Consider the following 109,552-nt stretch of genomic DNA (forward strand, 5'->3'; position numbering starts at 1 on the left):
AGACGGACTTGGGTTGTCGACGAGGGCGGAACCGGGCTGCCCGCAGGGTCAGGGAGCTGGTGGGGGCGGCGTACGAGCAGGTGGGCGCTCACATCACGCAGACAAACCTACGACTGACCGCCGAAGCCGGCCACCACAAAGGCGGACCTGGGCTGTCGACAAGGGGTGGAACCGGGCTCAGGGTGGTGGGAGCGGCGTACGAACAAGGTGGCGCTCAGGTCGCGCAGACAAACCTACGACCGCCCGCCGGAACCGACCACCACTCTCAACCTCCTGCCAACCTCGTGCGTGAAAGGCCTACACGAACCTTTGAGGAGGCCTCTTCTCCCCCATCCGGAGGGGCGTCGGCTTCGAAGGTCTGTACATGCACAGGTTTCTCGGAGCGGTTGGTGGTGTGGTTGCGGCCGGTGTGGCGCTTGCGGTTGGGTATCTTGTTGCCGATCTGAGCGGTGGGCCGTGGCCGGTGGATGCGGTCGGTGTGCAGGTCATCGACTGGGCGCCGGGGCCGGTGAAGGACTGGGCGGTGCGGTCGCTCGGGACCGCCGATCGGCCGCTGCTCCGGGTCGGTATCTGCGCGGCCCTCGTGATCGTCGCCGCCGTCGCCGGTCTGATCGGCGCTCGGGGACGGCGGCGGACGGCGGTCGGGATCGCCGGCGGGTTGGGCCTGGTCGGTCTCGTGTTTGCGGTCTTCAGCCGGTCGTCGGCCGGGAACCTGGTCGACCGGTTGCTGCCGGCAACTGTCACGCTGGTCGTCGCCGTCGCCGCCATGTGGCTGGTGGTCCGTGGCCCTCATACAGCCCGTCGGACAGCAACGGCGCAACCGGCCGGGTTCGACCGGCGGCGTTTTCTCCTGACCGTGTCGGCGCTCGCCGCGACGGGGGTGGTGAGCGCCGGCGCCACGAGGGTTGTCGGAGGGTCTGGAAACGAGCTCCGGGCACGCGTCCGGGTTCCTCGGCCGACGGAGGCCGCGGGTCCGCTGCGCGCGAGTGTCGACGTACCGGGGATCAGCCCGTTCACGACACCGAACAGCAAGTTCTATCGCGTGGACACGTTGCTGCAGGTGCCCCGGATCGATCCGCGGGATTGGGAACTGCGCGTCCACGGACTTGTCGACAAAGAGCTCCGGATCTCGTTCGACCAACTGCTCGGACGTCGCCTGGTCGAGCGCGACATCACCCTGACCTGCGTGTCCAACGAGGTCGGCGGGCCGTACGTCGGGAACGCCCGGTGGATCGGCGTGCCGATCGCGGACGTCCTGCGCGAGGCCGGCGTCCGGGACGGCGCCGACGCGGTGAAGTCGACCAGCGTGGACGGTCTCACCATCGGTACGCCGTTGTCCGCGCTCACCGACGGCCGGGACGCGATCTTCGCGGTCGCGATGAACGGTGAACCGCTGCCGTTCGAGCACGGCTTCCCGGTCCGGATGGTGGTGCCCGGGCTGTACGGGTACGTGTCCGCGACCAAGTGGATCGTCGACTTCGAGGTCACCAGGTTCCAGGATTTCAGCGCGTACTGGACCGACCGCGGCTGGTCGGTCGAGGCGCCGATCAAGACGTCCGCGCGGATCGACGTACCGAAGGCTTTCGCGACCGTCAAGGCCGGGCCTGCGATCGCGGCCGGGGTCGCGTGGGCGCAGCACCGCGGCATCCGCAAGGTCGAGGTCCGGGTCGACAACGGCCCGTGGCAACCGGCCCGGCTCGCACCGGTCGACGGCCCGGACACCTGGCGGCAGTGGACGTTCCGCTGGGACGCCACGCCTGGCACGCACAAACTCACCGTCCGCGCGACCGACGCGGCGGGCGAGATCCAGACCGATCGGCAGGCGCCGCCGCGCCCGAACGGCTCGAGCGGACTGCACAACACGGTCGTGATGGTCGAGTGACCCATCCGGCCCGCGACCCGCTCCGAAGTACTCCCGAACTGTTCAGCCAGCACCCTCCTCAGGAAAGAGATCACCTCATGTCCAAGCACCTCACCCGCGCCGGTCTCGCCCTCAGCGCACTGGCTCTCGCAATGACCGCATCCGCCTGTGGTGGTGACGACGACAACGGCGCCGCAAGCGGTACGAGCACCACCAGCACGAGCAGCAGCGCACCGGCGACGAGCACCACGCCGTCGATGAGCGAGGCCGCCGCCGGCCTGGTCGGACCGGGCTGCGCCGACTACGCGAAGGCGAACCCGTCGGGCGCCGGCTCCATCGACGGTATGGCGGCCGCGCCGGTGGCCACCGCCGCGTCGGGCAACCCGCTGCTCACGACGCTGGTCGCGGCGGTCTCCGGCAAGCTGAACCCGAAGGTCGACCTGGTCTCCACGCTGAACGGCGGCGAGTTCACCGTCTTCGCCCCGGTCGACACCGCGTTCGCGAAGATCCCGGCCGCGACCGTGAACACGCTGAAGACCAACGACGCGCTGCTGACCAAGATCCTCACGTACCACGTGGTCGCGGGCCAGCTCGACCCGATGGCGGTCGTCGGCAAGCACCCGACCGTCGAGAAGCAGGACGTCACGGTGAGCGGCTCGGGCGACGCCCTCAAGGTGAACGGTGCGAACGTGATCTGCGGCGGCGTGAAGACAGCGAACGCTACCGTGTACCTCATCGACTCCGTGCTGATGCCCCCGGCAAGCTGACCGTGACCGGACCTACTTCGCTGCCCTGGCCCGCCGGATCGCACCCGCGATCCGGCGCGGTCGGCGACGGCGACCTCCTGGCGCTGACCGCGACCGGCGACACGGCCGCGTTCAGCGAGCTGTACGACCGCGTCGCCCCCTCGGTGTTCGGGCTGGTACGGCGGATCCTCCGCAACCCTGCCCAGTCCGAGGAGGTGACCCAGGAAGTCATGATCGACGTCTGGCGCAGCGCGAGCCGGTACGACGCCGGCCGGGGCTCCGCCCACTCCTGGATCCTGACCATCGCGCACCGCCGGGCGGTCGACCGGGTCCGCTCCGAGCAGGCCGCCGCCGATCGCACCGAGCAGGTCGGTGCGCGGACCGCCGAGGTCGAGTTCGACCAGGTCGCGGACACCGTCAGCACCCGGCTCGAGGCCGAGCAGGTACGGCGCTGCCTCGATTCGCTGACCGGGCTGCAACGGGAGTCCATCGAGCTCGCGTACTACAACGGCTACACCTACCCGGAGGTCGCCCAGCAACTCGGTGCCAAGCTTCCGACCATCAAGGCGAGAATGCGCGACGGCCTGATCCGGCTCCGCGACTGCCTCGGAGCCACAAGGGGGCAAGGATCATGACGGAACCCGATGTGCACACCCTCACCGGTCCGTACGTTCTCGACGCGCTGCCCGACGACGAACGGGTCCGCTTCGAAGCCCACCTGGCCGAATGCGCGTTCTGCACCACCGAGGTCGCGGAGCTCCGCGCGGCCGCGGTGAAACTGGCCACCCAGGTGTCGGCCTCGCCACCGCCCGCCCTGAAGGCGAACGTGATGGCGGCGATCGAGCACGTCCGGCAACTCCCCCCGGTCGTCGAGGGCGGGCCGGCCAGTCCCGCCGTACCGCGCCGGTTCGGTCGCCGGTCGGTGCTCACGCTCGCTGCTGCGGCCGTCGCGGTCGCGCTCAGCGGCGGGGTCGCGGTCGACCAGTACCGGGACCGGCAGGCGGCGGAGCGTGCCAACCGGCAGGTGGCGGCCGTTCTGGCCCAACCCGACGCGCGGACCGTTCACGGGGCGGTCCAGGGCGGCGGTCAGGCCACGGTCGTCGCATCGGCGCAGGCCGACAAGTCGGTCGTCGTACTGCGGGGCCTTCCGAAGCTGCCCGACGACCGGACGTGGCAACTGTGGATGATCGACCAGGGCAAGACTGCGCACTCGGTCGGCCTGGCCGCGGGCGACCTCACCCAGGTCGTCAACGGCTCGACCGCCGGGATGACGGCGTTCGGACTCACCGTCGAGCCCGCCGGCGGCTCCCCGACGCCGACGCTGCCCGCGGCCGCGCTGATCGCGTTGACCTAGTAGCGTCCCGGGTATGGAGCAGGCGGCGGCCGAGGTACGGGAGCGGGTTCAGGCGAGCTTCGACCGCCAGGGGCTGATGAGCCATCTCGGGGCGCGGATCGCACACATCGGGCCGGGCGAGGTGCACATCGTGCTGCCGAGCCGGCCCGAGGTCACGCAGCAGCACGGCTACTTCCACGCCGGCGCGACGAGCTCGATCGCGGACAGCGCCGGCGGGTACGCCGCGTTCACGCTGTTCCCGGAGGGTACGTCGGTGCTCACGGTCGAGTTCAAGATCAACCTGCTGGCCCCGGCCGAGGGCGACCAACTGGAGGCCGTCGGCACGGTGATCAAACCCGGCCGCACCCTCACCATCTGCCGCCTGGAGGTCTTCGGCATCACCTCCACCCAACGCACCCTGGTGGCCGCCGGCCAGCAAACCCTCATCCAGATCGAGTCCCGACCCGAACGCTGAGCGGACTTTCTCTCATCGCAGCGATGAGTTCGGGGCTCGGCGGCGGTCTGTAGGGGTGTGAAAGAGACTGCTGAGCAGAGATGGGTTCTGGGACTGGCCTCGATCGGGTCGGTCATGGTGGCGTTGGACGTTCTGGTGGTTGCTGCGGCGTTGACCACGATTCGGGCGGATCTTGGCGCGTCGGCCGAGCAGCTGGAGTGGACGGTCAACGCCTATGGGCTGAGTTTTGCGATGTTGCTGATGACGGCCGCCGCGATCGGTGACCGTCTGGGCCGACGACGCACGTACGCCGCCGGGCTGGCCGTGTTCACGGCCGCGTCCGTCGCCTGCGCCCTGGCCACGACGTTGCCGCTGCTGATCGCGGCCCGGGCTGTGCAGGGCGTCGGTGCGGCGATGGTGATGCCGCTGGCGATGGGGCTGCTCGGGGCCGCCTTCCCGCCGGAGCGGCGCGGCCGGGCGATCGGCGTGTTCAGCGGCGTCACGGGGATCGCCGTACTGGGTGGTCCGCTGATCGGCGGCGCGGTCACCGAAGGGCTGTCGTGGCAGTGGATCTTCTGGATCAACGTACCGATCGGCGTGGCGGCGATCGCGTTGGTGCTGACGAAGATCGGTGAGAGCACCGGCCCGGCGCGACGGCTCGACCTCGTCGGCGCGGTCCTGATCAGCCTCGCCGTACTCGGGCTGGTCTGGGGCACGGTGCGCGGTGAGTCGTCCGGCTGGACGAGCGCGGAGGTCCTCGTCGGGTTCGCGGCCGGGGTGGTCATGCTGGCTGCGTTCGGCTGGTGGGAGCGGCGGACGGATCACGCGATGGTCCCGCTCGCGTTCTTCCGGAACCGCACGTTCAGCGCGGCGAACTCGGCCGGCTTCTTCCTCAGCGCGGCGTTGTTCAGCGCGGTCTTCTTCCTGTCGCAGTACATGCAGGCCGTGCTCGGATCGGCGCCGTTGAAGGCCGGCCTGCACCTGCTGCCCTGGACCGCGACCCTGTTCGTGGTCGGCCCGATCGCCGGCCGGCTGGTCGAGCGTGTCGGCGAGCGCCCGCTGGTGGTGATCGGTATGGCGCTGCAGACCGCCGGCATGTTCTGGGTCAGCCGCGGCGCGGACCACTACTGGGGGCTGGTCGTGCCGCTGGTGGTCACCGGCTGCGGGATCTCGCTCGCGATGCCCGCGGCGCAGAGCGCGGCGATGGCGGCGCTGCCCCGGGAGGCGGTCGGGATCGCGTCCGGGATCTACAGCATGAACCGGCAGCTCGGCGGCGCGGCCGGGGTGGCCGTGCTCGGTTCGGTGTTCACCGCGGCGGGCGGCTACACCGGTGACGGCTTCGCCCGGGCACTCGCCGGATGCGGCGTACTGTCGTTGCTCGGGGCCGTCTCGGGGCTGGCCATCGCTGCCCGCCGCAGTGCCGAGGTCGTGCCGGAGAAGGTGGTGGAAGGAGTCCGATGAACCTCGAGGAGGAGTTCGCGCAGTACCGGGGTGAGCTGGTGGCGCACTGCTACCGGATGCTCGGGTCGCTGCACGACGCCGAGGACGCCGTCCAGGAGACGTACCTGCGCGCCTGGCGTGGTCACGCGGACTTCGAGCACCGTTCGTCGGTCCGGACCTGGCTGTACCGGATCGCCACCAACGTGTGCCTGAACCTCCTGCAGCACAGCAGCCGGCGGGTCGTCCCGTCGGCGCTGGGTGCCCCGGGCAACGATCCGGACGAGCTGCACGGCCAGGCGCTGGAGGTGCCGTGGCTGGAGCCGTTCCCGGACCGGTTGCTCGGCGCCGACCCGGCCGCGGTGGTCGGCGACCGCGCGAGCCTGCGGCTGGCGATGGTCGCCGCGATGCAGCACCTGCCGCCGCGGCAACGCGCCGTACTGATCCTGCGCGAGGTTCTCACCTGGCCTGCCGCGGAGGTCGCGTCGTTGCTCGACACAACGACTGCCGCGGTGAACAGTTCGCTGCAGCGGGCGCGGGCCGAGCTCGCCCGGCTGCGGCCGCGGGAGGACGACCTGAGCGAGCCGCACGAGCCGGTACGACGGGCGCTGCTCGACCAGTTCCAGGCGGCGATGGAGAGCAAGGACCTCGTCGCTCTGGAAGGGCTGTTCAGCGCGGACGCACGGTGGGAGATGCCGCCGATCCTGACCTGGTTCAGCGGGCGTACCGACGTGCTGCGGCTGCTCGACGCGAAGCTGCGGCCGGGGCCGGACCGACGGGTCCTGGTCGAGACCTCGGCGAACGGACAGCCCGCGTTCGCGCTCTACATCCACGGCTCCGACGACCACTTCCACGCGCACTCGATCAAGGTCCTGACCTGCACCAAGGACGAGATCTCGGCCGTGCTCGCGTTTCATCAGCCTGCCCTGTTCCCAGCCTTCGGGCTGCCCCTGATCCACAGGAGATCCTGATGTCTTCAGCAACTACTTTGCGGGAGCTGCACGTTCCCGGCACGCCGCTCGTCGTACCGAACGCCTGGGACGCGGCCTCGGCCCGCCTGGTCGAGGAGGCCGGCTTCGCCGCGGTCGCGACCAGCAGCAACGCGACAGCGGCGGTCCTCGGGTACGACGACGGTGAGTACGCGCCGGTCGACGACGTCCTGGCGGCCGCGGCACGGATCGCGCGGTCGGTGTCCGTGCCGGTCACGGTCGACTTCGAGCGTGGTTACCACCTGGCTCCGGCTGAGCTGGTGGAGCGCTTCGTCGCGACCGGCGCCGTCGGACTCAACCTGGAGGACTCCGATCCGGCGACCGGCCGGATGATCGACGCCGGTGCGCAGGAGGACTTCCTGGCCGCGGTGCGGGCCGCGGCCGGCGACGCACTCGTGATCAACGCCCGGATCGACACGTTCGTCCGCCGAGCCGGTACGGCGGACGAACAGCTGGCGAGCGCGCTCGACCGCGGCAACCGCTACCTGGCCGCCGGCGCCGACTGCGTGTACCCGATCGGCGCCGGTGACCTCGACCTGATCTGCACGCTCGCCACGCAGATCGACGGCCCGGTGAACGTCGGCTACGGGCAGGGCGTCAATTCCGTCGCGGACTACGCCGCGCGAGGTGTCGCCCGGGTCAGCTTCGGCCCGATGTTCCAGCGGCACCTCTACGCGACGTTCGCCGGGACCGTGCTCCCCGCACTCACGGCGGATCGGAATCCGTTCACTGCCTGACCGCCCGGTGTGTGGGAGCCGGGCGATCGGGTAATGGCGGTTCGGTAGTAGAAGGCAACCATCGAGAGAACGGGGACACCGCGATGGGCATGTTCGACAACATGAAGGACAAGGCCGGCGACCTGGTCGACGAGCACGGCGACAAGGTCGACGAGGGCCTGGACCAGGCCGGCGAGTTCGCCGACGAGAAGACCGGCGGCAAGTACGGCGACAAGATCGACCAGGGCACCGACATGGCCCGGGACCGGCTGGACAACCTCGACGGCCAGAACGACGACCTCCGGGACAACGATTCCTGAGCTCGTTCCGGCGCGTCGGTACGCCCGAGCGGCCGCGGAACTCGCCGCGGCCGTCCGGCGCACCCCCGGCAGGGGGCCGGCGAGGCCCTGGTCGATGCTCTTGGCAACAGGTTCGCTGAGAGCCCGCTGAGCGTTGGCTGGCAGACGCTGCGGGCGACCGAACCGTCGCGCGGGGTGAGAAACGCCGAGGGGGGTACGTCTCGCGGGCCGCAGGACGTACTCTGCCTCTAGCAAGGGGTGGATGGGGCTGCAGGGGGGAACTGCATGATGCTGGATTTTTGCCTGCGCTCGGGGACGGGAAGCCGGTGACGCCGCTACGGCGGATCCTGGTCTGGATCTCTGGCGCGTCGGCCGGACTGGGGGCCGCGCTGGCGGCGACGATTCCGTTCGAGAGCGCCGAGCTGATCGACATCTCACGCCGTGGCGGTACGCCGGGGGCGCACCATGTCGCGGTGGATCTCGCCGACCCGGACTCGTGGCCGGTGGTCGACAAGGACTTCCGGCAGCGGATCGAGGCCGGCGATCCGGAACTGGTGGTGTTCATCCACAACGCCGGGACGCTGACGCCGCTCGGCTCGGCGGATCATGTCGACACCGAGCAGTACACCCGTAACGTGCTGTTGAACTCCGCGGCCGCGCAGGTGCTCGGGCAGTCGTTCCTGAGCGCGCTGTCCGGGCGGGACTGCGAACAGCACCTGATCATGGTGTCGTCCGGTGCGGCGAGCAGACCGCACGAGGGCGAGTCCAGCTATTGCGCGGGCAAGGCCGCGATCGACCAGTGGGTGCGCACGGTCGGGCTCGAGCAGCGGCGCCGACATCCCGGCTGCCGGGTCGTCTCCGTGTCACCCGGCTCGGTCGACACGGCAATGCAGGCCGAACTGCGCGCGGCCAGTCCGTTCGAGGTTCCGGTGTCGAGCCGCTTCCGCGAGATGGAGGCCCTCGGCAAGCTCTCCAAACCCGAGACGGTGGCGCGGTCCATCTGGTCGCTGCTCGACCGTGACGTCGCCAGCGGCACCGTCCTGCACGTCCGCGATCTGACCTAGAGCGCGCTCCGCGCCAGCCGGTGGACCTGCGCCCGCGTCGCCGGGTACAGCTCGGTGAAGGTTTGCAGCAGGCTCGCGTACGTCGGCGCCGTCGCCGGGTCGGGCGCCACGACGTGATCCGGTCTGGTCCAGTCGGTGTCCGGTGCGCGCAGCAGGTGACCGCGGCCGTGCCGCAGCGTCAGGCCCGCGATCACGCCGCGTGCCAGCGGGTCGTAGATCGGGGTCCGCTCGCCGCTGAAGTACGGCAGCAGGACGAGCCCTTCACTGCCCGCGGGGACGGCGGCCGCTTCCGCGAGCAGCGTCTCGAAGGGTGCACCGCCGGTCAGGTCCTGAAGCCAGGTCGTAACCGTCCCGGACGTGGCCATACCGGCGGCCAGGGTGTGCGATCCGCGCTCGACCCCGGACGTCGTCCAGAGGCCGCGCACGCTCGTCGGGGCGGGAAGGACCTGGACGAAGAACATCGTCGAGCCGTACATCAGCATCAGGTCGCCGGGCCGCCGTACGCCGACGCTGAACGCCTCTGCCCACGCGTCGACGGTCCCCGCGACGACCGGCGTCCCTTCGGACAGGCCGGTCTGCTCCGCGGCGGCCCGCCGTACGACACCCACCTGTTCGGACGGCCACACCAAGCGTGGCAATGCGAGACCCGGCAGGACTGCTTCCACCCAATCCGCTGCCCAGTCCTGCCGGCGGATGTCGTAGAACGGGTCGCACTGGCTGGCCGTGTGGTGGTCGAGCATCCATTCGCCGGTCAGCCGCGCCACGACGTACGTGTGCGCACTGAACCAGCGGTCCTGCGGCCGCCACGCGTCACCCGCGGCGCGCCGCAGCCAGGCCAGCTTCGGCCCGATCGCCTGGCTGGACAGGTCCTTCCCGCAGCGCTCCAGGATCGCGTCCGCGCCGAGCTGCTCGGTGATCTCGGCGATCTCGCGGGTCGAGCGGGTGTCGACGCCGTACAGGATCGCCGGCCGCCGCGGGCGCAGGTCGTCGTCGGTCTGGACGACACACGGCCCGAGACCGGAGACGCAGATCGCCGCGACATCGGTCGTGTCCAGCTCGGCGAGGACCTCGACGACGTCGCCCCACCAGTCGCGCTCGGGATCCATCTCGGCCCAGCCCGGCTGCGGCAGGCTCGGGGCGTGGTCGCGGCGTGCGACCGCCACGACCTCGCCGTCGAGCGTGCTCAGAACAGCCTTCGTACTGCCGGTACCGATGTCGACGCCGATGACGAAGCTCATCCGGCAATTGTCCAGGTGTACGGGACCCCGGCGGTGAGAGACACCTCCTCGCGACGCTCGCCGTGGCGGAGGACGACGGTGCCGTCCCGGTCGGCCGTCAGGACGGCGTGCGCCGCGTCCGCGGACCAGGTGAGGTCGACGCCGACGCCGCCGCGGGCGCGCAGACCGGTGATCGAGCCCTCCGGCCAGGCGTCCGGCAGCGCTGGGAAGATCTCGAGCTCGCCGGTGTGGCTCTGCAGCAGCATCTCCGCGATCCCGGCGGTCGCACCGAAATTGCCGTCGATCTGGAACGGCGGGTGCGCGCAGAAGAGGTTCGGGTACAGGCCCGAGCCGTCCCCCACGTAGTCGGTGCCCGAATCGGAGGCCGGAGTCAGCAGCTCGCGGACCAAACGGTGGGCGGCCGCGGCGTCGCGGAGCCTTGCCCACAACGAGATCCGCCACGCCAGCGACCAGCCCGTGCTCTTGTCCCCACGCAACTCCAAGGTGCGGGCCGCGGCCCGAGCGAGCTCCGGCGTACCGTCCGGGGTGATCTGGTCGCCGGGGTGCAGGCCGATCAGATGGGACGTGTGGCGGTGCTGCGGCTCGGCCTCGGCGAAGTCCGCCAGCCACTCCTGCAGCTGGCCCCGGCTGCCGACCTGCGGGTCGGGGATGCGCTTGCGGGCGGCGGTCAGGTCGTCGACGAGCGGGTCGGCGAGCTCGAGCTCGGCCGCGGCCTGCACGCAGCGGTCGAACAGGTCCGCGATCAGCGACAGGTCCATCGTCGCGGAGGTCGTGACCGAAGCGGGTTCGCCGTCGGCGGCGACGTACTCGTTCTCCGGCGAGGTCGACGGCGCCGTACCGAGCGTGCCGTCCGGGAGCTCGAACAGCCAGTCGAGACAGAACTCGGCGGCACCGCGGAGCACCGGCCAGGCGCCGCGGAGATATTCGCGATCGCCGGTGAACGCGTAGTGGTCCCAGAGGTGACGGCACAGCCAGACGCCGGCCATCGGCCAGTTCGACCACTTCGGGTTGCCGTCGACGGGCGCGGTCCAGCACCAGGCGTCGGCGTTGTGATGCGCGGTCCAGCCCTTCGTGCCGTAGAGCTCCTCGGCCGTACGGCGTCCTGCCTCGGCGAGGTTCGCTACGTAGGTGAGCAGGGGCTCGTGGCACTCGGACAGGGACGTCGTCTCCGCCGGCCAGTAATTCATCTCGGTGTTGATGTTGACCGTGTAGTTGCTGCTCCACGGCGGCTGCAGATGCTCGTTCCAGATGCCCTGCAGGTTGGTCGGCAGGCCGCCCGGGCGGGAGCTGGAGATCATCAGATAGCGCCCGAAGTTGTAGATGAGCGCCGCCAGTCCCGGATCGTCGCCCGCGGTGGTGAGCCGCCGGTCGGTGGTCAGCTCGACATCGGAGGGCAGTGTGAGCACCGAACGCCGGAAGAGCTCCTGGTAGTCAGCTACATGCTCGTCACGCAGGTCCTCCGCCTTGGCAAGCGCAGTTCGGACTGTCGTGTCGGCGGCATCGCGGCACTCTTCGCGGGTGCGTGTCGGTGTGATCGCCGGTCCTTCGTAGCCCGTGGCCGTGGCGAGTACGACGTACAGCTCGGTCGCTTCGCTGACGGTCAGCGCCTCGTCGGTCGCCGTGACGGATCCGTCGGTGTGCGCCCGCAGTACGACGGCCGCGCTCATGCCACGGTCGTCGCCGTCGGAGTACTGGATCGGGTCGGCGGCGTTGCCGTGCGGCGGGGCGACGGACGACGGGCAGGTCGCCAGCAGCGCCAGCCCGTTGTCACCGACCACCTCCGTGGTCGAGCGGAGCTGCGAGGTGAGGCTGAGCGTCACGGTGAGCGGCTGCGATGCGCCCAGACGTAGGATCAATGCCTGCGCTGGCGCGCTGACGAACACTTCCTGCCAGACCTCGACGCCGCCGACCTCGTACTCGGCCCGCGCCACTGCGGTGTCCAGGTCGAGCCGCCGCCGATAGTTTGCGACGGCACCCGACGGCCGGTAGTCCAGCAGCAGGTCGCCGAGCGGCATGTATGCCTGCGAGTGCCCGCTGTGGAAACCGTGCGAGAGCTCCTCGGCCATGCGGACGTCGCCCTGCGCCAGCGCCGCCCGGACCCGGTCGACCGCCGCCGCGCCGACCTCGCCGATCGGCGTCGACAGCCGGCGGGTGGTCTCCGGGCTGCCCGACCACAGCGTCTCGTCGTTCAGCGCGATCCGGTCACGCTCGGCGCCGCCGAACCACATCGCCCCGATCCGGCCGTTGCCGAGCGGCAGCGCCGCGAGCCAGTCCGCCGCGGGAGCGTCGTACGTGAGCTCCGTGGCGGCCGCAGTCATCCGATCTCTCATACGGCAGATCCTCCCCCGCGCACGACGCGCCGCGCGACCGGGGGTCCGGCAGGTGGTCAGGCGGCCTCGGCGAACTGGGTCGCGTAGAGGTCGGCGTACAGCCCGCCGCGGGCGAGCAGCTCGTCGTGCGTGCCGCGCTCCTGGATGCGGCCGTCGTCGAGGACGAGGATGACGTCGGCGTTGCGGATCGTCGACAGCCGGTGCGCGATGACGAGCGACGTCCGGCCGGCCAGCGCGTTCGCGAGCGCGGTCTGGACGGCGGCCTCGGACTCGGAGTCGAGGTGCGCGGTGGCCTCGTCGAGGATCACGATCGACGGCGACTTGAGCAGCAGCCGGGCGATCGCGAGCCGCTGACGTTCGCCGCCGGACAACCGGTACCCGCGGTCGCCGACCACGGTGTCCAGACCGTCCGGAAGGCTGTCGACGAGGGCAGCGATCTGCGCCGCTTCGAGCGCCGCGTGCAGCTCGTCGTCGGTCGCGTCCGGGCGGGCCAGCTGCAGGTTGGCGCGGATCGTGTCGTGGTACAGGTGCGAGTCCTGGGTGACCACCCCGATCGCCGCGCGCAGCGAGGTCTGCGTGACCTCCCGTACGTCGTGACCGCCGACCAGGACGGCGCCGCCGGTGGCGTCGTACATCCGGGAGACGAGCGAGGACAGGGTGGATTTGCCGGCGCCGGACGGGCCGACCACGGCGACCATCTGCCCCGGCTCGACGGTGAACGTGACGTCCTTCAGGACCTCGTCCCCGGTCTCGGCCGACAGCGTCGCGACCGATTCCAGCGAGGCGAGCGACACCTCTTCCGCGGACGGGTAGTGGAACGACACGTGGTCGAACTCGATCGACGGCTCCGCGGTCGCCGGCAGCGTCTTCGCGTCCTTGCGATCGGCAACCATCGGCGGCAGGTCGAGGACCTCGAGCACCCGCTCGAAGCTGACCAGCGTGGTCATCACGTCGACCTGGATGTTGGACAGCGCGGTCAGCGGGCCGTAGAGCCGGTTCAGGTACGCCGTCAGCGCGACGACCGTCCCGATCCCGACCATCCCTTCGACGGCGAAGACCCCGCCGACGCCGTACACGAGCGCCACCGCGAGCGCGGCGACCAGCGTCAGGGAGACGCGGAAGACACCGGCGTACATCGACGTGGTGACGCCGATGTCGCGGACCCGGGCGGCCTTCCCGGCGAAGTCCCGGGAGGCGTCCTCGGTCCGGCCGAACACCTTGGCGAGCACCGCGCCGGCGACGTTGAAGCGCTCGGTCATGGTCTGCGCCATGGTGGCGTTCAGCTTGTACGTCTCCGCCGTCGCCGCGCGCAGCTTCCCGGCGAGCAGCCGGGCGGGAATGACGAACAGCGGCAGCACAACGAGCGCGAGCAGCGTGATCTGCCACGACATCACGAACATCGCCGCGAGCACCAGCGCGACGCTGAGCAGGTTGCTGACGACGTTGGACAGTGTGGAGGTGAACGCCTGCTGGGCACCGAGGACGTCGCCGTTCAGGCGCTGGATGAGCGCGCCGGTCTGCGTCCGGCTGAAGAACGCGACGGGCAATTGCTGGACGTGGTCGAACACGGCGGTGCGGAGGTCGTAAACGAGACCCTCGCCGATCCGCGCGGAGAACCAGCGCTCGGCGAGGGTGATCGCGCTGTTCGCGATTGCGAGCAATGCGACGACGAGAGCGAGCCACACGACGACCTCGGCATGGCCCGGCACGATGCCGCGGTCGATGATCGCGCGGAACAGCAGCGGGGTGACCGCGCCGGTGCCGGCGTCGAACGCGACGAGGACGACGAACACGGCCAGGTAGCCGCGGTACGGACGGGCGAAGGAGAGGATCCGGCGGAGGGTGCCCGCCGACAACTTGTGATGCCGGACGGAGGAGTCCTTCAACAGCGAACGCATCGCACGCCCGCCGCCGGATCCCCCGCCCGGAAAGCCGGAGATCTGCGACATGCAGTTCCTTCCAGTCAGGGATCAAGATATACTGAGGTTAACTCACTATGAGTCAACCTCACAACCACCTCGGTTTGTTCCCCTCCGGTGAAGAAGGGCCACTAGGCTCTGGACATGCATGCGCCTGATGACGCGGCCGAACAGATCGCCGGCCTACTGGACGGCATCGTCCGCCGCCAGCGCCGAGCCGGCCGCGAGGGCTTCGGCGAAAGCGTCACCCACGGCCAGTTCCGAGTCCTGCGCACGCTCGACCACGCCGGCGAGGCGCTGCGACTGAACGAGCTGGCGGCGCGGCTGGGCATCGTCCCGCGCTCGGCGACCTCGGTCGTGGACGACCTCGAGGCGGCCGGGCTGGTGGCGCGGCAGCCGGATCCGCACGACCGCCGCGCCACGCTGGTGGATCTCACGCCCGACGGCCGCAAGATCCTCGCCACACTGCGCGAGAAACGCCGCGACGTCATGGTCAGCCAGCTGGCGAGGCTGACCCCCGAGGAGCAGCAAACCCTAGCCCGGCTCCTCCAGCGCCTCGCCGAGGACTAACCCGCTCCCGGCCGTTTGAGTGGTTAACCACGCACGATGCCCCTTCGCCCCTCGCATACGGGAGGGTGAAGGGGCACGTTCAGGGGTTAACTACTCAAACGGGTTCGGGGCCGCGGCGTGGGTCAGTTGCCGGTGGCAAGGGCTCGGGCGGTGGCCAGGTCGTAGAGGAAGGTGTTGACCGGGGTCGGGACGCCGGCGGCGTTGCCGAGGCGGACGACGGCTCCGGTCCAGGCGTCCAGTTCGGACGGGCGGCCGGCGATCAGGTCGCGCTGGAGTGAGGTGGTGCCGTCGGCGGGGAGCTGGTCGATCCAGGCCAGCGTGCGCGGTACGACGTCGGCTGCGAGCTGGATGCCGCGGGCGAGCGCGACGTCGCGGATCTCGGTGATGGCCTCGGTGAGCAGCCGGCGGGTGGCGGGGTGGGTGCGGAGCACGCCGTACGCGGCGCCGGTCGCCGTACCGAGGCCGCCGCCCGGAACGACCGACAGGAACTTCGTCCACAGCGCCGCCCAGATGTCGTCCGGGACGTTCGCCTGCAGGCCCGCGCCGACGACCGCGTCCCGCAGCCGGTCGGTCCGCGGCGTGACCTGGTTGTCCCACTCCCCGACGTTGAGCTTCCCGTTGCCGAGGTGCCGGACGACACCAGGACTCTCGACGTACGCGATCACCTCCGCGGCACCGGGCAGTACGGCGTCCCGCCCGTAGACGTCCGCGACCTGGCCGGGCGCCTCGACCCCGTTCTGCACGGTGACGATCGCGGTGTCCGCGCCCACCAGCGGCCGGATCGCGGCGATCGCTTCGGGCAACTGCCACGTCTTCACGCAGACCAGCACGTAGTCGACCGGACCGATCTCCGCCGGATCGCTCGTCGCCCGCACCGGCAGCCGCAGGTCACCGGCCGGGCTCAGTACCGCGAGTCCGTCGGCGTTCATCGCTTCCAGGTGCTTGCCCCGCGCGACGAACGCCACGTCCTGCCCGGCGGCGGCCAGCCGCGCGCCGAAGTAACCGCCCACCCCACCCGCGCCGACGATCCCGATCCTCACAGCCCACTCCCTCTGTCCGATTCAACTGGTAACCGTAGCGCGGTGGATTGAGAGGTTCGCGCAATCGGCCGATGCCGCCCCGTCCGGGCTGGTTGATTGTCGGCATGCGTACACCGACGACAACACCCGCGCAGGCGGCCGAGCTGATCCGGCGCGACCAGAACCTGCTGCTGAGCCGGACCGAAGGCTTGACCGAGACCGAGCTGCGCGCGCCGTACGACGTGGCCGCCGGGCCGCTCGGGGACTTCTGCGACTCGCTGCACGATCTGGTCGCGCACGTGCTGATGTGGGACGAGATCACCCTCGCCGTGCTGCGGGACGCCCGAGCGGGCCGGCTGCACTGGAGTCTCGATCCGCGCTGGGAGACCGCCGACAGCGGGCGCGCACTGAACCTCGGCGGCGTGGAGGCGGGCCGGCGGATCCCGTCCGAGCTCGTGCTGCACCGGTTCCGCAGCGTCGGCGCCGCGCTCGTCGACGAGATCGCGCAGTACGACGACGGCACCTGGACGGACCCGTCGACGGGCGCCGGGTTCGACGGCGGCATCGGCGCGCTGGCGGAGTACGTCTCGACCACGCCGGACGGGATCCTGTTCGCGCACGCGGCCCGCCACCTGGCTATGGTGCGCGCATGATCCACGAGATCGTCGACAGCCCGCAGTACGGGCCTGAGACGGACGCCTTGCGGAAGCTGCTCGCCGACCAGCCGGATCATCCAGGGCTGGATCCGTACCAGGCGCTGCTGCTCGATCGGGAGGAGCTGCCCGACCCGGCCGTGGCCGGCGAACGTGACCCGCGGGTGGCCGTCGAGGACCTCGCGGTCGAGTTGCCCGGCCGGACGCTGCAGGCCCGGCTCTACCGGCCGTCACCACGGCCCCGGCCCGTTCTGCTCTGGCTGCACGGCGGCGGATTCGTCGGCGGGGACCTGCGGGACATCGAGTTCGCGACCTCCGGGATCGCCGCCGCCGGCAACGTCACGGTGATCTCACTCAACTATCGCCTCGCGCCCGAGAACCCTTGCCCGGCGGGGCTGCACGACGTCAGCGACACACTCGCCTGGATCCGCGCGAACGTCGACGGCGACGGACGGATCGCTGTGGGTGGCCAGAGCGCGGGCGGCGCACTGGCCGCCGGCGCCTGCCAGCTCGCCCGCGACGCGGGTGCGCCACTCCCCGACCGGCAGATCCTGTGCTATCCGGTCCTGGACCTGCATCCGGCCGCCGACTGGCACGAGTGGTACTTCGGAGCACGCGACATCCCTGCGGGCGCCGTACCGCTGCAGGCCGCGACGCTCGCCGGGCTGCCGCCGACGCTGATGCTGGCGGCCGGGCGGGACTGGTTGCGCGACGACGCGCTCGCGTACGCCGGTCGTCTGGAGCAGGACGGCGTGCCGACGCGGCTGGTCGAGTACGCGGACACGATGCACGCGTTCCTGAACTTCCCGGCGGCGCTCTCCGCCGGGCGGCACGCGGTCGAGCTGATCGCGGCGGATCTGCGGGCCGCGTTCGGCTAGGACCTGGGTCCTAGTGGTCGGCGCGGTGGGTGAAGAACCGGGCCGGGTTGCCGGCGGCGCGCGGATTCGACGCCAGCCAGGTGGTGAACGAGTCGGGATGGCGGCGTTCGAGCTCGTCCAGGTAGGCCCGCCGTACGTCGACCATCGCCTGCCGGTGGTCGGCGCTCATCGCGCGCTGGAGCTGGTTGAAACTGCGGCGCCAGGCCAGGCACAGCTCCTCGTCGCTCAACTCGCCGACGCTGCGCACCACGGCGGTCAGGTACTTCGGCATCGGCCACTGGGCGGTCGGGTCGGGGTCCGCGCGGACCGCCTTCAGCTGCCGACTCGATGCCTTGGGCAACCGGATGCGCCGGCGCGGCAGCGTCCCCGCCGGGCGCTCAGGGCGACCGGAGCGCAGCCATCCCACGACCGGGGGCGAGATCCCGACGATCAGCAGGAGCAGGACCGCGGTAGGCGCGCCGATCGCGGCGGCGTACCCGCAGACCGCGAGCAGGCAGAGTCCGCCGAGAACCGCGCCCCGCGGCACCACGTGCAGCAGGTCCGACGACGGCAGGTCGCGGCTGAGGCCGATACTGAGAAAGATCGCTCCGGTGGTGAACGCGGCGACCACGAAGGCCGCGAGATTGGTCGCCGGTGACACGAACACCAGCGCGGCCAGCACTCCGATCACGGCCAGCATCACCACGGCTGCCCGCCAGATCCGCAGATATCGCAGCTCGGCATCCACCATGCTCACCCAGTGCCCCATCGCCCGGCCCTGCAACCGGAGTCCTCAGGCCAGTGTGACGCGTTTCAGGGCTGCAATGAAGGCTGCTGTGGCCGGCGGGTCGGGAGGTTCGCCGTACGTCGCGAGGAGGATCCGCCGGACGACCGGCAACTCCGTCGAGCACACCCCGTCGGCGAGGTGCGATCGCAGCGCCAGGCCGGGCGAGGTGGTGACGCCGAGCCCGGCCCGGACGAGGGCCTGCTTGACGATCACGTCGTCGCTGGTGAACGCGATCCGCGGCGTGAACCCGGCGTCGGCGCAGTGCTGCAGCAGCTCGCGGCGGCAGTTCTCACAGCCGGCGATCCAGTCCGAGTCGCGATGGTCGGTGAGAGTCTCACCGGGGCGGCTGCTCAGCAGGTGGATCGGGTCGTCGCGCAGGTAGCTGTAGCGGATGCCGTCGTCCGGCTGCTCGTCGTCGTACCGGAACACGATCGCGAGGTCGATCTCCCCCGCCCGCAGCTGCCGTACGGCGACCCGCGGGTGGGCGTCGGTGAGTTCCAGCCGGAGGTCCGGGTAGTCGCGGCGCAGCTCGGCCGCGGCCGGTGGCACGAGTTCGCTGAGTGCCGAGCTGAAGGCGCCGACCCGGACCCGGCCGGAGCGCAGGCCCACGAGCGCGGCGAGCTCGGCGTCGGCGGCGTCGACGCGGCCGACGATCTCGGCGGCACGGCGGGCGAGCACCTCCCCTTCCGGGGTGAGCCGGATCCCGCGGCCGGCCTTCTGCACCAGCTTCGCTCCCGTCGCGGCCTCCAGCCGGGCGAGGTGATGACTGACGGTGGGCTGCGTGTAGTGCAGCGCCGCGGCCGCCGCCGTGACCGAACCGTGCGCGGCGACCGCGGCCAGCACCCGCAGCCGGACCAGATCGAGCATGTATCGATGCTATCTATGCCTCTGCCGTCGAATTGGCATTGGACGCATGAATGGCCGCCGGGCGACGCTGGTGACCATGACCGGCACAGTGATCTGGCACATGACGATGTCCCTCGACGGCTTCATCGGGGACCGCGACGACAACCTCGGCTGGACCTCGCTCGCGGACGGCGGGCCGTCCGGTCTCGGCGCGGAGGTGATCGCCGGCTGTGGCGCGTTCCTGTGCGGCGGCAAGCGGGTCGAGGCGGTCGGCGAGAACCGTCCGTACGGCGGGGCGTGGCAGGGCCCGATCCTCGTCTACACGCGCAAGGACCCGGCCACGAACCCGATCCCGGAGTTCACCTACGTGAGCGGCGACATCCGCGACGTGGTGGCGGACGGGCTGCGCGCGGCCGCCGGCCGGAACCTCGTCGTCACCGGCGGCGCCGTTCCCCGCCTGGCGCTGGAGGCCGGCCTGGTCGACGAGATCGTCCTGCACGTCGTCCCCGTGCTGCTGGGCGAAGGCGTCCGCTTCTACGACAGCCCCGGCGTGCACCCGACCCGGCTGAAGCTCCGCACGGCCGAGAACCTGAACTTCCGGTTCGGGATCGTGAAGTGATGCAACCGGTTGCACTATCGTGGCCGCATGGCAACACGTACCGGGGTCACGATTCGCGAGGTCGCGATCGCCGCCGAGGTGTCGCGGTCGACGGTGTCGCGGGCCTTCACCAGGCCGCAACTGCTCAGCCCGGAGACCGTCGAGCACGTCCGCGCGGTCGCGGCCCGGCTCGGGTACGTCGGGAACCAGGCCGCGCGGGCGCTGTCGACCGGCCGGTTCGGGAACATCGCGGTCGTCGTACCGGACATTGCGAACCCGTTCTTCCCGCCGCTGGTGCGGAGCCTGCAACTCGCCGCCGAGACCGCCGACCTCGCGGTGTTCCTCGGCGACTCCGACGAGTCGGCGGAGCGGGAGGCCAAGCTGATCGCCCGGCTGGCACCGCAGGTCGAGGGCTTCGTGCTCGCCTCGCCGCGGCTGTCCGAGGAGCTGATCCGTGGACTGGCCGCGACCCGTCCGGTCGTCCTGGTGAACCGCGACCTCGACGGCATCCCACGAGTGCTGATCGACTCGTCGGGCGGGATGACCGAGGCCGTGCTGCTGCTGAAGAAACTCGGCCACGAGCGGCTGGCGTACCTGGCCGGACCGCGTGACTCCTGGTCGGACCAGCAGCGCCGGGACACCCTCACGCAGACGTCCGCGAAGGCGGGACTGACGGTCGAGATCATCGAGGTCGGGCGGCCCACCTACACGGCCGGGCGGGACTCGGTGTCGGCGCTCGTCCGGTCCGGGGCGACCGCGGCGATCGCGTTCGACGACGTGGTCTCGCAGGGAGTGCTGGCCGGGCTCGAGGTGCGCGGCCTCTCGGTGCCGGCGGACTTCAGCCTGGTCGGCTGTGACGACACCCTCGCCCCGCTCACCACGCCCGCGCTGACCAGCGTCTCGGCCGGGGCGGCGACCGCCGGCACGGCGGCCGCGAAGCTGCTCGTCGACCTGCTGGAAGCTACCGAGCCGAGCGCCGGGTGCGTGACGATCGCGACGCACCTGGTCACCCGCGCGACGACCGCGCCGGCACCGAAACCCGCGCCGTGATGCGTTGACGTGCAACCGGTTGCATGCTGGAATCACGGATATGACGCGAATCGCGATCGCCGGCGCCGCCCACCCGCACGTGGCCTATGCGACCGCCGAGGTCGACCAGGTCGCCGCGTTCGAGCTGGTCGCGGTGGCGGACCCGTCCCGCGAGAACGCCGAGCGCTGGGCAGCGCCGTACGACGCCAAGGTCTTCACCGACCACCGGCAGATGCTGCGCGACACCGAGCCTGACGTCATCATGGTCGCCGGCATCTACGGCGACCGCGGCCAGGCAGTGGTCGACGCGCTCAACGCCGGCTGCCATGTGATCGCCGACAAACCGCTGTGTACGACGCTCGAGGATCTGGACGCGATCGCCGAGGCCGCGCGCCGCACCGGTCGGCACGTGACCCTGCTGCTCGAGAAGCGGTACTACCCCGTCACGCTCGCCGCCGTGCAGATCGCCGACCGGCTCGGCGCCATCCACGGCGTGACGTCGTCCGGCCCGCACAAGCTGAACCGCCCGACCCGTCCGGCGTGGTTCTTCGAGCGCGAGCGGTACGGCGGGCTCCTGAACGACCTCGCCGTGCACGACATCGACGCCGCCCTGCTCTTCACCGGCCTGACCGCCGGAACCGTCAGCGGCACCGTCGTGGACAGCTCGTACGGCGTGGCGACGCTGAGCGGTCCGGGCGCGGTCATCACCGCCGGCGTCGACTGGATGAACCCGGCCGGCTCGCCGGTGCACGGCGACTACCGGATGAAGCTGGTCGGCACCGAAGGCACCGCGGAGCTGCTCTGGGCCCGCAACCGCCTGGTCCTCACCACGACCGACCTGGCGCCGCACGACGTACCGCTGCCGGCCGGCTTCCGGCCCGCCGAGAAGCCGCTGCAGGCGCTTGCTGCAGGCAACGAACCGGACATCACGACGGACCGGAGCCTGCTCGTCACGCGGATTGCCCTGCTGGCCCAGCGCTCGGCAGAGACAGATGGAAGCCCACTGGCCTGGACAGCTGACTAGCCATCGATCGGAGATTTACATGCGTTTCGCCCTCATCGGCGCCGGCGTGATCGGCGCCGTGCACGCCCGCCTCCTCGAAGCCCTCGGGGACGAGGCCGTCCTGGTCGCGGTCGTGGACAAGGACCTCGACCGCGCCGGCAAAATCGTCTCGCAGTACGGCGGGCGCGCGTACCCGGCGCCGGCCGACGCGTACGCCGCCGAGGAGATCGACGCCGTCGGAATCTGCCTGCCCAGCGCGCTGCACGCCGACGTCGCCGTCGAGGCGCTGCACGCGGGCAAGCACGTCGTCGTCGAGAAGCCGGTCGACATCAGCCTGGCCGCCGCGGACCGGCTGATCGACGCGCAGCGGGAGACCGGACTGACCGTCGCCGTGATCAGCCAGCGCCGGTTCCAGCCCCCGGTCGCGCAGATCCGGGCCGCAATCGACAGCGGCGCGCTCGGCCGGGTCACGTCCGGGATCGCCGAGTCGGCGTTCTTCCGGCCGCAGTCGTACTACGACGGCGACGACTGGCGCGGCACCCTCGCGGTCGACGGCGGCGGCGCCCTGATGAACCAGGGCATCCACGCGCTCGACCTGCTGGTCTGGATGCTCGGCCGCCCGATCCGGGTGAGCGCACAGACCGGACGGCTCGCGCACGAAGGCATCGAGGTCGAGGATCTGGCGGGCGCGACGATCGTGTTCGAGAGCGGGGCGATCGGTCTGATGCTCGCCAGTACGGCGGCGTACCCGGGCCGCCCGGTCCGGCTGACGATCCACGGCGACCAAGGCACGGCGGTCCTCGACGACGACCAGCTCGCCTACTTCGCCGCCGCGGACGCCACGGCACCCGAGGCGACGGCGTTGGAAGGACCGGACGGCTGGGGGCCGACCGAGCTCGCACACCTCGCGCAGTACCGCGACTTCATCGCCGCCGTCCGCGAAGGCCGTCCGCCGGCCGTGACGCTGGAAGCGGGTCGGCGGTCGCTCGCGACGGTGCTCGCGGTTTACGAGTCCGCCCGCTCCGGGCAGCCGGTCGAGCTGAAGGAGAACTGATCCATGCCGCTGCGCATCGCTCTCGTCGGCACCGAGAACAGCCACGCCGACCACATCGTCGAGCACCTCAACGTCGACCCCGTCGCCGACACCGCGCGCATCGTCGCACTGGTCGGCGCGGACGACGAACGCAACCGCAAGCTCGCCGCGACCGGCGGCATCACCCAGATCGTGCCGACATCGGCGGAGCTGCTCGGCGGTGTCGACGCGCTGATCGTCACCAACCGCGACGGGGCGCTGCACCGCGAACACGCCGTACCGTTCCTCGAGGCCGGTCTGCCCGTGTGGGTGGACAAGCCGTTGGCCGCGAGTACGGCGGATGCGCGGGCGATCCTGGACGCGGCGCGACGCGGTGGTGCTGCGGTGACGTCGTACTCCGCGGTGCGCTGGGTCGCGGACGCGGATGAGCTCGCGGCCGCCGAGGTCGGTGAACTCCAGGCGGTCACTGTCACCGGGCCGGCTGATCCGGACAGCGAGTACAGCGGGATCTTCTTCTACGGAATTCATGCGGCCGATCTGGCGCAGCGGCTGGCTCCCGGCGAGCCGGGTCCGGTCACCGTCGAGCGGGTCGGTTCCACTGTGGTCGTCCGCTACCTGTGCGGCGGGGTGCTCGTGACCTTGCAGCTGGTGAAGCCGACGGACGACGGGCGGGTGCCGTTCCACGCCGAGATCGTCGGGCGCACCGGGCTGGTGAGTCACGACGTACGGCTGGACTCGGAGTACGTCGTCCCTGGTCTGAAGGTGTTCCTCGACATGCTCGAGACCGGCGAGCGCCCGCTCGACGACGCGAGGATGCTGGCGCCGATCACCGTGCTGGAGCAGACTCACACGATCCTGCGCCAGCCCGTTCAGGAGGTATGAACAGGTACGAGCGACGAGTGTCCGGAGCCGACTGGGATGCGGTGGCGGCGGAGGTTGACGACCTCGGTTGTGCGTTGCTGCCGCAGCTGCTGACCCCGGCCGAGTGTGCACAGATCGCCGGCATGTACGACGACGTCCAGCGGTTCCGCGCGACGATCGACATGGCGCGGCACCGGTTCGGCGAGGGTCAGTACCGGTACTTCGACCGGCCGTTCCCCGAGGCGGTCGAGTCGTTGCGGCAGGCGCTGTATCCGCGGCTGCTGCCGATCGCGCGCGACTGGTACGCGAAGCTCGGCCGGGAAGCGGAGTGGCCGGACACCCTCGACGAATGGCTGGACAGGTGTCATCAGGCCGGGCAGGTCCGGCCGACGCCGATCCTGTTGCGGTACGGCGCGGGCGACTGGAACGCCCTGCACCGGGATCTGTACGGCGACAAGGTGTTCCCGCTCCAGGTCGTGATCAACCTGAACGACCCGGGCGCCGACCACACCGGCGGCGAGTTCCTGCTGGTCGAGCAGCGGCCGCGGGCGCAGTCGCGGGGTACGTCGACGCTGATCCCGCAGGGCCACGGGCTGGTCTTCACGACGCGCGATCGGCCGGTGAAGTCGGCGCGCGGCTGGTCGGCCGCACCGGTCCGGCACGGCGTGTCCGCGATCCGCTCAGGTCAGCGCCATACGCTCGGGCTCGTGTTCCACGACGCTAAATAGCGCTGCAGATGTCCCACGCCGACTGCTGCAACAAGGCCGCGGTCTCGTTGTCGAGGCCCTTGACCGGGGTGTCGATGCCGACCGGGTCCTCGTCGAGCAGCGCGATCAGGAAGACGCACGCCGCGAGATAGCTGCCGGCGAGGGCCGGGTGGCTGTTGTCCGCGTCGTGGAGCGCGGGTTCGTCGTGTTCGGCGAGGAAGTGTTCCCAGATCATGCCGACCGGGACGAGCGTCGCGCCGAGCTCGACCGCGGCGGCGCCGTACGCGTCGGTCAACGCCCGTTGGGTCTCCGGCGCGTTGCGGCGTGCCCAGGTCAGGTACAACGCCGTCCGCGCGCCGGCCGCGGTGATCGCCGCACCGAAGTCGCGGGCACTCTCGCGGAAGCGGTCCGGACTCTTGATCGGCAAGGTGCTCTGCTCCTGCAGGACGACGGTGTCGTAGCCGCCGTTCGCGATCTCGTCGAGCGCCTTGCCGGCGTTGAGATGCTGCCGCAGCGAAGCGCCACCGGCCGAGATCAGCTTGTGCCCGACCTCGATCCCCCGCGCCGCAGCCAGCCCCTTGATCAACCCGGGCAGGTTGTTCCGCGACGTGAAGCTGTTACCCACAAACAGAATCCGCACGACACGGACGCTACTACTCGTTTGACCGCTGCCCCCGGCTGCCTGTTGGGTGGCGGGGTGAGTGAGTTGCGGATTGTGCCGGTGATCGATGAGCAGACCGTGCTGGACTGGCAGCGGGTGCACAACGAGATCATCCCGACGGCGCCGTTGTCGGTCGACGACATCCGGGAGCGGGCGACGCGGAACGTGCTCGAGGTGGCGTACGACGGCGACGTCCTCGTCGGCTGTTCCACGGTCCGCCCGCCGTCGGAGGAGACCCGGGCGGCGGTGGTGATCGCCCGGGTGCTCCCGGCGTACCGGCGCCGTGGTTTCGGTACGGCGCTCTACGAGCACTGCCTGCGGCGCGGGCGGGAGTTGGGGGACGGCATCGAGACGCACATCCTGAGCAGCAACGCCGACGGCCTCCGGTTCGCGAAGGCGCACGGCTTCGTCGAGGTGGAGACCTATCTGCTGCCGGGCGACACGATTCCGTTCGTCGAACTACGACTGGGTGAGTGACGATGCGCTTCTCGATCAACATCCCGAACTTCGGGGACTTCGCGGACGCCCGCACCGTGGCCCGCGTGGCGACGGCGGCCGAGGAGGCAGGCTGGGACGGCCTGTTCCTCTGGGACCATGTGGTGCACAGCAAGGAACGGCGGCGCGGGCAGCCGTTCGGCGACCCGTGGATGCTGATGACCGCGGCCGCGCTGGCGACCTCGCGGATCACGCTCGGTCCGCTGGTCACGCCGGTCGCGCGCCGGCGGCCCGAGCAACTCGCCCGGCAGGTTGCCACCCTCGACGGGCTGAGCGGCGGCCGGGTGATCTTCGGCGCCGGGCTCGGCGGGCCGATCGACGACGAGTTCGGCAGCTTCGGCGACGAGACCGACCCGAAGGTGCTGGCCTCGAAGCTGGACGAGGGCCTCGACCTGCTGACGGCGTACTGGTCGGGTGACCGCGTGAACCACCGCGGCGAGCACTACCTGGCCGACGACGTGGAGCTGCTGCCCGCTTCGGTCCAGCGACCGCGGCCGCCGGTCTGGATCGCGGGGTTCTGGCCGCGCAAGGCGCCGATGCGCCGGGCCGCGCGCTGGGACGGCGCCGTGCCGCTGTTCAAGACCGCCAACCACGGCGAAGCGCCGCCGGTCGGCGAGTTGCGCGACCTGGTCGCCTTCGTGAACGAGCAGCGCACGGACACGAGCACGCCGTACGACGTGATCGTCGGCGGCATCAGCCCGACCGACCCTGCCGGCTCCCGCGCCCTGATCGAGCCGCTCGCCGAGGCGGGCGCGACCTGGTGGGACGAGCGCCAGCTCATCACCGGCACCGACTTCTACCGTCTCGACCCGGTCCTGCGCCGCATCGAGGCCGGACCACCAAGCCTCGGATAGGCCGCCTTCAGCCCCGGAGCCGACAACTAAGCTGGCCGGCATGAGCGACGAGCACCCGTCCTGCTGTGCGCCGGCCAGGACCGGGGTCCCGCTGGACATCCCGGCTGGTTCCCCGGTGCCGGCCGCGGCCGGTGCGCACGGGATCGAGCAGATCGCGCTCGGTGGCGGCTCGTTCGCGATGGGGAACAGCAACGGCGACGAGAACGCCGGTGACGGCGAGACGCCGGTGCACCAGGTCGAGGTGGCGCCGTTCAGCATCGACGCGACCAGCGTGACGAACGCCGACTTCGCCCGGTTCGCCGACGCGACCGGCTACCGGACCGAGGCCGAGACCTTCGGCTACTCCGCGGTGTTCCACCTCGCACTGGCCGCCGAGCCGGACGAGGTGATGGGCCCGGCGTCCGGTACGCCGTGGTGGGCCGGCGTCCGCGGCGCCGACTGGCGGCACCCGGGCGGCTCACGGTCCGGCCTCGACGGGCTCGACGACCATCCCGTCGTCCACGTGAGCTGGAACGACGCGGTCGCGTACTGCAAGTGGGCCGGCCGCCGGCTGCCGACCGAGGCCCAGTGGGAGTACGCCGCCCGCGGCGGCCTCGAGGGCGCCCGCTACCCGTGGGGCGACGAGCTGATCGGCGACGACGGCGAGTGGCGCTGCAACATCTGGCAGGGCGAGTTCCCGCGGACGAACACCGAGGAGGACGGGTACCTGACGACCGCACCCGTCCGCACCTTCCAGCCGAACGGCTACGGCCTGTGGCAGACGGTCGGGAACGTCTGGGAGTGGTGCGAGGACTGGTTCGGCCCGCGGTACTACAAGTTCTCCCCGGCCGGGAACCCGTCCGGCCCGTCGCTCGGCGCGGCGCGGGTGATGCGCGGCGGCTCATACCTGTGCCACGACTCGTACTGCAACCGCTACCGCAACGCCGCCCGCTCGTCGAACACGCCGGAGTCGTCGATGGGCAACGCCGGCTTCCGCACCGTCAGTCTGTAACCGGGACTTCTTCGGCCGCTCGCAAGCCTGGCGTCGTGCCGGCGACCGCGGCGACGGCCGCGACGCACAGCAGGGCTCCGGACGCGAGCGAGACGACCGGTGAGGTGAGCTGTGCGACGACGCCGCCGCGGAGGTTGCCGAGGTCGGGGCCGGCCTGGCCGACGATCTGCTCGGCGGCGCTGACCCGGCCGAGCAGCTCGGTCGGTGTGTGCAGCTGGACGATCGTGCTCCGCGACACGACCGCGACGGTGTCCGCGGCACCTGCCACCGCGAGGAACACCAACGCAGGCCACGCCGCCGGCGAGAATGCGAACAGCAGCAGCGCGATCCCCCACCCGGCCGAACCGCACAACATCACCACGCCGTGCCGGGGCAGCCGGGTGAACGTCCCGGAGAACAACGACGCGGCGACCCCGCCGACAGCGATCGCGGTCAGGAACAGCCCGAGCGTCCGCGGGTTGTTGCCGAACCGCTCCGCATTGATCACCGGGAACAGACTGATCGGCATCGACAGCACGGTCGCGGCCAGGTCGGTGATCAGCGCGCCCCGGATGACCGGCGTCGCGGCGATGAAGCTCAGCCCGTCCCGCACGCCGCGCAGTCCCGGCTTCGCGACGGCCTCGATCCGCAGGTGTGGCAGCCCGAGGACGCCGTACAGCGCGGCGAGGAAGCTCAGAGCGTCGACCAGGTAGCAGACGCCGACGCCCCAGGTGCCGACGATCACGCCGCCGAGCGCCGGGCCGAGCAGCATCGCCCCCTGGAACCCGATCCGGTTGAGCGCGAGCCCGGCCGCCAACTGGTCACGTGACAGCAGGTGCGGCAGGACTGTCCGCGCCACCGGTCCGGCGGTCGCACCGAACGACGCCTGGACGGCGACCAGCGCCAGCAGCACCCCCACCGGGACCCGGCCGATCACCAACTGGCTCGCCATGACGGTTGCGGTGAGCAACTGCGCGATCGTGGTGACCAGGTAGATCCGGCGCCGGTCGAGCCGGTCGGCGAGGGTGCCCGCGAACAGGCCGAGCACGATCAGCGGCACCGCCTGCGCCAGCCCGACCGCGCCGGTCCAGGCCGGGCTGGCGGTCTGGTCCCACACCTGGAACATCACCGCGACGAAGGTCAGCTGACCGCCGAACGCCGACAGCACCTGCCCGATCCACAACCGCCGGTACGTCAGCACCCGCAACGGGCCCAGGTCGATGAGCGCCCGCCTCACCGCAGCTTCTCCGCGATGCGGTCGTGGAAGCTCTTCCGGGCCAGGGCCGCCTCGACATCGCGGACCACCTGACTTATCGGGTACGGCAGCTCCGCCTCGAGCTCGGCGATCGCAGCCTCGGTGGCCCGCCACTCGGCGGCCAGCAGCTCGACGAGCTTCTTCGACTTCGCGGTCAGCGTGACGTGCTTGCTGCGGGCGTCCGCGCCCGGCACGGTCCGGACCAGGCCGGCGGCGCGCATCCCGGCCACCTTCTGGCTGAGCGCCGAGTGCGTCCGCCCGGTCGCGTCGGCGAGCTCGGTGATCGTCATCGGGCCCCTGAGATGCAGCTGGAGCAGCTCCCGCACGTACGTCGGCTTCAGCCCCAAGATGTCGCGATCGGTGTAGATCCGCCCGATCTCGGCATCCATCCGCCCCAACAGCTCGTGCAACGGCCGCCACAAACTCTGCTCCGTGGGATCCTCCATGGAGCCGATAGTAACAGCACTTATATAAGCACTGTTACATCTGGCTCCCGGACTGCCGCCGCCCGGCGGCGCGAGATCCAGGCGGCGGCCAGGCCGGCGGTGAGGAGGCTGATCGCGGCGACGGTCGCGAAGCCGTAGCGGGTGTCGGAGCGGCCGGTGACGACCGAGGTGATCAGCATGACGACGACAGTCGCGGCCAGCCCGTACCCGTTGGCCAGCCCGAACGCATACCCAACCCGCAACTCGTCCACCGACGTCATCAGGAGCGACCGCGTCGCGATCCGCGCCTGCCCGAACAAGAAGGCGCCCAACGGCACAAGCGCCATCAGCAGCGGTACGCCGAAGAGCGGCTGGAGAGCGAACAGCGACGTACAGATCAGGAAAGCGCCGATCGCCAGCCTCAGATCACCGAGGCGCGCGGCGGATCGGCGGTAGACGGCCGCGGCGAGCAGGAAGCCGGCTCCACCCAAGGCGTCGACCACGCCGAGCAACGCCGGACCACGATGCCACTCTCCGATCAGCAAGACCGGCAGCAGGGCGTTGAAGACTGTCACGACAACGAGGCCCTGCCCGAACAGGACGGCCAGCGGCGCGAGCGGGATCCCCGAGCGGTGCGCGGCGGAAGTGGTTGCCAGGAGCAACTCTTGCGGCCGGCGGACCGTCCCGACCCGGAACACCAGTACGGCGGAGAGGGCGAAGGTGAGCGCGTTGAACGCGAAGAGCGGCGTCGGGCCGAAGTACTGGAGCGCGACCCCGCCGACGCAGGCGGACAGCAGCATGCCGCATTGCAGGGCGATCTCGTAGTGCGCGTTGAAGCGGCGCAGGTGCACGGCGGGGACTCGCTCGCGGATGAGCGCCGCGCTCGCCGGCGTGAACTGGGCGGCGATCACGGCCAGCGCGAAGTTGGTCGCATAGACGAGCGGTTGCTGGGACACGCCGAGCGCCAGGCCGATGGGGAGGGTGAGCGCGGCCGCGGCGCCGAGGAGATCGCAGCCGATCCACAGGCGACGCCGGTCGAAGCGATCCGCGAGGCGGCCGAAGTACGGCGACAGCACGGCCTGCGGTACGGCGACCGCGATGAAGAGCCAGCCGACGTCGAGCATCGAGCCCTGCGCGCGGACCAGCAGCAACGCGGCGCCGAGGAGCTGGATGTTGTTGCCGAGGGACGTGATGAAAGCTGCGGGCAGCAGCAGCCGAGGTCGTGAGGTCACCCGCTCGACGGTGCCAGCAAACCCTGACAATCCATGGCAGCGATCTCCAGCTGAGTGGGCGAGCTAGCTCAAGGAGGGCGTGGTGGCCTGCGGGATGAGCAAGCGGGCGGGTGTGGTGAGGCCTACGGACCAGACGTCCAGCGTGTCGGCGGCGTTGCGGACCGGATAGAGCAGCGTGGTGTTGTTCTGCCAGACGGGCTGGTCGTCGACGGGACGGGACTCGGCGGGGTGGGTGATCTGGCGCGTGGCGAGGTCGAGGACGGCCAGGCGCCAGGTGCCGTCGGGGTTCTTCTGCTTGTAGGCGATGCGGCGGCCGTCCGGTGACAGCGAAGGGCACTCGACGTTCTCGGCGATCGCCGTCCCGCGGTACGCGCGGTAGTCGGCCTCGATCAGGTACGTCTTGCCCTTGCTCGCCATCGTCACGTAGAAACGATTGCCGTCGGCACCGAACGTGACACCCCAAAAGTTCACGTCCGACGCGAAGTACCGCTTCCCGCCGACGAAGACGGCGAGTTCCTCGATCGTCTTCACGAGCCGTCCGGTGTCCACCTCGTAGAGGCCGGTGCGGGTCGAGAAGCCGCTGGCCGCGTACGAGTCGCCGGTCACGAACATCGTCCAGTTCACGATCCGTCCGTCGGGCGACACCCGCGCCCGGCTCGGCGTACCGGGCAGGGTCTCGCGGTGCCGCTCCCGCAGACCGGCGTCGAGCACGATCATCTCGGTCAGCGCGGGCAGCGAATTCGCCTTCAGCCGCAAGCAGATCGCGGTGCCGTGGGCTGCGGCGAACCGGTCGCAGTGCAGCTCCCCCACGCGCCGGGCGGCTCCCGGATCACCGGCAGGTACGGCGGCCAGCTTGCCGGAGTCCGGTCCGGCGGCGAGGTTGCGGAAGTAGAGCGTCCTGCCGTCGAGCCGCATCGGTTGCCCCGTGACGACCGGTACGGCGTTCTCGGCGGCGGCGCCGTCGCGCGCGCGGGCGACGTACGTGATCGCGCCGCCGACGAGCGCGAGGACACCGATCGCGGTGACGAGCAGCCGGCGGGTCATCGGCGTACCTCCAACGGTTTGAAGACGGCCGCCGCGAGCGTGACCGCCAGCAGGCCGGCCGTGAACGTGAGCATCGCCGGTCGGAGGTCCCAGAGGGTCCACAGCAGGCCGACGGTGACGGCGGCCGCCATCCGGGCCAGCGCCTGGCCGGTTTGCAGTACGGCGAGACCGCTCGCGCGAAGGTGCTCCGGAAGCAGCGGACCGACCGCGGCGGGGAGTACGCCGTCGGTCGCCGCGTAGAAGGCGCCGTGCAACGCGAGGACCAGCCACCAACTGCCGAGCGGACCGGACACGACGAGCAGCGCGAGGACGAGCGCGAGATGGCCGCCGAGGAAGACCTTCCAGCGGCCGATCCGGTCCCCGAGCCGGCCGAGCGGGATCGCGAGCAGCAGGAAGGTGCCGGCGGTTCCCAACGGGAGCAGGGGGAACAGGCCGGCGTCGATGTCCCAGCGGCGCTGTACGGCGAGGTAGACGAAGGAGTCGGTGATCGTGAACAGCCCGAGGGCAGCAGCCCAGATGCAGCTCCGGCGGAAAGCCGCATCCCGCAACAACGCGAGCGCTTGCATCCTGCCCACCGGCCGCGCGGGCGGGGTGTGCGGTGAGTGGTCGCGGACGAAGGCGGTCAGGAGGATGACGGCTGCCGCGGCCAGGGCGAAGCTGGTGACGAAGACCGAGTTGTAGTCGTTGAGGCTTGCCCACAGGACCAGAGTCGCGACGAGTGGGCCGAGGAACGCGCCGACGGTGTCGAGGGCACGGTGGACGCCGAACGAGCGCCCCATGGTTGCCGGGTCGCTGCTCAACGAGATCAGCGCGTCGCGCGGCGCCGTGCGGATCCCCTTGCCGGCGCGGTCGATCGCGAGGACCGCGCCGATCGCGGGAACGCTGGACGCGGCGGCCAGGAAGCCGAGCTTCGCGACCGCCGAGAGCGCGTAGCCGACGCCGGCGACGGCCTTCAACCGTCGCCAGCGGTCGGCCACATGTCCGCCGGCCAGCCGCAGTACGGCGGTGGCCCCGGCGTACAGGCCGTCGAGCAGGCCGAACTGCAGCGGGTTCAGCCCGAGCCCGAAGACCAGGTACAGCGGCAGGATCGCGGTCACCATCTCGGCCGACACGTCGGTCACCAGGCTGACGACGCCCAAGGCCAGAACATTTCCAGGGACGTTGCCGGGGACGCGGCGCAGCGGTGTCCGCAGCGGGCCGACGGATGCGAGATACATCAGTGGCAGCTGTACGTCGGGCTGCTGTCGAGGACGTCACCGTCCAGACCGATCAGCTGGGTGGCGAACGTGCTGTCGGTCATCGACAGCTTCAGCACCCCGAAGTCGGAGATGATCTTGGCGGTCGCCGGATGCGCGGCGTGCACCGGGTACAGCGGCGCGCCGCCCATGCCGCCGATGATCTGCACCGGCCCATTGGCGTCCTTGTCGCCGTCCGCGTTCTGCGGTACGAACCGCTCGTAGTGGTGGTCGTGGCCGTTCAGCACCAGGTCGGTCTTCGCCGCCACCAGCGTCTGCCAGAGCGGATCGGCATCCACGTTGTCGCCGTGGTCGCCGGAGCTGAAGCGCGGGTGGTGGTAGTACGCGGCGATGCAGCCCTTGGTGTTGTTCGCCAGGTCCTGCTTCAGCCAGGTGAGCTGGGCCGGCTCGCTCAGCCCGTCCTCCTTGACGAAGTCGTTCGAGTCGAGAGCGACGAAGTGCCAGTTGCCGAGGTTCCAGCTGTAGTAGTTCTTGCCCTGCGGTGTCGCGATCGACCCGAAGTAGTCGTGGTACCCCTGGAACGGCGTGTCGTCGTACGTCTCGTGGTTGCCGGGGATCGGGTGCGTGATGCTCTTGAACCTCCCCCACGTCTTCGCGTAGTAGTTCTGGAAGTCCGACAGATGCGCGTCGTCGTACTGGTTGTCGCCCATCGTGATCACGGCGGCCGGGTTCATCGCCTGGACCAGGTTCGCCGTCTTCGGGTGGATGCAGTCGGAGTCGGACGCCGTACAGCGATCCGCGATGTCCCCCGCGGCCGCCAGGACGAAACTCCCGCTGCCGCCGGCCGAGGTGGTGACCGTGATCGGCGCGCTCGCCGCGGACACGTTCCCGGCCAGGTCGCGGGCGCGCACCGAGTACGTGTACGCCGTGCTCGCGGTCAGCCCGGTGTCGTTGTACTGCGTGCCCGGCGTCGTCGCGACCACCGTGCCGCCGCGCAGGACGTCGTACCCGCTGACGCCGATGTTGTCGGTGGAGGCGGTCCAGCTGAGCGCGACGGAGGTGGCCGTCGCGCCGGTGCTCTTCAGACCGGCCGGAACCGTCGGCGCCTGGGTGTCGCCGCTCGAGTCGGCCGTGCCGTAGACCTGGAGTTCCCACAGCGAGTAGCCGTACGACGTCCCGCGCTTGGTGCCGACGAGCCGCACGTACCGGCCGTGTGCCTGCAGGCCGGTCAGGTCGTCGGTCGCGCCGTTGCCGTCCGCAACCTCTTTGACCGTGGTGAAGTCGGTCCCGTTGTCGGAGACCTCGATCCGGTACGCCTTCGCGTACGCGGCCTCCCAGTTCAGCTTGACCCGGCCGACCGCGGCCGGCTGACCGAGATCGACGCGGATCCACTGCGGATCAACGCCTTCGGCGCTGGCCCAGCGGGTCGACGTACTGCCGTCGACCGCCTTCGCCGCGGTCAGGGTGTCGTCCTCGACGCTCGAGGCGATCACCGGCTTGCCCTGCGACAGCAGGGTGTCGGCGTTCATCCGGGCACTGGCGGCAGAGCCGCCCAGTGCGGCGAGTAGTCCGACTGGTAGTACCAGCGCGAGCATGCGCAGTCTCATGAGATTCCTCCGGGGGCGCGGAGCCAGAATTGTTAGGAAGGTTACCTAACAGCTAATGGTAGGTAAAGAGGGTAATTTCGTTATATGCACGGCGTGCATGAAGTCCGCACAGAAGATTCATTGGACGGATGAGCGCGACGCTGGTTGGCTCGACGCCATGGAGATGCGCAGGTTGGGACGAGCAGGAATCGAGGTCAGCCCGGTCGGGTTCGGATGCTGGGCGATCGGAGGGCCGTTCAGCAATCCGGCCGGTGAACCGCTGGGCTGGGGTGTCGTGGACGACGACGAGTCGGTGCGGGCGATCCGCCGGGCGGTCGAGCTCGGCGTCACGTTCTTCGACACCGCGGACGTGTACGGCGCCGGCCACAGCGAACGCGTTCTGGGCAAGGCCCTCGAAGGCATCCGCGACCAGGTGGTGATCGCCACCAAGTGGGGCAACACGTTCGACGAGTCGACCCGGGTCATGCACCACCAGGACAGCAGCCCGGAGTACGTCCACAAGGCCGTCCGGGCGTCGCTCGAGCGGCTCGGGACCGACTACCTGGATCTCTACCAGCTGCACTTCGACACCACCGACGAGATCGCGTTGCCGCTGCGCGAGGCTTGTGAGGAACTGGTCCGCGAAGGGCTGATCCGCAGCTACGCCTGGAGCACCGACACGGTGCACAGCGCGGAGTTCTTCGCCCAGGGCGACCACTGCGCCGCGGTCCAGCACGAAGCGAGCGTGCTGCACGATGCGCCGGACTTCTTCGCGCTGTGCGAGCGCGAGAACCTGGCGAGCATCAACCGGACCCCGCTGGGGATGGGGATCCTCGGCCGCCGGGACGCGAACAGGCCGGCCACCGGCGCTGACATCCGTACGCTGCCGCCGTCCTGGCTGCGGTACTTCGACGACGGCGGCGTGCCGGCGCCGGAGTGGTGGGAGAAGGTGTCCGCGATCCGCGACGTGCTGCAGAGCGACGGGCGGACCTTGGCCCAGGGCGCACTCGCCTGGCTGTGGGCCCGCAGTCCGCGGACCGTCCCGATCCCCGGCTTCCGGACCGTCGCGCAGGCCGAGGAGAACGCCCGCGCGATGGACTTCGGCCCGCTGACCGAGGACCAGCTGACGGAAGTCGCGAAGCTGTTGCGCTGATCCCCGCAAGGCCCCGCCACACTGCGGGGCCTTGCCAGCGCGCTTGTTTATCGATATACCTACTGCCGTGCGGCGACAGTGGACTTCAGGCCGACGGCTTCGTCGTGCCCCGCAGAACCAGCTGCGCGGGTACGACGAGTTCTTTCGGCTCGCCGCCCGGGCTGCGGAGCTGCGCCGTCATCAACGTGGTGATCGCGTCGGCCATCTCGTCGTGACCGGGGTTGACCGTGGACAGCGACGGCACCAGGAACGCCGCCTCGTCGATATCGTCGAAGCCGACCACCTGGATGTCGTCCGGCACCCGCAGCCCCGCGTCGGCGAGCGCCCGCAGCGCCCCCATCGCCACCACGTCGGTCAGCGCGAACACCGCGTCGAACGCGACCCCGCGCTCGCGCAGCGCCCGGATCGCGTCGTACCCGTCGCGCAGGCCGAACAAGCAGCGCACGTTCAGCTCCGGATCGACCTCGACGCCGGCCTCGGCGTGCGCCAGCGCGTATCCCTCGGCCCGGAGTGCCTGCATGGTCGCGGAGCCGCCGGGATCGCCGCCGATCATCGCGACCCGGCGCGCGCCGGTCGCGAGCAGCTGCGCGGTCGCCTGCCGGGCGCCGTCCACGTTGTCCATCATCACGTGGTCGAAACGGGACGGCAGCGCCCGCTCCCCGATCATCACCACCGGCGCGTCGGTGCGCAGCTGGCCCAGCTCGGCCGGGTCGATGTCGACCACGCTGAGGATCAGCCCGTCGTACATCCGCAGCCGGGAGAAGGCGACCGCGTCCAGCTCGCCCTCACGGCTGGCGCCGGTGCGTTCGGTGACGATCCGCAGGCCGTGCGCCTCGAAGCGGTCGGCGAGGCGGCCGGCCAGCTGGGCGAAGTACGGGCGCTCCAGCTCGGGCACGGCCAGGCCGACGACGCCGGTGCGGCCGGCGCGCAGATGCCGGGCCGCCAGGTTCACCTGGTACCCGAGCTCGCCGATCGCCGCCAGCACCCGCTCCCGGGTCTCCGGCCCGACCCGCGGCCGCCCGTTGATCACGTTCGACACTGTCATCGTCGACACCCCGGCGTACCGGGCGACGTCGGCCATCGTCACCACGCCAGACGGCTTGCCCATGTGGCCAACTGTAGATAACGAGGAGGGCTCCATGCCTGAAGCACGGGTCGTGATCGACCTCGACGTCCCCGGACCCACGATCAACCGGCATCTCTACGGCCACTTCGCCGAACACCTCGGCCGCTGCATCTACGGCGGCTTCTACGTCGGCGAGGACTCGGACATCCCGAACGAGGGCGGCATCCGGCTGGACGTCGTCGAGGCGCTCCGGGCGCTCGACATCCCGAACCTGCGCTGGCCGGGCGGCTGCTTCGCGGACGAGTACCACTGGAAGGACGGCATCGGCCCGAAGGCGGACCGGCCGTCGATGGTGAACACGCACTGGGGCAACGTCGAGGAGAACAACCACTTCGGCACCCACGAGTTCATGGCACTGTGCGAGCTGCTCGGCGCGGCGCCGTACGTCAACGGGAACGTGGGCAGCGGGACCGTGCGCGAGATGAGCGAATGGGTCGAGTACCTGACCCGCGACGGCGACAGCCCGATGGTGCGGCTGCGGAAGGCCAACGGGCGTGACGAGCCGTGGCAGGTCCCGTTCTGGGGTATCGGCAACGAGGCGTGGGGCTGCGGCGGCAACCTGCGCGCCGAGGCGTACGCCGACCTGGCGCGGCAGTACGCGACGTTCCTGAAGGACCACGGCGACAACAAGCTGTACCGGATCGCCGCGGGCGCGTCGGACGACGACCTGGCCTGGACCGAGGCGCTGCTGAAGGCGGTCAGCTGCCTCGGCTGCGGGCGCGACCCGAAGAACATCTTCCAGGCGATCTCGATCCACTACTACACGGTCGCCGGGACGTGGGACCACAAGGGCAGCGCGACCGAGTTCGGCCTGGAGGACTACTACCGGACGCTGGCCAAGGCCCAGGACATCGAGCGGGTCATCCGCGCGCACTCGGCGCTGATGGACGCCTACGACCCGGAGCGCAAGATCGGCGTGGTGCTGGACGAGTGGGGCACCTGGTGGGACGTGGAGCCGGGCACGAACCCCGGATTCTTGTTCCAGCAGAACGCGATGCGGGACGCGCTCGTGGCGAGCCTGCACTTCGACGTGTTCCACCGGCACGCGGAGCGCCTGGTGATGGCGAACATCGCCCAGACCGTGAACGTGCTGCAGGCGATGCTGCTGACCGACGATGACGGCGGTCTGGTGCGGACGCCGACGTACCACGTGTTCGAGATGAACAAGGGACACCAGGACGCGCAGGCGCTGCCGGTGCACGTGGTCGAGGGTCGCACCTACGATCTCGACGGTACGGCGATGCAGCTGGTGTCGGCGTCCGCGTCGGTGAAGGACGGGCGGGCGCTGGTGTCGGTCAGCAACCTCGATCCGGAGCAGGCGCTGGACATCGTGCTCGATCTCCGCGGCGCGTCGTCGTGGGAGTCGTCGGGACGGTTGCTGACGGCATCGAAACCGCAGGCCTTCAACACCGTGGACACCCCGGACGCCGTGGCCCCGGTTCCGCTCGAGGTGGAACCGGAGCCGCGCGGCCTGCGGGTGACCTTGCCGCCGCACTCGTTCGCGACGGTCAGCTTGACCTTGTGACCGGGATCTGGAACTCGTGCACCCAGTTCGCCGGGTTGTCCATGTCGAACTGGAGCGTGACCTCCCGGGCGTAACCCTGGCTGCGGTAGCCGTTGTCCTCGATCCAGCGGGCCAGCGTCTGCATGCTGCGATCGGCCTCCATCATGTCGCCCTGGTGGACGATCGTGGCGGCCTGGGCGAGCTCCGGGAGTTCGAGGATGTCGACGTCCGGCGCCGCCCCCGTGCCGACGGGGACGGCGGCGTGGACGCGGATCGTCTCGTCCCCGGCGTCCTCGTAGTACGCGACCGGCGAACCGCACGGGTCGATGCCGGCCGCGCCGAGGCGTTCGAAGAGCTGGCCGAACAGGGGCTGGAGCACCGGGCCGATGTCCGCACCGTCGTAGCTCGGTGAGATCGCGGACAGTTCGGCGACCCGGGTCGCGGCGATGGTTTTCAGGACGACGTCGTCGGTGGGCATGTGACCTTCCCTCTCGATGAGCCGGAGCCTCGCCTCGACGCTCGTCAGCCGGGCCGCACTACGGGCCAGCTCGTCCTCGAGTTGCGCCTGCCGCAGCCGCAGCATGCCGCGCAGTTCCTCGGCGGACAGCTTGGCGTCGACGATCTCGCCGACCTGCTGCAGGCTGAACCCGAGGTCCTTGAGCGCGACGATCCGGTTCAGCCGGCTGAACTGGTCGGCCGAGTAGTACCGGTACCCGGTGGCCTGGTCGACCACGGCCGGCCGCAGCAACCCGAGCGCGTCGTAGTGCCGCAACATCCGCGCGGACACCTGCCCGAACGCCGCGAAGTCTCCGATGGTGAACATGCAGCCACCTTCCGGCTTGACACAGTGTGAAGGTCAAGTGTGAAGGTCGAGCGTCAGGGGTCAGGAGGCGACGCGGGTGCGGCGGTCGCGGATCGCGGCGAGCGAGATGCCGGTGACGGCCAGGGCGACGCCGCCGGCGCCGAAGCCGGCGACCAGGGTGCCGCGGCTGCTCAGCCGGGCGTCGCACTGCATCGGCGTGATGCCCTTGTCGGGCTGGAAGACCGATCCGCAGGCGTCCCCGCCGGCGTGCACCGGCCGGACGGCGAGCACCACCCCGACGATCAGCAGGAACGCACCTACCGCGCCGAGGACCTTGCTCAGCACCGGCCGCCCTCTCCGGACGAGAGGCGTACGGCAGCCGGGACCGACCGCGGACGGCGGGTCAGCTCCAACATACGCACGCGCACGCTCCTGGCAGGTCGGTGAGATTTGATCAAATCTAACGCAGCTAGCAGGCACCCTTGAAGCCGGGCGGCGCCCGCTGGTGGAATCTTCACCCAGTTCTAACGCTCTCCGGCCCGCGACGGTTCAGTTAATCCAGGACGGTGACCAGGGACCCGCTCGCGCGGCCGTGGGCGACGTCGGCGAGCGCCCCGTCGACGGTGCCGAACGGGACAACGGTCGTGTGCGCCCTCACCGGCAGCCGGGCGATCAGGCGGAACAGTTCCTCGCCGTCACGACGCGTGTTGGAGGTGACGCTGCGCAGGTCGCGCTCGTGGAACAGGTACCGCTCGTAGTTCAGCGCCGGTACGTCGGACAGGTAGATGCCGGCGACCGCCGCGGTCCCGCCCGGCTTCAGCGCCTCGAGCGCGTACGGGACGACATCGCCGGCCGGGGCGAACACGATCGCCGAGTCCAGCGGCACCGGCGGCCGATCGGCAGTCTCGCCGACGAAGGCGGCGCCGAGCTCCTTGGCCAGGGCACGGTTCCGCTCGCCGCGGCTCATCACGAACAGCTCGGCGCCCTGGGCCAGCGCGACCTGCGCGGTGAGGTGGGCACTCGATCCGAAGCCGTAGATGCCGAGCCGGCCGCCGGGCGGGAGGTTCGCGCGCAGCAACGAGCGGTAGCCGATGATCCCGGCGCACAGCCACGGCGCGAGTTCCGCCGCGGGCCGGTCGGCCGGCAGCGCGTACGCGTAGTCCTCGGGCACCACGGCGTACTCCGCGAAGCCCCCGTCCGCGTCCCAGCCCGTGTACGTCGACCGCGGGCAGAGGTTCTCGGCGCCCTGCCGGCAGAACTCGCACACGCCGCAGGTCCCGCGCAACCAGGCGATCCCGACACGGTCCCCGGCCGCGAAGCGACCGCCCTGCCCGACGACGGTGCCGACCACCTGATGACCGGGAACGACGCCGGGGCGCTTCGGTTCGAGGTCGCCCTCGGTCAGATGCAGGTCCGTCCGGCAGATCCCGCACGCCTCCACCTTCATCAGGACCTCACCGGCGCCGGGCGCCGGGACGGTACGGCGGACCTGCTTCAGCGGACCGCCGTCGATCGGTCCGGGACGATCCACTGCCCACGCCTGCATCTGGTCCATACGTCCATCATGCGACGCGCTGGAGCGCGCGCTCGCGACGTTCGGCGACCTTGGAGCCGGATTCCCGGCGCGCCATCCGTCGCAGGACGACGGGAGCGAGCAGCAATCCGGCGACAGCCCAGAGGCCGAGCACGGCTGCCGTTTCCAGGTGCCGCCACGACTCACCGACCTCGACCACAACTGCTTCCTCGGGCAGGAGCGCGGAACGCATCCCCAGGCCCATCCAGTACACCGGGGTGAGCTGGCCGATCCCTGCGAGCCAGCCGGGCAGCGCGGTGAGCGGGTAGAAGATGCCCGACACGGCGATCAGCGCGAGCATCGGCAGCTGGATCAGACCCTGGGACCGGGCGGTGGTGAAAACCGAGCCGAGGATCGCGCCGATCGGCAGCGTCGCGACCAGGCCGAGCACCAGCACCCAGCCGAGCGTGAACCAGTGCGCCGATCCGAGCGCCAGCCCGTCGATGAGAAGCAGCCCCGGAATCAGCAGGATCGCCAGGTCCACGAGCAGCCCGCCCGCGACCGAGACGACCTTCCCGACGAGGTAGCAGACCATGCCGTTCGGTATGGCCTTTGCCCGCAGCAACGTGCCGTCCTCGCGGTCGGCGGTGAGCTGCTGACTCATGCTGACCATGCCCATCGCGGCGTTCATCCCGAGGATGCTCGGCAGGGCGAGGGCGCCGAGCAGGAACCCGGTGGAGCCGAAGTCGCGATGCCGGAGGAAGAACAGTGCGGCCAGCATCAGCACCGGCCAGAGGAAATGGCTGAACAGCTCGGGCCCGTTGGTGAAGGACTGCCGCAACTCGATCAGCCCCCGCTGCCAGCCGGTCTTCATGCTTGCTCCCGGACGAGGGTGAGATAGGTGTCTTCGAGGGAGGCGCGGCGTACTTCGAGGTCGCCGACCGCGTCGCCGTACCTGGTGAACAGGGCGCGGACGAAGGCGGTCGCATCGGGCGTCGACTCGCGGAACGGCCGGCCGTCGACCGACCAGCGGACCTCGTCCTCCCCCGCGATCAGCTCGGTGAGCTGCGCGGTCGTGCCGGACGCGATGATCCGTCCGCCGGCCAGGACGACGATGCGCTGCGCGAGTTTGCTCGCCTCGTCGAGGTCGTGCGTGGTGAGCAGGACCGTCGTCCCCTGCTCGGCAGCGAGCCGGCGGACCAGGTCGTGGAACTCCGCGCGGGCCTGCGGATCGAAGCCGGTCGTGGGCTCGTCGAGGAACAGGACGTCGGGGCGGCCAACGATCCCGATCGCGACGTCGAGCCGCCGCCGCTGCCCGCCGGACAGCGTCCTGACCTTCTGCCCCGCGGAAGCGGTCAGGCCGACGGCGGCGAGCAGTTCATCGGCCGGCCATGGGCGCGGCGCGGCCGGTGTCGCGTACGGCGCGTAGTACGTGCCGAGGTGGTGCAGCAGCTCGCGCACCCGCCAGTTGCCGTGGTCGCGCCAGGACTGCAGCACGATGCCGATCCGGGATCGCCAGCGCTCGTCGGCCGCGGCCGGATCGACGCCGAGCACCTCGACCCGGCCCGCCGACCGGAGCCGGAAGCCTTCGAGGATCTCGATCGTCGTACTCTTCCCGGCGCCGTTCGGCCCCAGCAGCGCCAGCACCTCGCCGGGCCGGGCGTCGAACGTCACGTCCTGCAGGACCTCGCGATCGCCGTAGCGCATCCGCAGGCCGTCCACTGTCAGCACCATGCCGTGGAAGCTACGTTGCGTTCACCCGATCGGTAATCATCCGTCATGGTCCTACGGTCGAGAAACCCTGTGAATCATGGCATTCTGTGCAATGGGATTGCGAGAAAACGCAATCCGTTGCAATGAGCTGACGATGAATGCGCGGAGGATGCCGATGCCCGGAGGCAGGCTGAGTCACCAGGACCGGCTGGAGATCGCGGCGGGCCTGGCCGACGGTCTCGGGTACGCCGAGATCGCGCGGCAGCTGCGCCGGCCGACGTCGACCGTCAGCCGCGAGGTCGCCCGCAACGGCGGCCCGCGGGGATACCGGGCCGACCACGCGCACCACGCCACCGCGTCCCGGGCCCGGCGGCGCAGGTCGGCCGCGACGGTGGACGTTGTCCGGCCCGTCGAGCCGCGGCAGGCGTACGTCGAGCGGTTCGCGGCGATGATGGTCGACGGCGGACTGCCACGGATGGCGTCGCGCGTGCTCGCGCTGCTCTACACCTCCGACTCCCGTACGCTGACGGCGGCCGACCTGGTCCGCGCGCTGAAGGTCAGCCCGGCGTCGATCTCGAAGGCGATCGGCTATCTGGAGCGGGTCGGGATGGTGCATCGCGAGCCCGACCCGGTGCGCCGGCTGCAGCATTACGTGATCGCCGACGACGTGTGGCTGAAGGCGTGGGAGGTGAGCGCCCGCACCAACCACAACTGGGCGGAGACCGCGGCCGAGGGCGTCGAGTTGGTCGGTCGCGACAGTCCCGCGGGTGATCGGCTGCTGCAGATGGCGGAGTTCTTCGAGCGGCTCGGTGAGGACATGTCGGGCGGCGCCGGCTTCCAGGACTGTCTGGCGGTGCTCGCCGTCCTGTGGCAGGACGATCGCGCGCCGGACGTGGCGAGGCAGCTCGGCTGGCCGGTCGAGCGGGTCGTCGATGCTGCTAGTTATGCGCTCAAGGCGTCAGGGCAGGATGGTTCGGAGCAGGCGGCGGGTCAGGCCGCCGTCCGCGAGGCCTAGCTCGACGAGATCGTCGAAGACGTGCTGGTCGGCCGCGGCGGCCCGGATCCCGGCGTCGAGGATCCGGTCCGAACGGCTGAGCTGGGCGACCACTGCGGTATCGCGAAGGTGCCGGGACAGCAGGCGGGACGTGCGGCGGCGGTACGGCGTCCCCGCGTCCGGGCTGCCTGCTCGGAGGGCGTCGGCGATCGCGCGGCCGGCGAGCAGACCGGTCGCGACCGCGTAGTAGATGCCCTCCCCCGTCATCGGGTTGATCAGCCCGGCCGCGTCGCCGGCGAGCAGCACCGGTCCGCGGTGCGGCCGCCACGTCCAGCCGGCGAGCGGCAGGTGGTGTCCCCACCACGACTCGCCGCCGTCGGCCGCTCCCGGCAGCAGCTTCTCCAGCTGGTTCAGCAGGTCGGTCCGGGTCGGGCGGGTGCCGGCCAGGAGTTCGCCGTACCCGACGTTCGACCACCCGTCGCCGCGGTCGAAGGACCACGCGTACGACGGTTGCCGCCCGGGGCCGTACGCGATCACCTGGCTCGCGGCCCGTGCCGGCGGGGTCGGCGCGTAGCCGCGGATCGCGAGCGCCACCGGGCCCGACTTCAGGCCGAGCTCCCGCCGTACGACGGAATGCGCGCCGTCGGCCCCGACCACGAAGCGGGCCTCCAGGTCGTCGACGCTGACCGACCCCGGCCGGATCGCGAGGCCGCGGACCCGGCGGCGGACGAACTGCGCGCCGGCCTTTCGCGCGGCGTCGACGAGCCGCTGGTCGAAGACGGTGCGCGGGACCACCCAGGTCGGCCGGGACAGCTCGCGGTCCACCCCCGCAGCACCCCGGTTCAGCACGAAGCGCCGTACCGGGGTCCAGTCGTCGAGGATGCCGGTGACGCCGACGCCCGCCAGCAGGTCGAGGACGTGCGGCGCGATGCCGTCACCGCAGGCCTTGTCCCGTGGGAACTCGTGCCGGTCGAGCAGCAACACCGACAAGCTCGGGTCCGCCGCCAACGCCCCGAGCGCGGCCGCGGCCCCCGCCGGCCCGGCTCCGACAACCACCAGATCCCACACAGACACCCTCCCCTGGTCGGGCCCCAGTCTCGCAGTTCCGGGCACCGTCCGCGCGCCGGCCGGAAACGCCGGACAGGGACCTAGGTACCCGGGCGGCGGCCTGGTTTGCTGACGCGTCGCACGGTCGTACGGCGGGCGCGCGGAGTATGCGATCCGACGGGGCCGGAGCCGGAGACCGGGCGGGCCTCGTCGAGGTCGACGATCTTCGGCGGCGGCGGGACGAAGACCGGGATGGTCTCCTCCTCGTCGACGGCCGCGGGCGGCCCGACCAGCGAGGCCGGCTTGGCGCGGGCGGCCGACTCCTTGCTCACCCGCGGCCGGACGGCGGCGACCGCGGGCGCGGCGAGCGGGCTGCGGGGCGGGCGGCGATGCGGGAGCCGGGTTCTCATCTCGATGCCGAGCACATCGATCAGCTTGCGGCAGGCAACGATCGAGAGCGCGACCGCGAACACCGTGCACCCGGCGAACAGCACCGCCTGGCCGCCGGCCGCCCAGTTCGACGGGTCGGTCCGGGCCATCGCCGCGATCATCGCGACGACGATCGCGTTGGTGATGCCGAAGGCAACGGCCACGCCGACGGTACGGAGCACTATGCGTCGCTCCAGCCCGACGTCGTCGGCCGCCGCGACCAGTCCGGCGATCAATCCGGCCAGCACCGGCACTGTATAGACAAGTGCGAGCGTCAGTCCCGGGCTCGCGACCAGGTAGAAGACGTCGAACACCAGCGCGGTGCCGGTCAGTGCGGCCGCGAAGCACACCACCATCGGCGGATACGCGCGCAGCACCGCGACCGCGTCCGCGGGCACGGTCCTGAACATCCGCAAAGCCAACCGCAACGACTCATCCCCTCGTCTTCCACCCATTGTGCAGGTACCCGGCACCGTCGGTGAGACTCAGCGCCCAGCGAGTCGCCGGCGAGGTGTGGACGAAGGAGAGGTGACGCCGATCCGTCGCAGTTTTCGTCGACGACGGACCGGCGGAACCTCGAGTTGTTGTACTGCGGACCCGCGACCGACGGCTAGGCGGCGGCCTGGAGCGGAGTCAGCTTCTTGCGGAGGTCGTCGAGGATCCGGCGAAGGACCCGCGAGACCTGCATCTGGCTGACGCCGATGTCCTCGCCGATCTCGGACTGCGTCCAGCCCTCGACGAACCGCAGCTGCAGGATGCGGCGGTCCCGTTCGCCGAGATCGGCGAGTACCGGCTGCAGCATCTCGACCGTTTCCAGCTGGTCGATGCTCGCGTCCTCGTCGTCGGCGACCACGTCGGCGAGCGTGAGCTCGGCGTCGGCCTCGGCCGGCCGGTCCAGCGAGAGGACGTTGAAGCACCCGCGCGCCGCGAGCGCCTGCTCGACCTCGGTGACCTCGACCTCGAGGTGATCGGCCAGTTCGGCCGGGGTGGGTTCGCGGTTCAGCTGCTGCTCCAGCTCCGGCAGCTTGGTCGCGATCGTGCCTTGCATCTCTTGCAGCCGGCGTGGGATCCGCACCGTCCAGGCGCAGTCGCGGAAGTACCGCTTGACCTCGCCGCGGATGGTGGGGATCGCGAACCCGATGAACGGGGTCTCGGCCTCCAGCCGGTAGTGGTGGGCGGCTTTCACCAGCCCGAGATACGCGACCTGCTCCAGGTCGTCGGCCTCGGCGCCCCGGCCGCGAAAGCGGCGCGCGATGCCCTTGGCCATTTCGAGGTTGAGCTCGACGACCTGTTCGAGAATCTCCTGACGCTCGACCTCGTCGGTGCTGGCAGCTCGCCGTTCCATCAGTTCCCGGGTAGCTGCTTCGCGGGCGGCCCGATCCGTGGGCGCTCCGCTGCGGGTGGATTCCCGCTCGATGGTGTTGATGACCATTGGTATGACCTCGCGACTGTCGTCACGGCGTGGCACTTCGCTGAACCACGGTCATGCCTGCAAACAGAGTCGTACCCAGGTGCGGCGGGTCCAAACAGTCACCATTGGCGACCGAATCGGTGATCGAACGCTCGTTTCACGCCTGCGCGATCACAGGACGTAAGGGAGCGGACACGTGGACCCAAACCGTGTACGATGCAAATGCAAGGCCAAATGCACGTGCATATGCCAAGGACGTACGGAAGGTGCAGCTGATGACTGCGATCTATAACGGCATGCCGGGTGACTCGAACAGCGAGCTGATCTGGCGCAAGAGCCAGCGCAGCGGCCCGTCGGGCAACTGCGTCGAGGTAGCGAAGCTCCCGGACGGCGGTGTGGCGGTGCGCAACTCGCGCTTCACCGACGGCCCGGCGCTGGTGTTCACAAAGGCAGAGATCGAGGCGTTCCTCGGCGGCGTTCAGGATGGCGAGTTCGGCTACCTGATCTGAGCAGGACCCGGCACCACTGAGCAGCACAAGAGCAGTACAGAGAAGTACAGGGCAGCACAGAAGCAAGGGCCCCTTCGCCAGGCGAGTGACGAAGGGGCCCTTTCCTGTGCCCGGAGTTCCGCGGGCCCGGTCAGGGCCCCGCGCGGTGGCGTGACGACGCACACAAAACGCCAGGACCGACTCTCCGGCGAGAGTCGGTCCTGGTGTGCCCGAGGGGCGGGTACGGACTTACTGAACGGTGAGCGGCCAGAGCTGCTCGCTCGGCAACTCGGAGGCCTTCCCGGTCGCCGCATTGTCAACGGTGATTCGCAATCCGGTGAACTTCGGCGTCATCACCCGCTGGTACCGCGACGCGCGGTCCGGCTCGGCGACGTACTCGGCGATCAGGTGATCACCCAGCCAGATCCGCACCATCTTCCGTCCTCCTGCTGCTCTGTCGGTGGTCATGGGGCCAGGCTCACGATCGGGTCGCCGTCGAGGTGGCGGACACCGCGCAACCAGCCCTCGAAGGCCCAGCGCTGTTGCTCGGGGCAACGCGCGACCAGGTCCTGGATCTCCCGCTCCGTCAGCTCCTCGGGCGCACGGCTGCCGGCCATCGCGGCGGTCTGCGCCACAACTTCACTGTCGTTGTCGTTCATCGACTCGGGTTCCCCAACCAGTCATGCCAACGGGGGGCCGTCGGCGCTCTGTAGGACCGGCCTGCCGGTTCACGTGATGTCACTTTTCGCGAGATCCAGCTCACCTTCTGTGCATGAAGCAATCATGGCGTCGGCACGCGACGAATGCAAGCGCCCGATGCACGTGCATCCGCACGTTTTCCATTTCGAGACCAGATTGGGCCTGTTCGCGCCTCAACGAGGCAGGATCGGGCGTCGCCGAACGGTGTTCGACGGCGCGTCGGGCCGCTAGTATGTACTGACAAAACAGCCGAACCGCTCATCGGCTAGGCTGACGCTCCGTGATCGCCGATCCGGAATCGCCGCTCTTTTGTAAGAACTTCGGCAGATCAGCGCTCCGGCGTGCGATGATGTGCGTCTGCGGGTGAGGTTGCCGATGGAGACCGCTGGGGCCGCTGGGAGGTGGGTGTGACCGAGTCGGGCGCGCAGAGCGGACCGACCGCGCTGCGCATCATTCTCGGCGGGCATCTACGCCGGATGCGAATGGCAGCAGGGATCAGCAGGTCCGACGCGGGGTGGGAGATCCGGTCGTCGGAGTCCAAGGTCAGCCGGATGGAGCTGGGCCGTGTCGGCCTGAAGGAGCGCGACGTTCGCGACCTTCTTACTCTCTACGGCGTCGACGACGAGGAAGAGCGTGAGCGCCTCCTCGCGCTCACCCGGGAGGCGAACAACCCCGGCTGGTGGCACCGGTACGGCGACGTGCTGCCGAGCTGGTTCCACTCCTACCTGGACCTCGAGGCCGCGGCGCAGCTGATCCGTGTCTACGAGCTGCAGTTCGTCCCGGGTCTGCTGCAGACCCCCGACTACATCCGCGCGGTCATCCAGCTCGGCCGCGGGCTGATCCCGGCCGAGGAGGTCGAGCGCCGGGTCGCGCTGCGCACCGGCCGGCAGAGCGTCCTGACCCGCCCGGACCCGGTGCGGATCTGGGCAGTCGTCGACGAGGCGGTCCTCCGCCGCCCGATCGGCGGCGTGAAGACGATGATCCAGCAGCTCGACCACTTGATCGACGCGTCGCAGTACCCGAACGTCACGCTTCAGGTGATGCCCTTCGCCGTCGGCGGCCACGCGGCCACCGGCGGCGCGTACAGCATCCTGCGGTTCCCGGAGCAGGACCTCCCGGACATGGTCTACATCGAGCACCTCAGCAGCGCCCTGTACTTGGACAAGCTGGAAGACCTGGACCAGTACACCGCCACCATGGAAGCCCTCTGCGTAGCAGCCCCACCCCCGAACAAAACCCGAGACATCCTCGGCAGGATCAAGAAGGAGTTCGAAAGCTGACCGTGCCCCGGTCGTCTTCGCCAGGAAGCATCACGGAAGTACGGCCGTGGACGTCCACCACAATGGTCCAGCTCTCCTTTCCCGGCCGACCAGCACTGTCCCACGCGCGAAGGCCCGTTCGGCATCAGCGCGAAGGTCAACCTCACGGACGCCTGGTAGAGGCTTGCGAGATGGTGAGCCTGTCGTACGAAATGTGGAGAGCGGGACGGGCACGGGCGACAGGGACCGGCATGCCCGCCCCGCTGTCTATGGGATGTAGCGGATGAAGACGAGCGAGTGGCCAGTCATCTGCTCGAGGAACTGATGCCACTCGTCAGGCCGGCCAAGTGGTACGAAGTGACCCCGATGCGGGACTGCTACCACCGCTCCACCGGCGTTCGACGCCGCCGCATGCAGAAGCGCCTCCATCGCGACGCCTGAGTCGTCCTCTTCGACAAAGAGTGGCCCGAGGCAGTAACCACGATCGATCGCAATCCGGGACGCGGCCTCCTGGATCTCAACCAGGTCGCGGAGCCTCCGGACGAGGCGCTCGCACACATAGCAGTAGAGGACGCGTCGTACGTCGGTCCGCGGATCCGGCCACTTACCGGGCCAGAACGCCAGACTCGTCTTTGCGATCGCCATAGAACGACCGTACGAACCCGGACCGCTCGCGCACCATGTGAATCTGCGCCGCTGAGAAGGGCTCCCGGGAGTCGGATCGATCCCCCCGCGGACCGTTTCCGCGTTCCGGGGTACCTGGCGTCTACCGAAATGCGAGGTTGTGGACCAGCGGCCGGTCAGTCAGCCATCGAGGCCGCGAGCAGTGCTCTCGAGTCACGCGGGCTCAGCGCCGTCGCGCGTAGATGGTCGAACACCAAACTGAAGCGGTCGACCTCGGCCTCCAGCTCGAGGAAGAGGTCGCCGGCAAGGCCCTCTACGTGCACGATGTCAGGAGCCGTGGCTCCAAATCTGAGGCGACTGAACGAATTGTCCATCCCCCGATAGGCCCCACGGTCGAACGGAATTACCTGCACCGTGACATTGGGCAAGTCGCTCATCTCCTGTATGCGATCGAGCTGCGCACGCATAACCCCACGACCTCCGACCTCCCGCCGGAGCACCGCCTCGTCAACCACGGCCCAGAACTCCAGCGGATCGCGCCCGGCGCGTTCAGGGGACAAGATGCGCTGTCGCTCCATGCGAACCTGTACGCGACGCTCCACGGTCTCGGTATCGGCACCGAAGCCGTCGAGCATGACTGTCCGGGCATAGTCTTCGGTCTGCAGAAGACCGGGGATGAACGATGTCTCGTAGTTGTTCACGGACTTCGCCTCGGACTCGAAGCTGATGTAGGCCGCGTAGCCGTCCGAGATCGCGTCGGAGTAGTGCGGGTACTGACGAAGCCAGCCGGGTGATTTCGCATCACGGGCCAATTCGATGAGGCTGGCGCGGCGCGCGTCGTCAACGCCGTACAAATCGAACAGAGTCTCCAGCGTGCCGTTGTGCGGCTTCGCCTGGCCCTTCTCGATGCGCCAGAGCGTTCCCTGGTTGACGCCGGTCTGTTCCTCGACCTGCTCGCGGGTCAAACGGGCGTCGGCGCGGAGCGCGGTGAGCTCGGCCGCGAGCCGACGCAGTCGCACGGTCGGCGGTCCGGCTGGTCTCGGCATTATCCACAACCTCTCGTTTCAAAGCCCGACAAGGTACGCAGTACGAGCGAATCGATCAGTCTGCCAGCCATTCGTCAGAGATCTGCGGCCTGATCAGTACCCAGATTCGTATGGTACAAGGCTCATCACGCTCCGTACGGTCGTGTCATGTCAACGCTTCGGCACGAACGAAACGAGGAGGATTGCGATGAACCCCGCAATGTGGGCGCTTGTCCTCGGCACGACTGTCGTCGCGATCCTGATGATTTGCGACATCGCGCGGAACCTGAGCGACCGATGACCGCGACCCAGCTGCCACTCCCGACCGACCGACGCGTGCGCGTGTGGTTCGGCGAGCACCTGATCGCCGACTACGTCTCCGATCCCGAATCGGCGACCGCCTACGAAGTGGCGATGAGCCGCCGCTTCGTCTCGTTGCGGGAGACGAACGATCCGGCTCTTTTCGATGCCGCGGACTCGTGAAAGGCCAGCGGCGCCGTCAATGGTGGGCGCGACTTTGGCAACGCCTCAACGACACCTTTCGCCGCTGGCGGGACGACCTATGAGCTGACGACCGGCAGCGGGCCTCCTCAGCCGCAGTCTCGTGCGGTGATCGCCGCGCCGAAGCCAACCACCACTCCAAATCTCTTCTTTCTTTGTCCTTTCTTCGTCTCTGTCCAATCATCCTCATTTGCAGTACCAGCTCGCCCTACTACTGGTACCTGTCAGGTGTTGTCGGTCAGCCAGGTGATCAGGGGTTTGGTGGCTCGCCAGTCGGACCGGACCTGGGCAACCAGGTCGGCGGTGTGGATGACAGGTTCGAAGCCGTAGCTCTTGCCGACCGTCAGGGACTTGTGCCGGAGCAGATCGATCCGGGGGTGCTCAGGGTCGTAGCCGCGAGGGCTGGTCTTGAGCTTGTCGCCGCCGACCGTCCAGCCGGCCTTCGTCAGTTGGGCGAGCAGCTTCTCCAGCTGCTTCCCGCGGCGGTCGTCGTCGATGGCGGTGCGGACCCGGGCCAGGCGCTCCGACGACGCCTCGTAGAAGCCGGCCGCGACCCGGACGCCGGGTGCGGAGACCTGCACGTACCACCCGGTGGACGGCGCGACGTCGATGAAGGCGCCCTGGTGGGTCTTGTACGGCGTCTTGTCCTTGGCGAAGCGGACGTCACGGTACGGGCGGAAGAGTTTCGCCGTACCGAACTCCTCCTCGAGCTCGGCCAGCAGCGCGGCCATCGGCGCCCGGACCGACTCCTCGTAGACGTGCTTGTGCTCCGTCCAGAAGGTCTTGGTGTTGTCCATCTCGAGATCGTCGTAGAAGTCCAGCGCCGCAGCCGGAAACCCGGTAAAACTCATGCGGTCACGATAGTTCTCCCACCCGATCGGACCGACGGCAGGCTCAAGCCCTGAAGAAGGCGCGGACGTCGGCGGCCAGCAGCTCGGGCACCTCGAGCGCGGCGAAGTGGCCGCCCCGCGGATGGCTGGTCCAGCGGACGACGTTGTCGGTGCCGGCGACCTTGTGCCGGAGCGGGATGAAGTTCTCGTGGGCGAGGTCGAGCAGCGCGGTCGGGGTCCGGGACGGCTCGGGCGGTTGACCCCAGTACGCCGCATGCGCGCGCTCGTAGTAGATCGCTCCGGCCGAGCCCGCCGTCCTGGTCAGCCAGTAGAGCATCACGTTGGTGAGCAGCAGATCCCGGTCGATCGGGACGTCCGACCAGGTCGCGAACTTCTCCGCGACCCAGGCCAGCTGCCCGATCGGCGAATCGGTCAGCGCGTACGCCAGCGTCTGCGGCCGGGTGGATTGCAGGTCGGCGTACCCCTGCTGCTCGGACGCGAACGCCTGCTGCCGCCGCCACGACGCCCACGTGCGCTCGCGCTCGGCGGCGTCCAGCGGCGCGAGCTCCGCCGGCGTCGGCTCGGACGTCGCGCCCGCGCCGGGGATCAGGTTGAGGTGTACGCCGAGCACCCGTTCCGGATCGATCCGCCCGACCTCGCGGGAGATCGCCGCGCCCCAGTCGCCGCCCTGGACGCCGTACCGCTGGTATCCGAGCCGCGTCATCAGCTCGGTCCACGCGCGCGCGACCCGTGTGAACTCCCACCCGGGCTCGCGGGTCGGGCCGGACAGCGTGAAGCCCGGGATGGTCGGGAGGATCAGGTGGAAGTCGCTCAGCAACGGTGCGACGGAGGTGAACTCGACGATGGAGCCCGGCCAGCCGTGGGTCACCACGAGCGGGATCGCGTCGGGGGACGACGAGCGGAGATGCGCGAAGTGTACGAGCGCCCCGTCGATGACGGTGGCGTACTGCGGCCACTCGTTCAGCCGCGCCTCAGCGGCCCGCCAGTCGTACCCGTCCCGCCAGTAGCCGGCCAGGTCCCGCAGATACTCCAGTGGTACGCCGCGCGACCAGCCGGCGCCCGGAAGCTCCGACGGCCAGCGCACCAGGTCGAGTCGTTGCCGCAGGTCGTCCAACTCGCTGTCCGGCACGTCCAGCCGGAACGGTTCGATCGTCACCCCGGCACCTTGACGCACCGGGGGCGGGTTCGCACCTGGTTTCAGGCGCTGACCTTCTCCTGCGCGCGGTCGTGGACGACCTTGATCGCGACGGCGCCGATCAGGCAGAGCACGCCGGCGCTGATCACGACCGTGGTCAGCGTGCTGGCGCCGCTGAGCGCGTTGTCGCAGGCCATCGGCGTGATCCCGCCGGCCGGCCGGAAGGCCGAACCGCAGTCGGCCCCGCTCGCCGACACCGACCGGAATCCGAGCAGCGCGCCGCCGACCAGCAGCACCAGGCCGGCCACGCCGAGAATCTTGTTCAGCGAAATCACGGTGAGACCGGCTCCGCTGATCGCGGGCATGCCGACGGCATGCCCCATGAGCCCCGTTGCACCTCGTTCACTCCTGCCTTCGTCGGACCACCCAGGTTCGACGGTACGGTCCGGCCCACGATCGACCCACCCGCGCAGCCGGTCAGCACTGATTCTTCACAGAGTCCTTACTCAGGACATGACCGGTTGTGACAGTGATCTCAGATCAAACGACGGTGACTCTCAACCGAGACGCTCCTCCAAATGAACGGTGATCTCGTCTCCGGGCTGCTTGCCGAGCAGAGTTCGCAGCTCGCCCCTGACGGGCAGTTTGTGCGTACCGTCACCGAGCGCCATGAACGAACTCTCGAACGGGTGGCCGTCCATCGTGCCGCGCACCTTGACCAGTCCGCGCGTCCCGAAGTACGCGGCCGAGTCCGGCATCTGCACGTAGGTCCAGCCGCCCTTGGCGTCGCTCTTCAGCAGCGGCGCGGTGAAGGTCTTGTCCAGCTTTCCGGTCTTCTTGCTCATCGTGAGCTCCTCTCTACACCCCTGGGTAGAGACTGCGGACGCGGTTTCGACATCCGCGGCCAACTTATTCTGGGCAGCGTGCAGATGACGATCCGCCGGGCCGGGCGGGACGACGTACCGGCCGTGCTGGTGCTCCTCGACGAAGCGACCGAATGGCTGGTCGCGCGCGGCCGGACCGACCAGTGGGGTACGGCGCCGCACTCGACGAGCCCGCGGCGGGTCGAGCAGATCACCGGCTTCGCCGACGACGGCGGCCTCTGGGTCGGTACGGCGGACCACCGGGTGGTCGGCGCGCTGGCCGTCGGCGCCGCGCTCGACTACGTGCCGCCGGCCACCGAGCCGGAGCTGTACGTGCGGCTGCTCGTGACCGATCGCGCGTCCGCCGGGCAGAACCTCGGCGGGACCCTGCTCGACCACGCGCGCGGCCTCGCCCGCGAAGCAGGCGTGCGGCTGCTGCGGGTGGACTGCTTCGCCGGCGGGGACGGCGCGCTGGTCCGGTACTACGAGCAGCAGGGCTTCACGCGCGACACCGCGTTCGCCGTACCGCGGGTCAATGATGTGGATTGGCCGGGTCAGGTGCTGGTCCAGCGCCTGTGACCGCGCGGTGCACCGCGCCGTGCGCGTCGCTGCAGTGCTCCGGCGCCTCCGCGCCGGCGTGGTCGACCTGGAGCGTGGAGTGCGTCAGCTGGTGGCGCTCGGCAAGCAACTGCTCGATCCGGACCCGGATCTGGTGGCAGTCGAGGCCCTCGGCAACCAAGATGTGCGCGGACGCGGCCGGCTCGCCGGAGGTGATCTCCCAGACGTGCAGGTCGTGCACCTCGACCACACCCGGCACCGCGCACAGCTCGGCGCCGAGCGCCTGCGGGTCGATCGCGGCCGGCGCGGCCTCGAGGAAGATCCGGCCCGAGTCCCGGACCAGGGAGACGCCGGCCTTCAGCATCAGCACGGCGACCACGAACGCCGCGATCGCGTCCGCCCGGGCGAACCCGGTGAGCAGGACGACGAGACCGGCGATCGCGGTCGCGACGAACGCGAAGAGGTCGTTGAGGATGTGCTGGAACGCGCCCTCGACGTTCAGGCTGGAGCGGTTCGCCTTGCTGATCAGCCAGGTGGCGAACAGGTTCACCACGATGCCGGCGACGCCGGTGATCAGGACCAGCGCACCCTTCACCTCGGGCGGGTGGATCAGCCGGCTGACGGCCTCGTACACGAAGTAGACCGCGAGCAGCAGCAGCGTGATGCCGTTCGCCTGGGCGGACAGGATCTCGACCCGCTTGAAGCCGTACGTGAAGCCGCCGGCCGGCGGTTTGGCGGCCAGCCGGATCGCCAGCAGTGCCAGGGCGATGGCGATCGCGTCGGTGAGCATGTGCGCGGCGTCGGTGACGAGGGCCAGCGAGCCGGCCGCGACGCCGACGATCACCTCGGCGATCATGAAGCCGACGATCAGCGCGAGCGCACCGCCGAGCAGCTTCTTGTCGGCCTGCGCGCCGGCCCCGCGCCCATGTCCGTGTCCGTGTCCGGCGCTCATGCTTCCGACCTCTCGGGGTGGATGGCGTCGGTGTGCTCGGTGTGCGCGACCGCGAGGTCCAGCAGCATCCGCACGTGGGCGTCGTCGAGCCGGTAGAAGGCGTTCCGCCCGTCGCGCCGGACGGCGACCACGCGGTGCGCCCGGAGCAGCCGGAGCGCGTGCGACGTCGCCGACTCGCTCAGGCCGGTGATCGCGGCGAGATCGCAGACACACAGCTCCCCGTCGAGCAACGCGACGAGCAGCTTCAGCCGCCGCGGATCGCCGAGCAGCCCGAACACGTCGGCCGTGTCGACGATGTCCTGTTCGCCCGGCATCCTGGCATTGACACTCGCCACCCGCTCCGGGTCGACGAGCCGCACACTGCAGGCATCCGGCTGCACATCTGCAGAACTCTTCATATATTCACGGTAGAGCACCGACCCCCGGCCCGGCAACACCGGCCCAGGGTCGGGACCCGCCATCGCTCACTCGTAGCGAAGCGCGGCCGCCGGATAGGTGCGGGAGGCCTTCACACTGGGCAGCCAGGTGGTCAGGATCGTCGAGATCACCACGACGACGAGGATGATCCCGAGCGCCGTCCACGGCGGTTTCAGTGTCAGGTTCTCCATCCCCGGCTGGTCGGCGGCGTCGGAGATGACGTTGGCCGCGACCACCAGCCCGAGCACGGCCCCGACGACCACTCCGGTCAGCGTGATGAACAGCGACTCGACCAGGAACGTCATCTGAACCATTCGGGCCTGGAAACCGATCGCCCGCAGTACGCCGATCTGCTGGCGCCGTTCGACCACCGAGCGGGCGCTGATCACGCCCAGCGCGGCGACGCCGATCACCAGCCCGAGCCCCAGGAATCCCAGGATCAGGTACTGGAAGGTCAGGCTCGCGCCGACCGCGTCCCGCTGCGCCTCACGCTGCGCCGTGGCCTGCATCCCGTTGTCCAGGAACGCCGACTCCAGCTGCTGCGCCACGACCTCGGGATCGGCGCCCGGAGCGGTCCGGAAGTACCAGACGCTCGGTGCCGCCGCCGCGCCCAGCGGCGCCACGGTCCGCTGCGCCGTCGAGATGCCGACCATGGCGAGCGGCACGGTGTCGGCCAGGACACCGATGACCGTGAGCCGCAGGGTCTTGCCGGACTGGATGTCCCGGACCTCGATCGGCACGGGCCGGAAGCTGGCGTCCTCGAGGTGGAATCCCGTCAGCCCGAAGTCCGACACCTTCGGCGTACCGAAGTTGTCCAGGCGCGGCACGGAGTACGCGTCCACAACGGCGAGGCCGGGGTTGGCAGCCACCGCGTCCCAGACCGCACGATCGGAGCCGTATCCCGCGGCCCGGATCGCGAAACCGTACGTGGTGGACCGGGTGAACTCGTCGTCGAGTCCCCTGAGAACGTAGCCGGGGAACCCGCTCTGCCCGGTCTGACGGGCCTGCACGGGCAGGTACGACTGGCCGGCGACCGCGGTGATGGCGGACCGGTCGATCCCCGGCGCGGTGGCCAGCGCCTGGTTCATGTCCGTGATCGGGGTGAGCGGTGAGGTCTGCGCGGTGACGTCGTACCCGCCGCCGAACGTCTCCTCGTCGTTGTACGCCGCCACGAACGAGCCGGACGTGGCCGATCCGACGACCAGCGTGAACACGACCAGCATGAACAGCCCGATCGTCGCGCCGGTGCGGAACCGGGTTCGCAGCGGCTGGGCGATCGCCGTCCGGACCACCGGTGCGGCGTGCCGGGACCGGCCGAACGCCCACATCAGCGCGGACTGCACGGCGGTCGCGTTGTAGACGACGACCATGGTCGCGCCGGCCACCAGCAGCAGCCCGGCCAGGACGAACACCGAGAACCCCATCCGCAGTCCCGGCACGAGTTTCTCGTAGACCCAGAACGGCAGCAGGTTCCACACCAGGACGCCAAGACCCGCGACGGTGTACGTCAGCCGTTCGCTGCCGCCGAGCAGGCGGATCAGCGGGACCAGGGCGAAGATCACCAGGGTGCCGCCGGCGAGCAGCAGCTCCGCGCTCTTGCCGCGGTAGGCCAGCGCGATGAACGCGGCGCCGAGCAGGAGCGTCCAGGCGATGTGGACACCCCAGGACCTCCGCCGGCGACGCCGCGGCGGCTGCGGGAGGTTGCGGACCGCGGTGACGATGTTGAGCCGGCTGACCCGCCAGGAAGCGATCAGCACCACCGCGAGCGTGAGCAGCACCCCGAGCGCGAACGAGACGATCAGACTGGTTGGCGTCAGGCGGTACCGGATCGTCACCATGCCAGGGCCTGACAGCGCGCCGGCGATCGCCCGGACCATGCCCACCGACAGGGCGAGACCCAGCACGGCCCCGACGACGGCGGCCAGGACGTCGTACGCGACGCCCTCGAACACGAACATCTGCACCAGCTGGCGGCGCTGGGTGCCGATCGCCCGCGCCGTGCCCATCTCACCGCGGCGCTCCGCGGCGAGCATGACGAAGACCAGGAAGATCAGCAGTACGCCGGCCGAGACGGTGAACGTGCCCATCGTCGAGAACATCGACAGGAAACTCGCGCCCTGCTCGTCGGCCTGGTCGAGTCCGTCGCGCTTCACCGGGTCGACGAACAGACCGAGTGCGGACGTCGTGGGCCGCAGCGCGGTGACGACCTCGTCGGTGCGATCCGCGCCGCCGACCTCGTCGCCGGCGTTCGACACCACGACCTGCTGGACCGCGGAACCGACGCCGAGCAGCTGCTGCGCCGATCGCAACGGCATCAGCAAGGCGCCGCCGTCGGTGCCGGCGCCGTCGTGGTCGACCACCCGGGCGACGGTCAGCCGCTGCTGACGGCCGCCCGCGAACACCACGAGCTCGTCGCCGGCCGCCGCCGAGAGGTCGTCCGCCGCTGCGGCGTTCAGGTAGACCTGTCCGGCCGCGAGCTCGTCCAGCCGCACGCTCGCACCCGAGGTCGTGCGGATCCGCGCGAACGGCGACGCCGGGTCGGTCGCGAACAGCGTCACGCTCGGCTCGCTCGTGCGGCTGCGGGAGTTCTGGACGGCGATCGACTCGCTGATCGCCGGCGCGACCGCGTCGACGGCAGGCACCTGCCGGGCGGCGGCGACCACGCGAGCCGCCTCGGTCGCGGACAGGAAGCGCGCGCCCGCGCCCCGGCCGAGCGTCGCGATGTCCGGTTCGTCGGTGGAGCGTGCCGAGATGATCTCGTCGGTCTGGCCGTACGTCGTGATCACCGACGTCCGGACCGTGTGCGAGATGATGTCGCCGAAGCCGAGGGCCGAGGCGATGATCATCGTCCCGAGCATCAGGCCGCCGACGATGATGGCGGTCCGGCCGCGGCGCCGGGCCATGTTGCGGACACCCAGTTTGAACAGCACCCGGTTCCGCACCGCCAGTGCGGCCACCACGGCCAGCGTGACGACCACCAGCAGGCCCAGTACGACGGCCAGTGCCCTGACCGGAATTCCGAACAGCTCGGTCATGGCCGGCACCCCCTCAGTTCGCGGCGGGGGCGGCGGCTTCCATGGACGGCAGCTCGGCCAGCGCGATCTGGTAGCGCTCACGTCCCGGCGGAGACCGGAAGATCGTCGTGTAGCGCTCCAGGATCTCGGCATAGAAACCTTGCGTGCCGGCCGCGTCAGCCGCCTCGGACGTCTCCCAGAAACTGACGATCGCGCCCAGGCCCTCCGGCGTGGCCATCACCAGCACGCCCGCGTACCCGGGCTGCTCGTGCAGCTCCGGCAGCACCTCGGTCCGGTACCGCTCGACCGCCGACGCGGTGTCGATCCGGAGGGTGTCGATCTCAACCAACGTGAGTCGCGTGAACATGACTGGGCTCCTTCCGCGGTGCGTTCACGACCTGCTCGTCGACCACCCGGCCGTCGAGCATCCTGATGATCCGGTCGGTCCGCCGGCCGACGGCGATGTCGTGGGTCACGATCAGGAAGGTCAGGCCCCGCTCCCGGTTCAGCCGCCGCATCAGCGCCGTGATGTCCTCCGCCGACTCGCTGTCCAGGTCGCCGGTCGGTTCGTCGGCCCAGACGATCGCGGGCTCGTTGACGAGGGCCCGGGCGATGGTGACCCGCTGCCGCTCGCCACCCGACAGTTCGTCCGGGACGTGCGTGGCGCGGTCGGCCAGGCCGACCAGCTCGAGCGCTTCGATCGCGCGCTCGCGGGCGGCCTTCGGCGCCCGCCCGGCGAGCAGCAGCGACAGTTCGACGTTCTCCACCGCCGACAACACCGGCATCAGGTTGTAGAACTGGAAGACGAACCCCATCCGCTCGGCCCGGTACCGGGTACGCGCCCGGTCCGGCAGTTCGGTGAGATCGACGCCTTCGATCAGGATCCGGCCGCCGTCGATCTCGTCCAGCCCGGACAGGCAATTCAGCAGGGTGGTCTTGCCGCAACCGCTCGGGCCCATCACGGCGGCCATCTCGCCGCGCCGCAACTCCAGGTCGATGCCCTGGAGCGCGGCGACCCGGACCTGCCCGGTGTCGTACGTCTTCCGTACGGCGGTGGCAGACACGATGACGTCGCTCGTGGTTTGCTCGGTACCCGACGGCCGACCGGCCCGGCGTTTCAGCATGGTGGTCCTCCTCACGGGCGGGGGGCGGGAACGAGGGTTCGTTCCTTCCAGCCTTGGAGCCTCACCACGCACCGGTCAGGGACGAACGTCCCGCGTCCGACCCGACGAAGGTCCGTTCAGGACCGTCCGGGCCCGCTCGCGGCGGGCCCGGACGGTGATCAGGCCAGCGACACCAGGTCGAGGTAGTCGTCGGACCAGAGGTCCTCGGTGGCGTCGGGGAGGATCAGGACGCGGTCGGGGCGGAGGGCCTCGATCGCGCCCTCGTCGTGGGTGACCATCACGATCGCGCCCGGGTAGCTGCCGACCGCGCCGAGGACCTCGTCCCGGGAGGCCGGGTCGAGGTTGTTCGTCGGCTCGTCCAGCAGCAGCACGTTCGCGCTGGAATGGACCAGGCCGGCCAGGGCCAGCCGGGTCTTCTCGCCACCGGACAGGACGCCGGCCGGCTTGTCCACGTCGTCACCGCTGAACAGGAACGAGCCGAGCACGTTCCGCACCTCGCCGTCGGTCAGCCCGGGCGCGACCGTCGCCAGGTTCTGCCGGACGGTGCCGGCCAGGTCCAGCGTGTCGTGCTCTTGCGCGAAGTACCCGAGCCGCAGCCCGTGACCTGGTACGACGCGGCCGGCGTCCGGCTGCTCGCGGCCCGCGAGGAGCCGGAGCAGCGTGGTCTTGCCCGCACCGTTCAGCCCGAGGATGACGACCCGGCTCCCCCGGTCCACGGCCAGATCCACACCGTCCAGGACCTGCAGGGCGCCGTACGACTTCTTCAGGCCGACCGCGGACAACGGCGTCCGGCCCGACGGCGCCGGGGCCGGGAGACGGATCTTGGCGACCCGTGCGGCCCGGCGTACCGGTTCGAGGCCGCCGAGCAGCTTGTCCGCGCGGCGGGCCATGTTCCGCGCCGCGACCGCCGTGTTCGCACCGGCCTGCATCTTCGCCGCCTGGGCGTGCAGGACCGCGGCCTTGCGCTCGGCGACCGCACGCTCGCGCTGCCGTCGCCGCTCGTCCACGTCCAGCTGCTCGAGGTACTTCGTCCAGCCGGTGTTGTGGATGTCGACCGTCAGCCGCTGCGGGTCCAGGTGGAAGACCCGGTTGACCGTTGCCTTGAGCAACTCACGGTCGTGGCTGATGACGATCAGGCCGCCCGGGTAGGCCAGCAGGAACTGCCGCAGCCACAGCACCGAGTCGGCGTCGAGGTGGTTGGTCGGCTCGTCGAGCAGCAGTACGTCGTGCTGCGCGAACAGGATCCGCGCCAGCTCGACACGACGGCGCTGACCGCCCGACAGCTCACCGATCGGCTGCTCGAGGGCACGGTTGGGCAGACCGACGCCGGCCGCCAGCCGGGCCGCTTCGGCCTCGGCCGCGTATCCGCCGCCGGCCTGGAACGCCGCTTCGGCACGCGCGTACGCCGCCATCGCCCGCTCCTGGGCCGCGCCGGTCGCCGTACTCATCGCAGCCTCGCCCGCGCGGAGCTCCCGGACCGCTACGTCCAGGCCGCGCGCGGACAGGATGCGTGCCGTGACGGTGATGGCGGGATCGGCCGCGCGCGGGTCCTGCGGCAGGTAGCCGATCGACCCGGTCACGGCGATCTGTCCCGTTGCCGGACGGGCCTCGCCGGCCAGCGTCCTCATCAGCGTGGTCTTGCCGGCGCCGTTGCGGCCGACGAGTCCGACGCGGTCGCCCGCGCCGACAGTGAACGACAGCTCGGCCAGCAGCACCTGTGCACCGACCCGAATATCTACACCGCGAACGGTGATCATGATGGTTACTCTCCGTGTTAGCTAGTGGACGCACCTCACCTGCAGAAGCGGGTGCGCCAGCTAGACACAGAGGCAAGTAGCCATGCGCCCACGGTAACCGGGGCGGGCAAGAACCGTCAGCTGATTTTCGCGGGCAGCTCGACGACGAAGCGGGCACCGCCGCCCGGACGGTCGGTGACCTGGATGGTGCCGTGGTGCCACTCGACGTGCCGGGCGACGATCGCCAGGCCGAGTCCCACGCCGCGGCCGCGGCTCGACATCTCGCCGCGACCGAACCGCTCGAAGATCCGGGTCCGGTCCTCCACGGCGATCCCCGGCCCGGCGTCGTCGACGGTGATGACGACCCCCAGCCCGCCCGCCGCGACCCCGACGCCCTTGCAGCCGCCCGCGTGGTCCTCGGCGTTCTCGACCAGGTTCGCGATCACGCGCTCCAGCCGGCGTTTGTCGGCCTGCAGGGTCAGTCCCTCGGCCTCCGGCTCGACGTCCGTCACCTCGCGTCCGGCGGCCGCGTCGGCCGCGGCCCGGACCAGGTCCGCGATCCGCACGATCTCACGGCTCCCCCGGTCGCCCCCGTCGTCGCGGGAGATCTCCAGCAGGTCGATCACCAGCCGCCGGAACCGGTCCAGGTCGTCGCCGAGCAGTTCCACCGGCTCCCGGACGGCGGCCGGCAGCTCGGCCCGGTGGTTCTGGATCAGCTGCATCGAGTTGAGCATCGTCATCAACGGTGTCCGCAGCTCGTGGCTCACGTCGCCGGCGAACCGGGCGTCGGCCGCCACCCGGCGTTCCAGGGCCGCCGCGGTCTGGTTGAACGACCGCGCCAGGCCGCCCAGGTCCTTGTCGTTCTCGGCCTGCAACCGCGCATCCAGCTTGCCGCGCGCGACATGGTCCGCGACCCGGGTCAGCTCCGCCAGCGGCCGCAGGGCGAGCGTGCTGGCCAGCCGCCCGACCGCGAGCCCGAGCAGGGCGGTCGCGATCGCCGCCGCGATCAGCGTGATCTTCATCCGCTGCAGCGTCGCGTCCAGGCTGTTCAGCGGATGCCACTCGAAGAACGCGTCGCCCTGCCGCCCGATCGGTACGCCGACCGCGAGCACCGGCTGGCCGCCCACGTCGATCCGGCGCTGCACGACGTTGCCGCCGATCGCGTCCTGGATCATGTCCGGCGGCAGGTCGGACGGCTTCCCGGTCAGCGAGTACCAATGGTCCTCGAGGTACAGCATCGACGCCGCCGCGTCGGTGGCCGGCAAGCTGTTCATCAGCTCCGTCACCGAAACGCCCTTCTGCAGCGTCGGGCTGTCGCACTCGACCCGCTCGTGGCTGGGCCGGCACGGCTCGGGCGGGCCGAACAGCCCGTACCGCAACGCCGCCGCGTTGTCGACGGTGATCGTCTCGGCCGCCGCCTCCCGCTGCTGGACGAGGTAGTCCGAGACCACGCTCCAGGTCACTACCGACAGCACAGTCGACAGACCGAGCGCCAGCAGCCCGTACGCCAGCATCACGCGCCCCCGCAGGCTGAACCGTCCCAGCAAGGTCAGCTCACCAGTCGGTAGCCCAGACCGCGGGCGGTGACGAGGTGCTTCGGGCTGGCCGGGTCGCGCTCGATCTTCAGGCGCAGCCGCCGGATGTGGACGTCGACGATCCGGCTGTCCCCGAAGTACCCGTAGCCCCAGACCTTCGAGAGGAGCTGCTCGCGGCTGAGCACCTTGCCCTCGGCGCCGGCGAGCTCGGCGAGCAGCTTGAACTCGGTCCGGGTCAGCGGCAGCACCGCGCCGTCCCGCGTCACCTCGGCGCCCGGTACGTCGATCCGTAGGTCACCGATCTCGAGCAGGTCGGCCTGCCGCGCGTTGGCCGGCTCGACCCGGCGCAGCAGCGCCCGGATCCGGGCCGACAGCTCCTTCGCGACGAGCGGTTTCGTCACGTAGTCGTCGGCGCCCGCCTCCAGCCCGGCGACCACGTCGTGACTGTCGGTCCGCGCGGTCACCATGATCACCGGTACGTCGCTGGCGCGCCGGATCTCCCGGCACACCGTGAACCCGTCGCGGTCCGGCAGCATCAGATCCAGCAACACCACGTCCGGAGGTTCCCGGCGCAGGGCGGCCAGAGCGTCGTACCCGTTGGCCGCCTCAGCGACCTGGTACCCCTCGTCCTCCAGGGCGAGCCGCAGGACCCGCCGGATCCGCGGTTCGTCGTCGACCAGCAGCAAGCTGTGTGCCACGCGACCAGTGTCGCTCACCACCGGGCCGGACGCCGATTACGGCTGTCATGAATCCGTCATGTTCGCGCCGGGCCCGGTTGACGTCCTCATGACGGTTGCGTGACCCCGGATCCGGGCGGGTCCGGGCGGCCTAGCTTCGGCGCTATCGAGTCCCGGAGGAGGACCAATGGCCAGAAGACGGCTGGCGGCAGCATCCCTTGCCGCCGCGGCGAGCCTGATCGCGCTCGCCGCCTGCAGCAACGGCGGCGGAACGGCGTCCGGATCCGGAGGCGGATCCGCCGGCACACCGGTCAACGGCGGCACCCTGAACATGCTCGGGGCGGGCGACGTCGACTACATGGACCCCAACGTCAGCTACTACTCCGTCGGGTACCTGAACCTGCGGATGTGGAGCCGTCAGCTGTTCACCTACCCGGCCGATCCGAACGGCAAGAACACCGCGCCGGTCGCCGATCTGGCCACCGACATCCCGACCCAGGCGAACGGCGGAATCAGCGCGGACGGCAAGACGTACACGATCAAGATCCGCCCCGGGGCGAAGTGGAACACCTCGCCGGCCCGCCCGGTGACCGCGGCGGACATGGTCCTGGGCGTGAAGCGCACCGCCAACCCGCAGCAGCCGTTCGGCGGGATCCCGGACTTCGCCACGCTGATCGTCGGGTACAAGGCGTTCGCCGACGGGTTCGCGAAGGCGCCGAAGACGGTCGCGGGGATCAAGGAGTACATCGACAAGACCCCGCTGCCGGGCGTCGAGGCCAAGGACGCGTCCACGGTCGTCTTCCACCTGACCCAGCGCGCGACGTACTTCGTCGACATGCTCACCCTGCCGGCCTTCTCGCCGGCGCCGGTCGAGTCGCTCAACTACCTTCCGGCCAGCACCGAGCTCGGCAACCACTTCCCGTCCGACGGCCCGTACAAGGTCGACGCGTGGGTGCCGACCAAGTCGATCACGTACTCCCGCAACCCCGCCTGGGACGCGGCGTCCGACCCGGTCCGCAAGGCGTACGTCGACAAGATCGTGGTGAACGAAACCGTCACGCAGGACTCGGTCCAGCAGCAGCTGCAGACCGGTACGCCGTCGGCCGACATGGAGTTCGACGTCGCGCCGCCGCCGTCCCAGCTGCCCGCGCTGCAGGCCAAGAAGGACCCGAACCTGACCATCGGCGACACCGCGGGCTCGAACCCGTACGTCATCTACAACACGGTCTCGCCGAACAACAACAAGGCGCTGCAGAACCCGAAGGTGCGGCAGGCGATCAGCTACGCGATCAACCGCGACCACATCCTGCAGGTGCTCGGCGGCAAGACGCTGAACCCGCCGCTGACCCACGTGCTGCCCGACGTCATCGTCGGCTCGAAGCAGATCGACCCGTACCAGTACAACCCGGACAAAGCCAAGCAACTGCTCGCCGAGGCCGGCTACCCGCACCTCACGCTGAAGTTCCTGTACCGCAACGCGACCGAGGGCAGCAGCAAGACCTTCCAGACGGTCCAGCAGGACCTGACCAAGGCCGGTATCACGGTGGTCGGCGTACCGTCGCCGAACGCTGACTTCTACGTGAAGTACCTGCAGGTGCCGGATGTCGCGCGGCGCGGTGTCTGGGACGTCTCACTGGCCGGCTGGGGCGCCGACTGGTACGGGAACGCGGCGCTGTCGTTCTTCAACCCGCTGTTCTCCGGTCCGCCGTCGTACCCGCCGGTGGGCTCCAACTTCGGGCTCTACAACGACCCGGAGACCAACAGCCTGATCCAGCAGGCGGCGACCGCGGAGACCCAGGACCAGGCCGCCGACCTGTGGGCCAAGGCCGACGCCCGGGTGATGGACCAGGCGGCCTTCTACCCGCTCACCAACGGCAAGCAGGCGAACTACCACGCCGCGCAGGTCCACAACGCCGTCTACGTCCCGTCGATGCAGAACTACGACCCGACCAACGTCTGGCTCTCCAAGGACAAGCAGGGCGGCTGAACCTCATGGCCCTGCTTGAAGTAAGGGACCTACGGGTCTCCTTCGACACCCCGGACGGCACCGTCCGTGCCGTCCGGGGGTTGTCGTTCGACGTGGAAGCCGGGCAGACGCTCGCCGTGGTCGGCGAGTCCGGGTCCGGCAAGAGCGTCGCCACCCAGACCATCACCGGCCTCACCCGCGGCGCGACCGTCTCCGGTACGGCGTACTTCGACGGCACCGACCTGATCACCGCGGACCAGGCCACGCTCCGGCGGCTCCGGGGCGCCCGGATCGGGATGATCTTCCAGGACCCGCTGTCCAGCTTGCACCCGCAGTACCGGATCGGCTGGCAGATCGTGGAGATGATCCGCGCGCACGACCTGGAGATCAGCAAGCAGGCGGCCCGGAAACGGGCCGCCGAACTACTCACCCTGGTCGGCATCCCGCGGGCGGCGGAGCGGATCGACGACTACCCGCACCAGTTCTCCGGCGGGATGCGGCAGCGGGTGATGATCGCGATGGCGATGGCGCTCGACCCGGCGCTGCTGATCGCCGACGAGCCGACCACGGCGCTGGACGTGACCGTGCAGGCGCAGGTGCTGAACGTGATGCGCCGGCTGCAGGAGCAGTTCGGTACGGCGATCATCCTGATCACCCACGACCTCGGCGTGGTCGCGGAGATGGCCGACAACGTGGTGGTGATGTACGCCGGCGCGGTGATGGAACGCGCGCCGCGCCGGGACATCTTCTACCGCAACCACCACCCGTACACGCAGGGCCTGCTGGCGTCGCTGCCCGCCCGCAGCGGGGACCGGCTGACGCCGATCGCGGGCGCACCGCCCAGCCTGATCAGCCTGCCGAAGGGCTGCCCGTTCGCGGCCCGCTGCCCGCACGTGTTCGACAAATGCGCGGAGCCGCCGCCGCTGACCGACGTGGGCGGCGACCCGCGTCACCAGTCCGCCTGCTGGCTCCCCCACAACGTGAACGAGGCGGTCGCGTCATGAACGAAGTGCTGCTGAAGGTCGACGACGTCCGGAAGGAGTTCCCGACGTCCTCCAAGGAGGTGGTGCAGGCAGTCGCCGGTGTCTCGCTGGAGGTGCGCAAGGGCGAGACCCTCGGTCTGGTCGGTGAAACGGGCTGCGGGAAGTCCTCGCTGGCCCGCTGCATGGCCCACCTGTACGACGTGACGTCGGGCTCGGTGTGGTTCGAGGGCAGGGACATCACCAAGCTCTCGCGCAAGGCGATGCGGCCGCTGCGCCGCGACGTCCAGGTGATCTTCCAGGACCCGTACGGCTCGCTGAACCCGCGCCGCCGGGTCGGCTCGATCATCGGCGACCCGTTCAGCATCCACAACATTGCTTCCGGCAACGAACGGAAGAAGAAGGTGCAGGAGCTGATGGAGCTGGTCGGGCTGAACCCCGAGCACTACAACAGGTTCCCGGCCGAGTTCTCCGGCGGTCAGCGGCAGCGGATCGGCGTCGCGCGGGCGCTGGCGCTGCGACCGAAGCTGGTGATCTGCGACGAGCCGGTGTCGGCGCTCGACGTGTCGATCCAGGCGCAGATCATCAACCTGCTGTCGGACCTGCAGCAGGAGTTCGACCTCACCTACGTGTTCATCTCGCACGACCTGTCGGTGGTCCGGCACGTGAGCGACCGGATCGCGGTCATGTACCTGGGCAAGATCGTCGAGCTGGCGCCGACCGGCGAGCTGTTCGGGCAGACCCGCCATCCGTACACCAGGGCGTTGCTGTCGGCCCTGCCGGTCGCAGACCCGGACACCGCCGACAGCCGCGAGCAGATCATCCTCGGCGGCGACATCCCGTCGGCGACGAACCCGCCGTCCGGGTGCCGGTTCCACACCCGCTGCCCGAAGGCGCGGCTGGACTGCGCGGCCGAGGAGCCGGTGCTGGAACCCGTCCTGGACGACCGGCCCGAGCACCGCACCGCGTGCTTCTACCCGTTGACGGTGGGCGAGGACCTGTCCACCGCCGTACCGGACCTGAGGGCATCGTGACCGCCGCCATCGAGATGGTCGACGTCATCGACGAACCCCAGGTGATCGAGGGGCGGAGCCCGTTCGCGCTCGCGTTGCGCCGGTTGCGCAAGGACAAGGTGGCGATGATCTCGCTCGCCGTGATCGTGCTGATCGTGCTGATGGCGATCTTCGCACCGGTGTTCGCGGCCGTGACCGGGCATCCGCCGAACGAGCAGTACCGCGACATCGGGCTGACCCCGGACGGCCTGCCGCGCGGGCCGAACGGCACGTTCTGGCTGGGCACCGACGACCTCGGCCGGGACATCTTGGTGCGGATCGCGTACGGCGCCCGGATCTCGCTGCTCGTCGGCGTGATCGCGACCGTCATCACGGTCGTCATCGGCGTCGTGCTCGGACTGGCGGCGGGCTTCCTCGGCGGGATCACCGACACGCTCCTGGCCCGGCTGATCGACGTGGTGCTGTCCGTACCGTTCCTGCTGGTGGCGATCGCGCTGGTGTCGGTGACCGGGCCGAGTCTGACCGTCACGGTGCTGGTGATCGGCTGCTTCAGCTGGGCGTCGGTCGCCCGGATCGTCCGCGGCCAGGTGCTGTCGCTGCGCGAACGGGAGTTCGTCGAAGCGGCCCGCTCGCTCGGCGCCGGCGACAGCCGGATCATGTTCGTCGACATCCTGCCGAACGTGATCGCGCCGGTGATCGTGTACACGACGCTGCTGATCCCGGTGGTGATCGTGACCCAGGCGACGTTGTCGTTCCTCGGGCTCGGCCTGCCGCCGCCGACGGCCGACTGGGGCGGGATGATCAGCGAGTCGCAGAACTACTACACGACCGCCTGGTGGTTCATCCTGTTCCCCGGTCTGGCGCTGCTGATCACCACGCTCGCCTTCAACCTGTTCGGCGACGGGGTCCGGGACGCCTTCGACCCGCGCGCAGATCGGACCTGACATGGCCATGTTCCTGATTCGCCGCCTCGGCCACGGCATCCTGGTCCTCTGGCTGATCAGCATCGCGGTGTTCGCCCTGTTCTTCGTTGCTCCGAGCAACGTGGCGCAGACGCTCGCGGGCCGGCAGGCCACGCCGGAGACGATCGCGCTGATCAAGCACCGGCTCGGTCTCGACCTGCCGGTCTGGAAGCAGTACCTGGACTTCCTCGGCAACGCGGTGCGGGGCAATCTCGGGTACGACTACTACCACCAGGTGCCGGTGACGCACATCATCGGGCAGGCACTGCCGATCACGGTGTCACTGGCGCTCGGCGCCGCCGTACTGTGGCTGGCTCTGGGCATCTTCAACGGCGTGATCTCGGCAACCCATCCGCGCTCGCTGGCGGATCGCGGGCTGACGTTGTTCTCGTTGTTCTTCTACTCGTTCCCGTCGTTCCTGCTCGGTCTGCTGCTGCTGTACTTCCTGTACTTCCGGCTCACGCTCAGCGGCTTCAGCTGGTTCCCGGCGGGCGGTTACTCGCCGATCACCGGCGGGATCGGGCCCTGGTTCCAGCACCTGCTGCTGCCCTGGGTCGCGCTCGCCCTGTTGCTGGCGGCAACGTATACCCGGCTGACCCGCGGCTCGATGCTGGACGTGCTCGGTGAGGACTACATCCGGACCGCGCGGTCGAAGGGGATCCGGGAGAGCCGGGTGGTCGTCCGGCACGGTCTGCGCAGCGCACTGACGCCGGTGGTCACGCAGTTCGGCATCGATCTCGGGCAACTGATCGGCGGCGTGGTCGTCATCGAGACCGTGTTCAGCCTGCCGGGACTGGGGCAGACCGCGGTCGTCGCCATCAACCAGCAGGACCTGCCGGTGATCATCGGCATCGTCCTGTTCGCCTCGGCCGCGGTGGTGGTCGCCAACCTCCTGGTGGACATCGCGTACGCCGTACTGGACCCGCGCGTCCGCCTGCATTGACGCCGGACGACGGCCCCGGAGGGCAGGGGGTGCGATCCGTCGTGACCCGCCGGAACGGGTCAGGACGGGCCTCCTGCCCTCCGGCCTGCCGTGACCTTCGGCCGGGCCGGAGGGTCTTCGGACTCTGACCGGCGACGAGCCGTGGACGGACGGTGGTGGTGACAGGACCCCCGCCCGTGTGCGGGCGCCGGTCGTCGGGTACCGGGCCTGTGGCCGGATTGGAGGCTCACCATGGGTGCAGCCATTGCATTGCCGCTGCTCACGATCGCTCTGATCTCGCTCGTTCTCGCGCTCTGGACGCTGTACGCCGTCGGGGTGGAAGCGGTCAGCTTCGCCAAGTTCACGCGGCGCCACGGGTCGGGCGAGACCGCGGCGCACTACGAACCCGGAGACCACGAGCACGTCTCGACGAAACCGCCGGAGGGATACGGGAAGAGCTGACTCCTTCGGTACCTTGTCGGCGTGATCGCTGTTTACGGTGCGGGTGGCATCGGGTGCTACGTCGGCGGGCGGCTGGCCGCGACCGGTACGCCCGTGACGTTCGTCGGCCGGCCGCGGATGGCCGCTGAGCTGGCCGCGAACGGGCTGCGGCTGACCGACTACCTGGGGGCGGACCTCCGGGTTCAGGACGTGCGGTTCGAGACGACGCCGTCCGGTGCGGCCGGCGCGGATCTGGTGCTGGTGACGGTGAAGTCCGCCGCGACCGAAGGCGCCGCTGCCGAGCTCGCCGGCGTCCTGAAGCCGGGTGCGGTCGTGGTGAGCTTCCAGAACGGCATCCGGAACGGCGAGCTGCTGCGGTCCCGGCTGACCGAGCAGGTGGTGATCACCGGCATGGTCCCGTTCAACGTGCTGAACCGGGGCGCCGGCGTGTTCCACCAGGGCACCGAGGGCGCGCTCGACGTCCAGCGGGACGCCGCGCTGACGCCGTACCTGAGCGCGTTCGAGCGCGCCGGGCTGCCGCTCACGCAGCACGAGGACATCCTCCCGGTGCAGTGGGCGAAGCTCCTGCTGAACCTGAACAACCCGATCAACGCGCTGTCGAACCTGCCGTTGCGCGACGAGCTCTCGCAGCGCTCGTACCGCCGTTGCCTGGCCGCGGCACAGGCCGAGACCCTCGGGATCCTCGACGCCGCCGGGATCCGGCCGGCCCAGCTGCTGGCGATCCCGATGCACCGCTTCCCCACAGTCCTCCGGCTGCCCGATTTCCTGTTCCGGCGGCTGGCGAGCAAGGTGCTCGCGGTCGATCCGCTCGCCCGGACGTCGATGTGGGAGGACCTCGAAGCCGGACGGCCGACCGAGATCGACTACCTGAACGGCGAGGTCGTCCGCCTCGCGCGGTCGCTCGGCCGGACCGCGCCGGTCAACGAGCGGCTCGTGGACCTGATCCACGCCGCCGAGACGGGCCGGCGCTCGTGGTCAGGACCCGAGCTCGTCCGGGAACTTCAGCGGTAGCTCCGCACGCACGTTGACGCTCACCGTCCGGTAGGCGAAGCCGAGGTGCTCGTTCAGCCGCCGCATGTTCGCGTTGCCCTGCTGGGTCCACGTGTAGATCTCGGTGATGCCGTGCTCGGCCGCCCACGCCATACTCGACCGCTTCAGCGTCGACGCCACGGCCTTGCCGCGCCACTGCGGTACGACGGCGGTGTAGGCGACCTCGGCGCGCTCGGGCTTGTCGGTGTCGAGCATCAGACCGGCAACACCGATCACCTGGTCACCGGCCACCGCCAGGAACATCGCGGCCGGGTCGTTGATCCACTCCGTTGCCCACTCCTCGGCCGTCACGTCCATCGGGGCCGTGGTGTCGAGATCCGGGAGAGTCGGGACGGCGACCTGCTCGTACGCCGCGGCCCACAGCTCGGGGCGCTCCGAGACCTGCACGACGTCGTACTCCGTGGGCGTGGGCGGCCAGGGTTCGTCGGCGATCTGGCGGACCTGCTCGACCTGGCGGAGGTACTCGGTGTAGCCGAAGCGTTTCGCGAACTCGAGCGAGCCGTCGTCGTCGATGCTGCAGCCGGCGATCGTGAAGCCCTGCGCCGCCGCGTGCTCGGTCAGCGCACGGAGCAACGCGGTTCCGATCCCCCGCCGGCGCGCCTCCGGACGGACGCGGGCGATCACGGAGGCGCGGTCCGCCTCGTTCGAGCGGTCGGAGGTGCCGTGCGCGGCGATCTCGCCGTCCAGCTCCGCGACCAGGAACAGCCGCTGCGGCGTCTCGGCCTTCCGGAGCTCGGCGATGCTCGGCGCACGCTCGTCGGGCAGCACGGCGAGGCGCACCTGACGCCAGGCTTCGTAGTCGGCGTCGGTCTCGACGGGCCTGATCCGGATCACCCGGTCATTAGGCTCCACCGCGATCTCACCCTGCCATGCAATTTCATATTATGAGATCAAGTCTCTCGTATGATGAACACATGGATGTTGCGGTGATCGGCGGGAGCGTGGCGGGACTGCAGGCCGCGCTGACCTTGGGACGGGCCCGGCGGCGGGTCGTGGTCTTCGACGACGGGCGGGCGCGGAACCGCGCGGCGTCCCACGTGCACAACTTCCTCGGCGCGGAGCAGCCGGCGCCGGATGAGCTGCTGGCGGTGGGGAGACGGCAGCTCGCGACGTACGACGTCGCCGTACGCGACGTGCGGGTCGACGACGTCGAGGTGGTGGACGACGGGTTCGTCGCCGGTGGTGACCACGTGCGGGCCGTGGTGCTGGCGACCGGGTTGCGGGACGAGCTGCCCGACGTACCGGGCGTCGCCGACGGGTGGGGGCAGTCGGTCGTTGCGTGTCCGCACTGTCACGGGTGGGAGGTCCGTGATCAGCCGCTGGTGCAGCTCGGGATGCGCGGAGCGCCTGAGCGCTCGGTGGCGCGGGCTGTCCTGTTGAGCCGATGGAGCGACGACGTGACGTTATGCACCGACGGGGACGAACTGACCGCCGCTCAACGGGATCAGCTCGACCGGGCCGGAGTCGCGGTTCGCACCGAGCGCGTCGAGGAGGTGCGGGCCGGATCGGTCGCACTGAGAGGCGCCGAACTGCCGGCGCGGCGGGTCTTCGTCGTCGTCCGGCAGCATCAGCAGAGCGACCTGGCCGAGCGACTCGGGTGCCAGGTCACCGACGGTGCGGTCGTGACCGACGAGGGCGGGCGGACGACCATGCCGGGCATCTACGCGGTCGGTACGACGGCGAGTCCGGCGCTGCTCGCGATCGGCGCCGCAGGTCACGCGAGTACGGCGGCCGTCGCCGTCCACGCGGATCTGCTAGAGCTGGATCTGAGCAGCCGGCGGTAGCCGCGCCGGGTCGGCGATCGGCCACTCCAGCGGCGATCCCGGGAGCTCGTCGAGTTGCAGCAGGCACCAGGGCGAGAGATCCGGGAGGTCCCGGAGCTCGGACCATTCGGCCCATCGGCAGTCCGCGACCTCGGCCGGGTTCGGCGTGGGGTCACCGGTCCACCACACCCGGTACACCGGGCAGATCTCGTTCTCGACCACACCCGTCGGCATCTCGGCGCGGTACCGGAACTCCGGCAGCACCAGCTCCGCGGCGTCCACGACGATGCCCAGCTCGTCGGCGAGCCGGCGCCGGACCGCCTGCGCGGGCGGTTCGCCGGGGAGTGGGTGCCCGCAGCAACTATTGGTCCAGACGCCCGGCCAGGTCGGCTTGCCGAACGCCCGCTGGGTCAGCAGCACCCGCCCTGCCGGGTCGACCACGTAGCTGGAGAACGCCAGGTGCAGCGGCGTCGCCGCGTGGTGGACCGTCGCCTTCGCCTCGGTCCCGACCGCACGCCCGCCCTCGTCCACCAGCACAACCCGCTCGTCGATCACAGGCCGAGCCTAATCCGATTCCGGACGCCCGGCGGCGGCTGTTAGCCTGGGAGTGTGACCAAGCACTGCGTGACCTATCGACCGGCTCTGGGAGGAGCCGGCCCTCGGTAGTCCCCGCAGTCGCTCCGCCCAGAGCCTCCGAGGCAGGAACCGTCCGGTTCCTGCCTCTTTCCGTTTGCCGGAGGCACTGGTGCACGGGTGCCTCGTCCTGAGAGGAACCCTCGTGAACGCTGTCATCGACCGGTTACGCCGTACCACCGACACCGTCGTCGGACTCGAAGATCTGGAGGCCCGGCTGGAATCCGGCCGTCCGTTGCGGATCAAGTACGGCGTCGACTGCACCGCGCCCGACCTGCATCTCGGGCACGCGGTGAACCTGTGGATGATGCGTCAGCTGCAGGATTTCGGGCATCGGGTCGTGTTCCTGCTCGGCGACCTCACCACCCGCGTCGGCGACCCGACCGGGCGCTCGGAGACCCGGCCGGTGCTCACGCCCGCGCAGATCGAGGTGAACGCCGCGTCGTTCCTCGAGCAGGTGTCGCTGGTGCTGCGGACCGACCCGGAGGTGTTCGAGGTACGGCGCAACTCCGAGTGGTACGACGCGATGCCGATCGCCGAGCTGCTCGGTCTGTTCGCGCAGGTCACGCACGCGCAGTTGATGGCCCGGGACATGTTCCGGTCCCGGGTCGCGGCCGGGCGGGAGATCGCGGTGCACGAGCTGGTGTACCCGGTGCTGCAGGGCTACGACAGCTTCGCGATGCGCAGCGACCTGACGATCGTGGGGTCGGACCAGCTGTTCAACGAGCAGCTCGGGCGGCACTTCCAGCAGCGGCTGGGCGCGCCGCCGCAGGCCGTGATCACGACCACGATCACGCCCGGGATCGACGGCCGGGCCAAACAGTCGAAGTCGCTGAACAACTACATCGGGCTGACGGACAGCCCGCGGGACAAGTTCGGGAAGGTGATGAGCATCCCGGACTCGCTGATCGAGGCGTACGCGCGGGTCTACACCGAGCTGCCCCTGGAGACGGTCGGCGCCCTCGCGGACGCCACCGGGCCGGCGGCCCGGGACGCCAAGCTCCGGCTGGCGGCCGCGATCGTCACCCGGTACCACGGGGCCGGCGCCGCCCGCTCCGAACTGGCCGCTTTCCGTCACACGTTTTCCGAGCGTTCCGAACCGGCCGGGATACCCGAACTGGTCGTCGCCCACGACATCACCACAGCCTTCGATCTGCTCCGCGCGGCGCGTCCCGGCGACAGCAACTCCGACCTCCGCCGCCTGCTCCGCCAGGGCGCGGTGACGATCAACGGCGTCCGGACCGACGATCCGGCGGCACCCGTCGACCTCGGCACGGACGTCGTCCTGAAGTCCGGCGCTCGCACGTGGCACCGGATCAGGCGAGAGTAGGCGGATGGAGATCAGGACCGTGGACGCGTTGGTGAGCGTCGGCGACCGCTACGTCGGGCGGGCGCCGGCGTTCGAGGTCGAGCCGGCGTGGTGGGCCGAGGTCGAGGCGATCACCCGGCACCTCGACGCCCTGCTCGGCGTACGGACGCTGGTCCTCCGGCTGGTGCACGCGGACGAGGCCGTGATCGGGCGTGGCGGCCGGGTCGTCTACCACGTGCAGGCGCTGGAGGAGCCGCGCCCGGACGTACTCGACATCACGCCGCTGCCCGCGTGGGAGTCGATCGTCGCGCCGCATCCCCTGCGGTCGACGTGGGCCGAGGTGGACGGGCCGAGCCGGATGATCGAGTGGGCCCGGGGCATCCTCGGACCGCGCGACGCCGTCCAGGTGAAGACGTGGAACCTGTCGTGCCTGATCCGCTTTCCAGGTGCGTGGGCGAAGGCGACCGGCCGGTTCTGCGGTGTCGACGCTGACGTCATCCAGCACGTCAGCCGGTACGACGAGACGCTCGTACCGGACGTACTCGGTCAGTCGCCGGACAACCGGTGGTCGCTCCTGGCTCATGCCCCAGGCATCGACTGCTGGGAACCGGACCGGGACACGATCGACAACGTCGTCCGTCGCTGGGTGGCGGTACAAGCCGCCCTGGCGGCCGAGACCGGCGAGCTCGCGGCGCCCAGCGTGTTGCCGCACGACCTCTTCGCCGACGTCACTCGGCTCCTGCCCCGCGTCGACCTCACCGCGGACGAGGTGGCCGACCTGGATCGGCTGATCGCGCGGCTCCCGGACATCGTCGACGAACTCGACTCGGCCGGGCTGCCGGTCACGCTCGTCCACGGCGACTTCCACCCGGGCAACTGGCGTTCGGACGGATCCACCCGCAGGATCGTCGACTGGGCCGACGCGTTCGTCGGCCACCCCGCGATCGACATCAAGCGGCTGCAGGACTTCCTGCCCGAGGAGCGGCGTGAGCATCCCGCGGAGGTCTGGTCACAGGCCTGGCGGCGCGAGTCCCGGGGTCCGAGCCGCTGCGGGCGCTGCGGCCGATGAGCGTGCTGAGCCCGCTCACCTACGTGCTGACCTACCAGCGGTTCCTCGACAACATCGAGCCTGACGAGCGCGTGTACCACGCGGACGACCCCGGGATCTGTCTGCGCGCGGCCCTGCGCGCGTGGCAGGCTGTGCGGGTCGAGGCGAGAGGGTGGGGATCATGACCGTTCTGGTGACCGGCGCGACCGGGAACGCCGGTGGCGCGGTGGTCGAGGCGCTGGCGGAACAAGGGATTCCGGGGCGGGCACTCGTTCGGTCGGAGCGGAAGCTGCCCGCCGGGATCGAGCCGGTGATCGGCGATCTGAACCGTCCGGAGACGTTCGTGGACGCGTTGCCCGCAGTGTCCGGGATCTTCCTGATGAGCGGTTACGAGCGGCTCGACGAGTTGCTCGCGAACGCCGCCCACGCGGGAGTCCGGAAAGTCGTCGTCCTGTCGAGCAGTTCACTTGACGGCGACGTGACCAACGCGGTCGCGGCGTACCACCACGCCACCGAGGAAGCCGTGCGGGCGTCGGGGCTGGCCTGGACGTTCCTGCGGCCGAACTCGTTCATGTCCAACACGCTGCGCTGGCGGGACCAGTTGCGGGCCGGTGACGAGGTGCGGGTCCAGTTCCCCGACGTACCGGTGTCGACGATCCATCCGCGGGACATCGGCGACGTCGCGGTGCGAGCCCTGCAAGGCAGGCACGTCGGCCAGGTACTGCGGCTCACCGGGCCGGTCGCGCTCACACCCGTCGAGCAGGTCGCGATCCTCGCCGACGCCCTCGGCCGCCCGCTGACGGCGTACCCGATGAGCCGCGCGGAAACCCACGACGCCCTGTTCGCATCGATGCCGGAGCCCTACGCGCGGGCCATCGAAGGGTTTTTCGGCGACGGCACCATCGACGAGACCACCGTCAACGGCACGGTCGCCGAAGTCACCGGCCACCAGCCCCGGACCCTCCAGGCGTGGACCCAGGAAAACGCTGCACTTTTCGGCTAGTTCAGCGCCTTCAGGTAGGCCTCACTCGTGCAGTTCGCGCCGATGCGCGGGAAGACGTACGAGACCGCGAAATCGTGGGCGTGGTCGTCGAGGCCGGTCATCGCGTCGGTGACGAAGAACGTCTCGTAGCCGAGGTCGGACGCGGCCCGGCCGGTGGACTCGACGCCGAAGTTCGTGGCGATCCCGGCCAGCACCACGTTCGCGATGCCGCGGGACCGGAGCTCGGCGTCGAGCGGCGACCGTCCGAAGGCGCCGATCGTTTGCTTGACGATCTCCAGGTCGCCCTCCTGCGGCACGACCTCGGGCGCGAACCCGCTGCCCTCGGGCTGCACGTCCACACCGGGCCGCTCGACCCGGACGTTCACCACCAGCCCGCCCGCCGACCGCGTCGCCGCGGCCAGCGCCACGGATCGCTCGAGCACGACCGGTCCGCTGAGCGGCGCGGTCTGCAGCGCGACGATCCGTGGCATCAGGTCGATCAGGATCAGTGCGGTACGGCGAGACTCCAAGGGATTCACGGGGTGAGCTTAAGGTCGAGCAGATCCACACCGACCAGGTAGCCGGTCGCTGCCGCGTTCTTGCCGGTCAGTGTCACCGCGAGCTGGTGAGCGCCGGCCGTCAACGGCGCGGTGCCCAGAGCCACGGTCTGCGTGCCGACCCCCGACGCCTGGTACCCGTCGAAGCCGACCGCGGCGTTCCCGTCGATCCGGACGTCGACGATGCCATAGTCGGCCGCCTTCGTCAGCACGGCCGACAACTCGTACGTGCCGGTCGTCGGCACGGTGAACCCGAACACCGTCTTGTCGCCGGCCTTCGTGCCGTGGATCCACGCCTGCGCACCACCGGACCAACTGACGCCGCAGCAGTTCCCCTGCGGATCGACCGCGACGGTCGACGAGACCGGCGGCAGCATCGCCTCGCCCTCGACCCGCAACGTCCGCCCGCTGGTCCCCTGCACCGCCGCCGACTTCGGGCCCGCGTTCCCGGCCAGATCCACCGCCGACACCCGGTATGTCCACGTCTCCCCCAGTCCCAGCCCTCGGTGCAGGAATCCGGGCAGCGGGCTCGTCCCGACCAGTTTCTCGGTCCCACCGGCGACAGCGCCGTACACGTTGTAGTACGCGATCCCGCTCTCGTCACCGACGTCGTTCCAGGTCACGTTGATCGCGTTGTCGGCCCGCCCGGTGGCTACTGGTCCGGTGACAGCGCCGGGGGCGCGGTTGTCGTCGTACGGCGCGGTCAGCGACTGGACCACGTACGCGGACGCGGTCCACGCCGGGCCGGTGGGCCGGAGCTCGATGACCAGGCTCGTGCGTCCGGCGGTGATTGCCGCTGGCAACTGGTAGTTGTCGTCGAGCCAGCGTTGGTGCGTGTTGCCGAGCGGTTGCAGCCAGGTGCCCGCGTCTCTTCCGTTGACGATGACCTGAGCCGATTGCCCAGGACTGTTCTGATCGCTGGTCCGGCGCAGGGTGACGCCTCGGTTGGCCGGATCGATCTTGACGGTGAAGCGGATCGGTTGCGTGCTGGAGCGGACCTGGTCGGTGAGGGTGATGTTGTCGTGGTCGCCTTCGTACACCGAGCTCAGGTCGGCCTGGCTGCCGTTGTCGACGTACCCGTGCTGCTGACGGCTGCTCGCCGAGCCGGTGTCGATCCGGTCCGTCTCCCGGGCGCCGAACGTCGACGCGGTGTAGAGGAACGCAGTCGAGCCGTAGATCGCCGGGTGGTCGTCCTGCTGACCGTGCTCGATTCCGAAGTCGAGCTGGTTCTCGAAGGCGACCGAATCGGTGATGTGCAGTCGCCACGCCCCGTCGCACTCGTTGGTGCAGAACCCGGCGCGGACCTCGTGCGCGGAGTTGCCGTGGAACGGGGTGGAGTACGTGCCGGCGTTGAAGTACCAGCCGGACTCGTAGTAGTCCTCGGTCCCGGTGCCGTGGATCGCCGGCGTCCGCTCGCCGTCGACGTACACCCGCTCGTCGCCCTCCAGGTAGCCGCGGGTGTTGCCGTCGGCAAGCAGTCCCTCCATGGTCTGCGAGACGCCGACGAATTTGCCGCGGCCGGCCACGTCGGCGAACGTCCAGTCGCTGCCCTGCGTGGTCTCGCCGCGGGTCGAGATCGCGGTGAAATAGCCGATCTTCCCGGTCGCCAGGTCGAGCGCCTTGCGGGCATCCTTCGCCGACGTCACCTCGGCCTGCCCTTTGAGCTGGTACGCCGTGGTGTTGACCAGCGTCACCGTGGCGCGGGCGGCGTACGGCATCGGCCACCAGGAGGAGTACCAGCCGTCGGGGTCCATCGCGAAGAAGAGCGAACGGACCGGGTTCTCACCGAGACCTGAGCCGAAGAACTCGCCCAGCGGTGCGTCGACACGCTTTCGACCGTCGACCGTCACCTGCACGTGGACACCCGCCAGCAGCGTGTCGGACGGCTTGACCCTGGCTGCGTCCTCGTCGGTGGCGGCGTACGCCATCGCGTGCTCGCCGCTCCAGTTCTGCTGCGTGATCGAGTACTCGTGGGCCTGCTCGTCGGCGACGTGCTTCGGTCCCACATCGAGCGTGTCGGTGCGCTGCACCTGACCGCCGACGGTCGAATCCGCCCAGTACAGGAACTCGTTGAAGTCCAAGTCGGACGAGATGAACTGGTTGGTGATCGTGATCTGCGACTTGCCCGCCGTGAGCGCGGCCGGGAGGTCGACGGACTGGTCGTGCCACTGCGCGCCCTGCGCCTTGAGCGGCGACCACTCTCCGGCCGGGGCGCCGTCGACGAGGATCCTGGCGCGCTGGTTTCCGATCCGCAGATCCATCCGCCGGGTCAGCTTCACACCGGTGTTGGCCGGGTCGATCTTCAGCGTGAACGCGCTGCCGCCGACGAACGCCCGGCCGTCGTCGGCGAAGCTCTTCAGATCGAGGCCGACGAGATCGGGCAGCTTCAGCCGCAGAGCGCTCAGCTCGCCGGCGCCGCGGGCGTCCGCCAGCGTCACCTGCTTGCCGGGAGCAAGGTTCAACGGAGTGCTCGTCGTCCGCGCGTCGGGTCGCGCGGGCTTCGGGTCCTTCGTACCGGAGGCGTTGAGCAGCGCGAGGACGTCTTCCGCCTTGTCGGCCGGGTCGAAGGTCCGGACGCCGTTCGCGTCCGGGAACTGGCGGTAGTCGACGTGGTAGAAGTACGGGTTCGTCTGCGTGGTGATCCGCATCGACGAGCGGTACGGCATCGGGACCCGGAGGTAGACGCCGCCGCTGGTCTGGACGCCGTTCGCGACCAGCGGGTAGCTGAACGGTGCGCCGAGCTTGCCGTCGACGATGTCCTGCAACGACCCGTGCAGCACCTGCTTGCCGTCCAGCTCGACCGTGATCGTGCCGGTCCTGCTGACGTTGCCCTCGTCGCGCGTGAACCAGATCGACGCGACCTCGCCGGGACCGCTGTCCTCGGCGATCACGCAGCCGGCGGCGGTCGTCCGCAGGCACGAGTAGGTGCCGTCGAAGCCGTCGTTGTTGGTGCCGTCGCGGCCGAAGCTGGAGAACTGCTTCGTCCGGACGCCGGCCTGCAGCTCGGGCAGGCGGTCGAGGTTCCGGTAGACGTCCCAGCCGATGGGACCGTTGTCGTTTCCTGATGGCGCGGCCGACGCCGTGGTGACGGGGAGAGCGAGCAGCGCACTGGCGGCGAGCGCGACGACACGACGGAGCATGGGCGGTTCCTTCGTCATGGGAAATCGATTTCTGAGATGTCTACCATCGTTGTCACCGCTTTGAGAAGAGCTCACGACTGTCCAGTTGCCGAGCCCGCTGCAGACCGCCCTTGCCGGTCGCGCGAGACTTGGTCAGCACACAACTCGAGCCTGCGGGAGATTTCGATGAGTTCTGCCAAAGCCCAGATCGGCGTCACCGGCCTCGCGGTGATGGGCCGCAACCTCGCCCGGAACCTCGCGCGCAACGGGTTCCGCGTCGCCCTGCACAACCGCTCCCAGGCCCGCACCGACGCGTTGGTCGCGGAGTTCGGCTCCGAGGGCGAGTTCGTGCCGTCGACGGACCTCGCGGGCTTCGTCGAGTCGCTGGAGCAGCCGCGCAAGGTGATCATCATGGTCAAGGCCGGCGCGCCGACCGACGCGGTCATCGACGAGCTGGTGCCGCTGCTCGACGAGGGCGACATCGTCGTCGACGCCGGCAACGCGCACTTCGTCGACACCCGGCGCCGGGAGGCCGCGCTTCGCGACAAGGGGCTGCACTTCGTCGGCTCCGGCGTCTCCGGCGGTGAGGAGGGCGCACTGAACGGCCCGAGCATCATGCCGGGCGGCTCCCCCGAGTCGTACGCGGCGCTGGAGCCGATGCTCACCAAGATCTCCGCCCACGTGAACGGCGAGCCGTGCTGCGTGCACGTCGGCCCGGACGGCGCCGGTCACTTCGTGAAGATGCTGCACAACGGCATCGAGTACGCCGACATGCAGCTGATCGCGGAGGCGTACGACCTGCTCCGGCACGTCCTCGGCCTGGCCCCCGCGGAGCTCGCGGACGTGTTCCGGGACTGGAACACCGGCGACCTCGAGTCGTTCCTGATCGAGATCACCGCCGAGGTGCTCAGCCAGACCGACCCGACGACCGGCGGCGCGTTCGTCGACATCGTCCTCGACCAGGCCGAGCAGAAGGGCACCGGCCGGTGGACGGTGCAGTCGGCGCTCGACCTGGGCATCCCGGTCAGCGGCATGGCCGAGGCCGTGTTCGCGCGGTCGCTGTCGGGTGACGTCGTACGGCGGGAGGCTGCCGCCGGCGTACTGCCCGGTCCGTCGGAGACGAAGGCGGACGTCGACCGGGACGCGTTCATCGACGACGTACGGCACGCGCTGTACTCGTCGAAGCTGGTCGCGTACGCGCAGGGCTTCGACGCGATCCGCGCCGCCAGCGACGAGTACGGCTGGAACATCGACCTCGGCGCGATGGCGACGATCTGGCGCGGCGGCTGCATCATCCGGGCGCGGTTCCTGGACCGCATCAAGGAGGCCTACGACCGCAACCCGGACCTGCCGTCGCTGCTCGTCGACGACTACTTCCGGGACGCGGTCGCGAGCGGGCAGGAGGCGTGGCGCCGCGTGGTGGCGACCGCGGCGACCGTCGGCGTCCCGGCTCCGGGCTTCTCGGCCGCCCTGTCGTACTACGACGGCCTCCGCGCCGAGCGCCTGCCGGCCGCCCTGATCCAAGGCCTGCGCGACCTCTTCGGCGCGCACACCTACAGGCGCGTCGACCGTGAGGGCAGCTTCCACCTCGAGTGGTCGGGCGACCGCTCCGAGAGCACCCAGTAGACAGCGACCGCAGCAACACAGAGGAAGCCTGCGGCTCCGACGCCGGCCACGTTGAACCCGTGGACGGCGTCGGAGTGAGCGGCCACTGTTCCGGCGACGGTGCTGAGCAACGCCGTGCCGAGTGATGCGCCGACCTGCTGGGACGTCATCACCATGGCGCCGGCCACTGCACTGTCGGCGCCGGCGCCGAGTGTGGCGGTGCTGTTGGCCGTGACCAGGACCCATCCGGTCCCCAGGCCGACCAGCAGGAAGACAGGCATGACCTGCAGCCAGTAGTTGCTGTCCGGGCGCAGAAGACCGAGCAGTGCGAGACCTGCTGCGATGGTGAGCAGTCCGGGGCAGATGAGTGCGCGCACGCTCGCCCTGGCGAGCAGCCGGCTCACCGCGCGCACTCCGAGCATGAGTCCGACCGTCAGTGGCAGGAAGCCCAGTCCGGCCCTGATCGGCGAGTAGTGGCGGACCGTCTGCAGGTAGAAGGTCAGAAAGAACAGCGCGGCGAACATGCCGATGGCCAGGCTGAACACCGCCAAGTACGAGCCGCCTCGCTTGCGGTCTCTGAGGACCCTCAACGGCAGCAGCGGCTTGGCAACGCTCGCCTGCGCGGCCAAGAACCCGGCCAGTAGCGCCACGCCGACAGCCACCGATGCATACGTCGCCGGCGCACTCCACCCGTCCGACTCCGCCCGGCCGAACCCGAACACCACCGCCATCAGACCTGTTGTCGCCAGCACCGCACCTAGTACGTCGACCCGCACGCCACTGGCACGCTGCACGGGAGGTACGGCGTACAGAACACCTGCCGCGGCCAGTGCGGCGATCGGCAGGTTCACGTACATGGCCCAGCGCCAGTCCAGGTACTCCGTCAGCACAGCGCCGGCCAAGATGCCCAGTCCGGACGCACTGCCCATGACTGCGCCGTAGATCCCGAACGCCTTGCCACGCTCGGCCGGCGACGGAAACGAGGCTGCGAGCGTCGCCAGCACGGCCGGAGTCAGCAGCGCGCCGAAGACGCCCTGTAGTGCACGTCCGGTGAGAAGCACGGCTCCACCGGTCGCTGCGCCGCCCAGCGCAGAGGCCAGCGCGAAGCCGGTCAGCCCCGCCAGCAGCGCCCGCCGCCGCCCGATCAGGTCGCTCATCCGGCCGCCGAGCAGCAGCAGACCGCCGTACCCGAGCGCGAAGAGCGTGATCACCCACTGCCGCGACGGATCCGACAACCCCAGGTCCTGCTGCATCGACGGCAGCGCGATGTTCACGATCGTCAGGTCGATCCCGACCATCAGCTGCGCCGTCGCCACCGCCCCGAGCGCCCACCAGCGGCGCGCCGCCTGCACATCCACTTCGCGTTCGATCATCGTCATCCTTAAGTGAACAGCTGTAGTGCTACGACTGTAAGGCAACGTGCGTTGCAATACAATCGGCCTATGGACGCTGGGACGACGCGGAGCCGCAACCGGCGCGGGCAGGGCGAGCTGCTGCGCCGCGAGATCATCGACGCGGCATTGCGGATGCTCAACGAACTCGGCGACGACGAGGCGCTGTCGCTGCGCGCGGTCGCCCGCGAGGTCGGGATCGCGGCAACCTCGGTGTACATCCACTTCGCCGACCGCGACGAACTCGTGTTCGCCGCCCTCGAGCAGTGCACCGTCGACCTGCTGCGCGACCTCGAGGAGGCCGAGACGAGCGCCGGTGACGATCCGGTACGGCGACTACGCGCGCGGCTGCTCTTCCTCGGCGCCTGGACGCGCGACTACGCCGGCCTCTACAAGGTGCTGCACGAGAGCACGCTGAACCGGCGGATGCACCTGGTCTTCAAGGAGGAACTGGCGGTCCGCGCGAAGGCCGCCGTCCAGGCCTGCATGGACGCCGGACTCGCGCCGGCCGACGACGCGGCGGCCGTGGCGCTCGATCTCCGCGCGGCCGTGCACGGCGCGGTCTCGATCCGGATCAACGAGCCGGAGGCGGAGCTGCCACCGCTGGAAGCGCAGATCGATCGCTTCCTGGTCAGGCTGGTTGGTGTGCGAATCGAACATGTGTTCTAATGGTCGCACAGTGCCAGTTCCGAAGGAGATCGCCGCAACGATGACTGTAGACACTCTGGCAGTAGAGACGCCGTCCGACGTCGCCGACACTCCCGACCTGATGAACTCGTCGGCCGCCACGGCTGCCGAAACCCCCGACACGTCCGACACGGACTCGGCCGAGGTCGCGAAGCCGAAGAAGGCGCCGGCGAAGAAGGCTGCGGGGAAGAAGACCAAGACCCTCGAGCTCACGCTGACCGTCACCGGCACCGCGGACGGCGAGTGGCGGGCCGAGCTGAAGCAGGGCACGACCTACTTGGCCCGCGACCTGGCCGTCGCCGCGGCCGCGGTGTCCCGCGCGGCCAAGGAACTGCACGAGGACCTGTCGACCCCGATCGACGAGGTCATCGAGGAGGCCCGCGCGCAGCAGGCCGCGAAGGTCGCCGCCCTCGAGGCCGAGCTCGAAGCCGCCCGCAAGGCCCTCGCCGACCTCGACTGAAGACTCCCCGTGGTCGGTCACCTTCCCTGACCACCACGGGCAGAAAATGCAGGACCCGTCCGCAACCGTGTGAGGTGGTTGCGGGCGGGTTCTGATTGCCTGCAGCAACCAGCTGGGGTCAGCGGTCGGCAGTGGCGGAGGCCGGGGTGCCGGGACGGTCCTCGGCGGCGGCCAAGGCGTTGGTGACGGTGATGGTCAGCAGGAGCACGGCGGCCAGCACGGCCACCAGCGTCCAGCGGGCTGCGGTGTTGCTCATGTCCCGATGGTCCCGCCGGCTCCCACCGTCCGGAACCTCTGACGGCCGGTTTCAGGGCTCGCTCCGGGATCGCCTCCGGCGGAGTCCTGAGCAGCGAACAGGACATGAACCGGGACATGAACACGGTGTGACGGAAACGGCACGCCGTAGTGCTGGGCGGGGGTCGTTCATTGCCCTTACCGTGGGTGCCCTGCGGGATTTGGCCGCTCCGGGGTGAGAAGGGGTCAGATGAGCACTTTCCAGGACTTGGGTTCGCTGCTGCTGGTGCGCGGCGCCGACGAGATCGACCATGCGGGCGGAAGCCTGTATGTCCACCTGCACCGCGTCGCCAAGCGCCTCGGCTCCATGGGTGCGTCCGACACCCTGGTGCTGGCCGGCCTGGCGCACGCCGCATACGGCACCGACGGCTTCCCGACCCATCTCTTCGACTGGCAGACCGAGCGTCCGGTCCTGGAGTCGGTGATCGGTACCGAGGCCGAGCTGATCATCTACCGGTACGGCGCGTGCGACCGGGAGACCACGTGGCGTGACCTCGCCGAGCACCGGACGGTGACGGACCGCTTCACCGGCACCTCGGAGGAGCTCGGCACCGAAGAGCTCCGCGACTTCGTCGACCTGACGATCGTCAACGAGCTCGACGTCCTCGACCACGACGCCGAGCGGGCCGTGCAGCTGCGCCCGTTCCTCCAGGAGCAGATCCCGCGCTGGCAGTCCCTCGCCTCGCCCGCAGTGCTCACCGAGTCCCAGCGGATCCTGCAGTTCTAGGGCCTGTCGGGATCACCAGACAGGCCTCACTGTCAGACTGGGAGCCGTGAAACGGTTCCTGTGGCGGGGGTTCCTGGGACTTCTCGGGCTCTGGCTGATCGTCACCGCGGCTTCTCTCGGCTACAACCTCGCCACCAACGGGACCGCCGCGCCGCCGCCCGGCCTCAAGTACGTGCAGGCGGCCGGCATCAACACCCGCTACGACACCTGGGGTACGTCGGGAGCGCCCATCGTCCTCGTCCACGGTTCGGCGGAGTCCGTCGACACGTGGTCACGGGTCGTGCCGCTGCTCGCCACCAACCATCGCGTGTACGCGTACGACATCACCGGCTACGGGTATTCCGAGCGCAAGGGGCCGTACACGGTCGAGCATCTCGCGGCGCAGCTGCTCGGGTTCCTGGAGGCGATGCACCTCGGCGGGCCGGGCGAACCGCGGCCGATCCTGGTCGGGCACTCGCTCGGCGCCGGGGTCGCGGCCGAGGCGACGCTCGAGGCGCCGGACCGGATCGGCGGGATCATGTTCCTCGACGGCGACGGGCTGCCGTTGCCGGGCGGTCAGGCCGGGCCGCCGCGCTGGCTGGTCGTCCCGCCGTACCGGACCTCGCTGTTCCGGCTGGTGCTCGACCAAGGCTGGCTGCTGAAGCGGGTCTACAACAGCGTCTGCTCCCCCGCCTGCCCGGAGATGGATGTCGACCAGTGGACGCGCCCGTTCCGGCAGCCCGGTGCGGAGCAGGCGGTCTGGCAGATGACGGCGCACGGCATCCCGGCGGTCTCCCGCGACCGGCTGGCGATGCTCAGTGCGCTGAAGCTCCCGAAAGCGGTGGTTTTCGGCGCCGAGGACACCAACGGCGGGAACCCGGCCGAAACCGCGACCCGTATCGGCGCCCCCGCACCGACGCTGATCCCGGACGCCAACCACCTCACGCCGATCTCCAACCCGGCCGATGTGGCGGCCGCGATCGACCGACTTCGCTGATCGCAGATTCCTGGAATTCCGGTGCGGGCCGACGGATGATCGGAGCATGGCCCGATACGAAGTGGTTGCGCGCGCGAAGCCTGATCGCCGACTGTCCAACGCCGCCTACATCGACCTCGCGCTGAACTCGTGCTCCCTGGACAAGGGCCTGCGCTTCCAGCGGATCGAGGACCTGCCGGACGGCACGATAGCGATCGTCCTGCAGCAGAAGCTGTCGCCGCGCAAGCACGACGCGGCCTGCGAGATGGCCAACCGGAGTCTCGCCCAGCTCGGCATCCCGGCCGCCCAGGTCCAGCAGATCGACCTGCACCGGCTGACCCGCAAGGGCGGCCGCGCACTGGTCCGCTCGTGGGTGGGTCCGAACAACCCGCCCGGCCCGGACACCGCAGGCGACCGCGAGCCCCGCCGCCCGAAGCCCACGCCGCCGCACCTGCGGGCCTACCTCACGGAGTGAAGACCTCGAACCGCGTCCCGTACTTCGTGCCCAGCCTGGTGCCGGCCGGGCGGGACGCACCTTCGAGGAACTCCTCGGCGTCGAAGCCGCGGTTCAAGCCGTCGATGTAAGCCTTGTGCGCCTGCAGGGACCGGACACCGACCTCGAACGTGTCGGTCGTGTCCACGCCGTGCCGCGAGTTCGGTGAGCCGGCCGCCCACACCTGCCGTACGCCGTCCCATTTGTCGCCGGCGTCCGGGAAGATCCACCGGTTCGCGGCGTCCCGGACCGCGTCGAGTGTGGCGCGACCGGTGCTGATGTGGTCGGACTGGTTCAGCGCCACGTCGCCGTCCCAGGTGTCGCGGAAGTTGTTCGTGATGACGATGTCCGGCTGGTGCCGGCGGATCGCGGCGGTGATCAGGCGGCGGAGCGCCACGCCGTACTCGATGGTGCCGTCCGGCTGGCCGAGGAACTCGACCACGGAGACACCGACGATCCGGGACGACTCGATCTGCTCGGCCTCGCGCAGCGGGCCGCACTCGGCCGGGTCGACGCCGTCGATACCCGCCTCGCCGGAGGTCAGCAGGCAGTACACGACTTGCTTGCCCTGTCCGGTCCACCGCGCGATCGCGGCCGCGGTGCCGAATTCCAGGTCGTCCGGGTGGGCGACGACAGCGAGCGCCTTCTGCCAGTCTTCGGTCACCGGTTCGAGCGGTTGCGGTTCACTCATGGTCGCAGGCTAGCCGCCGAAGACCTGGCGGGTGTAGGGGTTCTCGAACGTTCGCTGCGGATCCAGCCGGTCGCGGACGGCGAGGAAGTCGTCGAAGTGCGGGTACCGGCCGCGCAGTTCGGCGGCCGTCAGCGTGTGCAGCTTGCCCCAGTGCGGCCGGCCGTCGTAGTCGGCGACGATGTCCTCGAAGGCCCGGATGTACCCGTCGTGCGGCAGCCGGTGGTACTGGTGGATCGCGACGTACGCCGTCGCGCGGCCGGACGCCGTGGACAGCCAGATGTCGTCCGGCGCGGCCACCCGGACCTCGATCGGGAACGGGATCCGCGACCCGGATGCGTCGATCCACTCGCGCAGCCGGCGGATCACGTCGAGCACGTGCTCACGCGGCACGGCGTACTCCGACTCGCGGAAGATCACGTTGCGCTCGGAACAGAACACCTTGTACGACGCGTCGACGTACTCGCGGGCGGACAGCGCGCGGGAGGCGATCCGGTTGATCCGCGGCACCGTCCCGGGCCGCCGCACGGCGAGCCGGTTGGTCAGCTCGAAGACCTTGTTGGACAGCAGCTCGTCGTCGATCCAGCCGCGGATCCGCCCGACCGGCGACGCGCCGACACCGGGGCCGACCCGGTTGTTCCGCTTGGTGAGCGCGATGTCGGTGTGCGGGAACCAGTAGAACTCGAAATGGTCGTTGCCGTCGGCAAGCTCGTCGAACCCGTCCAGGACCTCGCCGAGCGGCAGCGGCATGTCCTGCGCGCGCAGCAGGAACGCCGGCACGCACTGCAGCGTCAGCGAGCTGATCACACCGAGCGCGCCGACCGACACCCGGGCCGCGGCGAACACGTCCGGGTTCTCGTCGGGCGAGCAGTGCAGCACCGAACCGTCGGCGGTGACCAGGTCGAGTGCGGCGATCTGCGTAGCCAGGCCGCCGAGCCGCGCGCCGGTCCCGTGCGTGCCGGTGGAGATCGCGCCGGAGACGGTCTGCTTGTCGATGTCGCCGAGGTTCGCCATCGCCAGGTCGAAGGCCGCGAGGCCCTCGTTGAGCTTCCGCAGGCCGGTGCCCGCGCCGACGGTCACCCGGCCGGACTCCTGGTCCGCGTGAGTGATCGAGGACAGCCCGTCGAGGCGGATCATCACCTCCTGCGGCACCGAACAGCCCGTGAACGAATGCCCGGATCCGACCGCCTTGAGCTTCTTGCCCTGCTCGGCCGCGGACTTGACCGCCGCCGCGAGCTCGTCGGCGGAGCGCGGACGCAGGGTCTCGATCCCGGTCGCCGACTCGGTGCCGGCCCAGTTCCGCCAGGTGCTCATCCGAAGTTCTTCCCTTCGCCGCGGTAGGTGACCAGCTCGATCACCTGGTCACTCGACTCGTCCGAGCCGATCGCCTGCACGACGTCGAACCGCTCCAGCATCTCGCCCGCCTTCGCGTAGCGCATCCACACTCTGTCCCCGAGACGCAGCCGATCGGCCGATTGACCCTGGACCGGCGTCTGTACCTCGCCTGCGCCTTCGGTGCCCAGCAGCTTCAGGCCGGACGGCGCGGCCGGCAGCGGCAGCCGCGACTTCTTGGCCGGCCCGGACGCGACGTAACCACCGCCGAAGAGCGTGGCGATCCGCGGCGCGGGGCGACGTACGACGTCCAGCGCGTACGCCATCGCGTGCTCAGGCTGGAACACGTCGTACTTGTCGAACAGGGTCGGGCCGTAGAGGCCGGACCCCGCGGTCACCTCGGTGACGACCGGGTCGGCGCTGCTGATCTCGAGGCTGCCCGTGCCGCCGCTGTTGACGATCCGCAGTGGCGCGACCTGCTTGACCGCGTCGGCGACGGCGCCGCGCCGGTCGGCGAGCTCGGCAGCCGACCGCCGCTTGACCCAGCGGACTGCCGGCGAGGTGTCCGGGAGACCGGCGATCTGCGCCTCGTAGAACATCACGCCGGTCAGCTCGAACGTGTCGTCCACGGCGACCGTCCGGGCGAGCGCCGCGACCTCGGCCGGAGTCCGCAGCGGGGACCGCCGGACGCCGAGGTGCCGGCCGAGAACTCGCAGCGAGGCGTCGACGTCGAGGCAGACCTGGATCCGGGCGGGGCCGGTCGCGGCGGCCTTGATGTACCCGAGGTGCTCCGGCGAGTCGATCATCAGCGTGATCCGGGAGGCCGCCCCGGGGTCTTCCGACAGGTCGCGGAGGGCGGCCCGATGCGTCGTCGGGTAACCGAGCAGGATGTCGTCGACACCGTTGCGCGCCAGCCAGAGCGCCTCGGGGAGCGCGTAGCTCATCACGCCACGGAAGCCGGGGCGCTCGAGCGCGGCCGCGATCAGCGCGCGGCAGCGGACCGACTTGGACGCGATCCGGATCGGCGTCCCGGCGGCGCGCCGGACCAGGTCGTCGGCATTGCGGCGGAACGCGGCGAGGTCGATCACCGCGTACGGCGCGTCCAGGCGCGCGGTGAGCCGGGCATACCTGTCGAAGTCACCCATAACCGGAGTGTAGGTCACGAAATACTGAAAGGTAATACAACTTCTGGTGTGGTGTGCGGACGGACCAGTGGATCTCACGGGTTCGAGCGGTGCCCGGTCCGGGCGAATCTGAGGGCGAACCGGCCAACGCCCGATCAGAGAGGTCTTCCATGAACGTCAGCCGCCGCACCCTCCTCCGGACCACCGGCACCGCCGCACTGGCGGCCGGTGTCGTCCCGCTCGTGACCGGCGGCGCGGCCGCGGCACCCAAGCTGCCCTTCGGCCCGGTCAAGCAGATCGACGCCGGTGTCCTCAACGTCGGGTACGTCGAACTCGGCCCGGCGCACGGCACTCCGGTGCTGCTGCTGCACGGATTCCCGTACGACATCCACAGCTTCGAACAGGTCGCCCCGCTGCTCGCCCGCCGCGGCTACCGCGTTGTGGTGCCCTACCTGCGCGGCCACGGCAGTACGACGTTCCGCTCGGCCGGCACGCCCCGCAACGTCGACCAGGCCGCGTTCGCGCTCGACATCCTCGCGCTGATGGACGCGCTCGGCATCCAGCGCGCTGTGCTGGCCGGCTACGACTGGGGCTCGCGCGCCGCGGACATCATCGCGGCACTCTGGCCGGAGCGGGTGAAGGCTCTGGTCTCGGTCACCGGGTACCTGATCACGAACCTCGAGGCGAACTTGAACCCGCTGCCGCCCGCGGCCGAGAACGCCTGGTGGTACCAGTACTACTTCGCCACCGAGCGCGGCGTGAAGGGCCTGCACCAGTACAAGCGGGAGCTCGGCGAGTTCATCTGGAAGTTCAACTCGCCGACCTGGAAGTACAGCGCGGCGACGTACGCCCGGACCGCGGCGGCCTTCGACAACCCGGACTGGGAGACCATCGTGATCGGCAACTACCGGTGGCGGCAGAGCCTGGCCCCCGCCGAGCCGGAGTACGCCGAGCTGGAGGTCCAGTTGCAGAAGGCGCCGAAGATCGGCGTCCCGACGATCACGATCGACGGCCGGTACGACCCGTTCACGCCGGCCGGCGACGGCTCGTCGTACCGGGACCACTTCATCGGCCGGTACGAGCACCGGACGTTCGACGTCGGGCACAACGTGCCGCAGGAGGCGCCGCGCGAGTTCGCGCAGGCAGTGGTCGACGCTAGTCGATGACGGCTTCCAAGGCCGGTACGACGGTGTGTGCCCAGTCGGCCTGTTTGTCCGGTTGCGCGGAGCTCGTCGCGAGCAGGGCGACGGTCGAACCCTTCACGACCGATACGTCGACGTAGGACTCCGCTCCGGCGTACGTACGAACAGCGGTGGCAGCTGTGGCGGTGTCCCAGAGCTGTTTGACGCTCAGATCACCGCCGGTGCCGCAGGCGTTCATACGGGTCTCGTAGCCGCGGTAGTACGCAGTGGCCGCGTCGGAGGTGCTGAAGCGGAGCAGGAGAGCAGTGGCGGGTAAGGCGTCGGCGGTGCGATAGCTGCCGGTCAGTGCGTACTGCGGGATCGGGAGGGATCCCTTGACCGGCTGGCCGGCGCAACCGGAGGGCAGGGCCTCGTACGACGCCTGGTGTGGATCGCGGCGGCGGGTCCAGGTGTTGTTGCCGATGAAGCCCGCCTCTGCGCCACCGGGGTCCGTGTACGTCTTCCACCCTGCGCCCAGCTTGTCCGGGGCCGGGAGATTGTGGGCGGTGAGCGGACCGGCGTTCGCGGGAGGCGGGGCGGTGGCTTGCTCCGGCACCTCCGGTGGGACGGCGGCGTCGGTCGGATTGCTGGTGGGCAGTGTGGTCGGCGGAACCGGCACCGTCCCGCTGACCGTGCTGGGGATCACCGGCGTCGGACTGGGCGTCGGGCTCGGTGCTGGTTGCTCAGCAGCCGACTTGGAGCTGCAGCCGACCAGGACAGCAGCCAGGACACCGGCGACGACAACGGTCTTCACTTCGGCTCGAAGTGCTGATAGTCGGGCTTGGCCCAGCCGGCGCCCCAAAAGTACCCCTGTCCGATCAGGGCCTTCGTGGCGACGCTGCTGGAGAACAGCATGCCCGGGCGCATCACGGACCGGTTGCGGTACGCCAGCCCGTTCGACGGGTACCAGACGCCGTCCGCGGCCAGGTATGGGTTCTCGACGGTGTTGATGTCGATCGCCCAGCCGTACGAGTGCGGCGACAACGAGTACGGGTCGCCAGTGACGCGGCGGCAGTTGAACGCCGACGTGTTGTCGGCCGCCATCGACTTGATGTCGTTGCCGCCGAACACGTCCACCCGGCGCATCTGCCGGATCGGGAACTTGGACGTGAGCGTCGAGGTCCACACGGTGATCATCTTCGCCACCGCGGCGTCCCGCAGGATCAGCTCACCCCGGTGCACGCGACCGTCGAAGCCCCAGTAGTTCAGCTGCAGCAGCCGCAACGACGAGGGGCGCACGGGGCAGCCGCTGCGGTAGGTGTAGGGCACCATCGCGGCGGACACGGCGTAAACCTTGGGGTTCAGGGCCGCCTTGATGACGATCGTCGCCAGGCCGGAGTACTCCATCGCGGGCTGGGTGACGTACCGCGTGACGACGCGGACGGTGCGGGTCTTGGGCAGGTCGTCGGGGACCCTCAGCCGGAAGTTGCCGGCCGCATCCATCTTCGCGATGTTCAGCAGTGCCCAGCGGCCGCTGCCGAGGTACTCCTGCAGCGCGAGCTCCTTGCCCGGCTCGGCCGGCACCATCCGGCCGGTGACCGAGACGGCGGTCAGCGTCGCGTACCAGGAGGCAGGGGTGGTGATCACGATCTTCCGGTCCTGGATCGGCACCGTCCGGTAGTCCGAGATCGCGAGCGCCGTCTCCGCCTTGACCCCGATCATCGTGCGGAACGCCCAGGTGCCCGGGGCCGCCGAGACGTAGCTGAACCGGTACACGCCGCCGGTCGTGGTCCGGGTCGAGGCGCGCAGCACCCAGGCGCCCGGGACCCGCTGCCACAGCGTGATGTACGACCCGGTGATCGGCTGGCTGATCTTGCCGGTGAAGACCGTCGGCTTGTCCTCCCACGAGGCCGCCGGCTGGTCCAGCGTGATCGACCAGGCCGCCGCCGGGGTCACCGCGGCCGACGGCGTCGGTGTCGGTGTGGGCGTGGGTGTGGGAGTCGGCGTAGGCGTCGGGGTCGGCGTTTCAGCCGGTGTCGCCGACGGAGTCACGCTCGGCGAAGGAGTCTCGTCCGCCTGAGCCACGCCGACGGACCCGAGACTCAGCACAACCGCGACCGCCACCCCAACGAAGCGCCTCATCCGCCTCACCCTCCCCTCGACAACACCTACCCCTATAAGAGGCAGTCACACAGGGAGACGTCACACGAAGGCGGGAAGTTTTCTTTTATTCCTGCAGTCGCTTCACGGCGGCGTCGACGCGCTCGTCGGTCCCGGTGAGCGCGACACGGACGTGCCGCTCGCCCGCGGTCCCGTAGAACGCGCCGGGCGCGACGAGGATGCCGCGGTCCGCCAGCGCACCGACGGAGCCGTACGCGTCGTACGACGGGTGCGACGCCCACAGGTACAGCCCGCCGTTCGACAGGGTGATCTCCCAGCCCGCGTCGGTCAGCGCGTCCCGCAGTACGGCGCGGCGACGCAGGTAGCGCGCACGCTGCTCCTCCACGTGGGCGTCGTCGGCGAACGCGGCGGCCATCGCGGCCTGGATCGGCGACGGCACCATCAGCCCGGCGTGCTTGCGGACGGCGAGCAACTCGGCCACGACCGTCTCGTCGCCGGCCACGAAGCCGCCGCGGTACCCGGCCAGGTTGGAGCGCTTGGACAGCGAGTGCACCGCCAGCAGGTTGTCGAAGCTGCCGCCGGACACGTCCGGGTGCAGCACGGACACCGGCTTCTCGTCCCAGCCGAACTCGGTGTAGCACTCGTCGCTGACCAGGAGGACGTCGTTGGCCCGCGCCCACTCGACCGCGCGCCGCAGGTCGTCCGGCGGGGTGATCTCCCCGGACGGGTTGCGCGGCGAGTTCAGGTACGCGACCCGGACGGGGCCGTCGTACGCCGTCGGGTCCGCGACCGGCACGCTGGCCGCCCGGGCGAGCGCCGCACCGGCCTCGTACGTCGGGTAGGCCAGGTCCGGGATCAGGACGGTGTCGCCGGCCCCGATGCCGAGCAGCGTCGGGAGCATCATGATCAGCTCCTTGGTGCCGATCACGGGCAGGACGCCGCGCTGCGGGTCCACCCCGGTCACCTCGAGCCGGCGCGCCATCCAGTCCACGGCCGCCTGCCGCGCCGCCGACGTACCGATCGTCGTCGGGTACGCCGGGGCGTCCGCGGCGTCGGCCAGCGCCTGCTTGACCAGCGCCGGCACCGGGTCCACCGGGCTGCCGACCGACAGGTCGACGATGCCGTCGGGGTGCGCGGCCGCCTTCTGCTTGAAGGGGTCGAGCTTGTCCCACGGGAAGTCGGGCAACCGGCTGGAGGTCTCGAAGATCACCCGGCCATTCTCCCCTACCCGCTCGGCAGGTGAGATCGACTGTCCACTTCACTACGATCTGTGCGGACAGGGGGTGACCGGATGACGTACGACGTGGCGGTGGTGGGGGCCGGTGCGATGGGGTCGGCCGCTGCGCGCGCACTGGCCGCGGCGGGACGAGAGGTCGTCGTCCTGGAGCAGTTCACGCTCGGGCACGAGCGGGGCGGGTCGCACGGGGCCACGCGGCTCTTCCGGCCGGCCGCGGACGACGCGGAGATCGCCGAGCTGACCGAGCGGGCCCGGCCGCTGTGGCGGGAGCTGGAGGCGGAGTCGGGCGAGACCCTGCTCGAAGAGACCGGCGGGATCGACCACGGGCTGAGCGACGCGGCGGTCGACGTCTTCCGCTCGTTGCACGCGGCAACCGGCTCCGTGCTGACCGCGGCGGAGGCTGCGGAGCGCTGGCCGGGGTTCCGGTTCGAGACGCCGGTGCTGTACCAGCCAGGGTCGGGCCGGCTGTACGCCGATCGGACCGTGCACGCGCTACAGGTCGTCGCTGCTCGGTTGGGCGCCGAGTTCCGCGTGCAGTCGCCGGTGCGGGCGCTGCGGACGTACGACGGGCTGGTCGAGCTCGACGTACCGGGCGGGGCCGTGCGGGCGCGGCACGTCGTACTGACGGCTGGGCCGTGGACCCCGCGGCTGGCGGACGCTCTGGTGACGCTGCCGCCGTTCAAGGTGACACAGGAGCAGCCCCGGTTCTTCACGCCCGTGTCGGACGAACTGGAGTGGCCCAGCTTCGTGCACCACGGCCCGACCAGCTATGGCCTCTACGAGCCCGGCTCCGGCGTCAAGGTCGGTCTGCACGCGACCGGGCCGGAGGTGGACCCCGACACGCGGGACTTCCAGCCGGAGCCCGAGCGCGACGCGACCCTGCTGCGGTACGTCGAGGAGTGGTTCCCGGGGCTCGACGCCGGCCGGTCCACGGCGATCAGCTGCCTCTACGACAACACGCCGACGTCCGACTTCGTCATCGACCGCGCCGGGCTGGTCACGGTCGCGGCCGGGTTCTCCGGGCAGGGCTTCAAGTTCGTGCCGCTGGTCGGCGCCTTCGTCCGCGACCTGGTCACGGGTGCGGCGAAGACGCCGGCGCGGTTCGGGTTCCAGCGGTAACTTCAGAGGTAATTTCAGAGGTAGAGGCCGGTCTGGCCGTCCTCCAGGCGGCCGGCGGCCACCGCGTGCAGGTCCCGCTCGCGCAGCAGGATGTAGTCGTCGCCGCGCACCTCGACCTCGGCCCGGTCCTCCGGGTCGAACAGCACCCGGTCGTCGACCTCGACCGTGCGCACGTTGGCGCCGATCGCGACGACCTTCGCCCAGGCCAGCCGACGGCCCATCTGCGCGGTGGCGGGGATCAGGATGCCCGCCGACGACTTGCGCTCGCCCTCCTGCTCGAGGGAGACCAGGACGCGGTCGTGCAGCATCCGGATCGGCAGCTTGTCGTCGGAGAGCCGCTTGCGTGGAGTCACCGGCGACCCACCAGGCGACGGATCACGAGAAGCACACCGACCACACCGGCCACGGCGCCGACGACCGCGAGGAGCTTCTGGGTCCGCAACTGACCCTGCTCGTCGAAGACCTGCGACTTGGCCTGCTCGACCTGGCGCAGGGCCAGGTTCTTCGGGCTGGCCCGGTCGACCAGCTCGTCCACGGTCGAGGCCAGGCGCGCACGGGTGGCGGCGATATCCGCCTCGATCTGCTCGGCGGTCCGAGCGTTCGTGTCCGACACGAGTCGGCGCTCCCTTCCATCGGCAGGGCAGCTCGGGGCCTGGCCCGGTCTGCCCTTCGTCACCCACCATCCTCGCAGGTCATCGCCGCAAGTCCACGACCACCTTGATGTCATCCGGTTCCCGCACCAATGCGGCCGGCCACTCGGACAGCGGGACGCTCCGGGTGACCAGCCACTCCAGCCAGGCCCGGTCCGCCGCCAGCAGCGCGTCGACCGCGGCCGCATAGTGGCGCTTCCCTGCGTTCACCGTGCCGACCAGTGCGGCGTTGCGGACCACCAGCTGCCGGACCAGTGCGTCGAGCTGCACACTGACGGTCGCAGGGCCGGGGTGGATCCCGGCCAGGCACATGACCCCGGCCGGCGGCAGCAGCGACGCACAGTCGAACACCAGCTGCCCGGCGCCTGTTGCCTCGATCACCACATCCGGTACGGCGTCCAGCTGCTCCAGGTCGGTGATGTACGTCCCGCCGAGCGCCCGGACCAGCTCCGGTTTCGGCCCGTCCACGACCCGGTCCAGCACGTGTACGTCGTACCCGCGCTGCCGGGCGATCAACGCGGCCAGCAGCCCGATCGGACCGGCGCCCGTCACCAGCACGTGCCGTGGCGCGAACCACGACCGGGCCCCGACCTGATCCACCTGCTCCCACGCCTTGGTGAGGATGCTGGCCGGCTCCACGAGGACCCCGAGCTCTCCCAGCTCAGCGGGCACCGGTACGGCGAAGTACGGGTCGACCCGCCAGCGCTCGGCGCCGTACCCGTCCATCTCCTTGATTCCGCGCTCGGTGTACTGCCCGTTGCGGCAGAAGTCCCACTCGCCGCGAGCACACGCGACACAGGGCACCGGGTCGGGACGACGGACGACGCCGGCGACCAGGTCGCCACTCGCGAAGCCCGAGCCCGCCGGCGCCTCCAGCACCCGTCCGAGTGACTCATGCCCGATGACGAGCCGGTCCGCACCGGGGCGACCGCTGCCGAACGCTCCTGACACCAACTCGAGGTCGGTCCCGCAGATGCCCGTCAGCAGGCCCTCCACCAGCATCGATCCGTCGGCGACGGGAGGCTCCGGCACGTCACCGACTGTCGCCGAGTCGGCCTTGCCCGGCGTCACTGTCATGGCCCGCATCGGCTCAGGCTAACCGGGTCATGTCGACGGTCACCTCGATGGCCGTCGCCGCACCACCGGAGTAGATGCCCTTCAGCGGCGACACGTCCGCGTAGTCCCGCCCGGTCGCCACCCAGACGTGCCGGTGCCCGATCGAGATGTCGTTGGTCGGGTCGAAGCCCCACCACTCGCCGGTCCAGGCCTCGATCCACGCATGGCTCTCGCCGACGACCTTCTCGCCCACGGCGGCGTCCGGCTTCGTGTGCAGGTAGCCCGACACATAACGGGCCGGGACACCGACCGCACGCAGCATGGCCAGCGTCAGATGCGCGTAGTCCTGACACACACCCTCACCGGCCTGCCAGGCGTCGACAGCGGACGAGTGCACGCCGGTCGTGCCGCGCTGGTACTTCAGCTTGCCGTGGACCCACTTCGACACCGCAAGGACCGTCTCCTCCGGCGTACGGCCCTTGCGCAGCGAGCGCGCGACGGCGGACAGCTCCCGGTGCTTCGGGACGTAGCGGGTCCACTCGAGGAACTCGGCGTACGCATCCAAGACCTCAGGCGACTTCAGCTGCGCCCAGGTCGCGTCAGCGGTCGGTGCTGCCTGGTCCGTCGTCTCGACGACAGAGGCCGCGACTACCTTCAGTTCGGTGTGCGGGGTCTGCAGGTCGAACGCGTTGACCTCCGTACCCCAGTAGTCCGTGTACTTGTACGCACGGGCCGCCGGGACGGTCTCCAGCCGCGCGACCATGAGGTTCTGCCGGTTGTCGTGCCGCGGGGTCAGCCTGGCCTCGTTGTACGACTGCGTGACCGCGGTCGCGTAGCGGTAGCCCGTCGTATGGACAACGCGCAGACGCCACTTCACAGGTTCACCTCCGCGTTGTTCCACTCGATCCACGGCACCACGTGGAAGTACTGCCGCGACACTGCCTCACCGACCTCGCGGACTGTCGTCTGCAAGGCCTGCAGTCTGCCGGTCAGGTCGTCCAGCAGGTCGGCCGGCCGCAGGAACTCCAGATCGCTGCGCGCCTTGCCCAGCAACCGCGACGCCTCCGCGCCGGCCCCGATCCGGGCCGAGGGTCCGTGGTCGAGGTGGTCGAGACAGGACTCCGCCTGCTGCAGCGCGTGGAACACGGACCGCGGGAACAACCGGTCCAGCAACAGGAACTGCACCACGCGGGACGCGTCGAGTGCACCGCGGTACGTCCTCAAATAGGTGTCGTGTGCGCCTGCGGAACGCAGTACCGTCACCCAGCCGGGTGAGGTGGGCCGGTCGCCGACCCGGGACATCAGCAGCCGGACGATCATGTCGACGCGCTCCACCGACCGCCCGAGGACCAGGAACCGCCAGCCGTCGTCCCGGCTCATCGTGGAGTCGGCCAGCCCGGCGAACATCGCGGCCCGGTCCTCCACGAACGTGAAGAACTCGTGCGGCCCCACCCGGCGCGCGGCGCGCTGCCGCTCGGGGACGGCGTTCCACATCGCGTTGATGCACTGCCACAGCTCGCTCGACACGACCTCCCGCGCGACCCGGGTGTTCTCCCGCGCGCTGGCGATCGAGGACACGATCGACCCGGTCTCCGGCGACATCGCGACCAGCTCGGTCAGGCCCCACACGTCCAGCTCGCTGCCGTCCGGCGGAGTGATCCCGAGGACCGTGAGCAGCCGGCGGCTGGCCGTGTCGGCGTCGACGGTGGCGTCCTCGAGCAACTGATGCACCGAGACGTCCAGGATCCGCGCGGTGTCGTCCGCGCGTTCGACGTACCGGCCGATCCAGTACAGCGACTCGGCGTTGCGTGCGAGCATCGTCAGCACCTCCCCATCACTGTTGTTGCTGCTGTTGGGCGACGTTCAGCTCGGGGCCCTGCTCCGGCGTACTGTCGGGCTTCACCGTGGGGGTTCCGAGCCCCGGACCGCGCAGTTCGGCGTCCTCGCCGGAGGCGCGGGGCGCCAGCACCCAGGTGTCCTTGGACCCGCCGCCCTGTGACGAGTTGACGACCAGGCTGCCTTCCGGAATCGCCACCCTGGTCAACCCGCCCGGCAGAACGAACACGTCCTCGCCGTCGTTGACCGCGAACGGCCGCAGATCGACATGGCGCGGCTGGAGCCGCTCACCGACCTTCGTCGGCACGGTCGACAGCTGTACGACGGGCTGCGCGATCCAGCCGCGCGGATTGGCCCGGATGCGGCGCCGCTGTGCCTGCAGCTCCTTCGGCGACGCGTCCGGCCCGAAGACGATGCCGTACCCGCCAGAGCCCTCCACCGGCTTCGTGACCAGCTCGTCGAGGCGGTCCAGTACTTCTGTCTGCTCCGCCGGCAGCCAGCACCGGTAGGTGTCGACGTTCGGCAGCAGCGGCGTCTCACCGAGGTAGTACTTCAGGATCTCCGGCAGGTACGTATAGATCAGCTTGTCGTCGCCGACACCGTTGCCGATCGCATTGGCGATCACCACGTTGCCCGCGCGCGCCGCGTTCACCAGACCGGCGACACCGAGGACGGAGTCCGGCTCGAACTGCACGGGGTCCAGGAAGTCGTCGTCGATCCGCCGGTAGATCACGTCGACCCGCTGCTCACCCTCGGTGGTCCGCAGGTAGATGACGTTGTTGCGGGCGAACAGGTCCCGCCCCTCGACCAGTTCGACGCCCATCTGGCGGGCCAGCAGCGAGTGCTCGAAGTACGCCGAGTTGTAGACGCCCGGTGTCAGCACGACGACGTTCGGATCGGTGGCGCTCGCCGGAGCGGCAGCCCGCAGCGCCCGGAGCAGGTGGACGGCGTAGTCACCGACCGCGCGGACCCGGTGCTTCGCGAAGAGGTCCGGGAACACCCGCGCCATCGTCCGGCGGTTCTCCATCACGTACGAGACCCCGGACGGGCTGCGCAGGTTGTCCTCGAGCACCCGGAAGTCACCTTGCTCGTCACGCACCACGTCGATTCCCGCGACATGGATACGGACACCGTTCGGCGGCGCGATGCCGGCCGCCTGCCGGTGGAAGTGCTCGCACGAGGTGATCAGCCGGCGCGGCAGTACGCCGTCCGCGACGATCTGCTGGTCCCCGTAGATGTCGGCGAGGAACGCCTCCAGCGCGCGGACCCGCTGCACGACGCCACGCTCCAGCCGGGCCCATTCCGACGCCGTGATCACCCGCGGCACCAGGTCCAGCGGGAACGGCCGCTCCTCGCCCGACAGGCTGAACGTGATCCCCTGGTCCACCAGCGCCCGGTCGAGCGCCTCCGACCGCGTGGTCAGGTCGGCGGGCTGCAACGGCTGCAACGAGTCGTGCAGCCGCTTGTACGCCGTCCGTACGCCGTCGACCGGATCGAACATCTCGTCGTACGCCCCCGCATGCGGGCGACGCGGATCCAGATAGCCGTCGAACAACTGGCGGGACGGTAAGCGGCTCATCTGCGCATCCTCACCCACCCAGCCGCTGCTCGCACCTCCAACGGACAGCAGTTTTCGCGCACGTAACATTGCGCGCAGGAGACCAACCCGTGGAGGACCTGATGTCCGATCGTCTGTCCGTCGGCGACACCGCACCCGACTTCACCCTGCCCGATGCCGACGGCAACGACGTGGCGCTGGCCGGTCTGCGCGGCAAGAACGTGATCGTCTACTTCTACCCGGCCGCGATGACGCCGGGCTGCACCAAGCAGGCCTGCGACTTCCGCGACTCGCTCGACTCGCTGCAGGCCGCCGGGTACGCCGTCCTCGGCATCTCCCCCGACAAGCCGGCCAAGCTGGCGAAGTTCCGCGACCGCGACGGCGTGACGTTCCCGCTGCTCAGCGACCCGGACAAGGAAGTGCTGACCGCGTACGGCGCGTTCGGCGAGAAGACCATGTACGGGAAGAAGGTGACCGGCGTGATCCGGTCCACGTTCGTCGTCGACCCGGACGGGAAGATCGCGGTCGCGCAGTACAACGTGAAGGCGACCGGCCACGTCGCCAAGCTCCGCCGCGACCTGGGCCTGTGAACAGGGCTGTGATCTGAGGTGTGAAAAGGCACCTGGTTGTACCGGCCGGCGGAGGGAAACCTTCGACCGTTTCATGACGACGGTCCATGGAACGGTCGTTTGAGCAAAGTCCCGCTGTGATTTGGGTCACACGAAAGTCTCAGCGCACCGCAGCCGAGTCGATACGCAGGGTGAGTTTTTAAGCGTTCCTGTGAAAGAGCCGTACTCCGGGGACGGTTCCGGTTCAGCGACGGGTGTGTCACGACCGTCGCCGGTCTTCGCGGTGACGTAAGGAAACCGGGTAATCTGCGCGCGCAGTCAGCCTCTGGGAGGGAGGAACCTGCCGCGATGGGAAAACATTCCTCTGCGGTGACGCGTAGTAACAACAACCGTCGCTCGGTGTACATCACCGCTGTCGGACTACTGGTGCTTTCACTCGGCGCCGTCTTCGTGGTCCGCTCCTTCGGGTCCGAATCGGGCGCCGACGGGTTCCTCGGTTCCGGTAAGGCCTGCGCCGACCCGACGCAGATCCAGCTGTCCACCACACCCGAGATGCAGGCGCCGCTCGAGGCGGCCGCCAAGGCGGTCGCGGCCAAGGGCGGCAAGGACGGTGCCCCGTGCCTGCAGATCACCATCAGCGCGGCGCCGTCGGCCCAGGTCGCACGGGACGTCGCGCACGGCAGCGACAACCGGCCCGACCTGTGGGTGCCGGACTCCTCGCTGTGGGTCGCCCAGGCCGACGACGGCCAGAGCGTCCCGAACGTCGCGGTCGCCTCGATCGCCACGTCGCCGATGGTCATCGTCGGCCGGCGGGACAACTTCGGCGACACGTCGTCGTGGCTGCGCATCCTGGGCGCGAGCGAGCCGGCCCTGCTCGACCCGCTGAACTCTTCCCCCGGCGCGCTGACGCTGCTGGCGGTGCAGATGGAGCGGCAGAAGACGTCCGCGTCCGACAGCCAGGTCTCGCAACTCGTCGTACCGCTCGCGCAGCACCTCGGGTCGATGGCCAAGCCCTACTCCGACGTGAACGCGCTGTTCGGCCGCGCCGACCAGGACGGGAGCAAGACCGTCGTCCCGGCGACCGAGCAGAGCTTCCTGAAGTACCAGGAGTCGCACCCGGACACCCAACTGCGCGCGATCCAGCCGGGCACGGGCACGCTGTACCTGGACTACCCGATCGTGGTCACCGCGAAGTCCGACACCGACGCGGCGAACGGGGCCGCGCAGGCGCTGGCCGGCGAGCTGCTGACCGACAGCGCCGGACAGGCCCGTGACCAGGCCGGCTTCCGGGACACCACGTTCAGCCCGCTGAGCGGCGGCCGCGGCGTCGGGGACATGACCCAGCTGACCAAGCCGACCAGCGACGCGATCAACACCACGCTGCAGAACTGGACCCGGCTGTCGCTGTCCACGCACTCGCTGGCCGTCATCGACGTCTCTGGCTCGATGGCCGAGAAGGTCGGCGGCAAGACCCGCATGCAGCTCACGATCGAGGCGGCGATCGGCGGCCTGAACCTGTTCCCGGACAGCGCTCAGCTCGGCCTGTGGACGTTCTCCACCAAGATCGGCAAGCTCGGCGCCGACTACAAGCCGTTGGTGCCGATCGCGCCGCTGTCGAAGGTGCAGCGCGGCAAGATCACCGCCCAGCTGAAGATCCAGGGCCCGATCCCGAACGGCGGCACCGGGCTGTACGACACCGCGATCGCCGCGGTCACGCAGGTCCGGCAGGAGTACAAGTCGAACGCGGTCAACACGGTCCTGCTGTTCACCGACGGCAAGAACGACGACCCCGGCAGCCCGACCCTCGCCCAGGCCGTGCAGGCCCTCCGCAGCCTGCAGGACCCGGCCCGCCCGGTCCGCATCATCGCCCTGGGCATGGGCCCCGAGGCGAACGCCGACGAACTCAGCGCCCTCGCCGGAGCCACCGGCGGCGCGGCGTACGTCGCCCGCAACCCCGGCGACCTGAAGAGCGTCTTCATCGACGCCCTGCAAAGCCGCTGACAGACCGCGCCTCCCCTAGGATGTCCACCTAGGGGAGGCGACCCTCCCCCCAGCCAGAGTGGTGGAACGGCAGACACACCGGCTTTAGGTGCCGGCGCCTCCGGGCGTGCGGGTTCAACTCCCGCCTCTGGCACAACCCGTCAACTGTACGGCGCCCTTGGCGCCGTTGACGGTGACTGTGGCGCCGTTGGGGATTGTTGTGGTGGCTGCTTCGACGGCGAGGACTGCGGGGATGTGTTTCTCGCGGGCGACTATGGCGGCGTGGGAGAGGGTGCCGCCGGTTTCGGTGACTACGCCTGCGGCGATGGACAGGAGTGGGGTCCAGGCGGGGTCGGTGTGGGGGCAGATGAGGATGTCGCCGGGGCGGACGGTGGGGAAGTCGGCTGGGCCGCGGACGACTCTTGCGGGGCCGGTTGCGGTGCCGTGGCTGCCGGGGATGCCGGTCAGGGGTGCGGGGTGTGCGGTGGTGGGGGTCGGGGGTTCGGCTGTGATGGGCCGCGCTTGCAGGAGCCACGGGACGCCGTCTACGAGAGCCCACTCGATGTCTTGCGGAGCGCCCAGCACGGCGGCGACTGTGCGGGCCAGGTCAGCCAACTGGAAGGCGGTCGCGTCGGAGAGGGTCGCCGTACGGCGTTGGGCGGGCGGGACGCGGCGTACGACGAGGCCTGGGCCGTTGCGGTCGAGGGACGTGCGTTTGTCGGCGATCCTGCGGGTCACGGAGCCGTCGGCGACCACATAGGAGTCGGGCGTAACCCGGCCCTCGACGAGGCTGGGGCCTAGTCCCCACGAGGACTCGATGAGCGTGGAGCCGTCCGCCCGCGTGAACATCACGCCGGCCACGTCCGCGTCCACATGACGCTGGACGATGACCGCCATCGCCGGAGCCTCGGCCCCGTCGCGGTACGCCGTCGCGCGCGCCGACCACACCGACGCAAGGCACGCCCGTACGGCGTCCAGCACCGCAGCAACCCCTTGTACGCCGAGGAAGCTGTCGTGCTGCCCCGCCGCCGACGCGAGCGCGCCGTCCTCGTTTGCAGCCGACGACCGCACCGCGACCGGCGGATCCCCGGCGCTCTCGAGCCAGTCCGCCACCGGCGGCACCAGGTCACCCGCCGGACCGAACGGGATGACGATGCCGTCCGGGACCGGGAGGTCCTGCCGGAGAAGCATGCCGAGCGTGGCGGCTTTGGCGCCGCAACGGTCGACGGTCGCGGCGGCCAGCGGCACCAGCATCCCGAATCTCCTGTCAACGAAACGTTGACAACGGAATGTTGACAACGTTCTGTTGATGATCCACTGTGGACGGATGCGACGCAAGCACGACGCCGACCAGGAACAGGCCGACCGTCAGCGCGAGGCCCGGGAGCAACTGCTCGAGGAGGGCGCCAAGGACCTGCCGTCACGCCCGTGGCGCCCGGCGCCGATCCCGTTGTCCGCGGTGGATCTCACCCAGTTCGCCGCCTGGCGCGCCGCCGAGCTGAGCGACGACGACCTGCTGGCCGCCCTCGCGTTGCTGCCGGCCGCCCGGGCCGAGGTCGACGAGGTCGAAGCCGGCCTGCTGTTCATGGCCCGGAGCTCGGGGCTGACCTGGGCGGACATGGCCGACGCGATGGGGTTCAGTTCGCCGCAGGCCTGTCAGCAGCGGTTCAACCGGCTGACCGCGCGGCAGGAGCCATGATGCACCTGGTCCTGCACGCCGTCCGTCTGCTGGGCTTCGCGGATGCCGATGCGATCGCTCGACGTTTCAACCAGGACGATGTCGAGGAATCCCTGAAGGATGCGGAAGCGCGCGGCTGGGCGACGTACAGCTCCTTCGCGGGTACGTCGGGCTGGTCGCTCACCGAAGCGGGACGCGCCGAGAACGAGCGGCTCCTCAAGGCCGAGCTCACCGACGTCGACGCCGTACGGAAGGTGTACGCCGACTTCCTGCCGCTCAACGGCCTCCTCCAACAGGCCTGCACCGACTGGCAACTCCGCCCGACCCCGACCGACCCGCTCGCCGCGAACGACCACACCGACGCCGAATGGGACGCCGGTGTCCTGCACGAGCTCACGGTGATCGACGGAGCGCTCACCACAATCGCCGAGCGGCTCACCGAAGTCCTGCCACGGTTCGAGGGCTACGACAGACGCTTCTCGGCCGCACTCGCCCGCAAAGACGTCGACCGTAGCGACACAGACTCCTGCCACCGCGTCTGGTTCGAGCTGCACGAAGACCTGCTCGCGACCCTCAACCTGCGCCGCTAGTTGCCCTCAGCATCCAAGTACGCCGCACCACGGGGCGAGAGCCGGTACCCGACCTCGAGACTGTAGGTCAGCCCAAGGTTCTTCAGCTTGCGTACGTCGAGCTTGAACGGCGCCGTCTCGCGGCCCACAGCAGCCGCGAGGTCGGCGGCCCGGGTAGCAGGCCGGGTCTGGATGAGCCGAAGGGTCTCGAGAGTCCAGGCCCCGTGGTGACCGACCGAGTCGAACTGGGCCAGGCGCCCCCGCAGGTCCTCCAGGTCTTCCGCCGACAGCGAGGTCTGGGCGGCCAGTTCCTCGCGCGGATCCGGCCCCTCGACGAGGTGGAAGCGGATCAGGAACGTCGGCAGCGACTCGTCGCCACGCAACCGGCGCCGGACGTCGCGTGCGTTCTGGCGATCGGCCAGCTCCAGGTCGGCGTCACCGTCCGCGATCAGGTCCGGATTCACCTGGCGGATGCTGTCGATCTCGATCCGCCCGGCGTTCGTCCGGTAGATCCGCCCCTCGACGACCCGCGGCTCGGCCCACCGCCGGTACGCCACGGTGATCCGCCCGTCGGCGACGCCGTCCTTGTCCGATCCCGCGAACAACATCGCTAGCTCCCCAACGCCTTCGCCACGATCGGGGCCAGTTCGCGCAGGGCCTTGCCGCGGTGGCTGATCGTGTCCTTCTCCTCGATCGACAGCTCGGCCGTGGTGCGGTCGTACCCCTCGGCCTGGAACAGCACGTCGTACCCGAAACCGCCCGTTCCGCGCAACGACCGGATCACCGAGCCGCGCATCTCGCCGAGCACGAGCTCGTCCGGGCCGTCGGGCCGGACGAACGCGACCGCCGCCACGAACGACGCGCCGCGCCGCTCGTCCGGCACGTCCTCGAGCTGCCCGAGCAGCAGCAGGTTGTTCGCGTGGTTGTCCTTCGCCGGCCCGGACCACCGCGCGGACAGGACGCCGGGCATGCCGTTCAGCGCGTCGACGCAGATCCCGCTGTCGTCGGCGATCGACGGCAGACCGGTCGCGGCGAGCGCGGCGTGCGCCTTCAGCAACGCGTTGCCCTCGAAGGTCGGCTCGGTCTCGGCGGGCTCGTCGTACGGCGGGACGTCGCCGAGCCCGAGCACCTCGATGCCCGGCACGATCGGGGTCAGAATCCGGCGCAGTTCCTCGAGCTTCTTCTTGTTGTTCGACGCGAGCAGCACCCGGGTCACGCGAGGGCCTCCTGCTGGATCTTGGCGAGCTCCGCGCAGCCGGCGACGCCGAGCTCCAGCAAGCTGTCCAGCTCGGCGCGGTCGAACGGCGCGCCCTCCGCCGTGCCCTGCACCTCGATGAACTTGCCGTCGCCGGTGATCACCAGGTTCATGTCGGTCTCGGCCCGGACGTCCTCCTCGTAGCAGAGATCCAGCATCGGCGTCCCGTCGATGATCCCGACCGAGACCGCGGACACCGTGCCGGTCAGCGGCTCGCTCTTCAGCAGCTTCCGCTCACGCAGCCAGGAGACCGCGTCGGCCAGTGCGACGTACGCCCCGGTGATGGCCGCGGTCCGGGTGCCGCCGTCGGCCTGCAGGACGTCGCAGTCGAGCAGGATCGTGTTCTCGCCGAGCGCCTTGTAGTCGATCACGGCCCGCAGCGACCGGCCGATCAGCCGGGAGATCTCGTGGGTGCGGCCACCGATCCGGCCCTTCACCGACTCGCGGTCCGAGCGGGTGTTCGTGGATCGCGGGAGCATCGCGTACTCCGCGCTCACCCAGCCGAGGCCGGAGCCCTTGCGCCAGCGCGGCACGCCCTCGGTCACACTCGCCGCACACAGCACCCGGGTGCGCCCGAACTCGACCAGCACCGAGCCCTCGGCGTGGTCGAGCCAGTTCCGGGTCACCTGCACCGGGCGGAGCTGGTCAGCATTACGTCCATCGATACGGGCCATGCAGCAGACCCTATGCCTCCAGTCGCCGGACCTCCGCATCGAGCGGACCCGACCGAACCTGGCTGATCGCCATCCGCGCGGCCCAGGGCAGCAGGTCGTGAGCGCGGCGGCCGACCCAGGGCACGCCCTCCCGCGCGAGCCAGACCGCATCCGCCCACCGGCTCGGCGGCCGGTACGCGCAGTCCAGGTCCGGTGGCACGTCGATCGGCACGCCCCGCGCCGCCAGTTCGTCGGCGAACGCGCGGGCCAGCGTCCGGTGCCCGCGTTCGCCCGGATGCAGCCGGTCGATGCTCCAGAAGTCCCGCCGGTACACCTCGGGGTAGTCGGCCATGTCCAGCCGGATGCCGCCGTACCGCGCGTGCAGGTCGTCGAACGCGACGTTGACCTGCTCGATCCGCTGCCACAGCGGCCGTCGCAGCCAGCGCGGCAGGCCGAACACCTTGCCGTGGTCGTGGAACCGGACGGTCAGCAGCAACGCCCCGCGGGCCGTCAGCTGCTCCGCGCACTCGTACAGGTCGTGGCGGATCCGGCCCGCGTCGAACGTGGACCGCAGGGTGTCGTTGACGCCGACGATCAGCGAGGCGAGGTCGATCGGGCCGTCGCCGATCGAGGGCAGTTGCTCGGTCGCGACGACCGGCACCGTGGCGCCGCTGGTCGCGAAGTTGGAGAACGTCACACGGTGGGTGCCGGCCAGGGAGTCGGCGAGCAGCGCGGCCCAGCCGCGCCACCCCTCCCCCGGCCGCGCACCGGCACCGGACAGGTCCGTCGTACTGCTGCCGTTCAGCGGGTCCCCGACCCCTACTGTGGTCGAGTCCCCCAGTGCCACGTAGTGGAGGCTCACATTCCGCCATGGTGACGGCACGGAGCGAGACCTCGATGTGCGCTGGATGACGGGCAGCCCAATTCCAGCTGGAGGATCGGTGATTGCTAGCCAGAATTGCTCGGAGTTAGGCTGTTGCAAACAACTACGTGCAGGAGTTGCCTGGTATGACTGATCTTCGGTTTGGCGTCGTGGGTCTCGGCGCCCGCAGCCGCATCGCGCAGTACGCGCACCGTCCCGGCGAGGGGTCCGAGGTCGTGGCCGTGGCCGACCCGTCCGCACCGCAGCGGGACGCGGCGCTCGAGCTGTACCCGGAGGCGAGCGGGCACGCCGACCACACCGAACTGCTCGACGCCAAGCTCGACGGCGTCTTCCTGACCACGCCCGACGACCTGCACGAGGGTCCGGCGATCGACTTCCTCGAGGCGGGCGTCTCGGTGTTCGTCGAGAAGCCGCTGGCGATCACCACCGAGGGCTGCGACCGGGTCCTGCGCGCGGCGTACGAGTCCGGCGCCCGGCTGTACGTCGGCCACAACATGCGTCACATGCCCGTCGTCCTGACGATGCGTCAGCTGATCCAGGACGGCGCGATCGGCGACGTGAAGGCGATCTGGTGCCGGCACTTCGTCGGCCACGGCGGCGACTTCTACTTCAAGGACTGGCACGCGGACCGCCGCCGCACGACCGGACTGCTGCTGCAGAAGGGCGCCCACGACATCGACGTGATGCACTGGCTGGCCGGCGGCTACACGACCCGGGTGAACGCGATGGGCGCGCTCACGCTGTACGGCGGGATCACCGACCGGCAGGACCGGACCGGCCAGCGGTTCAAGGACTTCGTGTCCAGCGACAACTGGCCGCCGCTGGAGCAGAAGGGCCTGGCGCCGGTGATGGACGTCGAGGACATCTCGATGGCGAACCTGCTGCTCGACAACGGCGTCTTCCTGACCTACGAGCAGTGCCACTACACGCCGGACTACTGGCGCAACTACACCGTGATCGGCACCCACGGCCGGCTGGAGAACTTCGGCGACGGGCCGGGCGGCGTGGTGAAGGTGTGGAACAGCCGCCGCTCCGGGTACCGCGAGGACGCCGACCAGGTCGTCGAGATCGGCGGCGACAACGAGAACCACGGCGGCGCCGACCCGCACCTGGTCGCGGAGTTCGTGAACTTCGTCCGCAACGGCGGCGCCACCCTCACGTCCCCGATCGCCGCCCGCGCCGCGGTCGCGGCCGGCTACGCCGCCACCGAGTCGCTGCGCGCGAACGGCGTACCGCAGGACATCCCGGCGCTCGACCCGGCCCTGGTCGCGTATTTCGACAACGGGCAGGCCAGGTGAGGGTGCTACGCTCGTGGACGTGACCAGGTACGCCGCGATGCGAATGCTGAGCCCTCGATGCGGGAGGACTTCAGCGGCGTAGGCACGTGTGCTTGCAGCGAGAGGCCCCCGATGTCGGGGGCCTCTTTCGTTTCCACGACCCGCTGCACACCACAGGAGCCTTTCGTCATGTCCCCGATCACCTACATCACCGACTGTTTCGACGGCAACGCCCGCGCCAGACTCAGCAC

At 70.1% G+C, this 109,552-nt stretch carries 116 protein-coding genes and 1 tRNA gene (1 of these 117 cut by a window edge); 56 read left to right on the top strand and 61 right to left on the bottom strand.

The genetic code is table 11. From position 1 onward, the window contains the following. Window positions 1–364 precede the first annotated feature (364 nt). From AB0I12_RS31105 to AB0I12_RS31150, 10 genes are all read left to right on the top strand, one after another. Window positions 365–1,882, top strand: a complete 1,518-nt coding sequence (locus AB0I12_RS31105) for a molybdopterin-dependent oxidoreductase (protein WP_359936192.1) — start codon at window positions 365–367, stop codon at window positions 1,880–1,882. A gap of 77 nt (window positions 1,883–1,959) precedes the next feature. Further along, window positions 1,960–2,628 (top strand): fasciclin domain-containing protein, encoded by a 669-nt coding sequence (locus AB0I12_RS31110; protein WP_359936194.1) that lies wholly within the window; start codon window positions 1,960–1,962, stop codon window positions 2,626–2,628. Between the two features lie 2 nt (window positions 2,629–2,630). Then, window positions 2,631–3,242 carry an ECF RNA polymerase sigma factor SigK gene (gene sigK, locus AB0I12_RS31115; protein WP_359936196.1) on the top strand — a complete coding sequence of 204 codons (612 nt, stop codon included), beginning with the start codon at window positions 2,631–2,633 and terminating at the stop codon, window positions 3,240–3,242. Beyond that, window positions 3,239–3,961 (top strand): anti-sigma factor, encoded by a 723-nt coding sequence (locus AB0I12_RS31120; RefSeq protein WP_359936198.1) that lies wholly within the window; start codon window positions 3,239–3,241, stop codon window positions 3,959–3,961. The genes sigK and AB0I12_RS31120 overlap by 4 nt, the downstream gene beginning before the upstream one ends. A gap of 13 nt (window positions 3,962–3,974) precedes the next feature. After that, window positions 3,975–4,415: a PaaI family thioesterase gene (locus AB0I12_RS31125; protein ID WP_359936200.1), complete on the top strand. Its 441-nt coding sequence runs from the start codon at window positions 3,975–3,977 to the stop codon at window positions 4,413–4,415. A 114-nt stretch (window positions 4,416–4,529) separates the two neighbouring features. Next, the gene (locus tag AB0I12_RS31130; protein WP_359936202.1) at window positions 4,530–5,855 is read left to right on the top strand and encodes a DHA2 family efflux MFS transporter permease subunit; all 1,326 of its coding nucleotides are present in this window, start codon (window positions 4,530–4,532) and stop codon (window positions 5,853–5,855) included. After that, window positions 5,852–6,802 carry a sigma-70 family RNA polymerase sigma factor gene (locus AB0I12_RS31135; protein ID WP_359936204.1) on the top strand — a complete coding sequence of 317 codons (951 nt, stop codon included), beginning with the start codon at window positions 5,852–5,854 and terminating at the stop codon, window positions 6,800–6,802. The genes AB0I12_RS31130 and AB0I12_RS31135 overlap by 4 nt, the downstream gene beginning before the upstream one ends. After that, a complete protein-coding gene (locus AB0I12_RS31140) occupies window positions 6,802–7,557 on the top strand; it encodes an isocitrate lyase/phosphoenolpyruvate mutase family protein (RefSeq protein WP_359936206.1) in 756 nt (251 codons plus the stop codon). The genes AB0I12_RS31135 and AB0I12_RS31140 overlap by 1 nt, the downstream gene beginning before the upstream one ends. An 83-nt stretch (window positions 7,558–7,640) precedes the next feature. Beyond that, window positions 7,641–7,856: an antitoxin gene (locus AB0I12_RS31145; RefSeq protein ID WP_359936208.1), complete on the top strand. Its 216-nt coding sequence runs from the start codon at window positions 7,641–7,643 to the stop codon at window positions 7,854–7,856. A 278-nt stretch (window positions 7,857–8,134) separates the two neighbouring features. Beyond that, window positions 8,135–8,899 carry an SDR family NAD(P)-dependent oxidoreductase gene (locus AB0I12_RS31150; RefSeq protein WP_359936210.1) on the top strand — a complete coding sequence of 255 codons (765 nt, stop codon included), beginning with the start codon at window positions 8,135–8,137 and terminating at the stop codon, window positions 8,897–8,899. Here the strand turns inward: AB0I12_RS31150 and AB0I12_RS31155 are convergent. Genes AB0I12_RS31155 through AB0I12_RS31165 form a run of 3 tightly spaced genes read right to left on the bottom strand, consistent with a single transcriptional unit; the run spans window position 8,896 to window position 14,416 of the window. Continuing rightward, on the bottom strand, window positions 8,896–10,137 hold the full coding sequence (locus AB0I12_RS31155) for an FGGY family carbohydrate kinase (protein WP_359936212.1): 1,242 nt from the start codon (window positions 10,135–10,137) through the stop codon (window positions 8,896–8,898). The two genes, AB0I12_RS31150 and AB0I12_RS31155, sit on opposite strands and share 4 nt — an antisense overlap. Continuing rightward, window positions 10,134–12,467 carry a glycoside hydrolase family 95 protein gene (locus tag AB0I12_RS31160; protein ID WP_359936214.1) on the bottom strand — a complete coding sequence of 778 codons (2,334 nt, stop codon included), beginning with the start codon at window positions 12,465–12,467 and terminating at the stop codon, window positions 10,134–10,136. Before AB0I12_RS31160 ends, AB0I12_RS31155 begins: the two co-directional genes overlap by 4 nt. 56 nt (window positions 12,468–12,523) lie before the next feature. Beyond that, window positions 12,524–14,416: an ABC transporter ATP-binding protein gene (locus AB0I12_RS31165; protein WP_359936216.1), complete on the bottom strand. Its 1,893-nt coding sequence runs from the start codon at window positions 14,414–14,416 to the stop codon at window positions 12,524–12,526. A 114-nt stretch (window positions 14,417–14,530) separates the two neighbouring features. On the opposite strand from AB0I12_RS31165, the gene AB0I12_RS31170 reads away from it, so the two are divergent. Next, window positions 14,531–14,956: a MarR family transcriptional regulator gene (locus tag AB0I12_RS31170; protein WP_359936218.1), complete on the top strand. Its 426-nt coding sequence runs from the start codon at window positions 14,531–14,533 to the stop codon at window positions 14,954–14,956. 122 nt (window positions 14,957–15,078) lie between these two features. Here the strand turns inward: AB0I12_RS31170 and AB0I12_RS31175 are convergent, their stop codons facing one another. Beyond that, window positions 15,079–15,996, bottom strand: a complete 918-nt coding sequence (locus tag AB0I12_RS31175) for a 2-dehydropantoate 2-reductase (RefSeq protein WP_359936220.1) — start codon at window positions 15,994–15,996, stop codon at window positions 15,079–15,081. A gap of 104 nt (window positions 15,997–16,100) precedes the next feature. Between AB0I12_RS31175 and AB0I12_RS31180 the strand changes: the two genes are divergently transcribed. Both AB0I12_RS31180 and AB0I12_RS31185 read left to right on the top strand, forming a co-directional pair. Beyond that, window positions 16,101–16,628 carry a maleylpyruvate isomerase N-terminal domain-containing protein gene (locus AB0I12_RS31180; RefSeq protein ID WP_359936222.1) on the top strand — a complete coding sequence of 176 codons (528 nt, stop codon included), beginning with the start codon at window positions 16,101–16,103 and terminating at the stop codon, window positions 16,626–16,628. Beyond that, window positions 16,625–17,506 carry an alpha/beta hydrolase gene (locus AB0I12_RS31185; RefSeq protein ID WP_359936224.1) on the top strand — a complete coding sequence of 294 codons (882 nt, stop codon included), beginning with the start codon at window positions 16,625–16,627 and terminating at the stop codon, window positions 17,504–17,506. The genes AB0I12_RS31180 and AB0I12_RS31185 overlap by 4 nt, the downstream gene beginning before the upstream one ends. A 10-nt stretch (window positions 17,507–17,516) precedes the next feature. Here the strand turns inward: AB0I12_RS31185 and AB0I12_RS31190 are convergent, their stop codons facing one another. Together AB0I12_RS31190 and AB0I12_RS31195 are read right to left on the bottom strand one after the other, a co-directional pair. Continuing rightward, complete coding sequence (locus AB0I12_RS31190; protein ID WP_359936226.1) at window positions 17,517–18,242, bottom strand: hypothetical protein; 726 nt, start codon at window positions 18,240–18,242, stop codon at window positions 17,517–17,519. Between the two features lie 36 nt (window positions 18,243–18,278). Further along, a complete protein-coding gene (locus AB0I12_RS31195; RefSeq protein WP_359936228.1) occupies window positions 18,279–19,139 on the bottom strand; it encodes a LysR family transcriptional regulator in 861 nt (286 codons plus the stop codon). 76 nt (window positions 19,140–19,215) lie between these two features. Here AB0I12_RS31195 and AB0I12_RS31200 point away from each other — a divergent pair, with 76 nt between their 5' ends. Genes AB0I12_RS31200 through AB0I12_RS31225 form a run of 6 tightly spaced genes read left to right on the top strand, consistent with a single transcriptional unit; the run spans window position 19,216 to window position 24,370 of the window. After that, window positions 19,216–19,737, top strand: coding sequence for a dihydrofolate reductase family protein (locus tag AB0I12_RS31200; protein ID WP_359936230.1), 522 nt, complete (start codon window positions 19,216–19,218; stop codon window positions 19,735–19,737). A gap of 27 nt (window positions 19,738–19,764) precedes the next feature. Then, window positions 19,765–20,766, top strand: a complete 1,002-nt coding sequence (locus AB0I12_RS31205; protein ID WP_359936232.1) for a LacI family DNA-binding transcriptional regulator — start codon at window positions 19,765–19,767, stop codon at window positions 20,764–20,766. 40 nt (window positions 20,767–20,806) lie between these two features. Further along, a complete protein-coding gene (locus AB0I12_RS31210) occupies window positions 20,807–21,769 on the top strand; it encodes a Gfo/Idh/MocA family oxidoreductase (protein ID WP_359936233.1) in 963 nt (320 codons plus the stop codon). Between the two features lie 19 nt (window positions 21,770–21,788). Continuing rightward, complete coding sequence (locus AB0I12_RS31215; protein ID WP_359936235.1) at window positions 21,789–22,802, top strand: Gfo/Idh/MocA family oxidoreductase; 1,014 nt, start codon at window positions 21,789–21,791, stop codon at window positions 22,800–22,802. A gap of 3 nt (window positions 22,803–22,805) precedes the next feature. Continuing rightward, entirely contained in the window at window positions 22,806–23,663 is an 858-nt protein-coding gene (locus AB0I12_RS31220; protein WP_359936237.1) for a Gfo/Idh/MocA family oxidoreductase, read from the top strand. Beyond that, window positions 23,660–24,370: a 2OG-Fe(II) oxygenase gene (locus tag AB0I12_RS31225; protein ID WP_359936239.1), complete on the top strand. Its 711-nt coding sequence runs from the start codon at window positions 23,660–23,662 to the stop codon at window positions 24,368–24,370. The genes AB0I12_RS31220 and AB0I12_RS31225 overlap by 4 nt, the downstream gene beginning before the upstream one ends. On the opposite strand, the gene AB0I12_RS31230 is transcribed toward AB0I12_RS31225, so the two are convergent. Beyond that, entirely contained in the window at window positions 24,363–24,989 is a 627-nt protein-coding gene (locus AB0I12_RS31230) for a hypothetical protein (protein ID WP_359936241.1), read from the bottom strand. The genes AB0I12_RS31225 and AB0I12_RS31230 overlap by 8 nt on opposite strands. Before the next feature lie 57 nt (window positions 24,990–25,046). Between AB0I12_RS31230 and AB0I12_RS31235 the strand changes: the two genes are divergently transcribed. The 3 genes from AB0I12_RS31235 to AB0I12_RS31245 are packed head-to-tail and all read left to right on the top strand — an operon-like array spanning window position 25,047 to window position 27,350. Further along, window positions 25,047–25,487 carry a GNAT family N-acetyltransferase gene (locus AB0I12_RS31235; RefSeq protein WP_359936243.1) on the top strand — a complete coding sequence of 147 codons (441 nt, stop codon included), beginning with the start codon at window positions 25,047–25,049 and terminating at the stop codon, window positions 25,485–25,487. A gap of 2 nt (window positions 25,488–25,489) precedes the next feature. Then, a complete protein-coding gene (locus AB0I12_RS31240) occupies window positions 25,490–26,359 on the top strand; it encodes an LLM class flavin-dependent oxidoreductase (RefSeq protein WP_359936245.1) in 870 nt (289 codons plus the stop codon). Between the two features lie 40 nt (window positions 26,360–26,399). Continuing rightward, window positions 26,400–27,350: a formylglycine-generating enzyme family protein gene (locus tag AB0I12_RS31245; RefSeq protein WP_359936247.1), complete on the top strand. Its 951-nt coding sequence runs from the start codon at window positions 26,400–26,402 to the stop codon at window positions 27,348–27,350. Here the strand turns inward: AB0I12_RS31245 and AB0I12_RS31250 are convergent. The 6 genes from AB0I12_RS31250 to AB0I12_RS31275 form a co-directional block, all read right to left on the bottom strand. Further along, entirely contained in the window at window positions 27,340–28,566 is a 1,227-nt protein-coding gene (locus tag AB0I12_RS31250; RefSeq protein WP_359936249.1) for an MFS transporter, read from the bottom strand. The genes AB0I12_RS31245 and AB0I12_RS31250 overlap by 11 nt on opposite strands. After that, window positions 28,563–29,030, bottom strand: a complete 468-nt coding sequence (locus tag AB0I12_RS31255) for a MarR family transcriptional regulator (protein ID WP_359936251.1) — start codon at window positions 29,028–29,030, stop codon at window positions 28,563–28,565. Before AB0I12_RS31255 ends, AB0I12_RS31250 begins: the two co-directional genes overlap by 4 nt. Window positions 29,031–29,050: 20 nt before the next feature. After that, entirely contained in the window at window positions 29,051–30,241 is a 1,191-nt protein-coding gene (locus tag AB0I12_RS31260) for an MFS transporter (RefSeq protein ID WP_359936253.1), read from the bottom strand. Between the two features lie 63 nt (window positions 30,242–30,304). Next, a complete protein-coding gene (locus AB0I12_RS31265) occupies window positions 30,305–31,285 on the bottom strand; it encodes a hypothetical protein (protein ID WP_359936255.1) in 981 nt (326 codons plus the stop codon). Continuing rightward, window positions 31,282–32,502, bottom strand: a complete 1,221-nt coding sequence (locus AB0I12_RS31270) for an MFS transporter (protein WP_359936257.1) — start codon at window positions 32,500–32,502, stop codon at window positions 31,282–31,284. The genes AB0I12_RS31265 and AB0I12_RS31270 overlap by 4 nt, the downstream gene beginning before the upstream one ends. Continuing rightward, a complete protein-coding gene (locus AB0I12_RS31275) occupies window positions 32,502–34,088 on the bottom strand; it encodes a discoidin domain-containing protein (RefSeq protein WP_359936259.1) in 1,587 nt (528 codons plus the stop codon). Before AB0I12_RS31275 ends, AB0I12_RS31270 begins: the two co-directional genes overlap by 1 nt. Window positions 34,089–34,245: 157 nt before the next feature. On the opposite strand from AB0I12_RS31275, the gene AB0I12_RS31280 reads away from it, so the two are divergent. After that, window positions 34,246–35,220 carry an aldo/keto reductase gene (locus AB0I12_RS31280; protein WP_359936261.1) on the top strand — a complete coding sequence of 325 codons (975 nt, stop codon included), beginning with the start codon at window positions 34,246–34,248 and terminating at the stop codon, window positions 35,218–35,220. A gap of 85 nt (window positions 35,221–35,305) precedes the next feature. Here AB0I12_RS31280 and AB0I12_RS31285 read toward each other — a convergent pair whose 3' ends face one another. Further along, window positions 35,306–36,328 (bottom strand): LacI family DNA-binding transcriptional regulator, encoded by a 1,023-nt coding sequence (locus AB0I12_RS31285; protein WP_359936263.1) that lies wholly within the window; start codon window positions 36,326–36,328, stop codon window positions 35,306–35,308. A 31-nt stretch (window positions 36,329–36,359) separates the two neighbouring features. On the opposite strand from AB0I12_RS31285, the gene AB0I12_RS31290 reads away from it, so the two are divergent. Continuing rightward, window positions 36,360–37,871, top strand: coding sequence for an alpha-L-arabinofuranosidase C-terminal domain-containing protein (locus tag AB0I12_RS31290; protein WP_359936265.1), 1,512 nt, complete (start codon window positions 36,360–36,362; stop codon window positions 37,869–37,871). Here the strand turns inward: AB0I12_RS31290 and AB0I12_RS31295 are convergent. From AB0I12_RS31295 to AB0I12_RS31315, 5 genes are all read right to left on the bottom strand, one after another. Continuing rightward, complete coding sequence (locus tag AB0I12_RS31295) at window positions 37,855–38,673, bottom strand: MerR family transcriptional regulator (protein ID WP_359936267.1); 819 nt, start codon at window positions 38,671–38,673, stop codon at window positions 37,855–37,857. The genes AB0I12_RS31290 and AB0I12_RS31295 overlap by 17 nt on opposite strands. A 60-nt stretch (window positions 38,674–38,733) precedes the next feature. Next, window positions 38,734–38,997: a hypothetical protein gene (locus tag AB0I12_RS31300; RefSeq protein ID WP_359936269.1), complete on the bottom strand. Its 264-nt coding sequence runs from the start codon at window positions 38,995–38,997 to the stop codon at window positions 38,734–38,736. Window positions 38,998–39,205: 208 nt separating this feature from the next. Continuing rightward, window positions 39,206–40,207, bottom strand: coding sequence for a zinc-dependent alcohol dehydrogenase family protein (locus tag AB0I12_RS31305; protein WP_359936271.1), 1,002 nt, complete (start codon window positions 40,205–40,207; stop codon window positions 39,206–39,208). A 7-nt stretch (window positions 40,208–40,214) separates the two neighbouring features. Beyond that, entirely contained in the window at window positions 40,215–41,039 is an 825-nt protein-coding gene (locus tag AB0I12_RS31310) for an ABC transporter permease (protein WP_359936273.1), read from the bottom strand. After that, the gene (locus AB0I12_RS31315; RefSeq protein WP_359936275.1) at window positions 41,036–41,899 is read right to left on the bottom strand and encodes an ABC transporter ATP-binding protein; all 864 of its coding nucleotides are present in this window, start codon (window positions 41,897–41,899) and stop codon (window positions 41,036–41,038) included. Before AB0I12_RS31315 ends, AB0I12_RS31310 begins: the two co-directional genes overlap by 4 nt. Before the next feature lie 133 nt (window positions 41,900–42,032). Here AB0I12_RS31315 and AB0I12_RS31320 point away from each other — a divergent pair, with 133 nt between their 5' ends. After that, window positions 42,033–42,893 carry a helix-turn-helix domain-containing protein gene (locus tag AB0I12_RS31320; protein WP_359936277.1) on the top strand — a complete coding sequence of 287 codons (861 nt, stop codon included), beginning with the start codon at window positions 42,033–42,035 and terminating at the stop codon, window positions 42,891–42,893. Here AB0I12_RS31320 and AB0I12_RS31325 read toward each other — a convergent pair. The 3 genes from AB0I12_RS31325 to AB0I12_RS31335 all read right to left on the bottom strand — a co-directional run bounded on the left by AB0I12_RS31325 (window position 42,837) and on the right by AB0I12_RS31335 (window position 45,780). Continuing rightward, entirely contained in the window at window positions 42,837–43,940 is a 1,104-nt protein-coding gene (locus tag AB0I12_RS31325; protein ID WP_359936279.1) for a geranylgeranyl reductase family protein, read from the bottom strand. The genes AB0I12_RS31320 and AB0I12_RS31325 overlap by 57 nt on opposite strands. Window positions 43,941–44,020: 80 nt before the next feature. Then, complete coding sequence (locus AB0I12_RS31330; RefSeq protein ID WP_359936281.1) at window positions 44,021–44,758, bottom strand: hypothetical protein; 738 nt, start codon at window positions 44,756–44,758, stop codon at window positions 44,021–44,023. A gap of 200 nt (window positions 44,759–44,958) precedes the next feature. Next, window positions 44,959–45,780, bottom strand: coding sequence for a SigB/SigF/SigG family RNA polymerase sigma factor (locus AB0I12_RS31335; protein ID WP_359936283.1), 822 nt, complete (start codon window positions 45,778–45,780; stop codon window positions 44,959–44,961). Between the two features lie 254 nt (window positions 45,781–46,034). Here AB0I12_RS31335 and AB0I12_RS31340 point away from each other — a divergent pair, with 254 nt between their 5' ends. Continuing rightward, window positions 46,035–46,268 (top strand): DUF397 domain-containing protein, encoded by a 234-nt coding sequence (locus AB0I12_RS31340; RefSeq protein WP_359936285.1) that lies wholly within the window; start codon window positions 46,035–46,037, stop codon window positions 46,266–46,268. A 228-nt stretch (window positions 46,269–46,496) separates the two neighbouring features. Here AB0I12_RS31340 and AB0I12_RS31345 read toward each other — a convergent pair whose 3' ends face one another. After that, on the bottom strand, window positions 46,497–46,715 hold the full coding sequence (locus AB0I12_RS31345; RefSeq protein ID WP_355697703.1) for a hypothetical protein: 219 nt from the start codon (window positions 46,713–46,715) through the stop codon (window positions 46,497–46,499). Continuing rightward, window positions 46,712–46,906 (bottom strand): hypothetical protein, encoded by a 195-nt coding sequence (locus AB0I12_RS31350; protein WP_359936287.1) that lies wholly within the window; start codon window positions 46,904–46,906, stop codon window positions 46,712–46,714. Before AB0I12_RS31350 ends, AB0I12_RS31345 begins: the two co-directional genes overlap by 4 nt. Before the next feature lie 447 nt (window positions 46,907–47,353). On the opposite strand from AB0I12_RS31350, the gene AB0I12_RS31355 reads away from it, so the two are divergent. Next, window positions 47,354–48,226 (top strand): helix-turn-helix transcriptional regulator, encoded by an 873-nt coding sequence (locus tag AB0I12_RS31355; RefSeq protein ID WP_359936289.1) that lies wholly within the window; start codon window positions 47,354–47,356, stop codon window positions 48,224–48,226. 246 nt (window positions 48,227–48,472) lie between these two features. Here AB0I12_RS31355 and AB0I12_RS31360 read toward each other — a convergent pair whose 3' ends face one another. Next, window positions 48,473–48,850 (bottom strand): hypothetical protein, encoded by a 378-nt coding sequence (locus AB0I12_RS31360; RefSeq protein WP_359936291.1) that lies wholly within the window; start codon window positions 48,848–48,850, stop codon window positions 48,473–48,475. A 155-nt stretch (window positions 48,851–49,005) separates the two neighbouring features. Further along, window positions 49,006–49,848: a helix-turn-helix transcriptional regulator gene (locus AB0I12_RS31365; protein ID WP_359936293.1), complete on the bottom strand. Its 843-nt coding sequence runs from the start codon at window positions 49,846–49,848 to the stop codon at window positions 49,006–49,008. 174 nt (window positions 49,849–50,022) lie between these two features. Here AB0I12_RS31365 and AB0I12_RS31370 point away from each other — a divergent pair, with 174 nt between their 5' ends. Beyond that, complete coding sequence (locus AB0I12_RS31370) at window positions 50,023–50,337, top strand: hypothetical protein (protein ID WP_359936294.1); 315 nt, start codon at window positions 50,023–50,025, stop codon at window positions 50,335–50,337. Between the two features lie 242 nt (window positions 50,338–50,579). Here AB0I12_RS31370 and AB0I12_RS31375 read toward each other — a convergent pair whose 3' ends face one another. The 4 genes from AB0I12_RS31375 to AB0I12_RS31390 all read right to left on the bottom strand — a co-directional run bounded on the left by AB0I12_RS31375 (window position 50,580) and on the right by AB0I12_RS31390 (window position 53,186). Continuing rightward, window positions 50,580–51,206, bottom strand: a complete 627-nt coding sequence (locus tag AB0I12_RS31375; protein WP_359936296.1) for a DUF2461 domain-containing protein — start codon at window positions 51,204–51,206, stop codon at window positions 50,580–50,582. A 43-nt stretch (window positions 51,207–51,249) separates the two neighbouring features. After that, window positions 51,250–52,362 (bottom strand): epoxide hydrolase, encoded by a 1,113-nt coding sequence (locus tag AB0I12_RS31380; protein ID WP_359936298.1) that lies wholly within the window; start codon window positions 52,360–52,362, stop codon window positions 51,250–51,252. A gap of 41 nt (window positions 52,363–52,403) precedes the next feature. Beyond that, complete coding sequence (locus tag AB0I12_RS31385) at window positions 52,404–52,724, bottom strand: hypothetical protein (RefSeq protein WP_355697712.1); 321 nt, start codon at window positions 52,722–52,724, stop codon at window positions 52,404–52,406. A gap of 174 nt (window positions 52,725–52,898) precedes the next feature. Then, window positions 52,899–53,186, bottom strand: a complete 288-nt coding sequence (locus AB0I12_RS31390; RefSeq protein ID WP_359936300.1) for a DUF1905 domain-containing protein — start codon at window positions 53,184–53,186, stop codon at window positions 52,899–52,901. An 84-nt stretch (window positions 53,187–53,270) separates the two neighbouring features. Here AB0I12_RS31390 and AB0I12_RS31395 point away from each other — a divergent pair, with 84 nt between their 5' ends. Beyond that, entirely contained in the window at window positions 53,271–53,783 is a 513-nt protein-coding gene (locus AB0I12_RS31395) for a GNAT family N-acetyltransferase (RefSeq protein ID WP_359936848.1), read from the top strand. Here AB0I12_RS31395 and AB0I12_RS31400 read toward each other — a convergent pair. From AB0I12_RS31400 to AB0I12_RS31435, 8 genes are all read right to left on the bottom strand, one after another. Further along, entirely contained in the window at window positions 53,737–54,714 is a 978-nt protein-coding gene (locus AB0I12_RS31400) for a cation diffusion facilitator family transporter (protein WP_359936302.1), read from the bottom strand. The genes AB0I12_RS31395 and AB0I12_RS31400 overlap by 47 nt on opposite strands. Beyond that, entirely contained in the window at window positions 54,711–55,112 is a 402-nt protein-coding gene (locus AB0I12_RS31405) for a metalloregulator ArsR/SmtB family transcription factor (RefSeq protein WP_359936304.1), read from the bottom strand. The genes AB0I12_RS31400 and AB0I12_RS31405 overlap by 4 nt, the downstream gene beginning before the upstream one ends. Before the next feature lie 66 nt (window positions 55,113–55,178). Then, window positions 55,179–58,166: an FtsX-like permease family protein gene (locus AB0I12_RS31410; protein ID WP_359936306.1), complete on the bottom strand. Its 2,988-nt coding sequence runs from the start codon at window positions 58,164–58,166 to the stop codon at window positions 55,179–55,181. A 13-nt stretch (window positions 58,167–58,179) separates the two neighbouring features. Further along, window positions 58,180–58,512, bottom strand: a complete 333-nt coding sequence (locus AB0I12_RS31415; RefSeq protein ID WP_359936308.1) for a hypothetical protein — start codon at window positions 58,510–58,512, stop codon at window positions 58,180–58,182. Then, a complete protein-coding gene (locus AB0I12_RS31420; protein WP_359936310.1) occupies window positions 58,487–59,269 on the bottom strand; it encodes an ABC transporter ATP-binding protein in 783 nt (260 codons plus the stop codon). Before AB0I12_RS31420 ends, AB0I12_RS31415 begins: the two co-directional genes overlap by 26 nt. A 158-nt stretch (window positions 59,270–59,427) precedes the next feature. Next, a complete protein-coding gene (locus tag AB0I12_RS31425; RefSeq protein ID WP_359936312.1) occupies window positions 59,428–61,026 on the bottom strand; it encodes an ABC-F family ATP-binding cassette domain-containing protein in 1,599 nt (532 codons plus the stop codon). A 116-nt stretch (window positions 61,027–61,142) separates the two neighbouring features. Beyond that, window positions 61,143–62,552 carry a HAMP domain-containing sensor histidine kinase gene (locus tag AB0I12_RS31430; protein WP_359936314.1) on the bottom strand — a complete coding sequence of 470 codons (1,410 nt, stop codon included), beginning with the start codon at window positions 62,550–62,552 and terminating at the stop codon, window positions 61,143–61,145. A gap of 2 nt (window positions 62,553–62,554) precedes the next feature. Further along, window positions 62,555–63,238: a response regulator transcription factor gene (locus AB0I12_RS31435; RefSeq protein WP_359936315.1), complete on the bottom strand. Its 684-nt coding sequence runs from the start codon at window positions 63,236–63,238 to the stop codon at window positions 62,555–62,557. 166 nt (window positions 63,239–63,404) lie between these two features. Here AB0I12_RS31435 and AB0I12_RS31440 point away from each other — a divergent pair, with 166 nt between their 5' ends. The 7 genes from AB0I12_RS31440 (at window position 63,405) to AB0I12_RS31470 (ending at window position 70,533) form a co-directional block, all read left to right on the top strand. Beyond that, on the top strand, window positions 63,405–65,204 hold the full coding sequence (locus AB0I12_RS31440) for an ABC transporter substrate-binding protein (RefSeq protein WP_359936317.1): 1,800 nt from the start codon (window positions 63,405–63,407) through the stop codon (window positions 65,202–65,204). Between the two features lie 5 nt (window positions 65,205–65,209). Further along, window positions 65,210–66,187: an ABC transporter ATP-binding protein gene (locus AB0I12_RS31445; protein WP_359936319.1), complete on the top strand. Its 978-nt coding sequence runs from the start codon at window positions 65,210–65,212 to the stop codon at window positions 66,185–66,187. After that, a complete protein-coding gene (locus AB0I12_RS31450) occupies window positions 66,184–67,197 on the top strand; it encodes an oligopeptide/dipeptide ABC transporter ATP-binding protein (RefSeq protein WP_359936321.1) in 1,014 nt (337 codons plus the stop codon). Before AB0I12_RS31445 ends, AB0I12_RS31450 begins: the two co-directional genes overlap by 4 nt. Next, entirely contained in the window at window positions 67,194–68,120 is a 927-nt protein-coding gene (locus tag AB0I12_RS31455; protein WP_359936323.1) for an ABC transporter permease, read from the top strand. Before AB0I12_RS31450 ends, AB0I12_RS31455 begins: the two co-directional genes overlap by 4 nt. Before the next feature lies 1 nt (window position 68,121). Beyond that, on the top strand, window positions 68,122–69,081 hold the full coding sequence (locus AB0I12_RS31460; RefSeq protein WP_359936325.1) for an ABC transporter permease: 960 nt from the start codon (window positions 68,122–68,124) through the stop codon (window positions 69,079–69,081). 231 nt (window positions 69,082–69,312) lie between these two features. Next, a complete protein-coding gene (locus tag AB0I12_RS31465) occupies window positions 69,313–69,522 on the top strand; it encodes a hypothetical protein (protein ID WP_359936327.1) in 210 nt (69 codons plus the stop codon). A 21-nt stretch (window positions 69,523–69,543) separates the two neighbouring features. Further along, window positions 69,544–70,533 carry a 2-dehydropantoate 2-reductase gene (locus tag AB0I12_RS31470; RefSeq protein WP_359936329.1) on the top strand — a complete coding sequence of 330 codons (990 nt, stop codon included), beginning with the start codon at window positions 69,544–69,546 and terminating at the stop codon, window positions 70,531–70,533. Here AB0I12_RS31470 and AB0I12_RS31475 read toward each other — a convergent pair. Then, window positions 70,498–71,424 (bottom strand): GNAT family N-acetyltransferase, encoded by a 927-nt coding sequence (locus AB0I12_RS31475; RefSeq protein WP_359936331.1) that lies wholly within the window; start codon window positions 71,422–71,424, stop codon window positions 70,498–70,500. The genes AB0I12_RS31470 and AB0I12_RS31475 overlap by 36 nt on opposite strands. Before the next feature lie 62 nt (window positions 71,425–71,486). Here AB0I12_RS31475 and AB0I12_RS31480 point away from each other — a divergent pair, with 62 nt between their 5' ends. Next, window positions 71,487–72,356 carry an NAD(P)/FAD-dependent oxidoreductase gene (locus AB0I12_RS31480; protein WP_359936333.1) on the top strand — a complete coding sequence of 290 codons (870 nt, stop codon included), beginning with the start codon at window positions 71,487–71,489 and terminating at the stop codon, window positions 72,354–72,356. Here the strand turns inward: AB0I12_RS31480 and idi are convergent. Further along, window positions 72,327–72,890 (bottom strand): isopentenyl-diphosphate Delta-isomerase, encoded by a 564-nt coding sequence (idi, locus tag AB0I12_RS31485; RefSeq protein WP_359936334.1) that lies wholly within the window; start codon window positions 72,888–72,890, stop codon window positions 72,327–72,329. The two genes, AB0I12_RS31480 and idi, sit on opposite strands and share 30 nt — an antisense overlap. A 223-nt stretch (window positions 72,891–73,113) precedes the next feature. On the opposite strand from idi, the gene tyrS reads away from it, so the two are divergent. The 4 genes from tyrS to AB0I12_RS31505 are packed head-to-tail and all read left to right on the top strand — an operon-like array spanning window position 73,114 to window position 76,328. Beyond that, on the top strand, window positions 73,114–74,298 hold the full coding sequence (gene tyrS / locus AB0I12_RS31490; protein ID WP_359936336.1) for a tyrosine--tRNA ligase: 1,185 nt from the start codon (window positions 73,114–73,116) through the stop codon (window positions 74,296–74,298). Window positions 74,299–74,302: 4 nt separating this feature from the next. Continuing rightward, a complete protein-coding gene (locus AB0I12_RS31495; RefSeq protein ID WP_359936338.1) occupies window positions 74,303–75,346 on the top strand; it encodes an aminoglycoside phosphotransferase family protein in 1,044 nt (347 codons plus the stop codon). Further along, a complete protein-coding gene (locus AB0I12_RS31500; protein WP_359936340.1) occupies window positions 75,343–75,510 on the top strand; it encodes a hypothetical protein in 168 nt (55 codons plus the stop codon). The genes AB0I12_RS31495 and AB0I12_RS31500 overlap by 4 nt, the downstream gene beginning before the upstream one ends. Then, complete coding sequence (locus tag AB0I12_RS31505) at window positions 75,507–76,328, top strand: NAD(P)H-binding protein (RefSeq protein ID WP_359936342.1); 822 nt, start codon at window positions 75,507–75,509, stop codon at window positions 76,326–76,328. Before AB0I12_RS31500 ends, AB0I12_RS31505 begins: the two co-directional genes overlap by 4 nt. On the opposite strand, the gene AB0I12_RS31510 is transcribed toward AB0I12_RS31505, so the two are convergent. Continuing rightward, window positions 76,325–76,846, bottom strand: a complete 522-nt coding sequence (locus tag AB0I12_RS31510) for an isochorismatase family protein (RefSeq protein WP_359936343.1) — start codon at window positions 76,844–76,846, stop codon at window positions 76,325–76,327. The two genes, AB0I12_RS31505 and AB0I12_RS31510, sit on opposite strands and share 4 nt — an antisense overlap. Further along, the gene (locus AB0I12_RS31515) at window positions 76,843–80,004 is read right to left on the bottom strand and encodes a DUF2961 domain-containing protein (protein ID WP_359936345.1); all 3,162 of its coding nucleotides are present in this window, start codon (window positions 80,002–80,004) and stop codon (window positions 76,843–76,845) included. The genes AB0I12_RS31510 and AB0I12_RS31515 overlap by 4 nt, the downstream gene beginning before the upstream one ends. A gap of 165 nt (window positions 80,005–80,169) precedes the next feature. Here AB0I12_RS31515 and gndA point away from each other — a divergent pair, with 165 nt between their 5' ends. Further along, the gene (gndA, locus tag AB0I12_RS31520; protein WP_359936347.1) at window positions 80,170–81,609 is read left to right on the top strand and encodes an NADP-dependent phosphogluconate dehydrogenase; all 1,440 of its coding nucleotides are present in this window, start codon (window positions 80,170–80,172) and stop codon (window positions 81,607–81,609) included. Here the strand turns inward: gndA and AB0I12_RS31525 are convergent. Beyond that, window positions 81,537–82,961 carry an MFS transporter gene (locus AB0I12_RS31525; protein WP_359936349.1) on the bottom strand — a complete coding sequence of 475 codons (1,425 nt, stop codon included), beginning with the start codon at window positions 82,959–82,961 and terminating at the stop codon, window positions 81,537–81,539. The genes gndA and AB0I12_RS31525 overlap by 73 nt on opposite strands. Before the next feature lie 69 nt (window positions 82,962–83,030). On the opposite strand from AB0I12_RS31525, the gene AB0I12_RS31530 reads away from it, so the two are divergent. Both AB0I12_RS31530 and AB0I12_RS31535 read left to right on the top strand, forming a co-directional pair. Continuing rightward, entirely contained in the window at window positions 83,031–83,648 is a 618-nt protein-coding gene (locus AB0I12_RS31530; protein WP_359936351.1) for a TetR/AcrR family transcriptional regulator, read from the top strand. Between the two features lie 40 nt (window positions 83,649–83,688). Next, window positions 83,689–84,126, top strand: a complete 438-nt coding sequence (locus AB0I12_RS31535; RefSeq protein ID WP_359936353.1) for a DUF6319 family protein — start codon at window positions 83,689–83,691, stop codon at window positions 84,124–84,126. A gap of 118 nt (window positions 84,127–84,244) precedes the next feature. Here AB0I12_RS31535 and AB0I12_RS31540 read toward each other — a convergent pair whose 3' ends face one another. Next, window positions 84,245–84,382 carry a hypothetical protein gene (locus AB0I12_RS31540; protein WP_359936355.1) on the bottom strand — a complete coding sequence of 46 codons (138 nt, stop codon included), beginning with the start codon at window positions 84,380–84,382 and terminating at the stop codon, window positions 84,245–84,247. Between the two features lie 228 nt (window positions 84,383–84,610). Here AB0I12_RS31540 and AB0I12_RS31545 point away from each other — a divergent pair, with 228 nt between their 5' ends. The 3 genes from AB0I12_RS31545 to AB0I12_RS31555 are packed head-to-tail and all read left to right on the top strand — an operon-like array spanning window position 84,611 to window position 86,577. Continuing rightward, window positions 84,611–85,147, top strand: a complete 537-nt coding sequence (locus AB0I12_RS31545; RefSeq protein ID WP_359936357.1) for a DUF6817 domain-containing protein — start codon at window positions 84,611–84,613, stop codon at window positions 85,145–85,147. 46 nt (window positions 85,148–85,193) lie between these two features. Beyond that, window positions 85,194–86,123 carry an alpha/beta hydrolase gene (locus AB0I12_RS31550; RefSeq protein ID WP_359936359.1) on the top strand — a complete coding sequence of 310 codons (930 nt, stop codon included), beginning with the start codon at window positions 85,194–85,196 and terminating at the stop codon, window positions 86,121–86,123. 46 nt (window positions 86,124–86,169) lie between these two features. Next, window positions 86,170–86,577, top strand: coding sequence for a hypothetical protein (locus AB0I12_RS31555; RefSeq protein ID WP_359936361.1), 408 nt, complete (start codon window positions 86,170–86,172; stop codon window positions 86,575–86,577). Here the strand turns inward: AB0I12_RS31555 and AB0I12_RS31560 are convergent. The 3 genes from AB0I12_RS31560 to AB0I12_RS31570 are packed head-to-tail and all read right to left on the bottom strand — an operon-like array spanning window position 86,567 to window position 89,760. Next, window positions 86,567–87,286 (bottom strand): PIG-L deacetylase family protein, encoded by a 720-nt coding sequence (locus tag AB0I12_RS31560; RefSeq protein ID WP_359936363.1) that lies wholly within the window; start codon window positions 87,284–87,286, stop codon window positions 86,567–86,569. The genes AB0I12_RS31555 and AB0I12_RS31560 overlap by 11 nt on opposite strands. Window positions 87,287–87,295: 9 nt before the next feature. Continuing rightward, window positions 87,296–88,597, bottom strand: coding sequence for a D-arabinono-1,4-lactone oxidase (locus AB0I12_RS31565; RefSeq protein WP_359936365.1), 1,302 nt, complete (start codon window positions 88,595–88,597; stop codon window positions 87,296–87,298). Then, window positions 88,594–89,760, bottom strand: coding sequence for an amino acid deaminase/aldolase (locus tag AB0I12_RS31570; protein WP_359936367.1), 1,167 nt, complete (start codon window positions 89,758–89,760; stop codon window positions 88,594–88,596). Before AB0I12_RS31570 ends, AB0I12_RS31565 begins: the two co-directional genes overlap by 4 nt. A 149-nt stretch (window positions 89,761–89,909) precedes the next feature. Here AB0I12_RS31570 and AB0I12_RS31575 point away from each other — a divergent pair, with 149 nt between their 5' ends. Beyond that, entirely contained in the window at window positions 89,910–90,905 is a 996-nt protein-coding gene (locus AB0I12_RS31575; protein WP_359936369.1) for an alpha/beta hydrolase, read from the top strand. Here the strand turns inward: AB0I12_RS31575 and AB0I12_RS31580 are convergent. The 3 genes from AB0I12_RS31580 to dapC all read right to left on the bottom strand — a co-directional run bounded on the left by AB0I12_RS31580 (window position 90,895) and on the right by dapC (window position 94,188). Beyond that, entirely contained in the window at window positions 90,895–91,674 is a 780-nt protein-coding gene (locus AB0I12_RS31580; RefSeq protein WP_359936371.1) for a hypothetical protein, read from the bottom strand. The two genes, AB0I12_RS31575 and AB0I12_RS31580, sit on opposite strands and share 11 nt — an antisense overlap. Continuing rightward, complete coding sequence (locus AB0I12_RS31585) at window positions 91,671–93,002, bottom strand: M15 family metallopeptidase (RefSeq protein WP_359936373.1); 1,332 nt, start codon at window positions 93,000–93,002, stop codon at window positions 91,671–91,673. The genes AB0I12_RS31580 and AB0I12_RS31585 overlap by 4 nt, the downstream gene beginning before the upstream one ends. An 85-nt stretch (window positions 93,003–93,087) precedes the next feature. Beyond that, window positions 93,088–94,188 (bottom strand): succinyldiaminopimelate transaminase, encoded by a 1,101-nt coding sequence (gene dapC / locus AB0I12_RS31590; RefSeq protein ID WP_359936851.1) that lies wholly within the window; start codon window positions 94,186–94,188, stop codon window positions 93,088–93,090. An 84-nt stretch (window positions 94,189–94,272) separates the two neighbouring features. Between dapC and AB0I12_RS31595 the strand changes: the two genes are divergently transcribed. Then, on the top strand, window positions 94,273–95,337 hold the full coding sequence (locus AB0I12_RS31595) for an FAD-dependent oxidoreductase (RefSeq protein WP_359936374.1): 1,065 nt from the start codon (window positions 94,273–94,275) through the stop codon (window positions 95,335–95,337). Between the two features lie 14 nt (window positions 95,338–95,351). On the opposite strand, the gene AB0I12_RS31600 is transcribed toward AB0I12_RS31595, so the two are convergent. The 6 genes from AB0I12_RS31600 to AB0I12_RS31625 all read right to left on the bottom strand — a co-directional run bounded on the left by AB0I12_RS31600 (window position 95,352) and on the right by AB0I12_RS31625 (window position 100,458). Beyond that, window positions 95,352–95,645, bottom strand: a complete 294-nt coding sequence (locus AB0I12_RS31600; RefSeq protein WP_131362142.1) for a co-chaperone GroES — start codon at window positions 95,643–95,645, stop codon at window positions 95,352–95,354. Between the two features lie 41 nt (window positions 95,646–95,686). Further along, complete coding sequence (locus AB0I12_RS31605; protein WP_359936376.1) at window positions 95,687–95,950, bottom strand: DUF3618 domain-containing protein; 264 nt, start codon at window positions 95,948–95,950, stop codon at window positions 95,687–95,689. 79 nt (window positions 95,951–96,029) lie between these two features. Beyond that, window positions 96,030–97,073 carry a glucose 1-dehydrogenase gene (locus AB0I12_RS31610; RefSeq protein ID WP_359936378.1) on the bottom strand — a complete coding sequence of 348 codons (1,044 nt, stop codon included), beginning with the start codon at window positions 97,071–97,073 and terminating at the stop codon, window positions 96,030–96,032. A 4-nt stretch (window positions 97,074–97,077) separates the two neighbouring features. After that, entirely contained in the window at window positions 97,078–97,920 is an 843-nt protein-coding gene (locus AB0I12_RS31615) for a transglutaminase family protein (protein ID WP_359936380.1), read from the bottom strand. Further along, window positions 97,917–98,861 carry an alpha-E domain-containing protein gene (locus AB0I12_RS31620; RefSeq protein WP_359936382.1) on the bottom strand — a complete coding sequence of 315 codons (945 nt, stop codon included), beginning with the start codon at window positions 98,859–98,861 and terminating at the stop codon, window positions 97,917–97,919. Before AB0I12_RS31620 ends, AB0I12_RS31615 begins: the two co-directional genes overlap by 4 nt. Window positions 98,862–98,877: 16 nt before the next feature. Beyond that, complete coding sequence (locus tag AB0I12_RS31625; protein WP_359936384.1) at window positions 98,878–100,458, bottom strand: circularly permuted type 2 ATP-grasp protein; 1,581 nt, start codon at window positions 100,456–100,458, stop codon at window positions 98,878–98,880. Between the two features lie 101 nt (window positions 100,459–100,559). Here AB0I12_RS31625 and bcp point away from each other — a divergent pair, with 101 nt between their 5' ends. The 3 genes from bcp (at window position 100,560) to AB0I12_RS31640 (ending at window position 103,140) form a co-directional block, all read left to right on the top strand. Further along, window positions 100,560–101,027, top strand: a complete 468-nt coding sequence (bcp, locus tag AB0I12_RS31630; protein ID WP_355472747.1) for a thioredoxin-dependent thiol peroxidase — start codon at window positions 100,560–100,562, stop codon at window positions 101,025–101,027. 378 nt (window positions 101,028–101,405) lie between these two features. Continuing rightward, window positions 101,406–103,007, top strand: a complete 1,602-nt coding sequence (locus AB0I12_RS31635) for a substrate-binding domain-containing protein (RefSeq protein WP_359936386.1) — start codon at window positions 101,406–101,408, stop codon at window positions 103,005–103,007. A gap of 52 nt (window positions 103,008–103,059) precedes the next feature. Beyond that, window positions 103,060–103,140, top strand: a tRNA-Leu gene (locus tag AB0I12_RS31640). Here the strand turns inward: AB0I12_RS31640 and AB0I12_RS31645 are convergent. Continuing rightward, window positions 103,122–104,240, bottom strand: a complete 1,119-nt coding sequence (locus AB0I12_RS31645) for a PEP/pyruvate-binding domain-containing protein (protein ID WP_359936388.1) — start codon at window positions 104,238–104,240, stop codon at window positions 103,122–103,124. The two genes, AB0I12_RS31640 and AB0I12_RS31645, sit on opposite strands and share 19 nt — an antisense overlap. A gap of 73 nt (window positions 104,241–104,313) precedes the next feature. Here AB0I12_RS31645 and AB0I12_RS31650 point away from each other — a divergent pair, with 73 nt between their 5' ends. Together AB0I12_RS31650 and AB0I12_RS31655 are read left to right on the top strand one after the other, a co-directional pair. Next, the gene (locus AB0I12_RS31650) at window positions 104,314–104,685 is read left to right on the top strand and encodes a hypothetical protein (RefSeq protein ID WP_359936390.1); all 372 of its coding nucleotides are present in this window, start codon (window positions 104,314–104,316) and stop codon (window positions 104,683–104,685) included. Beyond that, entirely contained in the window at window positions 104,682–105,254 is a 573-nt protein-coding gene (locus AB0I12_RS31655) for a transcriptional regulator (protein WP_359936392.1), read from the top strand. The genes AB0I12_RS31650 and AB0I12_RS31655 overlap by 4 nt, the downstream gene beginning before the upstream one ends. Here AB0I12_RS31655 and AB0I12_RS31660 read toward each other — a convergent pair. Genes AB0I12_RS31660 through AB0I12_RS31675 form a run of 4 tightly spaced genes read right to left on the bottom strand, consistent with a single transcriptional unit; the run spans window position 105,251 to window position 108,003 of the window. After that, on the bottom strand, window positions 105,251–105,841 hold the full coding sequence (locus AB0I12_RS31660) for a hypothetical protein (RefSeq protein WP_359936394.1): 591 nt from the start codon (window positions 105,839–105,841) through the stop codon (window positions 105,251–105,253). The two genes, AB0I12_RS31655 and AB0I12_RS31660, sit on opposite strands and share 4 nt — an antisense overlap. A gap of 2 nt (window positions 105,842–105,843) precedes the next feature. Beyond that, complete coding sequence (gene rdgB / locus AB0I12_RS31665; protein WP_359936396.1) at window positions 105,844–106,449, bottom strand: RdgB/HAM1 family non-canonical purine NTP pyrophosphatase; 606 nt, start codon at window positions 106,447–106,449, stop codon at window positions 105,844–105,846. Beyond that, a complete protein-coding gene (rph, locus tag AB0I12_RS31670; protein ID WP_355697798.1) occupies window positions 106,446–107,162 on the bottom strand; it encodes a ribonuclease PH in 717 nt (238 codons plus the stop codon). The genes rdgB and rph overlap by 4 nt, the downstream gene beginning before the upstream one ends. 10 nt (window positions 107,163–107,172) lie before the next feature. Further along, window positions 107,173–108,003, bottom strand: coding sequence for an SGNH/GDSL hydrolase family protein (locus tag AB0I12_RS31675; protein ID WP_359936398.1), 831 nt, complete (start codon window positions 108,001–108,003; stop codon window positions 107,173–107,175). 146 nt (window positions 108,004–108,149) lie between these two features. Between AB0I12_RS31675 and AB0I12_RS31680 the strand changes: the two genes are divergently transcribed. Together AB0I12_RS31680 and AB0I12_RS31685 are read left to right on the top strand one after the other, a co-directional pair. Further along, a complete protein-coding gene (locus AB0I12_RS31680) occupies window positions 108,150–109,322 on the top strand; it encodes a Gfo/Idh/MocA family oxidoreductase (protein WP_359936400.1) in 1,173 nt (390 codons plus the stop codon). Between the two features lie 168 nt (window positions 109,323–109,490). After that, window positions 109,491–109,552 carry the start of an SAM hydroxide adenosyltransferase gene (locus AB0I12_RS31685; protein WP_359936402.1) on the top strand. Its footprint extends 763 nt past the window's final position, so the window shows 62 of its 825 coding nt (coding positions 1–62); its start codon is at window positions 109,491–109,493; its stop codon lies beyond the right edge, outside the window.

The organism is Kribbella sp. NPDC050459 (assembly GCF_040655315.1).
Lineage (GTDB): Bacteria > Actinomycetota > Actinomycetes > Propionibacteriales > Kribbellaceae > Kribbella.

Coding starts and splice junctions, on each gene's coding strand:
- AB0I12_RS31225 (WP_359936239.1), top strand. CDS start 23,660: ATGAACAGGTACGAGCGACGAGTGTCCGGAGCCGACTGGGATGCGGTG.
- AB0I12_RS31680 (WP_359936400.1), top strand. CDS start 108,150: ATGACTGATCTTCGGTTTGGCGTCGTGGGTCTCGGCGCCCGCAGCCGC.
- AB0I12_RS31620 (WP_359936382.1), bottom strand. CDS start 98,861: ATGCTCGCACGCAACGCCGAGTCGCTGTACTGGATCGGCCGGTACGTC.
- AB0I12_RS31340 (WP_359936285.1), top strand. CDS start 46,035: ATGACTGCGATCTATAACGGCATGCCGGGTGACTCGAACAGCGAGCTG.
- AB0I12_RS31545 (WP_359936357.1), top strand. CDS start 84,611: ATGAGCACTTTCCAGGACTTGGGTTCGCTGCTGCTGGTGCGCGGCGCC.
- AB0I12_RS31505 (WP_359936342.1), top strand. CDS start 75,507: ATGACCGTTCTGGTGACCGGCGCGACCGGGAACGCCGGTGGCGCGGTG.
- AB0I12_RS31650 (WP_359936390.1), top strand. CDS start 104,314: ATGCGACGCAAGCACGACGCCGACCAGGAACAGGCCGACCGTCAGCGC.
- AB0I12_RS31480 (WP_359936333.1), top strand. CDS start 71,487: ATGGATGTTGCGGTGATCGGCGGGAGCGTGGCGGGACTGCAGGCCGCG.
- AB0I12_RS31285 (WP_359936263.1), bottom strand. CDS start 36,328: ATGGGCAAGCCGTCTGGCGTGGTGACGATGGCCGACGTCGCCCGGTAC.
- AB0I12_RS31305 (WP_359936271.1), bottom strand. CDS start 40,207: ATGGACCAGATGCAGGCGTGGGCAGTGGATCGTCCCGGACCGATCGAC.
- AB0I12_RS31415 (WP_359936308.1), bottom strand. CDS start 58,512: ATGTTCACGCGACTCACGTTGGTTGAGATCGACACCCTCCGGATCGAC.
- AB0I12_RS31180 (WP_359936222.1), top strand. CDS start 16,101: ATGCGTACACCGACGACAACACCCGCGCAGGCGGCCGAGCTGATCCGG.
- AB0I12_RS31185 (WP_359936224.1), top strand. CDS start 16,625: ATGATCCACGAGATCGTCGACAGCCCGCAGTACGGGCCTGAGACGGAC.
- AB0I12_RS31595 (WP_359936374.1), top strand. CDS start 94,273: ATGACGTACGACGTGGCGGTGGTGGGGGCCGGTGCGATGGGGTCGGCC.
- AB0I12_RS31420 (WP_359936310.1), bottom strand. CDS start 59,269: ATGCTGAAACGCCGGGCCGGTCGGCCGTCGGGTACCGAGCAAACCACG.
- AB0I12_RS31625 (WP_359936384.1), bottom strand. CDS start 100,458: ATGAGCCGCTTACCGTCCCGCCAGTTGTTCGACGGCTATCTGGATCCG.
- AB0I12_RS31500 (WP_359936340.1), top strand. CDS start 75,343: ATGAGCGTGCTGAGCCCGCTCACCTACGTGCTGACCTACCAGCGGTTC.
- AB0I12_RS31265 (WP_359936255.1), bottom strand. CDS start 31,285: ATGACCCGCCGGCTGCTCGTCACCGCGATCGGTGTCCTCGCGCTCGTC.
- AB0I12_RS31195 (WP_359936228.1), bottom strand. CDS start 19,139: ATGCTCGATCTGGTCCGGCTGCGGGTGCTGGCCGCGGTCGCCGCGCAC.
- AB0I12_RS31495 (WP_359936338.1), top strand. CDS start 74,303: ATGGAGATCAGGACCGTGGACGCGTTGGTGAGCGTCGGCGACCGCTAC.
- AB0I12_RS31360 (WP_359936291.1), bottom strand. CDS start 48,850: ATGGCGATCGCAAAGACGAGTCTGGCGTTCTGGCCCGGTAAGTGGCCG.
- AB0I12_RS31200 (WP_359936230.1), top strand. CDS start 19,216: ATGACCGGCACAGTGATCTGGCACATGACGATGTCCCTCGACGGCTTC.
- AB0I12_RS31130 (WP_359936202.1), top strand. CDS start 4,530: ATGGTGGCGTTGGACGTTCTGGTGGTTGCTGCGGCGTTGACCACGATT.
- gndA (WP_359936347.1), top strand. CDS start 80,170: ATGAGTTCTGCCAAAGCCCAGATCGGCGTCACCGGCCTCGCGGTGATG.
- AB0I12_RS31145 (WP_359936208.1), top strand. CDS start 7,641: ATGGGCATGTTCGACAACATGAAGGACAAGGCCGGCGACCTGGTCGAC.
- AB0I12_RS31440 (WP_359936317.1), top strand. CDS start 63,405: ATGGCCAGAAGACGGCTGGCGGCAGCATCCCTTGCCGCCGCGGCGAGC.
- AB0I12_RS31540 (WP_359936355.1), bottom strand. CDS start 84,382: ATGAGCAACACCGCAGCCCGCTGGACGCTGGTGGCCGTGCTGGCCGCC.
- AB0I12_RS31105 (WP_359936192.1), top strand. CDS start 365: ATGCACAGGTTTCTCGGAGCGGTTGGTGGTGTGGTTGCGGCCGGTGTG.
- AB0I12_RS31565 (WP_359936365.1), bottom strand. CDS start 88,597: ATGAGCACCTGGCGGAACTGGGCCGGCACCGAGTCGGCGACCGGGATC.
- AB0I12_RS31210 (WP_359936233.1), top strand. CDS start 20,807: ATGACGCGAATCGCGATCGCCGGCGCCGCCCACCCGCACGTGGCCTAT.
- AB0I12_RS31535 (WP_359936353.1), top strand. CDS start 83,689: ATGACTGTAGACACTCTGGCAGTAGAGACGCCGTCCGACGTCGCCGAC.
- AB0I12_RS31610 (WP_359936378.1), bottom strand. CDS start 97,073: ATGCGGGCCATGACAGTGACGCCGGGCAAGGCCGACTCGGCGACAGTC.
- AB0I12_RS31125 (WP_359936200.1), top strand. CDS start 3,975: ATGGAGCAGGCGGCGGCCGAGGTACGGGAGCGGGTTCAGGCGAGCTTC.
- AB0I12_RS31245 (WP_359936247.1), top strand. CDS start 26,400: ATGAGCGACGAGCACCCGTCCTGCTGTGCGCCGGCCAGGACCGGGGTC.
- AB0I12_RS31405 (WP_359936304.1), bottom strand. CDS start 55,112: ATGAAGAGTTCTGCAGATGTGCAGCCGGATGCCTGCAGTGTGCGGCTC.
- AB0I12_RS31220 (WP_359936237.1), top strand. CDS start 22,806: ATGCCGCTGCGCATCGCTCTCGTCGGCACCGAGAACAGCCACGCCGAC.
- AB0I12_RS31330 (WP_359936281.1), bottom strand. CDS start 44,758: ATGTTCAGGACCGTGCCCGCGGACGCGGTCGCGGTGCTGCGCGCGTAT.
- AB0I12_RS31370 (WP_359936294.1), top strand. CDS start 50,023: ATGTCAACGCTTCGGCACGAACGAAACGAGGAGGATTGCGATGAACCC.
- AB0I12_RS31140 (WP_359936206.1), top strand. CDS start 6,802: ATGTCTTCAGCAACTACTTTGCGGGAGCTGCACGTTCCCGGCACGCCG.
- AB0I12_RS31335 (WP_359936283.1), bottom strand. CDS start 45,780: ATGGTCATCAACACCATCGAGCGGGAATCCACCCGCAGCGGAGCGCCC.
- AB0I12_RS31410 (WP_359936306.1), bottom strand. CDS start 58,166: ATGACCGAGCTGTTCGGAATTCCGGTCAGGGCACTGGCCGTCGTACTG.
- AB0I12_RS31155 (WP_359936212.1), bottom strand. CDS start 10,137: ATGAGCTTCGTCATCGGCGTCGACATCGGTACCGGCAGTACGAAGGCT.
- AB0I12_RS31465 (WP_359936327.1), top strand. CDS start 69,313: ATGGGTGCAGCCATTGCATTGCCGCTGCTCACGATCGCTCTGATCTCG.
- AB0I12_RS31205 (WP_359936232.1), top strand. CDS start 19,765: ATGGCAACACGTACCGGGGTCACGATTCGCGAGGTCGCGATCGCCGCC.
- AB0I12_RS31270 (WP_359936257.1), bottom strand. CDS start 32,502: ATGTATCTCGCATCCGTCGGCCCGCTGCGGACACCGCTGCGCCGCGTC.
- AB0I12_RS31280 (WP_359936261.1), top strand. CDS start 34,246: ATGGAGATGCGCAGGTTGGGACGAGCAGGAATCGAGGTCAGCCCGGTC.
- AB0I12_RS31375 (WP_359936296.1), bottom strand. CDS start 51,206: ATGAGTTTTACCGGGTTTCCGGCTGCGGCGCTGGACTTCTACGACGAT.
- AB0I12_RS31120 (WP_359936198.1), top strand. CDS start 3,239: ATGACGGAACCCGATGTGCACACCCTCACCGGTCCGTACGTTCTCGAC.
- AB0I12_RS31575 (WP_359936369.1), top strand. CDS start 89,910: ATGAACGTCAGCCGCCGCACCCTCCTCCGGACCACCGGCACCGCCGCA.
- AB0I12_RS31425 (WP_359936312.1), bottom strand. CDS start 61,026: ATGATCACCGTTCGCGGTGTAGATATTCGGGTCGGTGCACAGGTGCTG.
- AB0I12_RS31400 (WP_359936302.1), bottom strand. CDS start 54,714: ATGAGCGCCGGACACGGACACGGACATGGGCGCGGGGCCGGCGCGCAG.
- AB0I12_RS31255 (WP_359936251.1), bottom strand. CDS start 29,030: ATGGAGGATCCCACGGAGCAGAGTTTGTGGCGGCCGTTGCACGAGCTG.
- AB0I12_RS31215 (WP_359936235.1), top strand. CDS start 21,789: ATGCGTTTCGCCCTCATCGGCGCCGGCGTGATCGGCGCCGTGCACGCC.
- AB0I12_RS31645 (WP_359936388.1), bottom strand. CDS start 104,240: ATGCTGGTGCCGCTGGCCGCCGCGACCGTCGACCGTTGCGGCGCCAAA.
- AB0I12_RS31310 (WP_359936273.1), bottom strand. CDS start 41,039: ATGAAGACCGGCTGGCAGCGGGGGCTGATCGAGTTGCGGCAGTCCTTC.
- AB0I12_RS31240 (WP_359936245.1), top strand. CDS start 25,490: ATGCGCTTCTCGATCAACATCCCGAACTTCGGGGACTTCGCGGACGCC.
- AB0I12_RS31160 (WP_359936214.1), bottom strand. CDS start 12,467: ATGAGAGATCGGATGACTGCGGCCGCCACGGAGCTCACGTACGACGCT.
- AB0I12_RS31555 (WP_359936361.1), top strand. CDS start 86,170: ATGGCCCGATACGAAGTGGTTGCGCGCGCGAAGCCTGATCGCCGACTG.
- AB0I12_RS31655 (WP_359936392.1), top strand. CDS start 104,682: ATGATGCACCTGGTCCTGCACGCCGTCCGTCTGCTGGGCTTCGCGGAT.
- AB0I12_RS31395 (WP_359936848.1), top strand. CDS start 53,271: ATGACGATCCGCCGGGCCGGGCGGGACGACGTACCGGCCGTGCTGGTG.
- AB0I12_RS31530 (WP_359936351.1), top strand. CDS start 83,031: ATGGACGCTGGGACGACGCGGAGCCGCAACCGGCGCGGGCAGGGCGAG.
- AB0I12_RS31660 (WP_359936394.1), bottom strand. CDS start 105,841: ATGTTGTTCGCGGGATCGGACAAGGACGGCGTCGCCGACGGGCGGATC.
- AB0I12_RS31315 (WP_359936275.1), bottom strand. CDS start 41,899: ATGGTGCTGACAGTGGACGGCCTGCGGATGCGCTACGGCGATCGCGAG.
- AB0I12_RS31290 (WP_359936265.1), top strand. CDS start 36,360: ATGCCTGAAGCACGGGTCGTGATCGACCTCGACGTCCCCGGACCCACG.
- AB0I12_RS31320 (WP_359936277.1), top strand. CDS start 42,033: ATGAATGCGCGGAGGATGCCGATGCCCGGAGGCAGGCTGAGTCACCAG.
- AB0I12_RS31390 (WP_359936300.1), bottom strand. CDS start 53,186: ATGAGCAAGAAGACCGGAAAGCTGGACAAGACCTTCACCGCGCCGCTG.
- AB0I12_RS31460 (WP_359936325.1), top strand. CDS start 68,122: ATGGCCATGTTCCTGATTCGCCGCCTCGGCCACGGCATCCTGGTCCTC.
- AB0I12_RS31275 (WP_359936259.1), bottom strand. CDS start 34,088: ATGAGACTGCGCATGCTCGCGCTGGTACTACCAGTCGGACTACTCGCC.
- rph (WP_355697798.1), bottom strand. CDS start 107,162: ATGGCCCGTATCGATGGACGTAATGCTGACCAGCTCCGCCCGGTGCAG.
- AB0I12_RS31585 (WP_359936373.1), bottom strand. CDS start 93,002: ATGAGGCGCTTCGTTGGGGTGGCGGTCGCGGTTGTGCTGAGTCTCGGG.
- AB0I12_RS31525 (WP_359936349.1), bottom strand. CDS start 82,961: ATGATCGAACGCGAAGTGGATGTGCAGGCGGCGCGCCGCTGGTGGGCG.
- AB0I12_RS31385 (WP_355697712.1), bottom strand. CDS start 52,724: ATGGGGCATGCCGTCGGCATGCCCGCGATCAGCGGAGCCGGTCTCACC.
- AB0I12_RS31515 (WP_359936345.1), bottom strand. CDS start 80,004: ATGCTCCGTCGTGTCGTCGCGCTCGCCGCCAGTGCGCTGCTCGCTCTC.
- AB0I12_RS31135 (WP_359936204.1), top strand. CDS start 5,852: ATGAACCTCGAGGAGGAGTTCGCGCAGTACCGGGGTGAGCTGGTGGCG.
- AB0I12_RS31295 (WP_359936267.1), bottom strand. CDS start 38,673: ATGTTCACCATCGGAGACTTCGCGGCGTTCGGGCAGGTGTCCGCGCGG.
- AB0I12_RS31110 (WP_359936194.1), top strand. CDS start 1,960: ATGTCCAAGCACCTCACCCGCGCCGGTCTCGCCCTCAGCGCACTGGCT.
- AB0I12_RS31600 (WP_131362142.1), bottom strand. CDS start 95,645: ATGCTGCACGACCGCGTCCTGGTCTCCCTCGAGCAGGAGGGCGAGCGC.
- AB0I12_RS31350 (WP_359936287.1), bottom strand. CDS start 46,906: ATGAACGACAACGACAGTGAAGTTGTGGCGCAGACCGCCGCGATGGCC.
- AB0I12_RS31560 (WP_359936363.1), bottom strand. CDS start 87,286: ATGAGTGAACCGCAACCGCTCGAACCGGTGACCGAAGACTGGCAGAAG.
- AB0I12_RS31570 (WP_359936367.1), bottom strand. CDS start 89,760: ATGGGTGACTTCGACAGGTATGCCCGGCTCACCGCGCGCCTGGACGCG.
- AB0I12_RS31450 (WP_359936321.1), top strand. CDS start 66,184: ATGAACGAAGTGCTGCTGAAGGTCGACGACGTCCGGAAGGAGTTCCCG.
- AB0I12_RS31165 (WP_359936216.1), bottom strand. CDS start 14,416: ATGTCGCAGATCTCCGGCTTTCCGGGCGGGGGATCCGGCGGCGGGCGT.
- bcp (WP_355472747.1), top strand. CDS start 100,560: ATGTCCGATCGTCTGTCCGTCGGCGACACCGCACCCGACTTCACCCTG.
- AB0I12_RS31445 (WP_359936319.1), top strand. CDS start 65,210: ATGGCCCTGCTTGAAGTAAGGGACCTACGGGTCTCCTTCGACACCCCG.
- AB0I12_RS31345 (WP_355697703.1), bottom strand. CDS start 46,715: ATGACCACCGACAGAGCAGCAGGAGGACGGAAGATGGTGCGGATCTGG.
- AB0I12_RS31170 (WP_359936218.1), top strand. CDS start 14,531: ATGCATGCGCCTGATGACGCGGCCGAACAGATCGCCGGCCTACTGGAC.